Raw genomic sequence first — 115343 nt, 5'->3', positions numbered from 1 at the left:
CGAGCAGAAGCCTGCCCATGAAAAAGTAGGCATGGGCATCGGGATGAATTACGTCAAACGCATGATCGAATCGTATTACGAAGGACGGGCGGAACTTCGCCTGGAAAGCGTACCGGGCCGCGGGACGGCCGTGAGCCTGCTGCTGCCGGACGAAACGGACGAGCCCCAGAAGGAGGGATCAGCGGATGCTGAACGTACTGGTCGTGGATGATGACAAGCTCGTGCGCCAAGGCTTGATTTCGACGATGCCGTGGGCGGATTTCGGACTGCGCGTCGTCGGCGAAGCCCGAAACGGCGAGAAAGCGCTGGAGCTGCTGGAGACGCAGGAAGTGGATCTGCTGCTGACCGATTTGGCAATGCCGGTCATGTCGGGACTCGAATTGATGCGGCATGTCCGAAAACGTTATCCCCAAATATTTATCGTCGTGCTGACGCTGCATCAGGATTTCTCTTACATCCAGGAAGCGCTCAGGCTCGGAGCAATCGATTACATCGCCAAAGTACAGCTTGAAGAGGAGCGCTTCGAGGAAGTACTTCGGCGAATCCGCTCGCGGATCGACAGTGAACAAAACAAAAACAGCCGCTCCTTCGAACATGCTTCTCCGAGCGACGGCGGCTATGCGCTGATCGGCGGCGAAGAAGCGCAGCTCAAGGACGCGATCGACCGTATGACCACGGATTTTCGCGCGCCCGATTTCAAGTCCGTTCCCCGCCTTGCCGCGTGGCTGGCTCTCGACGCTGCGGAAGACGAACGGCTGGCGGATACCCTGAACCTGACACTAAGCGATCCCCGTCCGGGCTGCAGCCTGCTGCGTCTAAACGGTCTGCACGGATTCGGCACTTCCGAAATAGCGGCAGGCCTGTCCGCCTACCTGGACGGAGAATGGTTCTACGCGCAGCAGCCGGGCAAAAAGGCTTACGTGCTCGATTTTGCCGATTGGCGACAAGCGGCGGACCCGGAGTCCGGCATACCGCACGGGACGCAGCCGCAGATTTTGCGGGAGCTGCTGCATCGCGGTACCCGGCTGGGCTGGGTGCATGACGCCGAAGCTTTTGAAGGACTGCTGGCGGATCTGGCTTCGCTTCGCCTTCCCGCCGCGAGATTGCACGGCGAGCTGCTCGGCTGGGGATACGCCTGGAACGCGGTTTACGAAGCGGCGTCCGGGCGGCGTCTGGAACTGCCGGGGCGGATCGGGACTTGGTACGAAGCGGAAAGTTTCCTGCGCCGGGTTCGCGAACAGCTGGGCATCGCGCTCGGTTCGCGGCTCTACTCCGTCGAGGTACGGGCAAGCGTGACGCGAGCCGCCGCGCTGGTGCACGAGCGACTGTCCGAGCCGCTTCAGGCGGGGCAGCTGGCGCAGGAAGTCAACATGAGCCGAAGCTACTTCAGTCAATGCTTTCGCGACATCCTGGGCGTCACGTTCAACGAATATGTGCGGCAGAAACGGATCGACCGGGCCTGCACGCTGCTGGCCGAGACGCGTAATACGGTGCAGTGGGTCGCCGAGCGTATCGGATACGCCGACGAGAAATATTTCAGCCGCATTTTCCGGGAACAAACCGGTCTGCTGCCCAGCGAATTTCGTCAGCGCCATCTGCCGGAAGGGACTAATGTCCGCTGAACAGGTAGAGATTTGTCCGGCGATTCCGCATTTCCGACTGATTTCAAGCATTTGCCTTACCGGATCAACGACCGCTCTCTATCCTTGAAAGCGGTTTCTTTGTGCTAAATTATAGCTATCTCATCCATCTTGCACAGAAAGAAGGGGAACGTCATGAAGCGAACAGTCAAAGCCTCATGGATCGTGCTGCTCTCGGCAGTCCTGATGCTCGGAGCGTGCAGCGGCGCGGAGACGCCGGCCGACGCCACACCGGAGGAAGCCAAAGCGCAAAATACCGAACCGGCCGATCCTTACGGACGCTACGAAGAACCGACGACGATCAGTATCGGCATGCAGGTCGATCCGACCGACAAAGATCTTCCGGCCGAAGATACGCCGCTCGACAACCAGTACACGCGTCAAGTCGAAGAAGCGCTGAACGTCCGGGTCGAGCATGCTTTTACCGCTTCCGCCGCCAACATGCGCCAGAAAATCAGCCTGGCTATCGCCAGCAACGATCTGCCGGACGCGCTCGTCGTCAATGCCGTGGAACTGCGGCAGATGGTCGCCGCCGGACAGCTTGCCGATCTGACGGAAGTGTACGAACGCTATGCGTCCCCCGAAATCAAAGACATCGTGGACAAAACGAACGGAGCCGCGCTGAAGTCGGTTACGTTCGACGGCAAAATGTATGCCATTCCGGGCGTGCAGGCCGACGCGGACGGCATCCACATTTTATGGGTTCGTCAGGACTGGCTCGACAAGCTCGGTCTTGAGCCGCCCAAGTCGATGGAAGAGCTCGAAACCGTTGCCCGCGCTTTCGTCGAGCAGGACCCCGACGGCAACGGCACAGCCGATACGATCGGCATTTCCGGCCCGCAAAGCGGCGACGGCAAAATGTACGCCAATTTCCTGGAATCCAAAAACAATCTGTACGGCTTCGACGCGATCTTCTCCGCGTATGGCGCTTTCCCGGGCTTCTGGCTGGAAGACGGGAGCGGCAATCCGGTCTACGGCTCGACCCTGCCTGAAACCAAGGAAGCGCTCGCCGGACTGCAGGATCTGTACAAAAAAGGCTTGATCGATCCGGAAATGGCGGTGCGCGAAGCGTCCGACGAACCGATCATCAACGGCAAGTCGGGGATGTTCTTCGCTCCCTGGTGGATGGGTTACGGCCCGCTCACCAATGCCGTCAAAAACGACGCCGAAGCGGACTGGCAGGCGTATGCGCTGCCGCTTAACGCCGACGGGGCTTTCCGGCCGCATGCCGCGACCCCTTCTACCGAATTCGTCGTAGTGCGCAAAGATTACGAGCATCCCGAAATCCCGATGAAGATGCTGAACAATCTGTTCAAGAACGAAATGGAGAATACGTTCGACCCGAGCAAAGGCGGTCCCGGCTTCTATCCGCTGCGCGTCGTGTTCGCGCCTTCGGACGAAATCGAATTCACGAACAAAGCCATCAAGGAAGTGCTCGCCGGCACCAAGACCAAAGAAGATTTTGCCGACGCCAAATCGTACAAGCTGCTGCCTTCCGATCTGGACGCGATCAAGACCATCAAGCAGGAACCGTACGACCAATGGAATATCGGCACCTGGACGCCGGATGCCGATTGGGGTGCATGGACCCGCGCCTATTCGATCATGGTCGGCGGCAATCCGCTCGTCGAGACGGAGATGGAAAAAGTCAAAAGCCTGATCTATGAGCAGACGCCGCTGATGGAAAGCCGGTGGGTCAACCTCAAAAAGATGGAAGACGAGATGTTCCTCAAAATCGTCATGGGCGTAGCTTCGGTCGACAGCTTCGACCAGTTCGTCGAAGACTGGAAGCGCCAGGGCGGCGAACAGATCACCAAAGAAGTAGCCGAAGCGCTTCAACAGTAAGGCCGCGGTGCGGAAAGGAGTTTTGACGGATGCGGATCAAAGGCTTCGACAAACACTATTATCTGATGCTGCTGCCCGGCTATCTATGGCTGATCGTGTTCAGCATCGTTCCGATGTTCGGAATCGCGATTTCTTTTCAATATTTCAATCCCGGCAAAGGCATATTCGGCTCGGATTGGGCCGGGCTGGAACATTTCCGCTACATGTTCGTGCTGAAGGACACCCGCGAAGTCTTCGTGAACACGCTCATTATCGCGGTACTCAAAATCGTCACCAATCTCGTCGTGCCGCTGGTGTTCGCGCTCATGCTCAACGAGCTGCGCCAAATGATTCTCAAACGCTGGATTCAGACGGTCGTGTACCTTCCCCACTTCCTCTCCTGGGTCATCCTCGGTGGCATCGTACTGGACATTTTCTCGTACAACGGTCCGATCAATCAGCTCGGAGCACTGCTCGGTTTTGAGCCCGTGCTGTTTTTCGCCCAAGCGGAGCTGTTTCCGTGGCTGGTCGTCGGCAGCGACGTCTGGAAAGAGTTCGGATTCAATACCATCATTTATCTGGCGGCGCTTACGGGCATCAATCCCGCCTTATACGAAGCGGCCGGCATGGACGGCGCAAGCCGCTGGCGCAGCTTATGGCATATCACTTTGCCCGGCATTCGCACCACCGTCGTTCTGTTGGCCGTCCTCAGCCTCGGCAACGTGCTGAACGCCGGCTTCGACCAGATTTTCAATCTGTACAATCCGCTCGTCTACTCGACCGGCGACATTATCGACACCTGGGTCTACCGGACCGGCCTGCTCAATCTGCAGTACGAACTGGCGACCGCCGTCGGGCTGCTCAAGTCCGTCATCGGCTTCATTCTGATCAGCGTCTCGTATTATCTGGCTTATCGGCTGATCCATTATCGGATTTTCTAAATCCATGCGGGAGGTGCGTTTATGATTCGGGACAGAACCTGGGGGTCGCGCCTCACGGATATCGGGCTGTTGGTCATCCTGATCGCAATCACCCTAAGCTGCGTGCTGCCGATCTGGTACACGCTGGCGCTGTCGCTCAGCTCGAATTCGGCGGCCGCTTCCGGACAAGTATGGCTGTGGCCGGTCGGCTTCAACCTGAATGCTTACGCGCAAATTTTGAAAGACGGGCAATTTTTCGGCTCCTTCTGGATCTCGGTCCAGCGCGTCGTGCTCGGAGCCGCACTCAATTTCGTCGTCGTGCTGCTCATGGCTTATCCGCTCTCGCGCAGTTCGCGGCAGTTCCGGGCCCGAGGCCCGCTGATGTGGATTCTCGTCTTCTGCATGCTGTTCAACGGCGGCCTGATCCCTCTCTACCTGACCGTCAAAGAGCTGGGCATGCTGAACAGCATCTGGGCGCTCGTGCTCGTAGGAGGCGCGCAGACGCTCGTGTTCAACGTCATTTTGACCGTCAACTTCTTCCGGAATCTGCCCAAGGAACTGGACGAAGCGGCGTTGGTCGACGGAGCGGGTCCCTGGTATTCGCTGATCAAAATCTATTTGCCGCTGGCGGTGCCCGTGCTGGCCACCATCACCTTGTTCAGTATCGTATACCATTGGAACGAGTTTCTGTACGGACTGATCTTCATGACGCGCGAGCAGTATTATCCGCTTCAGACTTATATTCAGCAGATGGTTGTCTCCGTCGACCCGGCTACCATGAGCGAAGACCAGTACCGCAGGCTGTCGGAATTGTCCAACCGGACGCTCGATGCCGCCAAGATCTTCGTGGCCATGCTCCCGGTCATGATCGTGTATCCTTTTTTGCAGCGTTACTTCATTCACGGCATCACGCTCGGTTCGGTCAAGGAATAAAAAGCGTCGGACGGATCAGGCCGCAAGGCGGTCGGGCTTCGGGGAGTTTCCCGGAGCCTTTTCGTTATGGAGCGGCAGTTATACCGAAAAAAACGCAAAAAAAGGACCCGGATAGTTATCCGGGTCTAGTCACTTCTATTTCAAAAGGGGGTCATGTCTTATTTATACCCCATACATGTTAGAGAACAGTTGCGCTTATATTTCATTTGTGTGACAAAGCCGTTTTCGCGCCAAAAATTCGTTTTTCCGACGTTTGGCTTTTACATTCAGGCTTCCGCTTCCAGCTTTTCGCGCGTCAACGTGAACACGACGATGCCCAGTTCGTCGTCGCGGCGCTTCACGCCGAAACCGAATTCCGGCCGGTGCTGGCGTTCCATGCCGATCTTCTCCAGCACGCGCAGCGACGCGCCGTTCTTGACGAAGCAGCGCGCCTGAATCCGCTCCAGTTCCAGATGCTCGAACCCGAAAGCCGCCATCGCGTCCGCCGCTTCGGTCGCATACCCTTTGCCCCAGTATTCGTGCGACAGCGCGAAACCGAGCTCCGCTTTGCCGCCCCGGGCGTCCCAGCGCTGGAACGAGCACAGCCCGATAATGTCCGTGCCGCCGTGCAGGAAGACGCCCAAATGCAGCGCGCTCAGGCTGCGATACGATTCTTCGATCTGCCGGTATACGCGATCCGGATTGCCGACGCCGAACGTTCGTCCCGCCGAAGCGAGATACCGGTTCACTTCGGTATCGTCCGCGCTGCGGCTCCAGCTGCGAATATCTTCTTTGGTCAAAATGCGCAGCTCAAGCCGATCCGTCCGGATCGGCAGCCAGTCCGGCAGGCTGCCGGCGATTCTTTCTTTGTCCGCCATCTCTATGTTCCCCCTCGTTCTTCGCTCAGCGATACAATTCCAGCCAGCGCGCGGCGTAATCGACCAGGCTCCGCTGGCGAACCAGCCGGCACTCGGCGCGTCCGATTCGTCCGCGCCGAATTTCCGCGCCTTTCTCCGCTTCGAAGTCCACGCCGATTCGTTCAAAATCGGACGAATCGAAGTTGATATCGGAAAACTTCACCCATTCCGGGCCGTCGGCTCCCTGTACTTTGGCTGTCGGCCGCAGTTCTTTTTTGCCCCGGTAATCGGCCCGGTATTCGCCCAGATGAAACGACGTATTCTTGTCGTATCCGGTGCCCAGCATAAGCACGAACGCGTCCAGCTCGTACAGGCGGCCGAGCGGCGATTCCTCGCCCAGCCCGTACGCCAGCGGATGCCGGTCGGTAATGGCGGCCGCCTGCGGCCCGCGGGCCGCAAAAGATACGTGCGGATGGCCGCTGCGCCGCGTGCCGCGCTGTTTGCGGAACGTTTCCGGCACGGCCCCCATGCCGCTCGTAAGCGTCAGGTCGGGGTCGTACAGCGGCATCTCTGCCCGCACCAGATCCCACCACCGGGAATCGAGCGGCGGATTCATCCAGATCGCCGGATCGGTCAGATTCGACGACTGCGTCGGCATGACGAGCGTTCCGTCTTCGCCGAGCGCGTCTTCCAGCCCGAGCACGACGGCTTCCGCTCCGCCGGCGATCCAGCCTCCGATCGCTTTGAGCGACGAATGCACCAGCAGCACGGTGCCCGGCTGAATGCCGAGCGCACGCGCTTCTTCCGCAATCGATGTGCGGGTATAAGGTTTCTCCACAATCATGGGAATCAGGCTCCATCCTTGATTTCGTTCGGTGCAAAGCCGCTCCGGCGCGCATGGGCCGGGCAGCCGCAGTCTCTGTTCCAGTGTACCATGAAACGCAATAACGCGGGCTTGCCGCGGCTTCGTTCTTCGCCGGACGCCAAAAATCCGAGAAACCCGGCAGCGGGTTTCTCGGATTCGTTATCGCCTCCGGCTTGAAGCCGCTGCCGGACGCTTACTGCGCAAACCAGCGTTTGAACATGCGCTTCGTCGTCTGCTTGTTCAGCTCGGCGATCGAAGTCGTCAGCGGAATGCCTTTCGGGCAGGCGCGTACGCAGTTCTGCGAGTTGCCGCAGCCTTCGATGCCGTCCGTGCCTTCCATCAGCGTGTCGAGACGGTCGTCGGCGTTCATCTCGCCCGTCGGGTGGGCGTTGAACAGGCGAACCTGCGACAAGGCCGCCGGACCGATGAAGTCCGTCTTGTCGTTGACGTTCGGACAGGCTTCCAGGCACACGCCGCAAGTCATGCACTTGGACAGTTCATACGCCCATTGGCGCTTCTTCTCCGGCATGCGGGGTCCCGCGCCGAGATCGTAAGTGCCGTCGATCGGAATCCACGCTTTGACTTTTTTCAGCGCGTTGAACATCCGGCTGCGGTCGATAACGAGGTCGCGCACGACCGGGAAGGTCGCCATCGGAGCGACGCGGATCGGCTGTTCCAGCTGATCGACGAGCGCCGAGCACGCCTGGCGCGGCTTGCCGTTGATAACCATCGAGCAGGCTCCGCACACTTCTTCCAGACAGTTCGATTCCCAGCACACGGGTGCCGTGGAGCCGCCGTTCGAGTTGACCGGATTGCGCTGGATCTCCATCAGGGCACTGATAACGTTCATGCCCGGACGGTAAGGCAGGTCAAATTCTTCGGCGTAAGGCTTGCCTTCCGGCGTATCCTGACGGGTGATCACAAATTTGACTTTTCTGGCTGTATTCTGAGTTGGTTGTGGCACGGTTGGTGTATCCGCCATGGTCGTTCTCCCCCATTCGCTTGGATATGGACAACTGAGTGTTTCTGTGAAACGCGATTACTGGCAAGTTTCTTCGAAACTTCGCTGAGTCGCGCGTTTCTGTGAAACACGATTGCCCACGAGCTTTCTTCGAAATCTCGGTTAAGGCCGCGCGTTTCTTCGAAACGCGATTAATCTTTCGAGTAATCGCGGACGCGGGGCGGGATCAGGGACACGTCGACTTCCTCGTAGGAAATACTCGGGCCGTCCGGCGTCCAGGCCGCTTTGGTCGTCTTCAGGAACTCTTCGTCGTTACGTACCGGGAAGTCCGGTTTGTAGTGCGCGCCGCGGCTTTCGTTGCGCAGAAGCGCGCCTTTGGTCATCGCTTCGGACAGCTCCAGCATGTTCCAGAGCTGACGGGTGAAGGCTACGCTGGAATTGTTCCATTTGGCCGTATCCATCATGTTGATCTTGCCGTAGCGCTGCTTCAGTTCCTTGATCTTGTTGATCGTCTGCTCCAACTTGTCGTTGTAGCGTACGACCGTCATGTTGTCGGTCATCCATTCGCCCAGTTCGCGGTGCAGCACGTACGAGTTCTCCGTACCGCCGTCCATGCCGAGCAGTCGGTTGTAATTGCCCTGGTGCTTGGCTGTGCTGGCGTCGAACAGCGAGCTCGACAGATCGGCCGCCGATTTCTTGAGGCCTTTGATATACTCGACCGCTTTCGGGCCGGCAATCATGCCGCCGTAGATCGCCGAGACGAGCGAGTTGGCGCCGAGACGGTTCGCACCGTGGTACTGGTATTCGCATTCGCCGGCCGCGAACAGGCCCGGAATATTCGTCATCTGGTTATAGTCGACCCACATGCCGCCCATCGAATAATGTACGGCCGGGAAGATTTTCATCGGGATTTTGCGCGGATCGTCGCCCATGAACTTCTCGTAGATCTCGATAATGCCGCCGAGTTTGACGTCGAGTTCTTTCGGGTCTTTGTGCGACAGATCCAGATAGACCATGTTCTCGCCGTTGATGCCGAGCTTCTGATCTACGCAGACATTGAAGATTTCGCGCGTCGCGATGTCGCGCGGAACGAGGTTGCCGTAAGACGGATATTTCTCTTCGAGGAAATACCACGGCTTGCCGTCTTTGTACGTCCAGATCCGGCCGCCTTCGCCGCGCGCCGATTCGGACATGAGGCGCAGCTTGTCGTCGCCGGGAATGGCTGTCGGGTGAATCTGGATGAATTCGCCGTTCGCGTAATGAACGCCCTGCTGGTATACGGCGCTGGCCGCGGTACCGGTGTTGATGACCGAGTTGGTCGTTTTGCCGAAAATGATGCCGGGTCCGCCGGTCGCCAGGATGACGGCGTCCGCGACGAACGTCTGAATCTCCATCGTGCGCAGGTTCTGCGAGCTGACGCCGCGGCATACGCCTTCGTCGTCCAGTACCGCGCCAAGGAATTCCCAGTTCTCGTACTTGGTCACGAGGCCGGCGGCCTCGTAACGGCGTACCTGCTCGTCGAGGGCATACAGCAGCTGCTGGCCCGTCGTCGCGCCGGCGAACGCCGTGCGGTGGAACTTCGTGCCGCCGAAGCGGCGGAAATCGAGCAGGCCTTCCGGCGTGCGGTTGAACATGACGCCCATCCGGTCCATCAGGTGGATGATGCCGGGAGCGGCGTCGCACATCGCTTTGACCGGAGGCTGGTTGGCGAGAAAGTCTCCGCCGTAGACGGTATCGTCAAAATGGAGCCACGGCGAGTCGCCCTCGCCTTTTGTATTGACCGCGCCGTTGATGCCGCCCTGCGCGCACACGGAGTGCGAACGCTTGACGGGAACGACGGAGAATAACTGTACGGGAACGCCGGCTTCGGCCGCTTTGACGGTTGCCATGAGACCCGCAAGCCCTCCGCCGACGATAATAAGTCCGGATTTTGCCATGTCTGATTGAGTCCCCCTTAACCGATCATTGTTTTCAAAGTCGTCAATACTTGTGCCGTGTTCGCGAACTGATCATCGCGGAAAGCGAACAGCGACAGCATGAACAGGGCCGTCACGACTACGAACAGACCCATGCAGATGTAAGAAGAGATGCGCTGTGCGCGCGGACCGACCGTAATGCCCCAGCTGACCAGGAACGCCCATACGCCGTTGGCGAAGTGGAAAGTCGTTGCAATGACTCCGATCGTGAAGAAAACGAAGAAACCGGGCTGCGTAACCAGTTCATGCATTATGCCGCCGAGATCGTCATGAGTCGCATTGCCGAAAAGGATCTGTAAACGGGTCGTGTACACATGCCAAATGATGAATACGAAAGCGACTACGCCGCTGACCCGCTGCAGCACGAAGCGCCAGTTGCGCTCGGTCTTGAAATGTCCGAGATTGGGCTGCGCTTGATAAGCAATGTAAAGTCCGTACACGCCGTGAAAGAGCAGCGGAAGCCAAATTACAAATATTTCAAGGAAAATAACAAGCGGTAGATCGTTGATTCTGCTTACCGAGTCCCGGAACCCTTGATCTCCGCCTTCATACGCCCCGAAATTGGTAATCGCGTGAGTGAGGATAAAAAAGCTTAGCGGAACAACCCCCAATAATGAGTGTACCTTTCTGGCGTAGTAACCTTTCATCTGCCGAACCGTCCCCTTTCATCGTTCGACATTCCGCCGCTTTTCGGAAACGGGTTCCTCCATGCCGCAAAATGCCCTTTAATTAGAACGTTTTCATAAATTCCATAAAGGAATTTGCCGCCCTGCCGTTTTCCCCACCCGAAAGCCCGAAAAACAGAAAATTTTCACGCCATACCCTTTCTTCGTGAACAAAGCGACTACCCTTTTATGTTACCCCAAAAATTCGGAGAATGGAACCAATATGACGTCTTTTTGAAAACAAAAAATTCCTGCATAGTATATGTAAGCGTGCGTAAACGTTAACGACTCAACAACCGATCAAAAGCGCGCGCTTGCCGGGTTGGTGGCGCCGGGACGCGCCGCTGCGGCGTTCTCACTGCGTTCTCATATCTCTCTAGACCTCTATATAAGGAAGCGTTTACAGATAAAAAAGCAAAAAAGGGCGGAATCCGATAAGCTTTCGCTCCGGATTCCGCTTTTGGCCGCCGCGATTGACCTGCGTCGCAGCCTCTTATTCTTCGATATTGACCACTTCGCGCTCGAACTGCTCGATCCGGTCGTTCGGGCCCGCGATGACCATCACGTCTCCTTCGTGCATCCGGTCGAGCGCCGTCGGCGCGATCGTCACGCCGGCTTCGGTGCGCAGCGCCACGATCGTGCAGCCGAAGCGGCTGCGCGAATTCAGGTCCGCCACCGTGCGCGAATTCAGGCAGGTCGGCACCCGCATCTCCACGATCGAATAATCGTCCGACAGCTTGATGTAATCGAGCAGGTTCGGCGTCACGAGCTGGTGCGCCACGCGGATGCCCATATCGCGCTCCGGGAAAATGACCTGGTCGACGCCGATCTTCTCCAGCGCCCGCCCGTGCAGGACGGTGATCGCTTTGGCGACCACCTTTTTGACGCCGAGTTCCTTGAGCAGAATCGCGGCCAGGATGCTCGTCTGCATATTCTCCCCGATCGCGACGATGCCGCAGTCGAAATTGCGAATGCCGAGCGAACGCAGCATTTCTTCGTCCGTCGCGTCCGCAACCGCCGCATACGTGAAGCGGCCGCCGACTTCTTCGACCACTTCCTCGCTGCGGTCGACGCCCATGACTTCATACCCGAGCTCGATCAGTTCCATGCCGAGGCTCATGCCGAAGCGCCCCAGTCCGATCACTACGAATTGTTGTGTGCCCAATGCGGATGCATCTCCTTAACCAATAATAATTTTGCCTTCGGGATACCGGAATTTCTCGGACGTTTTTCTCGGCTTGAGCGCGTACACGAGCGTCAGCAGGCCGACCCGGCCGGCGAACATCGTCAGCGCGATCATGATTTTGCCGAACGTGGACAGCTCGGGCGTCAGCCCGAGCGACAAGCCGACCGTCCCGAACGCCGAAGTCGTCTCGAACAGCACGACCATGAAATCATGCCCTTCGGTCGCGGACAGCAGCATGGCGACGCCGATCACGAGCGCAAGCGCGAGCAGAATGATCGACAGCGCTTTGAGGATACGTTCGCGGGCCAGACGCTGCCGGAAAAAGACGACGTCTTCGTGTCCGCGCATCATCGCGATCATGGCGCCGATCGTCACCGCGAACGTGGTCGTCTTGATCCCGCCGCCCGTCGAGCCGGGCGAAGCGCCGATAAACATCAGGATCAGCAGCAGGAAATGCGTCGCCTGATGCAGCTGGGTGAGATCCACGGAATTGATGCCCGCCGTACGCGGCGTGACGGATTGCAGCAGCGCGCCCCATAGCCGACCTCCCCAGTCCATGCCGCCAAGCGTGCCCGGATTGCCCCATTCGAACAGCAGGATGATGACGGCTCCGAACACAATGAGCAGCCCCGTCGTGGACAGGACGACTTTGGAGTGCATCGACAGCTTCTTTTTGTGCCGGTAATCGGCCAGATCGGACAGGACGATGAACCCAAGTCCCCCGCTTACGATCAACCCGACCGAGACGAGGTTCATGACCGGGTCGTCCGCGTAATCGGTCAGGCTGCGGAAATCGCCGAAGATATCGAAGCCCGCATTGTTGAAAAAAGAAACCGAATGAAAAATGCCGAAATAGAGCGCCCGGCCGAGCGGCATGTCGAAAGCGAGCCGAATGGCGAACAAGAGTGCTCCGACCGCTTCGATCGCGAGCGAATAATACAGTACCCGACGGATCAGCCGCACGATGCCTTCGACCGAGCCCTGGTTCATCGCTTCCTGCAGCAGCAGGCGGTCGCGCAGCGAGAGGCGGCGCTGGAACACCAGCGCGAACAGCGTGGCCATCGTCATGAAGCCGAGGCCGCCGATCTGAATCAAGACGATAATGACCGTCTGGCCGAACGCATTGAAAAACGTGCCGGTATCGACCACGACGAGCCCCGTCACGCAGACGGCGGACGTCGCGGTGAAAAAGGCGTCGATCAGCGGCAGCGGCTGCCCGGTGTGGTTGGCCACCGGAAGCCTCAGCAGCAGCGTGCCGAGCAGCACCAGCACCGCATAGCCGATCGCCAAAATTTGCGGCGGAGCGAATCTTAACTTGGGAACCGCCATTGCCATTTCTTCGCGCCTCCCCTTTCTGTTGCGAACTTCGTCCATTTAATGAAAGCAGTCGTCCTATTATATGCGCACGCGCTCTCTTCCCACAACTACGATTTGGGCAGGAAAGCGATCGGCGAAGCCCCGTTGTGGTATCGGACTTTCGGAATATGGTATTTTAGAGAAAGGTATCCGGCTTTCCGGTACGAAATCAAGCAAGGGGGAGAACCATGACAGACCCGCAGCAGCGCATTTTGCGCGTGAATTACAAAAGACTCGGCCTGGCCGCGGCCATCGCGCTGGTCGTTTATTTCCTCTTCAACTTCACGACCTTGTTCCAGAGCGACATGACCCAGCAGGAAGCCTACTCGCTGGTCAGCGAGCAGCAGGCGGCGACGGCCGCAACGGCGTTCGCTGCCGACGAGCTCGGCATCTCCGCGCCGCTCGGCAGTCCTGTGGTCAGCTATCGCAGCGACTCGGACCTGTACGGCTACCTGTCCCGCGAAGGGCTGACCGGCGAATACGACGCAAGCTATGCCGAGCGTTTCCCGTACGAGATGTTCCGCGTCGCTTACGAGTACGACGAAGGCGGCATCGAGCGCAAGCTCTCGATCGACGTGGGCGCGCAGTCCGGCCGGGTCGTCGCTTTCAACGATCTGCCGGCCGATTACGCCGAGCAGCTGACGGAAGGGAATGTGCCGCCGGCACCGCTCGAAGACCAGACGCTGCTGGCCGAAGACAAAGAGAAGATCGCCCTGCCGCTCCTGCAGAAGCTCGGCCTGGACCCGGCGGAGCTTGAGCGCACTTCCGCCGACGACGATTTCGGCCTCGCTTATACGTCTTCTTCCGCCAAAGTCGGCGAAAGCGTGCTGAACGTCAACGCGACGTTCGAAGACGAACAAGTCGCTTCGATCCGGGCGAACTTCAGCGTGCCGGCTTCGTACACGTCGTACGTCAACGGACAGAAAAGCTGGGCGGAGATCATGACCTACGGCGGCTACATGCTGCTCACGTTCGTGCTGGGCGTGCTCGCCATCATCTACGCCTTCGTGCTGAAAAGACACGCTTCGTTCACCCGCGGCCTGTTCCTGTCGCTGTTCTACTACGCGGTCTCGGTCTTCTCCGTATGGAACTCGCGTCCGTACTTCGAAGGCGCGAACTATTCCGACTTCATGTTCATCGTGACGCTCCTGCTTCAGGTCGTTCTGGGCTTCTTCATGGCAGCGTCGCTGTATTTCTCGTTCGTCGCCGGAGACGCCATGTGGCGCAGCCAGGGACGCAACATGTGGGCGCGCCGCGGGGAACCCGCTTACGGACGCCATGTCTGGGAATCGGTCAAGACCGGCTATCTGTGGGCGCTGATTCTGCTCGCGGTGCAGGCCGTGCTCTTCTTCGTGCTCGAACGCACGCTCGGCGTGTTCTCGACGACCGACGATTCCCAGTCCACCTACAATATGATGTATCCGTGGCTGTTCCCGATTCTGGCCTGGATGGCCGGCATCTCCGAAGAAGCGATCTACCGGCTGTTCGGTATTCCGATGGTCAAAAAGATCGTGCGCAGCACCGTGCTGGCCAGCATCATCACTTCGCTGATCTGGGCGCTGGGCCATACGCTGTACCCGATCTATCCCGTCATCACGCGGCCGATCGAGCTGCTGTTCCTCGGCCTGCTGTTCAGCTTCATCTTCCTGCGCTACGGCTATATTACGGCCATGTTCGCGCACGTCGTGTTCGACAGCATCCTGATGGGACTCAGCCTGATCTTCATGGGCACGGCGACTTACGTCGTCGTGGGCATCGTCTCGATCGTGATGCCGGCGATCGTCGCTCTGGTCATCTACCTGATCTACCGCAAAGACAAGCCGCGTCCCGCGGACGGCACTCCGCCGGGCGGAAGCGGCCTGCCGGAGCGGGAAGCGGAACGTCCGCAGCCTCAGCCGGCCCTGCCGGCCGACGAAGATGTGGCGCGCCGCACGCCGGGCTGGTCGCTGTCCAAAGACGACCGTCCGCCTTCCGTGTAATTTCCGTATCCGTCTGCGCGATTCGAACGACAAAAGGCTTCGCCCTGTACAGGGCGAAGCCTTTTTGTGTTTTGGACCGCATGGGTCGGATCAGATCGGGTCGGGCCCGGCTTAAGGCCGTTTCGGCCCTTCTTTTTCCAACGTGGTGTCCGGCGCGGGAGCGCCCGCCTGCTCCAGCACGTCCTTGAAATCGTCCCGCACGCTGCCGGTCCACATCTTGACGCCGGAACGATAGGCCGCGCGCCCGTTCAGATGACCGGCCACCGGGGACGTGAGGAACACGAACACGATCGCGAGCAGCAGCTTCACGTCGATCTCGCCGTCCGCCGCCCAGAAGTACACAAAAGCGCCTCCCAATATGAACAGCACGCCGAGCGCCGCGCTTTTGGTCGCCGCATGCGAGCGAAGATACACGTCGGGCAGGCGGATCAGGCCGAACGCGCTGATCGCGCAGAACACGGCTCCGGCCAGCGCCAGCAGAGCAGCTATCCATTCAACGATCGTCGCCATCTTCGATCACGCTCCCTCTTTCGATATACCGGGCCAACACCGTCGTGCCGATAAAAGTCAAAATGCCGATGACGAGAATGATTTCGATCAGCGCGCGCGTGTCGAGCAGCATGCAGAACACGGCGATCATGGCCAGCAGATTGATGCCGATCGTGTCGAGCGCGGCGATGCGGTCCGAACGGCTCGGCCCGGCGATCAGCCGGTACATGCAGCCGAGCACGGCAAGCGTCAGAATGACCAGAGCGGCCGTCAATACAAACGTTATCACGATCGGGTCACCTCCATAATCGCTTTTTCGAACGTCGACCGAATTCCGTCCGCCATCTCGTCCGCATCCGTAATGTTCATGGCGTGGATGTACAGCACCTCGTTGTCGCCCGACACTTCAAGCGTCAGCGTGCCCGGGGTCAGACAGATCAGGCAGGACAGAATCGTCACTTCCCAATCGGAGCGTAGCTCGGTCCGGTATTCGAAAATGCCGGGATGCAGATCGAGCTTGGGACGCAGAATCCGGCCCATCACGTCGAAACTGGAAATGAACAGCTCGCGGCCGAAAATAAGCAGCAGCTTGAGAACCGCCCAGAACTTGGTGAGGTAAAAAGGTTCCGGCCGGAATTTGCGCACGACGAGCAGAATCAGGATACCGAGGACGTAGCCGACGATAAACCCGGAGAAAGTCCAGTTTCCGTTCAGCATCATCCAGACGAAAGCGATCATCAGATTCAGTAAAATTTGAAAAGGCATGTCGATCTACTCCTTCAGTACGGCTTCGATATAGAGCGACGGGTTCGCCAGCGTCTCCCCGGCCTGCGAGATGGAGCCGGATAACAGATTCGCGCCTACGCCGAGCGCGATGACGCACAGCAGCAGCAGGATGGCCGCTGCGTTGGGCAGCAGGCCCGGACGGGCTGTCGGGGTTGATTTTGACTTTAATTTCGATGTCGATGTCGAAGCTTCCGCGTCCGGCTCCGCTTCGGGCTCGACGCCCCAGAACGCTTCGCGGAAAATCTTGATAAGCGAGTACAGCGTCAGCAGGCTGGACGCCAGCGCGACCAACGACAGCGTCAACATGCCGTCTTCAAGGCCGCCGCGGACGATCAGCACTTTGCCCGCAAAGCCGCTGAGCGGCGGAATGCCTGTCAGCGCAAGCGCCAGCAGGAAAAACATCCACCCGAGTCCCGGACGTTTGCGGATCAGTCCGCCCATGCCGTCCAGGTGATCGGTTCCGGCCGCCGCGATCAGCATGCCGCCGAGGACGAACATCAATCCTTTGGACAAAATGTCGTGCAGCATGTAGAAGACGACGCCGTCCATGCCGTCGCGCGTCCCCGTCGCCAGACCGAACGCGACGAAGCCGACGCCGATCAGCACGTTAAAATTCAGGATGCGCGGAATGTCGCGGTAAGCGGCCGCGCCGATCCCGCCCAGCATCATCGTGGCCGCGGCCATGCCGGCGATCCACGTATGCGTCAGCGAAGCGTCGTAAGGGAAGATCAGCGTGAACGTCCGAACGATCGCGTACAGCCCCACTTTGGTCAGCAGCGCCCCGAACAGCGCACGCACGGCGAACGGCGGCGCCGCATACGAACCCGGCAGCCAGAAGAACAGGAACAGTCCCGCTTTGAGCGAGAACACGATCAGGAACAGCACGGCGACGACATTCAGCACCCCGCTCTGGCCGACTTGGGCGATCCGCTCCGACAGATGCGCCATATTCAGCGTACCGACCGATGCGTACAGATAAGCGACGGCGGCGACGAACAGCGTCGAAGACAGAATGTTGACCAGCAGATATTTGGGCGCTTCGCGCATCTGCTTCCGGGAACCGCCGAGCGTAATAAGCGCATACGACGAGATCAGCATCACTTCGAAGAAGACGAACAGATTGAAGATGTCGCCGGTCAGGAACGAACCGTAGACGCCGACGAGCAGGAAGTGAAAGAACGTATAGTAGTAATGTTCTTCGCGTTCCCGGCCGATCGTCGAGAACGAATAGATCAAGACGGCAAGTCCGGTAATCGAAGCGGCCAGCACCAGCAGCGCGGCGAACAGGTCGGCCACGAACACGATGCCGTAAGGCGGCGCCCAGCCGCCGAATTGCAGCGTCTGGATACCGGACTCCCGTACCCGGAGCACGATGAATGCGGCGACGGCGACGTTCGCGATCCCGCCGACCAGGGCGATTGCTCGCTGCAGCCGTACTTTTTTGCGGAAAAACATCAAAAACACGGCGAGGGCCATCGGCAGCAGGACGGGCAGCACAAGCAGATTGTTCAAGATTCCCCCTCCCCGCCGCGGACTTCGTCCGCCGCATCGATCTCATCCGTGCCGCGCGTCTGGTACGCCCGGTAAGCGAGGACGAAATAGAGCGCGGTCACGCCGAAGCTGATTACGATCGAAGTCAGGATCAGCGCCTGCGGCAGGGGATCGGCATAAGTCTCGCTGCCGCTGCCGAGGACGGGAGCCGCGCCGCGTTTCAGGCCGGCCATCGTCAGCAGCAGCAGATGGACGCCGTGCGTCAGCAGCGACGTGCCGAGAATGATCCGCAGCAGGCTTTTGGACAAAATCAGATAGACGCCGATCATAAACAGCAGGCCGACGGCGATTGCCATTATCCATTCCATGTCAATCTTCCCCCTTTATGCTGAAAATGATAGTCATGACGACGCCGACGACGGCCAGATACACGCCCAGATCGAACAGGACGGCGGTCGCAAGTTCGGTATCGCCCAGAATCGGCAGGTCGAAATGGCCGAACGCATGGCTCAGGAACGGAGCGCCGAACAGGAACGAACCGGAAGCGGTCAGAATCGCGACGGACAGTCCGATCGCGGTCATGAGCCGGTAATTGACCGGAAGGACGCGGCGCACCGTATCCATGCCGAACGATACCGCAAGCAGGATCAGCGCGGAAGCGGTCATCAAGGCGGCGATAAATCCGCCGCCGGGGTTGTTGTGCCCCGCGAAGAACAGATAGAGCGAGAACGTGATGATGATCAGGATGATCACCCGCGACATCGTGCGCAGGATCACGTCGTTGCTGACGAGCGGGAAGCCTTTTGGGTTTGCGGCCGCCTGCTGTGCGTTCCCGGCTTCGGGCTTCGTCCGGGCGCCCAGCTTGATCATGCCGTAAATGCCGAGCGAAGCGATGCCGAGCACCATGATCTCGAACAGCGTATCGAAGCCCCGGAAGTCGACGAGGATAACGTTGACGACGTTTTTGCCGCCGGCAAGCTCGTAACTCCCGTTCAGGAAATACTCCGAGATCGGTACGAACGGGCTGCTGCCCATCGCCGCCAGGGCGATCAGGGTCATCGTCGCGCCGACCGCGGCCGCCACGATCAGGTTCAGCCATTTGAACGTAAGCTTTTCCGTTTTGACCGATTTGAGCTTGGGCAAATATTTGAAGCAGAGCAGGAACAAGATGACGGATACCGTCTCCACGATCATCTGCGTCAGCGCCAGATCGGGCGCGCGGAAGATCAGGAACAGCGCCGTGACCATGTACCCGGCCGAGCCGGTGAACAGGATCGCGTTCACCCGCGAGCGGGCAAACGGCACCGCCGCCGCCGAACCGACCATCACGAGGACCAGTCCGACCTCGTAGAACGTGATCGGCGCATACCGATCCATGCCGAAGCGGATATTCGGCGAGAACAGCAGCGTGCCGCCGACCGCGGCGACGAGGAACAGCAAAATATAGATCAGGTAATGCCGGACCGAGCCGGTCATGTACAGATCGGTCACCCGGCGCCCGCCGCTCTCCAGCAGGTTCAGGCCGCCGTTATACAGCCGGTTCAATCCTTCGCGGCCGCTCCGTTCGCGGTCCATGATCCGCAGGCGGGTATAGGTCCGGTACAGAATGAGGCCAAGTCCCACGACGCCGAGCGTCATGAACAGTTCCGGCGTCCAGCCGTGCCAGAAGTGGATCGGGACATGGGCCTGCTGCGCCGTCAGCGCGCCGCCGTTCACGGCTGCGACGGCCGGATCGATCAGCGACGCCGCAAGGCCGTTCGGCACGATCGCGAAGACAAGCGCAAGCGAGACCAGCAGCACCGGCGCGGCCAGCAGACCGGCCGAAGCTTCGTGCGGCTTGTTGTCCAGCTTGTCGAGCTGCAATTTGCCTCCGAACGTCTTGAAGACGAGGATCAGGCTGTAGACGAACGTGAATACGCTGGCGATCCACGCCAGCACCGCGAACCCAATCATCCAGCTGCCCGCTCCCGCCGCCTCGAAATCGCGAAGGTTCACCATCGCCGTGAAGAACATTTCCTTGCTCAGGAAGCCGCTGAACGGCGGCAGGCCGGCCATCGAGAACGCGCCGATCAGGGCGATCGTGAACGTGATCGGCATCAGCCGCATCAATCCGCCCAGATTGCGCAGATCGCGCGTATTCGCTTCATGGTCGACGATGCCGACGACCATGAACAGCGAACCTTTGAACACCGCGTGGTTGATCAGATGGAACACCGCGGCCGTAGTAGCGAGGCTGAAGAAGACGGCCTGCTCGGTTCCGGGGAAAAAGGCGGACGCCGAACCGACGCCGAGCAGGCACATGATCAGCCCGAGCTGGCTGATCGTCGAATAGGCGAGCAGCGCTTTGAGATCGGTCTGCCGGATCGCCTTGAACGAACCGTAGCCCAAAGTAATCAGGCCGGTCAGCGACACGATCCAGAACCATTCGGATCCGCCGGCGAAGACCGGACTCATACGGGCAACCAGGTACAGGCCCGCTTTCACCATCGTAGCCGAGTGCAGATAGGCGCTGACCGGCGTCGGCGCTTCCATCGCGTCCGGCAGCCAGATATGGAACGGGAACTGGGCCGACTTCGTGAAGGCGCCCAGCAGCACCAGAATCATTGCCGGCAGAAACAGCGAATGCCCGGTCAATCCCGCGGCCTGCGCCGCGATCTCCCGAATGCTGTACGAACCGGTCATGACGTACAGCAGGTTGAACCCGGCGAACATCGCCAGCCCGCCGAACACCGTAATGAGCATCGACTTCAGCGCGCCGTACCGGGAACGCTCGCGCCGGTACCAGAAGGCGATCAGCAGGAAGGAAGCGACGCTGGTCAGTTCCCAGAAGGCATACAGCACCATCAGGTTGTCCGACAGCACGACGCCGAGCATGGAACCCATGAACATGAGCAGATACAGATAGAAGTTTCGCAGCGACTCCATGCCTCTGCTCATGTAGAAGATCGAATACCAGACGACGAGCGCGCCGATGCCCGTAATGAGCAGCACGAACAGCAGGCTCCAGCCGTCGAGCACAAGCGACAGGTCGATGCCGAGACCCGGCATCCACGGAAGGGTCGCGGCGAGGACTTCTCCGCTGCGAACCCGCGGCAGCAGAACAATGAACAAAGCGAACACAGCGACGGGAACGGGCAGTACGGCCCAACCCGGATGAACGCGGGGCAGCCTTTTCATCAGCGGAATAAGAGCGGCCCATAGAAAAGGCAGTAAAACGGCGGCATGCAGCACGTGTAAGCGTTCCTCCTTTCGAAATGGCAGTGGTTCAGGATCGGGATTTGATCCATTCTCCCTGCACGATTTTTACGTATTCGGCTTGTCCGTCCTTCACGATCTTGAACAAGCCGCTGTCGAAGTCGGTATCCAGCTCGCGGAAAAAGACGCCCTTGATCGCATCTTCTCCGGAAGCTTCCCTGCTGAGCGTATAGCGCCCTCTCTGGGGAACGAGGTAAGCGGCAAAGCCCTGTTCGTGCGTGTCTTCAAGCTGTTCGGGATAGCGCTGCACGGCGACGATATGCAGATCGACCGCGCCGATCCGCTCCAGCAGTTCGTCGACGAAATCGCCATGCGTGATCTCGTGCCAGAACGATTGGCTCGCATGCCCGATCACGATCTGGGTCACGCCGAGTTCTTTGGCCGCGGCCGCGATCACGTCCGGCGTTTTGAGCCCTGCGCCGCAGGCGCGCACGAGAAATTCGCCGCCGTTTTCTTCCGTCTGCCTACGCCAGCCCGCGACGTAACGTTCTTTCTCGGGATTGTATTCTTCGCGCTTCGCCGGAGCGACGGTCAGTACCCGAAGCGGCGCGTTCAGCAGCTTCGCCAGCCGGCTCCCCCGCTGAATGAGGCGCTGCCCGTGCGGCCCGTAATGCACACATACCAATATACTTTCCTGCTGCCTGTCCATTTCCACGTGGTAACCCCTCCGTTTTGTCATTTTTGTCTCTTTTCCTTAAAAAATTGCTAAAAAAACGCAAAAAGAGCCCGCTGTTGGCAGGCTCCTCCGGGTAAATCCTATACAATTACTGATCATTATATCGAGCCCGCGCGCAAAAGTAAAGGCAGCGGGATCAAAGCCTGATCCGGCGCCGTATTCAGTCGTTCGGGTTCGGGGTCGGCCCGTCCTTGAGCGCGTCGAGAATCTGGCGCGCCAGCTTGTCGCCGATCGACAGCGGGCGGAAATCTTCGACCGACGCTTCGCGGATCTTCTTGAGCGAACCGAAATGCTTCAGCAGCAGCTGCCGGCGCTTGTCGCCGATGCCGGGAATCGAATCGAGCTTCGACGTCACCATCGATTTGGCCCGCTGTTCGCGGTGGAACGAGATCGCGAAGCGGTGAACTTCGTCCTGAATGCGCTGGAGCAGGTAAAACTCTTCGCTGTCGCGCGCAAGCGGCACGACCTGCGGCGGATCGCCGCTCATAAGCTGCGCGGTCCGGTGCTTGGCGTCCTTGACCAGACCCGCCACCGGAATGCTCAGTCCCAGTTCGTTCTCCAGCACGTCGATCGCGACAGAGATTTGGCCTTTGCCGCCGTCGACGAGAACGAGATCGGGCATCGGCAAATTTTCTTTGAGCACGCGTTCGTAGCGGCGGCGGATCACTTCGCGCATCGTCGCGTAATCGTCCGCCCCTTTGACGGTGCGGACTTTGTATTTGCGGTATTCCTGCTTCGCCGGCTTGCCGTCGAGGAACACGACCATCGCCGACACCGGATTGGTGCCCTGGATATTCGAGTTATCGAACGCCTCGACGCGGTACAGCGTGTCGAAGCCGAGCGCATGGCCCAGCCGGTCGGCCGCACCGCTCGTACGCTCCTCGTGCCGCTCGATCAGGCGGAACTTCTCTTCCAGCGAGACACGCGCGTTCTCGCAAGCCATCTCGACCATCTTGCGCTTGGACCCGCGCTTGGGCACAAGCGTCTTCACGCCCAGCCACTGCTGAAGCGCCGCCGACCCGTTGACGTCGCCGAGCCCCGCCGGACTCTGCGCGTCGTCCGGCAGTGCGTGCGCCGAAGCTTCGGCGCCCGGGGCGGAAGCGGCGGCGGTATACTCCGCCTTCGCTTCCGCGACCTGCGGCAGCGCTTCGCCGGCGGCCGCTTCCGCCTGCGCCGCCGCAGCAGCTTCGTCCGCATCGCCTGCGGCCGAGTCGTCCGACGAGACGCCGTCTTCGTCGTCTCCGTCCGCATCGGCGGCATCGTTCGCCGCCATGATGTCGGCACGCGAGGCCGCCGCGGCCGGACGGGCTTCGCCGGCGGCGGCTTCCGCGCCGCCTTCATCCTCGTTCGCCGGCAGAAGAATCTCCTGCGGCAGCGCCGGGTTGTCGCTGTAATACTGCGTCACGTAAGACAGGAAATCGGCGTACGCTTCGCCGTAGAACGGAAAGCTGGACGCGTGCCGCTCGATCATCTTGCCCTGGCGGATGTACAAAATCTGCACGCACATCCAGCCTTTGTCGACGGAATAGCCGAATACGTCGCGGTCTTTTTTGTCCGTGGCGTTGATCTTCTGCTTTTCCATGACCGCTTCGATGTTCTGGATCTGGTCGCGCAGTTCTGTGGCCCGCTCGAAATACAGGTCTTCGGCGGCTTCTTCCATTTTGCGGCGCAGCTCTTTTTTGATCTCTTCGTGGCTGCCGCCGAGGAAACGGGCGATCTCGTCGCGGATACCGTCGTAATCTTCTTTTTGAATATCTTTGACGCACGGCGCCAGACATTGGCCCATATGGTAGTACAGGCACACTTCCTTCGGCATAACGCCGCATTTGCGCAGCGGATACATCCGGTCGAGCAGCTTCTTCGTCTGCTGGGCGGCGTAGGCGTTCGGATACGGGCCGAAATAGCGTGCCTTGTCCTTCAGCACGCGGCGCGTCACTTCCAGCTTCGGATGGCGCTCGTTCGTAATTTTGATGTACGGAAACGTCTTGTCGTCCTTGAGCAGCACGTTATAGCGCGGCTGATGCAGCTTGATCAGATTGCACTCCAGAATGAGCGCTTCCATATTGCTCGACGTGACGATGTATTCAAAATCCCGGATATCGACGACCAGCCGCTGCGTTTTGCCTTCATGGCTGCCCGTAAAATACGACCGTACCCGGTTGCGCAAAATTTTGGCTTTGCCGACGTAGATGATCGTGCCTTCTCTATTTTTCATCAGGTAGCAGCCCGGCAGTTCCGGAAGCAGCGCAAGCTTGTCCCGGATATGCGCGAGGGCTTTCTCCTGTTCCTGAATCGTCTCAAGGTGTGGCTCCACTCTACATTCGACCTCCCTGCATGCTTGCCATGCGATAAGTTTCTCTCGATGCATTACCCTTTTTATTATACGCCAAAAAAGGGCCGGTATACACCAAAAGACGAACATCCGCTCTCACCGATCCTGCTTTTGAAAAAGAACAAACGAAAAACCCCCGGCATGCGCCGGAGGTCGTCGTGTCTGCGCCCGTATTCGTTTCGGTAAAACGTCCGCGGGGCGAAAACAAAATTATTCGTGTTTGGACAATACGCCTTTGAGGGCTTCTTTGGAGTTTACGCCGATCAGTTTGTCGACCGGTTGTCCGTCCTTGAAGAAGATCATCGTCGGGATACTCATCACGCCGAAACGGGAAGCCGTTTCCGGGTTTTCGTCCACGTTCACTTTGGCGATTTTGACGTTTGCGCCAACTTCGCCGTCGAGCTCGTCCAGGATCGGAGCGAGCATTTTACAAGGGCCGCACCAAGGTGCCCAAAAATCGACAAGAACGGTACCTTCGCCCGCTTCAACTTCCGTTCCGAATGTTTGGTCGGATACATTTACAATAGCCACGGAAAATTCCTCCTTATATGCTGCTAAATTTATCTGGGATACGCGCGAATGCCCGCACCGTAATCGCATAGTTAAAGATAACTTGCGGTTGTCTACATGTCAATTATAACACGGAATCGGCCATACTGAAACAAATATTTGTAATAAATTATAAATATCTTACCTTTAGTAAGTGAAGATTGGATGAAGAGGCTTAGGCCCGAGCCGTTCGGGTTCAACCGCGCTGGTTCTCGCCGAGAACGCGCACGACTTCCACGAACGGTGACACCCGGTTCATCAACCGCTCGCCTTTGTACGCTTCTTCTCCGTCCTTGTTCGTGAAACTGAGATGTTTCTCAAGCGCGGACAGCGAATAATTGGACGTGTAAAAAGTCGGTTTGCGGTTCATGCGGTGGTTGAGGATCGAACCGAGCACGTGATCGCGTACCCACGGCCCCATATTTTCCGCTCCGATGTCGTCGAAGATCAGCAGATCGGTTTCTTTCATCATCTCCACCGTATCGCGCAGTCTGTCTCCGTCCTGAATCATCGATTTGACGTCTTCGACGAAGTCGGGCATGTACACGATGACGCCGGAATGGCCTTCCTTCGCCAGCTCGTGCAGCAGATAACACATCAGGAACGTCTTGCCCGTACCGAACGGCCCTTCCAGATACAGCCCTTTGGTCGGAAGGCCGGCGGCTTTCGTCTCGTTGATGTAGCGGAAGATGCGATTGACGGCCGGCGAACGCGCGGGGTCTTTGAGCATGATCTCCACTTCGTCGTAGCCTTCGATCAGAGCCCGTTCATCCACGTAAAAGCTGCGGATCCGGCTGCTGATCAGCTTGTCCCGCTCATGGGCGAGCTGCAGATTGCACGGCGTCTTGTGGTCACGAATGCGCAGCTGGCCGCCCACCTCGTCGACGCTGAGCTTCGTGTAATGGCCCTGAAAATCGTTCGGACACTTGTCGAGACCCGGGCATTCGGCGCAGTGCCGCTTCTCCTTCATGTACTCGTACAGGCGGCTCATGTTGCGGATCAATTCCTGCTCGGTCAGTTCGGGATGCCGCAGCCGAAGCTGGCGCACGTCGGGCTCGTTCAATATTTTGGCTTTGAGGTCTTCGGTTCGCTGGTGAATGCGGGAACCTCCGAGCTGCTTGAGCACGTTGCCGATCGAGTCCATGTTTGTCCTCCTCTCATGGTGGCGCTCCGCGATGTCGGGGATGGCTCCGGTTGTTTTCCCTCCTTCGAATCGAAGATTCTCGGGCCGGGGAAAGCCAAAAGTCGCCATCCCTCGACATCGCTCCGCTGGGTATGGGTGTAAAAGATTAAAAACGTAAAAGATTAAGGGCTCGAATGCGCCGGGCGGTGCCGGCTGTTCTCGCGGGTCGGGAAGGCGCCGGGCATTTGCCGGCTGTTCCCGACGGGCGGAGAAGGCGCCGGGCATTCGCCGGCTGTTCCCGACGGGCGGAGAAGGCGCCGGGATTTACCGGCTGTTCTCCGCGGGCAGGGGCAGCGCCGATTTAAGGTCGGGGCTTGATTTTATTGGCTTTCATCTCTTCGGCCATGCGCACGTATTCGGCGAATTCTTCGTCGCTGACGGCGGTCTGGACCGGGGAGTTCTGGACGATCGGAAGTTCCGGTTTGCCGCGGGCGGCTTTGCCCTGGACGCGGGCGCGGCTGCCGCTTTGGGCAGGGGCCTGGCGTTTGGGATTGGCCTGGTCGCGGATATAGCGGACGGCTTTTTCGTACGTGTCGATCTGCCGCAGCAGCATGTTCGAAGCGATCGAATCGACGAAGTTGCGGCTGATGCGCTGGTCGCCGTCTTTGCCGAGCAGCGTCACGAGGTAATGGATCAGCACGTTGATCACTTCGCCCGGCAGCTTGTAGCTGAGGTCGATCTTGCTGAACATGTCGAGCCACGGTCCCGGGACGGTCCCGGGGAAAAAATTGCGCAGCAGGCCGGTATACGGCTCGTTGCGCAGCAGCATGTTGTACTGGTGAATATCGCATTTGGACTGGAACTGCGAAGGCACTTCCAGATAATATTCCATCTCCACGGCATGTTCGACCGGCATCTCTTCGGCGGCCGGCTCTTCGGGACGCACGGCGCGGGCGGCCCGGACCTGCCGTTCTTCGGTGCGCTTGGCGGTCTGGCGGAACGTGAGATTGGCCCGATTCTGGAGATTGTCGAGCATCAGCTCCCCGTCGCTTGAGAAAATGCCTTCCTCGTCCAGCAGCCGCACCACGTCTTCGACGTTCAGGTCGAACTTGCGGGCGACGTGATTGATCATGCCCATCTGTTCGCGGTTATGCCGCAGCGCTTCGACGAACTTGCGGTTGCGGGCGCCGCGCGGAAAATGCAGGATCACGTCGGAGTAATCGAACAGCGGCTCTTCGGCCGGCATGTTCTTGCTCTGGCGGCGGGCCGGCGACGCTTCGGACAGCGCCTGTTCCAGCTCGTAGTCGATCACGTGCGTGTTCAGTTCGAAGATTTCGTAAAACGGCTGCGAAATGTTTTCTTTCGCCGCCTGCCCGACTTCGCCGAACTCTTCCGGCTCCCCCTGCCAGAAACGTTCCTGCAGCGCCAATACGGCGAACTTGCCGATCTTGTCGCGCAGCAGCAGCGTCAGATGCTGGGTCGCAAAAAAATCGGACGGCGGCAGCGGCTGCTGCAGCTCGTATTCGTACATGTATTGGTCCTGTTCCGGCAAATACAGCCGATGGGTCTGCAGCAGACCGACCGCTTCGAGCTTCGAAGCGTTCTCGACCATCAGCGTGCGCCCCCGGTCGTTCGGTTCGACGCCGAGCGTCAGAAACAGGTTGCGCTGCTGTTCGGGCTTGGAATATCCGGTCTGCTCGGCCGGCAGGTGCTGGGCGATCAGCCGGTACAGCGCGATAGCCGACGTGCCGACCATCGGCTGATAGACCAGGTTCAGCATGCGTTCGTCCCGGCTGCTGAGACTGAAATCGCGATACGTATAATAACGGTGATGTTCCGTATAGTGCAGCAGGCTCTTCATGCGCATCGGCGGATGTCCCCCTCTTGTCCTTGCAAATGGCGCGTAAAAATAGAGTTGCTCCGCGGAACGCGCCCTTGGTTGTGGACAGGTTCGTTGGAGCCCCTCTATTTTAACACAATTCCTGCGGCATGAAAGAGCGGAAAGGCACCAAAATTCCGGCAGGAGCAACCGTCCGCACGACCGTAAGCGTCCGCGCTTCGGAATGCTTGTTTTTTTGCGCACGACAGCTTCCCCGCAAAAACCCGGGCTTTTTCGCGCCGCGAATTGCTCTTGCGTTCGTCGGTGCGCTACAATGGAAATTGGGAGCCGCCGGAAAAAGCGCCCGGGCAGGCCGCACGAAGCTTTACCGTTTTTTTGTAACCCGACGACCTTATGTTTATCCTACGGATTTTGACGGAAACTCTTGTGAAAATCCCCACCATACAATCTGATTTGGGAGTGATCGATTCATGAATGAAGCTACGCTGACGCTTGAGGGTTGGTACTGTCTGCACGATTTCCGTTCTATCGACTGGACGCTGTGGAAAGCGGCGGACCACGAAGAACGCGCCGGGGCGATCGAAGACCTCGAAGAATTCATGAAGGAATTCCAGGTGACCGCCCAGGACGGGGCAGGCAGCACGGCCGTCTACTCGATCGTCGGACAAAAAGCCGATTTCGTGTTCATGTACCTGCGCGAAACGCTGGAAGACCTGAACAAGCTGGAAACGGCGTTCAACAAGACCGATTTTGCCAAATTCACGGTCAAGGAATATTCGTACGTCAGCGTCGTCGAGCTCAGCAACTACCTGGGCAAAGAAGGCGAAGATCCGATGCAAAATCCGCAAATCATCGCGCGCCTGAAGCCGGAACTGCCGAAATCGGCACATATCTGCTTCTACCCGATGAACAAAAAGCGCGAGTTGGCCGATAACTGGTACATGCTGTCGATGGACGACCGCAAAGCGATGATGCGCAGCCACGGCCTGATCGGACGCAGCTACGCCGGCAAAGTGAAGCAGATCATCAGCGGCTCCGTCGGCTTCGACGATTGGGAATGGGGCGTCACGCTGTTCTCGGACGACGCGCTGCAGTTCAAGAAGCTGATCTACGAAATGCGTTTCGACGAAGTGAGCGCGCGCTACGGGGAATTCGGCGCGTTCTACGTCGGCAATTTGCTCGATTGGGAAAAAGCGGTCGAGATGTTGAAAGTGTAACTTTCGGCGGACAAAGCAGGGCCAGGGAAGCGTTTTGGAGTGGGCGGCGGCAACGCCGGCGACTCCGGGGCGCTTTTTTGGTGGGCGCGGCCACAAGGCCCGGTCCGGTAACGAAAACCCGCCGTCCACGCAAAAAAAGACCGTCCCCGCACCCGTTTGCACGGGCGGAGACGGCCTTTTCGAAGGCCGGGAGATACGTCGTCGGAAACGTTGACGTTTCTCCTACGCTTTTTTTCGTTCAGGGCCGGCTTACAGGAAGCGTCCTTTTTTGAGGACGAGACCCATGCCGCCGATCACGAACAGGTAGCGGGCATCGACCACTTTTTTCAGTTGGGCTGCCGGCCAGCCTTTGATTTTCTTGCCGGCTACGACGGCAACGGCTTCGCCTTTGCCGAGCGACGCGACGGTACCTTTGTTGCTGAATACGAATTTCTCGGTCTGCTGGCCGCGGATCGTCGCGATCAGGTTCTTCGCGAGACGCTCGCCCTGCTGCATCGCGATTTGGGCGGTCGGCGGGTAAGGACGGCCTTCCGGTCCGATCATGAGGGAACCGTCGCCGATGACGTACACGTTGTCGTGGCCCGGAGCTCTGAGGTACTCGTCGACTTTGACGCGTCCGCGCATTGCTTCAAGACCTGCGTCTTCGATCAGGTGGTTGCCGCGGATACCGCCGGTCCACACGACCGTTTTGGCTTCGATGCGTTCGCCTTCACCGACGGTTACGCCGTTTTCGTCGCAGCCTTTGACCGGCACGCCGATACGGAACGTTACGCCTTTTTTGGTCAGCGTGTCCATCGCGTACGTGACCAGCTCCGGATCGAAGCCCGGCAGAGCCGAAGGAGCGGCTTCCACGTTGTACAGGCCGACTTTGGAAGGGTCAACGCCGTGCTGCTTGGCAAGTTCCGGCAGACGGTTGGCCAGTTCGCCGACGAATTCGATACCCGTGAAGCCGGCGCCGCCGACTACGAAGTTCAGGCGAGTCTCGTCGCCGTCTTTTTTGAATTCCTTGAACTGCGTCTCGATATGGTCGCGGATCGCGCGCACGGAGTTGATGCTGCGGATCGAGAACGCGTGCTCTTTCATGCCCGGGATGCCGAATGTTTCCGGATCGCCGCCAAGAGCGATGATCAGGTGATCGTAGGACAGAACGCCGTCTTCCAATACGACTTGACGCTCGTCCAGCTTGATCGCCGTAACGTTCGATTTGACCAGGTCGATTTTGAATTCGTCCACAAGGTTCGAGATCTTCTCGTACGTCTTCTCGTCCGGCTGCGTACCGGCTGCCGGCATGTGCAGTTCCGTCGTGAAGTAGTGGTAGTCGTGACGGTTAACCAGAGTAACGTCGGCTTCGTTGTTTTTGAGCTTTTTTTGCAGGTTTTGAGCGGCGAGAATGCCGGCGTACCCTGCGCCCAGGATTACGATTTTGGGAATGCTGTTCATTGTTTTCCTTACCCCTTTTCGATTCATAGTCATTTATGGGATAACCTTGTTATAAAGGTTGGAGCCTCATGTGAAAAGTTACACAAAAACGGAGAGAACTCGCCCTATTTTCGATTTATCCCGTCCGCATCGATACTGCGACTTTTATCACATACATTGTACGCTTTTCAAGGCAATATTACAAAACAAAATTTGAAAATCGGACGCAAAACGGACAAAAAGTGTTCATAATGGTCAGGGAACAGGATCGACAACGGGAGACGGACGCGCTGCTCCGGCCCGGACTTCGGCCAAACATGCCACGGATCGATGCGGCGTCGGCCGCGCGAATGCCCAAACAGCGAAAAAAGCCGGGAATTCGCTTTGCAATCCGGTGAAAAACGAGTTTATAATGAGTGAGATTGCAAAAAACCATTTCATTTCGATAGATTCATAACGATTCATACCTTCGGAGGTGCTTATCCAGTGACAGAGATCCATAACGGCGACAATATAGCCGATATTTTAATTATCGGCGGCGGTCCCGCCGGTTTGTTCGCCGCTTTTTACGGGGGAATGCGTCAGGCGTCCGTGAAGCTGATCGAGAGCATGCCTCAGCTTGGCGGGCAGTTGGCCGCGCTCTATCCCGAAAAATACATTTACGACGTAGCCGGTTTCCCGAAAGTGACCGCACAGGAATTGGTTAACCAGCTTGTCACGCAGATGAATCATTTCGATCAGGAAATTTGCCTGGAAGAAAAAGTGGTGTCCGTCGACAAGGAAGACGAGCAGCGCTTCAAGGTCACGACCGACAAAGGCGTCCACTACGCCAAGTCCGTCATCATCACCGCGGGCGTCGGCGCTTTCGAACCGCGCCGCCTGGCGCTGGAAGGCGCGGAGCGTTATGAAGGCCGCAACCTGCACTATTTCGTCAGCGACCTGAGCCGGTTTGCGGGCCGCAAAGTGCTGCTGAGCGGCGGCGGCGATTCCGCGGTCGATTGGGCGCTCATGCTGGAGCCGATCGCCGAGCAGGTGACGCTGATCCACCGCCGCGACAAGTTCCGCGCGCACGAACACAGCGTCGAGAACCTGATGGCGTCCAAAGTCAACATCGTGACGCCGACCGAGATCACGGAGCTGATCGGCGAAGAGCGCATCGAGCGCGTCGTCCTCTCGAACGTCAAGACGCAGGAGACGCAGGAAATCGAAGTCGACGACGTGATCGTGAACTTCGGCTTCGTCTCCTCGCTCGGTCCGATCTCCGAATGGGGCATCGAGATCCAGAGCCATTCGATCGTGGTCGATACGCGCATGGAGACGAGCATCCCGGGCATCTTCGCCGCGGGCGACGTGACGACGTATCCGGGCAAGCTGAAGCTGATCGCGGTCGGATTCGGCGAAGCGCCGACCGCCGTGAACAACGCCAAAGTGTACTTCGATCCGGACGCCAAGCTCTCCCCGGGCCACAGCAGCAACATGAAGCGGTAATTATCCACAAAATCGACATATTCCTGCCCGTTATGCCTCAAAGCGCCGCGGCGCCTGGCATGACGGGCTTTTTGTCGGCTTTTCGCCGCTTTTTCGGTCCTCTTTTCCCGTGTGCGTCTTGTGTATAATAAGGGTAAAAGACGCTTAACCGACGCCTTGGACGGCTGCGGATGTGAAGATCCCGCTGCGCGCAGTGGCGCGATTGCTTCCGGATGCGCTTCGCATGGTATGATGGGAACGAACGTGACAAATCTCATTTCCCGGCTTCCAAGGTTGAAGTAAGGCTTACCCGTTTTTATCATTTACGAGGAGGAACCTCCGTGGAGAATTTCGCGAGCGGTCTATACTGGGTCATCTCGATTGCCGAAGTGATCATTCTGTTGATGATTGCCGTATTTATGGTCATGCTCGGCATCAAGTTTTGGAAAGAAAAACGCTTCGGTCCCGTTATCGCTTTTGCCGTGTTTCTGATCGTCTGCCTGACGCTGACTTGGTGGAGCGTGCAGGACAAATTCCTGTAGCGGACGAAAGGAGCCTTAAGCGATGCAGTTGATTGCCATGATCACGATGCTGATCGACCATCTGGGAGCGGTCTTTTTCCCGGACGAGCGCTGGATGCGTATCGTCGGACGAATCGCTTTTCCGATCTATTGTTATCTGCTGGTCGTCGGCTACCGGCGCACGCGCAGCCCGAACCGGTACGTACTGCGGCTGCTCGGGCTCGCGCTGCTGTCGCAGCTCCCTTACATGCTGACGTTTCTCACGAGCGGCGTGAACGTGATCGGCACGCTGCTGATCGCGCTGCTGATCGTGATGGCGATCGATCGTTTCAAAGGCCAGGCCGGTCTGCAGTGGGCCGTCGGGCTGCTGCTCGTCGCGCTCACGTTCTGGCCGATGGAGGCGCTGCAGTTCGATTACGGAACGTACGGCGTGCTGCTGGTGCTGATCTACCGGTATATGCCGAATCCGTGGGGGATGCTGGGCGGCCATCTGGCGCTGAACGTGCTGTACGTGTTTTTGTTCCAGGGCGTCATCCAGTTCTTCAGCGTCGCGACGACGCTGTTTCTGGCGGGCCTCCACTCGGCGGCGCCGGAAGCGAAGACCGAGATCCGGCTGCCGCGCTGGCTGTGGCGGGCTTTCTATCCGGGCCATCTGGCGGTCATCGCCATCGTGCAGTGGCAGCTGTCCGGGGCCGCGCCGGGCGATTACTTGAATTGGATCATGATGGGAGTGCGGTGAACCGGATCACGCGTGTTTCGAAAGTGCGCCGAATGGGTATTATACGGTGTTCTTACTTTTAAACACATAAGGAATCTGGGGGAGTATCATATGGTGCTCGCACGCACATTCAAAGGAATCAGCGGTTTGTTCGAGCTTGTCCTCGGCCTCCCGCTTCTCGGCGGCATGGTCGTCATGGGAAGCGGTTGGGGAATCTCCGCGGTCATGTTCGCCCTGCACGCCGTTACCCTTGCGATGTCGCTGCAGCACCGGCAGTCGTTCTACGGATCGGCTGCGGGAATCGTGACCTGCCTGCTCTTTTCGGTGCCGGTCGTGGGCATGTTCGGCCATTGGGTCGCGGCGGTCCTGCTGCTCGTCAGCATGGTCGACCGGCACGGAGCCGGCATGGCCGGCGGATATCGCCGTCCGTAACCGGTCGCGTTCCCAAAAAACGATTCGTTTTCGAAATCATCGCCGATTTCGGGAACGGGTCGTTTTTTTATTTTAACAAAGAAACGATTTCGGATTGACTGACGGCAAATGCGCAACGTAAGATAGGAGAAAACATTCGCCGACCGTTTTCGCGCACCCGTCCGCTTTGACACGTTCTCGCACGAAAGCAACAATGCGGGCTCGCGGTCTTTCATTAAAAGAAGGCGTCCGGTTCCGACAACAGTTCCAGAGAGGGGTTCACGCTTTATGTTGAAAAAGAAATGGCTTCCGCTTGCTTTGACCCTGTCCCTCGTCGCCCTTGCCGGCTGCAGCCAAACCGCCGACCCGGCGGCCGGTTCCGCGGGAGACGGCACGGCCGCCGCGCCCGACGCCAAAACGTACAAAATCGCGATTTCGCAAATCGTGGAACACCCTTCGCTCGACGCGACGCGGGAAGGCTTCATCGCCGCCCTCAAGGAAGAAGGCATCGTCGAAGGAGAGAACCTGACGCTCGATTACAACAACGCGCAGGGCGATTCGACCAACAATCTGTCGATCGCGCAGAAGCTGGCCGGCGTCAAAAACGACCTGGTGCTGGCGATCGCCACGCCTTCGGCCCAGGCCGTCGCCGCGCAGGTCAAAGAAACGCCGGTGCTGTTCGCGGCCGTGACCGATCCGGTCAGCGCCAAAATCGTCGCCAGCATGGACAAGCCGGGCGCCAACGTCACGGGAGCTTCGGATACGAATCCGGAAGCGATCAAGCAGCTGGCGGACTTTATCGCCGCCGAGATGCCGGACGTCAAAAGCGTGGGCCTCGTGCTCAACGAAGGCGAACCGAACGCCGTCGTCATGGCGGAACGCGCGGAGCAGGAATTCGGCGCGCACGGCATCAAGCTGGTCAAAGCGGCCGTCACGAACACGTCCGAAGTGCAGCAGGCGGCGCAATCGCTCGTCGGCCAGGTGGATGCGCTGTACATCACGCTCGACAACACCGTCGTCAGCGCCGTCGACACGATCATCAAGATCGCGAACGACAACAAGCTGCCGTTCTTCTCCAGCGACCGCGACACGGTAGAGAAAGGCGCGTTCGCGACCGTCGGCTTCAAGTATTACGACCACGGCTACCAGGTAGGCGAAATGGCCGCCGACATTCTCAAGAACGGCAAGAAGCCGGCCGACCTTCCGGTCGCCATGCAGGAGAAGCTTGATCTGATTCTCAACTTGAAAGCCGCCGAAGCGCAGGGCATCACGGTGACGGACGGCATGAAGGGCAAAGTTCAGGACCCGGATAACAACATCATTCAATAACCGGACGGCGCCTGGAAAAGAGCCGGAGATCCGGCCGAATCGAAACGGGATGAGCTTTCGCTTCATCCCGTTTTGCTTGGCGCGGCGCCGCGTTCGCTCCAACCGCTTGTCCCTACCCTTTTGCCTAGGAGGCGTCATCCATGTTCGAAAACTTCGTCGGCTCGATGCCCGGCGCCATCTATCTGGGACTGCTCTACGCCCTGATGGCGCTCGGCGTATACATCACGTTCCGCATTCTCGACTTCCCCGATCTGACGGTGGACGGCAGCTTCACGACGGGAGCCGCCACCGCCGCCGTCATGATCTCGCACGGCATCTCGCCGTGGATCGCTTCGCTGACGGCGATTCTGGCCGGTATGGCCGCAGGTGCCTGCACCGGCCTGCTGCATACCAAAGGCAAGATCAACGGATTGCTGTCCGGCATCCTGATGATGATCGCCCTGTATTCGATCAACCTGCGCATTCTCGGCAGCCCGAACGTGTCGATCATGGGCGAGGAGACGGTGCTCGGCACCTTTTCCCCGTTTCCGTTCATGATCGCGCTCGTGCTGATCTTCAAGCTCGCGCTCGACGCGTTCCTCAAGACGGACATCGGCCTGTCGCTGCGCGCGACCGGCGACAACAAGCGCATGATCCGCAGCTTCGGCGCCAATACCGATAACACGACCATTCTCGGCATCAGCCTCTCGAACGGTCTGGTCGCATTGTCCGGCGCGCTGATCGCGCAGCAGTCTTCGTTCGCGGACGCCACGTCGGGCATCGGCATGATCGTTATCGGCCTCGCTTCGGTCATTATCGGCGAAGCGCTGTTCGGCGCCAAGACCGTCTTCCGCGCGACGCTTGCCGTCGTGCTCGGCTCGGTCGTGTACCGGATCGTCATCTCGCTGGCGCTGCAAATCAAAGGCTTCGAGACGTCCGACCTCAAGCTCATTACGGCGATTATCGTCATTATCGCGCTCGTCTTCCCGACGGTGCGCAGCTCGATCAAGCAGCGCGGCGCCGCCAAGCGGCGCTCCGCCGAACTGCTCAAATCGTTCGAGACCGCGGGAGGTGACCGCTGATGCTGCACGTATCGAACGTCTCCAAACTGTTCAATTCCGGTACCATCGACGAGAAAATCGCGCTGATCGGCATCGAGCTGAACCTGAAGCCGGGCGACTTCGTCACCGTCATCGGCAGCAACGGCGCGGGCAAATCGACGCTGATGAACATGATCTCCGGCGTCATGAAGCCCGATACCGGCGAGATCCGGATCGGCGACCGCTCCGTGACCGCCCTGCCCGAACACCGGCGCAGCCGCTGGATCGGCCGCGTCTTCCAGGACCCGATGGCCGGCACGGCCCCGCGCATGACCATCGAAGAGAATCTGGCGATGGCTTACCTGCGCGGCAAGCGCCGCGGCTTCTCGCTTGGCGTCAGCAGCGCCCGGCGCAAAATCTTCAAGGCCGAACTGAGCCGCCTCGGCATCGGGCTGGAGAACCGGCTGAGCGCCAAGGTCGGCCTGCTGTCCGGCGGCGAGCGCCAGGCGCTGAGCCTGCTCATGGCGACGTTCACGCGTCCGCAGATTCTGCTGCTCGACGAACATACCGCCGCGCTCGATCCTTCGCGCGCGGAACTGATCACTTCGCTGACCGACGAGATCGTCCGCGACATGAACCTGACCACCCTGATGGTCACGCACAATATGGAGCAGGCGATCCGGCTCGGCAACCGCCTCGTGATGATGGACAAAGGCCGCATCATCCTCGATATCGGCGAAGCCGACAAGCAGCATCTGACCGTCGAGCGCCTGATGAGCGAATTCGAACGGATCAGCGGCAAGAAAATGGCCGACGACCGGACTTTGCTCGGTTAATCCTGACTGGCAGTGCCTGTTGACCGGCTGCTTCCCGCGGCCTTTTCTTCCTTCCAAGCCCTAAACCCAAAAAGCTGCCCAATTCGCAATGCGAAGGGCAGCCTTTTTGTATACTCTCTTGATCTTATCTCTTGATCTTATCTCTTGATCTTATCTTTTATCTTTTATCTTTTATCACTGGAGCGACTTTTGCAGCAGGCGAGCCGATTTCCGATTTGAGCGACTTTCGGCTTTCCTCCCCTTCCGCTGAATCTTTTATCCAATCAGAGGGGAGGAAAACGAGTCCGAGCGAAAAGCGGAAATCGGCGAGCCCGTGCAAACAGTCACTCCGCGCCTTCTTCCAGCCGGCCCATAAACTCTTCCGCCGCGCTGTACCCGAGCTGCTTCAAGTACCAGTTGTTCGCCGCCGCTTCGATCAGCCCCGACGTATCGCGGCCGGGCTGCAGCTGAATCTCGATATGCGGAATTTGGACACCGAGATATTCGGTGAACTGATCCGCCACTTCCAGATCGTTGTTCAGCGCTTTGTCTTCCCACGGCGTCAGTTCGATATCGAGCACGATACGCGTCTCGTCCTGGAACGCGGTGCGTCCGTACTGGCGTACGACGTTGATCAGCCCGATGCTGCGCAGCGCCAGAAACTCCCGCGTAATCGTATTGTGCGTGCCGAGCAGCGTGGACGGGCCGAGCTTTTTGAGCACGACTACGTCGTCCGCCACGAAGCGGTGGCCGCGGCCGATCAGCGTGTGCGCCGTCTCGCTCTTGCCGATGCCCGAACGCCCGCGCAGCAGGACGCCGATCCCCGAGACGTTGATGCATACGCCGTGGATCGACATCTCCGGCGCCAGCGCCTTCAGCAGGTAGCCGTCGAGCTTGGTGAGGAACTCGGTCGTCTTCTCGGGCGTCCGCAGCAGCGGGATGCCTTCCTGATCGCAGAACATTTCCAGAAACGGGATCTCCTGCTGGCCCGTCGTCACGATAAAGCACGGCGGATGGTATTTGACGATATTGCCGATATGCAGTTTGCGTTCTTCGACGCTCTGCTGGAGCAGGTACGTGATTTCTTTGCGGCCCAGTACCTGCACCCGATTCATCGGAAAATACTCGAAATAGCCCACGAATTCCAGGCCGGGGCGGTGGGCTTTGGGACGGGTAATCTCGCGGTCGAGCCGGTCGGCTCCGGACAGCACTTCGAGCTTGAGCGCTTGGACGACATTTTCTACGGTAACGGATTTCATGGCTTATTCCTCCTGTACAGAATCGATCGCGGAAGACGCCCGCCTGCCCGGCACTCTCCGCGATCCGATAAAAGGTCCGGCGCTGCCGCCGTACCAAAAAAAGCTCCCAACCCGGAAATGGCATCCAAGCTGAAAGCTTCGTGCAAACATTCATGCCGTAGGTCCGCCGCTTAGTCGCAGGGCTGGGCCAGCGTCTCGTCTTCTTCCCGCGTACGGAACGAAGAACCGCAGCCGCAGGTCGCGACCGCATTCGGGTTGAAGATGGTGAAGCCCCCGCTCATGCCGGACTCTTCAAAATCCACCTGCAGGCCGTTGAGGTATTTCAGGTCCTCTTTGGATACGACCAATTTGATATCCTGTATATTCATGTAGACGTCGTCCGCATCGGACTCCTCGTTGTCAAAGCCCATTGCGTACGAAAAACCGCTGCAGCCTCCGCTGGCTACGCCCAAACGAAGAAACATGCCCGGCGTCTCCTGCTGCTCCAACATCCCTTTGATGCGCGAAGCGGCCGATTCCGTGATTTCGATCATGGTTTTTCCTCCTTTACGCTGATCTCCCTACATTATACGCCTCCGGGCCGCGCGACTCAAGCATTTCGGGCGGGCCTTGCGCGGCTTGATCAAGAGGCCCGTGCCGCCTGCCCAGGACCGATAGGCGTAAAACGTCCCGTATTGCCCCGTTTCCCGAGTAGGTTTATAATGGGTACAGAATGACTCTTTAAATTTTCGGAATTTCGACACGAAGATGTAAAGAATGCTTGTCGGCCTACCGATGTAACTTTTTTCACACTTTCAGAAACGGCTTGTCCGTTTCAGCAAGATAGCGGCCGCCGCGTGCGGCTATGTTTTTGTTGTCTGTCCAGTATTCCGGTCCTATTCGGTCCGGCCCGTTCCGGTGCGGTAGCGCCGCCTCGGGATCAACGAGGAGGTTCTTACAAAATGTCTACGATCATCAATCCCACCATGGATAAGCGCATGGCCGAAATCGCCGAGAAGGTTCACAACGGGCAGCGTTTGAGCTTGGAAGACGGCGTTTATTTATATCAGAGCGAAGATATTTTGACGATCGGCCAGTTGGCCAACGAAGTCAACCTGCGCAAGAACGGCAAAAAGGTCTATTTTATCGAAAATATGAGCCTGTACTTCACCAACGTCTGCGAAGCGCACTGCGCGTTCTGCAACTTCCGCAAAGACGAGGGCGAAGAAGGTTCGTACACGCTGAGCGGCAACGAAATGGTCCGCTACGTCGAAGAGAACATTACGCCGGGCGTGCGCGAGTTCCATATCGTCGGCGGCCATAACAACAACGTGCCGTTCCAATACTACGTCGATTCCCTGGCCGCGCTGAACGAGCGTTTCCCGGAAGTGACGATCAAAGCTTATACGGCGGCGGAGATCGACTTCTTCACCCGCATCAGCGGTCTGTCGATCGAAGAAGTGCTGCGCGCGCTCCAGGGCGCGGGCCTCAAATCGCTGACCGGCGGCGGCGCGGAGATTCTCTCCGACGAATACCGCCAGAAAATGCGCGTCGACAAAGCGAACGTGGACCGGTATCTCGAAGTGCACCGCACCGCCCACAAAATCGGCATGCGCACGCACACGACGATGCTGTACGGTTCGATCGAGAGCCACGAAGACCGCATCAACCACATGATCCAGATCCGCGAGCTTCAGGACGAGACGAACGGATTCATGGTGTTCATTCCGCTGTCCATGCAGCCCAAGAGCCGCAATGCCAGCATTATGCGCCGCAACTCGGCCTACGAAGATCTCAAGACGATCGCGATCAGCCGTTTGATGCTCGACAACATCGATCATATCAAAGCGTACTTTATCAATATCGGCACGCAGCTGACGCAGATGGCGCTGACGTTCGGAGCTTCGGACGCGCACGGCACCATCGTCAAGGAACGGATCAGCCACGCCGCGGGTGCACTGACTCCGGAAGGCTTGACGCGCAAGGAACTGATCTGGTTGATCAAGGGAGCGGGCCGCATCCCGGTAGAACGCGATACGTTCTACAACGAAGTCGAAGTGTACGAGTAGAGGCTTCGCGCCGGCAGCTCGACCAATCCACACACTAAGGAGATCTGATATGAAAAATCTCGTTATTCTCGGCGGGGGCTACGGCGGCCTGACCATTCTCGATACCCTTTCGGAAAATCTTCCTTCGGACGTGAACGTGACGCTGATCGATCGGCTTCCTTTTATGGGACTCAAAACGGAATATTACGCGCTGGCGGCGGGAACCGTGTCCGACCACAAGCTGCGGATCGCGTTCCCGAACCATCCCCGGATCACGAAGCATTTCGGTACGGTGGAGCAGATCGATCTGGAAAATAAAAAAGTGCTGCTGCAAAACGACGAGCCGGTTCCTTACGACCAGCTGGTCGTCGCGCTCGGCTGCACCGACAATTACCACGGCGTCCCTGGCGCGGACGAATTCACGTACAGCATCCAGTCGCTGCACGCTTCGCGCCGCACGAACGACAAGCTCAGCAGCCTGAAGCCTTCCGCCCACGTGCATATCGTCGGCGGCGGCCTCAGCGGCATCGAACTGGCGGCCGAACTGCGCGAGAGCCGGCACGATCTGCGGATCACGCTGCTCGACCGCGGCGAGCGCCTGCTCTCGTCGTATCAGCCGCGCATCTCGCGCTACGTGCAGGACTGGTTCAAGAAACACGACGTCGAAGTGTGCCACAAAGTCTCGATCAGCCGCGTGGAGCAGGACGCGCTCTACAACGGCGACGAACTGATGCACACCGATGCCGTCGTCTGGACGGCCGGCATCCAGCCGGTCGACGTCGTGCAGAACATGAACGTCACCAAAGACCGTTCGGGCCGCGTCGTGATCAACGAATATTCGCAGATCGAGACGTACCCGGAAGTGTTCGTCTGCGGCGACTGCGCCAGCCTGGAGTTCGCTCCGAGCGCCCAGGCGGCCGAAGCGCAGGGCGAGCAGATCGCCCATGTGCTGCTCGCCTTCTGGAAAAACGAGAAGCCGAAGCTCAAGCCGATGAAGCTCAAAGGCATGCTCGGTTCCCTCGGCCAGAAAGCCGGCTTCGGCCTGAACGTGATCGGCGATACGTCGATTACCGGCCGCGTACCGCGCATGCTCAAGAGCGGCGTCCTGTGGATGTCGAAGCATAATCTGGGGTAGAAGATCCGGCTTTGGGGAGCCGACGGGAAGATTCAGTTCGCGCGGAACGTCCTATGCGGACGCGGGAAACCCAATTCGCGCCGCCCGGCCCATAAGGCTCCGGGGAACCTTCATTCCGATCGCTCGTTGCTGTCAGGAAATTGGATTGGGTTTTATAATGGAGATTTCCCGACAGCAAAGGCGAACACTTGGTTTCTACATGAAGTTCCCCTGCGCCAAGCATCCTTTCCCAACCTCAAAACAACTTCCCCAGCCCAAAAAAGCCGTACTCGATAACCGAGTACGGCTTCTTTTTTGTTGCCCGGCTAACAGCCTTGGGCTTATACAAAGGCGAAACGAAATCCCGCAAATCGGACGCCAAGTGCCGCCTTGATCCGTTAAAATTCTCCGCTTCCGATCCGTTTGAGAGCCGGCCCCGCCCTGCACGAACCGCACTTTTTTCCGGCGGCTACTCCAGCTCGTTGTACGACATCAGGCGATGGATATGCACCGCCAGATAGGTCAGTTCGTCGTTCGTAATGACTTTTCCGTGTACCTGCTCCACGTAGGCTTTGATCTTGAACGCCCCGTCCATCGCCTGCGGGTAGAGCGTGGCGATCTGCTCGAACAGCAGATCGTCTTTGGCTTGCAGCATCCGGTCCGAATAGAAGCGTTCGACGAAAAATTTCACGTGCGTAATGAACCGCGTGTAATGGATATTTTCCGTATCCAGATCGATATGCAGCGAATACCGGACGAGATTGACGATGCTGCCGATCAGCTTGGCGTATTTCATCCCGTCTTTTGACTCGGACTTGCCGCCCTGCGCATTGATGAGGTGGAACGCGATATTCGCGGCTTCTTCTTTGGGCAGTTCAAGCTCCAGCCGTTCGTTCATGAGATGCAGCGCGAACAGGCCGATCTCGAACTCTTCCGGGTAGTAATTTTTGATCTCCCAAAACACTTTGTTCGTCAGGTTGATGTCCTTCTTGTACCGTTCGACGGCGAAGCTCAAATGGTCCATCAGCATAAAATACGTGCCGGGATTCAGCTTCGTCTGCAGCTTGCGTTCGGCATAGGCCATAATCTCCCGCGTCAATTCGACGTAGACGGGTTCGATCGCGTCCAGCATGCCGAGATATTCTTTGACTTTGACGTCTTCGACCGGAACGAACGTCTGGTCGACCTGGTTCTCGTCGATTAGACTGCCCGTTTTTTGCCCGTAGCCGATGCCTTTGCCGAAAACGATATATTCTTTGCCTTGATCGTCTTCGACGAGCACGACGCTGGAGTTCAGCACTTTTTTGATTTTGATCATCTCATCTGGGTCCCCTTCCTGCCGGAAAGACCGGAGCAGCCGACCGGCTGCAGTTACAGTTCTTCCCCGTTGGTCTCGATCACTTTTTTGTACCAGTGGAACGAGTCTTTGCGGCTGCGCGCAAGCGTGCCGTTGCCGAGATCGTCCTGATCGACGTAGATGAAGCCGTAGCGCTTGGACATCTGCGACGTGGAAGCGCTGATCAGGTCGATCGGCGCCCAGCTCGTATAGCCGAACAGGTCGACGCCGGCTTCCACCGCTTCTTTCATCTGCCGGAAATGGTCGCGGAAATACTGGATACGGTACTCGTCGTGGATCGAACCGTCTTCCGCCACTTCGTCGACCGCGCCCATACCGTTTTCCACGATGATCAGCGGCTTTTTGTAGCGGTCGTACAGTTCGATCAGCGAGATTTTCAGACCGACCGGATCGATCTGCCAGCCCCAGTCGGTCGACGGCAGATACGGATTTTTGACGCCCATGATCGTATTGCCCGCTGTGCGTTCCTTGCCGGCTTCCGCCGATTCGGTCAGCGACATGTAATAGCTGAACGACACGAAGTCGACGGTATGCGCTTTGAGCACTTCGCGGTCGCCCGGTTCCATCCGGATGTGCACGCCTTTGCTTGCCAGAATGCGCTCGGTCAGAATCGGATATTCGCCGAACACCTGCACGTCGGAATAGAAATAATTGTTCAGGTTGCGCTGAAGCGTGATCTCCACGTCGTTCGGGTTGCATGTGTTCGGATACGTTGTCAGCTTGGTCAGCATACAGCCCATCAGGCTGCCGGGAATGATCTCGTGGCAGTCTTTGGTCACCATTGCCGAAGCAACGAGCTGATGGTGCAGCGCCTGATACACGACCTGGTCTTCCTGCCCTTCCGGGCAGCGGTCGGGGATAATGCCCGCCGTCGTGAACGGATGGCGGTTGATACTGTCCACTTCGTTGAAGGTGAGCCAATATTTGACGAGGTTTTTGTACCGCGTGAAGCAGACCCGGCTGAATTCCACGAAATAGTCGACGACTTTGCGTTCGTACCAACCGTTATATTTGAGGCTGAGCGCAAGCGGCATTTCGTAATGGGACAAAGTCACGATCGGTTCGATATGCAGACGCTTCATTTCGGTAAACAGATTCTCGTAAAATTGCAGCCCTTTTTCGTTCGGTGCGCTTTCTTCGCCGGTCGGGAAAATGCGGCTCCACGCAATCGAGACGCGCAGCGTTTTAAAGCCCATTTCGGCGAACAACGCCAGATCTTCCTTGTACCGGTGATAAAAATCGATGCCGCGGCGTTTCGGGTAATCCCGGTCGCTTGGATCGGCCATCGCTTCTTCGATCATCTTCGTGGAGATGCCGACGTGTCCGGCATAGTCTTCCACGCTCAAATGCGGCTTGTAGCTGGCCACGTCGGCGACCGAAGGTCCTTTGCCGTCCACGTTCCATGCGCCTTCCGCCTGATTGGCGGCGATAGCGCCGCCCCACATAAAGTTTTTCGGAAATCCTTTGTGCGTTGTCATGATTGGTTGCCTCCCAAAAGTAAGTTTAGTCGGTCAACGCGGTCACGGTCATCAGCGTATCGTGACGACCGACTTTTTTCAAGTTGGCCACGTCGACCCGGTAACGGTCTTTGCTTGTGACGATGGCGAGTACGACCGGGTCGTAGCCTTCCGCCGCAATTTGTGCGTAATCGAATTTCATGAGCAGGTCGCCGGCTTTGACCGTATCTCCGGCCTGCACCTGCGGATCGAAATGTTTGCCTTTGAGCCGGACCGTATCGATGCCGACATGGAACAGCAGCTCCGCGCCGTTATTGGTGCTCATGGCAATAGCGTGCTTTTTGCCGAACACCATTTCGATTCTGCCGTCGACCGGGGCGTACAATTCCCCGACGGAAGGAACGATCGCCAGACCTTCCCCCATCGCTTTGGTCGAAAAGACTTCGTCGTTCACGTCGGACAGCGGAATTTGCTCGCCGATCGCCGGACTTTTGAACCTCTCGGCGGCCTGCAGGCTGCCCGCGAATTGACGCTGCTCCTCGGCCGCGCGGCTTGGAGCCGGTTCGGCCGGTACGGCTTCGGCGGCTTCGGCGGCTTCGGCGGCTTCGGCCGGGCTGTCCTTGAACAGCAGCAGCGCGGCGGCGAACGACGCGGCGAGCGCGATCAGCAGACCGATAATGGCGTTCACGATATTGCCCGGCAGGTCTTCGACGATAAACATCGACAAGCTGGCGAGTCCCGGTCCGACGAGCACCAGCGCCTGCAGCGCGACGATGCCGACGTAAGCGCCGCCCACGAGCGAGCCGGCCATGACGCTCCACAGCACTTTTTTGTGCTGCAGGGTGACGCCGTACAGCGCCGGTTCCGTAATGCCGAACAGTGCGGAGACGCCGGCCGAGATCGCCGTTGCGCGCAGGCGTCTGTCTTTGGTGCGGATCGCGACCGCGAAGCAGGCGCCGCTCTCCGCCGAGTTATGCGCCAGCGAAGCCGGCAGATACAGGAGTTCCTTGCCGGCCGATCCCATCGTGGCAATCGCGTACGGCAGCAGTGCTTTGTGCATGCCGACCGAGACGACGAACGGCAGCACGGCGGCCAGCAGCGCGACGGCGACCCAGCCTACCGTATCGAACAGCGTCAGGATGATCGAAGTGAAGCCTTCGCCCAGCGTATAGCCGAGCGGCCCGAGCAGCAGAAGCGAGATCGGCACGGTAATGACGAGCGCCATCATCGGAACGAAGAAGACGCGGATGACCTTCGGCGAGATGCGGGTAAACAGCTTCTCCATCTGCGCGTACAGCAGCACGGTCAGAATGGCCGGGAACACCTGGTACGGGTACGCGATATTGCGCACCGTCAGGCCGAACAGCTGCGAGCCTTCCGCCAGCATCGCGCCCATACTCGGCAGCAGCAGCGCGCCGACCGCGGACAGCGCGACAAGCGGACTGACCTTCAGCTTGTTCGCCGTCGTCACCGCGACGAGCAGCGGCAGGAAGTACAGCGGCGCATCGCCGATCTGGAACAGGATTTTGTACGTCTGCCCGTCCGAATCGATCCAGCCCGCGACGCTCAGCAGCAGCAGCAGCGACTTGAGCACGCCGCCGCCGGCAATCGCCGGCACGAGCGGGCCGAACACGCCGGTCAGGAAATCGAGAAATACGGCGCCCCATTTTCTTTTCTCCGCCGGCTTGTCGCCGCCGCCTGCCGCGGAACCGCCGTCTTCGGACGAAGCACCGGCATGGCCCGGACCGAGCAGGTCCACGACTTTTTCGTACACTTCCAGCACTTCGTTGCCGATGACGACCTGGCATTGGCTCGCCATTTTGACCGCGATCACGCCTGCGACGCTTTCGAGCTGCGGGACATCGGCTTTGTTGTCGTCGATCAGCGTAAAGCGCAGGCGCGTCGAGCAGTGCTCGAAATGAGACACGTTTTCTTTGCCGCCCACATGCTTCAGCACGTCGGCGGCGGTGCGTTTGTAGTCCATATCTATGCTCCTTTTTCAGGCGGTATGAAAGGTTTCAGCCATTTTTCAACTAAAAAAGGACCTAAAACGCACGAATCCGGAGATTCATTCGTTTTAGGTCCTGCCTGCATAACCAGTCACATGCCTAATGGTTTATTGAATTGCTGTCAGTGTATCGCATATCGGTGAAAGCGTCAACATCACGGACGGTTTTTTGTCGAAAAATTTCGAATGTTCGAATTCAAGCGGAATTCGACCCCTATCTCTCCCGTTGAACCCTAGTCCTAGTCCAGATCCAGAGCCGCCCAAGGATCTTCTTCGTTCATCTTCGCTTCGATCGCTTTCTCCAGCGCCTCCACGTTCTCCGCTTCGACGACATCGCTGTTCACCATCGCATACGGGCCGAAATCGCATTGCCCGCAGTTGCCGAGACAGCCGTATTCGATCACATCGTATTCGGGATTGGCTTCAAGCTTGTCGAACAGCTCCTGCGTGCCGTGGTGCATATTGCTGGCACAGAACTCGATAATCGGTCTGATCATCATTTTCTCACCTATTCTCATTTATTCTCAGCCGCATGACGGCAAACTTGGAATGCTTCTTTAATTTTCGATCCATTTATATTATAATACAAGAGAGACTTTTGCAAAGTTTGATTTATTGTTTCATTCTTTTGCAAAATGATTCTCCGAAGTGACTACGCGGTTACAACTGTACGCTTCAAACATTTGAGAGGAGCTGACCATAATGAGTGAAAGTACACAACTCGACATGTATGATGAAGTTCTGGACGTGCTGGACAAACTGCGTCCTTTCCTGCAGCGCGATGGCGGAGACGTTGAATTGGTTGACGTTGAAGACGGCATCGTGAAGCTGAAGCTCGTCGGCGCTTGCGGCAGCTGCCCAAGTTCCACGATTACGCTGAAAGCCGGTATCGAACGCGCCCTGTTCGAAGAAGTCGAAGGCGTAAACGAAGTTATCCAGGTCTTCTAAGACGGACCCCGGTTCGTATCCAGGATTTCGCTCAGGCGAACATGGAACGAGAGCGTCGAATCTTCGGATTCGGCGCTTTTTGTTTGCCTTTTTGACGGGTTTGCCCTGTTGAAGAAAATGCCGAATCTCACCAAAAAAAGTCCCGTTCTCCATCAGGAGTCCGGGACTTTTGGCGTGAATCGGCAGATCGGGATCGGCGGTTCGGATGTTCGCGCTTAGAAAGCGGGAATGATCTCGCCTTTGTATTCTTCTTGAATGAACGCTTTGGTATCTTCCGAGTTCAGAGCCGCAATCAATTTCTTGATAGCGTCGGAATCTTTGTTGTCTTGACGGGTAACGAGCAGGTTCGCGTAAGGCACGTCGCTGTCTTCTTTGAACAGGGCGTCTTCGCCCGGGGACAGGTCGGCTTCAAGCGCGTAGTTGGCGTTGATCATGCCCAGGTCGACTTCGTCGAGCTGACGCGGAATCGCCGCGGCTTCGATCGGCAGGAACTTCAGGTTCTTGGTGTTCTCTGTCACGTCGCGCTCGGTCGCCGTGATGTCCGCGCCGTCTTTGAGCTTGATCAATCCTTGTTTTTGCAGCAGCAGCAGCGCGCGTGCCGTATTGGTCGGATCGTTCGGGATGGCTACGGTCGCGCCGTCGGCCAACTCGTCGATCGATTTGATCTTTTTGGAATAGCCGGCGAACGGTTCGATGTGTACGGAAGCGACGCTGACCAGGTCCGTGCCGTTTTTCTCGTTCTGCACGTCGAGGTAAGATTGCGTCTGGAAGAAGTTCGCGTCGAGCGATTTTTCGGCCAGCTGCGTGTTCGGCAGGATGTAATCCGAGAATTGAACGATTTCCAGGTTCACGCCTTCTTTTTCCAGCGCGGGCTTGATGTGTTCCAGAATGACGGCGTGAGGGACCGGAGAAGCGCCGACTTTGAGCGTGACCGCTTCGGTCGAAGCCGCGTCGCCGGAACCGGCAGCGTCATTGCCTGTCGAAGCCGTGGTACCGCTGTTGCTGTTGCCGCATGCGGCCAGCAGAGCGACGAGCGCAAGCGTGAGTACTGCGAGAATCCATTTTTTCATTGTGTTTCTCCCCTTTTGTTCGCTTTTTTATGTTTTATTTCCGGGTAAAATGAAGGACCAGACGATCGCCGATCATCTGAATGATCTGCACCATCAGCACGATGAGCACGAGCGATACGAGCATGACGGCCGTCTCGTAGCGGTAATAGCCGTAGTTGACCGCAAGCGTGCCGAGGCCGCCGCCTCCGACCAGGCCCGACATGGCGGTGTACGAGATCAGGGCGATAACCGTGACGGTGAAGCCCGCGATCAGGCCCGGCAGCGATTCGCGCAAGATGACTTTGTACACGACCTGCCACGTGGAAGCGCCCATCGACTGGGCCGCTTCGATTACGCCGCGGTCCACTTCGCGCAGCGCGGTCTCGACGAGCCGCGCGAAGAACGGAGCGGCTCCGATGACGAGCGGCGGAATCATGCCCCGCACGCCGATCGAAGTGTTGACGATTTCCTTCGTGATCGGAATCAACGCGATGATCAAGATGATGAACGGAACCGAGCGCAGGATGTTGACGATTACCGACAGGATGCTGTACAGCACCCGCAGCACGTACGACGACGACCGCGCCCACAGGAACAGCACGATGCCGAGCGGAAGGCCGAGAAGCAGCGTGAACAGGCTGGAGTAGCCGAGCATCTGGAGCGTTTCGACTGTGGCTTTGCCGAACTCTTCCCAGTTGACTTGCGAAAAATCGAGTTTGCCGTTCATTGCAGTTCCTCCACTTCAAGCCTTTGTTCGGTCAGGCGCCGCAGCGTGTTGTCGATCGACGCGGCGTCGCCTTCGAAACGGACGACCAGCTGCCCGTACGGCGTTTCCTTGATCCGCGAAATCGTGCCCTGCAGGATCGCGAAGTCGACGCCCGTCTCCTTCACCGTCTGCGACAGCGTCGATTGATACGTCAACTCGCCGATAAACGTCACTTTGACCGTCCGCGAAGACGGCACGTGCACGGCCCGAATCGCTTCTTCGAACATCTCTCCGCCTTCGGATTCGCGCTTGATGAACTCCTGCGTGATCGTCTCTCTCGGCTTGAGGAACACGTCGATGACCGGCCCCTGCTCCACGATGATGCCGCCGTTGATGACGGCGACCTTGTCGCAGATGCTCTGGATGACGTGCATTTCGTGCGTGATGAGCACGATGGTCAAGCCCAGCTTGCGGTTGATGTCGAGCAGCAGACGCAGGATGGAATCCGTCGTCTGGGGATCGAGCGCCGACGTCGCTTCGTCGCACAGCAGCACCCGCGGGTTGGGCGCCAGCGCCCGGGCGATGCCGACCCGCTGCTTCTGTCCGCCGGACAGCTGCGCCGGATATTTGCTCGCGTGTTCGGTCAGCCCGACCAGTTCGAGCATCTCGTTCACCCGGCGGTTGATCTCCGTACGCGATTTGCCTTCAAGCTTGAGCGGAAAAGCGACGTTCTCGTAGACGGTCGCCGAAGACAGCAGGTTGAAATGCTGGAAAATCATGCCGAGCTTGCGGCGTTCGCGCTGGAGCTGCCTCTTGCCAAGCCGGGTAATGTCCGTGTCGCCGATCCAGACCGAACCGCTCGTCGGCTGCTCCAGACGGTTGATACATCGGATCAGCGTGCTCTTGCCGGCTCCGGAATGGCCGATGATGCCGAAGATTTCGCCCTGGGCGATCTCCAGATTGATGCCGTTCAATGCCGTCATCGTCTTGCCTCTCGTGGTGTAGGTCTTAACCAAATTTTTGATGGTGATCACTCGGCTGGTCCTCCTAGCTGTCTAAAATCGCTTGTCTGTCGATTTGCCCACTTTAGGTTACGCGCTGTCGCCTTAAAGCCGGCGGGTATTCGCGTCGGATACCCGTTCTCTACGCCGGCCGCGCTTGCGGATCTAACCCGTGTATACCCCGGCTCGATAAATCAAAAAGCCCTTTTTGATAGACAAAAAGGGCTCGCATCGTATGCGGAAAGTCACCTTCTCATCTCCCAGAACCGTGGCTTGCGTTCTGTAGGAATTAGCACCATGACACCCTGCGCCGCGCGTCTCGTTCGGACGTTCGCCTGCAGGATCGGTTGCCGGGCTTCATCGGGCCTGTCCCTCCGCCTCTCTCGATAAGAAAAATCTGAGATATCTAATTGGAAAGCTGGGGATTACGGAAGTTCAAAAGAACCGAACCGAAATCCTTCACTCAGTATATTCAGTTTGGCACGTTTTGTAAAGGTCTCGCATGAAAATTTTCATCGCTTTCGGTCCGCCGGTTTGTCTTGCCGCCGCGGACAGATCCGGCATACAAAAAAGAAGCCTCCGCGGAGACTTCTTGGCCGTTCGCGCCTTCGCGCAAATTAGCATGCATCTTGCGCCGGCTGCCCCGCCGGGCGGTTCATCCGCTGCGCGGGGACTGCCGGGCACTCAGGCTTGCGCCGTTTTCTTGACGCGCACCGACGCTTCTTCGCCGGCCGGAATCCGGCTCAATTCCCAGGTCCGGATGCTCATGAAGCACAGGAACGCGAACAGGAAGTCCGTAATAAGCGTATGCAGCATCGGAGCGAACATGTAATATTCGCTGCCGAGGGCAACGAGGTTGAGAATGCCGCTGAGCGGCAGCGCGATCATCAGCACGATGACGATGACGCCGAGCTTGCGGATGTCCGGAATATGCGAGTAATTGCGAACCGCCATATGCCCGACGATCAGTACGAAAATGAGCAGCAGCGCGGACGCGATATGCAGCACGATCGACATTTTCGCCAGTTGGGTATGGCTGACGAGCGCACCCGTATAGACGACCGCATACGTGAACGCTGCCGAGAACACGGTCAAATTGCGAGTGCGCTTGCTGACCCGCTGCGCGGCGGGCGGCTCCTGGTAGCGCTCAAGGCTGCCTGCCCGGCGCACCGACAGCGCAAGCACGAGCGCGCTCGCGAACGCGATCAGCGCGAATCCGAAATGCAGCGCCATGATCGGCGGCGACTGCGAGAAGACGACGGCCAGCGCGCCCATGACGGCCTGCACGATGACGAAAAACGCCATGATCGCGGCATAGATTTGAAAATCGCGCCGTTTGCGCGCCCAGATCAGAAACGCCACAAGCGTGGCCAGCGCCAGCAGACCCGCGATACCGGCCGTCAACCGGTGCGTGTACTCGATCAGCGAACCGATCGTGGTGCCCGGCACGAACTTGCCGTGGCAGAGCGGGAATTGGCGTCCGCATTCCAGGCCGGACCCCGTTCTCGTCACGACCACGCCGTTGAACGAGACGAGCAGCATGATCATGCACGATGCGTAGCTCAGCCATTTCAACACTTTATATTGCAAAAGTCTCACCGCCGATTCGAAAAGTAGTGGAGGGCATTCCCGCGCCGCGAACCCCGCAGCCGCCGAAATGCCTTTTCCTTTTATTATACCGGAAATGTATCCGGGTTAAGAATTGTCTTTGTGACAAAAAATGTTCAAATGGACGGCAAGTTTCCGGCTTATTGCCGGATTCCGTATGACGTTTATCATTGATGCCGGGATCGAAGCCCGCACGCAGCAAAACGCCCGCCAGGGCAGCAGGCCGAAGCGGGCGTTTGCGGGATCAGTTCCGGCCGGCCAGTTGGCCGTGCACGGCGGCGGCGCGATCGAGGAAACTCTCGATCTCGGCGCGCGATTTGCGGGCTTTGTTCACGAAACGAATCAATTCCTTGCCGTTCGAAAAAGCGACGAAGCTCGGAATGCCGAGAATGTTCAGCTCGCGGCTGACCGCCTCGACTTCTTCGACGTCGACCTGGATCAGCTTGAGCCGGTCTTTGCGCTGCTCTTCGACTTCGGGCATGAACGGATCGATAAAGTGGCAGTCTCCGCACCAATCGGCGCGGAATACGGCTACGGTCAGTCCCGGACTTGCGATCTGCCGATCGAAATCGGCTTGGGTACGAATTTGTTCCATGCGAAATCTCTCCTTTGATCTTTCGTTATTCGGGCATCAATGCCGGTCTGTTTATTTTACCTCAATTTTGCCCGGGAATCATCCGCGCTGAAGGCGCATCAGCGGACGCAGCGCTTTTTGCAGCGGACGCGGGTACGAGCCCAGTTCGTCGCGGCGGATGACCCGCAGCACGACGAGCAGCACCAGGTAGATCGACGGCACGATCAAGCCGACCGCGCAGCAGGCGATGAAGAACGCCAGGCGGGCGTGCATGAACGCGCTCATCCAGCTGCCCAGCTCGCTGAGCCCGAAGCTTGCCGCGGCGACGACCATGCAGGTCGCGATGAATGCCGGCCAGCGGCTGCCCAGCACCGAGAACGACACGATGCCGCGCAGCGTGTGCAGGTTGAGCAGCGTGATCACGAGGAAGCAGACGCCGGTCATGCCGATGATGCCATAGATGCCGTAGCTGCCGAGCAGCGGCGCAAGCGCCACGCTGCCGGCGATTTTGACGACGAGGCCGATCGCGACGTGCACCATCGAGCGGCGGGCCAGGTTTATCCCGAGCAGCATCGAGTTGCTGACCATCATCGTGATCTGGAAAATGGTGCCGAGCGTCAGGATGGCGATAATGCCGGCGCCGTCCAGCGTACTGAACAGCAGGCCGTTGACCGAATAGGCGGCGCAGCCGAGCGCCAGCACGAGCGGCATGCCCGTCAGCGTGGCGATGCGCATCGCAAGCGTCACCTGCTGCTGCAGATGCTGCGTGTCTTTGCGGGCGAAAGCGGCCGAGATGATCGGAATCAGCGACGTGCTGAGCGCGATCGCGAGAATCGGCGGGATACCGGCGACGCTCTGGGCGCGGCTGCCGAGGATGCCGAGCTGCATCGTCGCCATCGCGTCGCCGATCTGTCCGATGAGCAGCGGCTTGACGATCGTCGTGTCGATGAAGTTGATCGCCGGAACGGCGAGCGCCGTCAGCACGATCGGAATCGACAGTTTGAAAATGTCGCCGTAAATGCGGCCAAGCGGAATAGTTTGATCGTGACGATTGATCAGCGTCCGTCCTTTTTTGCGTTCTTTCTTCGACAGCTTCAGCGAAGCGAACAGCATGATCGCGAACGCGCCCAGACTGCCCAGTACGCCGCCGAATGTGGCGCCGGCCGCGATCGTCTCGCCGTTCTTGCCCATCTGCAGCAAAATGTAGGCCAGCAAAATCGCGGTGAAGACGCGGGCGACCTGCTCGATGATCTGCGAGACGCCGCCGACCGCCATCATGTTGCGGCCCTGGAAATAGCCGCGCATCATGGCGATCGTCGGGAACAGGATCAGCGCCGGCGCAAGCGCCCGGATAGCCGGGGTCGCTTCCGGCAGCTTGATCAGCGCCGTGTACCACGGCGCGAAGATATACAGCAGCAGCGTGATCACGACGCCCATCATGCCGGAGAACAGCAGCGCCGCGTAATAGATGCGTCCCGCTTCCTGCGGCCGGTCGAGCGCGTAGCGCTCCGAGATCATCTTGCTCAGCGTGCTCGGGATGCCCGCCGTCGCGACAGTCAGCAGCATGAGATACACGTTGTTGGCGGCGCTGAACGAAGCGTTGCCGACGGGTCCGAGCATATGTTCCAGCGGAATCCGCTGCACGAGACCCAGCACCCGGGCGACGAGCGCGGCCGCCGCCAGAATGAGCGTCCCTCTGATAAACGATTCCTTTTTCGACAAAACCTATTCCCTTCTTTCTCCCGCAAAAAAAGCCGCAAGCGGCTTCCTTACACGATCCATATGATCCATATAATGAAAACGACAATCATGACGACCTGCAAAATGCCTTTGACGAGCGTGCTGCTGAGCAGCCCGACGAGGGCGCCCCAACCTGCGCGCAGCGCCTGCTTGAAGTTCGATCCGTGAATCAGCTCGCCGATCACCGCCCCGATAAACGGGCCGAGGATAAGGCCGAACGCCGGAATGACGAACGGGCCGAGAATCAAGCCGACCGTGCTGAGCTGGATCGACAGCTTGGAACCGCCGAACTTCTTGGTCCCCCAGGCGCCGACGACGTAATCGGCCACGATCAGCGCCACGAAGATCACCGTCTGGATAATCCAGAACCAGACCGTCAGCTCGTTGAACGAGAAAAACCAGCCGTAGACGAAAAAGGCGAAATAAATCGCGACCGCTCCCGGCAAAATCGGGAAAATCAAGCTCGCCATGCCGACGATAAACAGCGCGACCACAAGTACCCAACCCAGTATATCCAATGCGACCATGCCAGGTCCTCCTATGCTTTTCGGTTAGTGTCGCCTGTCCTCAAGCGGACGGGTCGTCTTCGCGCCGGATTTTGGATGCGGGCGTCTGCGACGCCGCGGCCGCCGGCTCGGCATCGTCGAATGCCTTGCCGCCGAGCATGTATTCGCGAATGACCTGCACGATGCCGTCTTCGTTGTTGCCCGCCACGACCACGTCGGCTGTCTCCTTGACGGCGTCCTGGGCGTTGCCCATCGCGACGCCGAGTCCCGCCGCTTCGATCACCGCGATATCGTTCAGGCTGTCGCCGACGGCGATGACCTGCTCCATCGTAATGTCCAGCAGCTCGCATACCTGCGCGATCCCGCTCGCTTTGGAGATGCCTTCCGGGTTGATCTCCAGATTTTCCATCGACGAGTTCGTAATTTGCAGGCCGCCCATGTCCTGAAGCCGCATGAGGATCTGGTGCAGCACTTCGCGGTCCGGCGTATTGTAGCCGAACTTCAGCCATTCCTTGTCTTCCAGCGTGTCCGTCCATTGATCGCGGTTGTACAGACGTTCCGTCGTGTACGCCCAGAACCAGACGCCGTATTCTTCCGCCAGCGCGTGCATGCCGCGGACCGATTCCACGTCCATCAGCGCCCGGTAATGCAGCTGGTGCGGCGCTTTCCACACTTCGCTTCCGTTGACCGTCACCATCGGCGTCTCCAGGCCCAGCTCTACCGCGTACGGCAGGGCGTGCATCGCCGCGCGTCCCGTGGACAGGCAGACATGGAACCCTTCCTTGATCGCGCGGCGGATCCATTTGGCCGTCTCTTCCGACACTTGATGGTCGTCGTTCAGCAGCGTGCCGTCCATATCGAGCGCAAGCAGCTTGTAATCGTAGCTCGTCATTCTTTTTGCCCCTTTCAAAACGTGTTCGCTCTCGCCATTCTATCACAATTCCATCCATGCTCCAAAGACGTTCCGCCGACCCGAAAACGCCGAAAAGCCCGTCCGCCGGCAGAACCGGAAACGGGCCTTGCGTCTCTCCCCCTGGAGCTACAGCTTCATGCTGCGCCCGGACAGGGCGGATTGCAGCGCGGCGAACGTCACTTCCTGCGTTTTGCACGCGTCCGCATAGTCGGACCGGATCCGCGACGAATCGCCGGTACGCAGCGCATGCAGGAACGCTTCCGTCTGCCGCACGTACGGATCGCTCTCTTCGGCATGGCGCTTCTCCCCGTCGGCCCGCGTCTCCTTCAGCTCGCCCGGGGACCACTCCCACAGCCCTTCCCGCGCGTAAAAAGACAACCCGGCCCGGCCGACTCCCGCAGGCAGCACGCATGTGTTGGAAATGTTCGCGACGGCGCCGGATTTCATCTTGAGCGTGACCGTGCCGATATCGTGTACATTCGTCCGCTCCCACTCTTCTTCCGGGAACCGGCTGGCGTATACCGCCCGCACTTCGTCCACCTCGCCGGCGCAGTAACGCAGCAGATCGACGATATGCGTCGTCTGCTCGATAAACTGCCCACCGGACTTCTCCTGTCTGCGCCACCATTCGGCCTGCGGCATATCGCCCATCCACATGCCCGTCGCGATGCCGATCCGGCCGGGATGCAGCGCTTCGCGCAGCCGGTCCACGTTATCCTGATAGCGGAAATGGTAACCGACGGACGTGATCAGCTCCGGCGACTTGAGGCGCATGAATCCGAGAATGTCCTGCGGTACTTCGGCGTCGGTGCCGAGCGGCTTCTCGACGAGAAACGGAATGCCGCGCTCGATCAGCTCGCGTTCGATCTCGCCGTGCGCCATCGGCGGCACGCAGATGTAGACGGCATCGAGCGCCTGATGGTCCGCCAGCTCGGATACGCTTTCATAACCGGGCGCGTCGTACCGGATGCCGAACACGTCTCCCTTGTTTTTGCTGCTGCCGACGATGCCCGCGATCTCCACGCCTTCCGCCGCCGCGAGAATATCCGCGTGCTTGCCCGCAAACCACCCCGTACCCACGATTCCGATCTTTAGCGTCATGCGCTCCAGCCCCTTTTTTGTCCGCCGGCCGATCCGGCTTTTCTTCTTTCTAGGTTACCATGATTTTTCCGTAAAAATCCACTCTCCCCGCTTCCTGTTCTTCCTGCCAAAAAAGAAAGGCATCCTCCCCGGTAGGGAGGATGCCTGGCGTATCGCTTACAGTGCTTGAACCGCTCTGCGTCCGCGCGCGAACTTCGCGATCATGCCGTGCGAAGGCGAGAAGATCAGCGTCAGGATGAACAGGATGCCGGCGATCGAGACGATGCAGCCCGCGATCGAAGCGTCCAGCAGATACGAGACGAGGTAGCCGCCGACCGCCGAGACGATACCGACCGCCACGCTGAGACCGATCATGACGCCCAGACGGTTCGTCAGCAGGTAAGCGGTCGCCGCCGGGATGATCAGCATGCCGACGACGAGAATCGCGCCGACGCTTTCGAACGAAGACACCGCCGTCATCGACACCATGCCCATGAGCAGGTAGTGGAACAGCAGCACCGGAATGCCGCAGGCCGCAGCCATCGCCGGGTCGAATGCGCAGATCTTGAACTGTTTGTAAAAGAGTCCGAGCAGCAGCAGGATGACCGTCAGCGTAATCCCCAGCATCCAGACCGCCCTCGGCCCCATGTCGGCGCCTCCGAACGTCCACGTATCCCACGGCACGTAGGCGATCTCGCCGAACAGCACGCAGTCCAGATCAAGGTCGATATGCTGGGCGTTCAGGCTGATCAGCAGCACGCCGACCGCGAACAGCGCGGTGAACACGATGCCGATCGAAGCGTCCGACTGCAGGCCGGACGTCTGGAGCGACTGGATCAGGAATACCGTCAGCAGGCCGAACGCGGTCGCGCCGAGCAGCATCCACATCGAATCGCGGGTGCCGCTCATGAGAAACGCGATCGCGATGCCTGGCAGCACGGCGTGGCTGATCGCGTCGCCGACCAGCGCCATCCGCCGCAGGATCAGGAAGCATCCCAGAATGGAGCAGGCGCTCGCGACCAGAACGGCGGTCAGAATAATCCAAAAGTCCATCATTTGCGTGTTCCTCCTTCTGCGGCGTTCAGGCTTTCGGCGGCGTTAAGCGCGCCCTGATCCGCCGAACGGGCGTAATCGGCTTTGAGGCTGCGATGGCGCAGCGACCGGGACAGCAGGCCGCGGCCCGGGGCCAGCAGCAGCGACAGGGCGAACAGCAGCGTGGCCGCGAGCACCGTGACCGGTCCGGTCGGGATGCCTTCGCCGAGCGTGCTGATCGCCGCGCCGGAAGCGCCGCTCAGGGCGCCGAACAAGCCGGCGTACATGAGCATGACCGGCAGGCGGTCGGTCCAGTAGCGGGCCGCGGCCGCCGGCGTGATCAGCAGGGCGGCGACGAGCACGACGCCGACCGCCTGAATGCCGGCCGCGACCGCGACCGTCGTCAGAATGAGCAGGCCGTGCTCCAGCAGCCCGACCGGCAGGCCGATGCCGCGGGCGAAGCCCGGATCGAAGCTGATGAGCTTGAATTCCTTGAACAGCAGCATCGCCGCGACGATCAGCAGCACGGAGACGCCCATCAGGATGTAGACGTCGCCCGTGACCATCGCGGCCGCCTGGCCGAACAAATATTTGTCCAGGCCGCTCTGGCTGCCGCTGCCGCTATGCTGGATATGCGTCAGCATGACGGTGCCGACGCCGAAGAAGAACGTCAGCACGATGCCCATCGCGGCGTCGGACTTGATGCGCGTCCAGCGCGAGATCGCGCTGACGCACAGCACGGCGGCGATGCCCGCAATCAGGGCGCCGACGAGAAACAGCGAAGCCGATTTCACTTCATTGAGCATGAAGGCGACGCAGACGCCCGGCAGCGCCGCATGCGCCAGCGTATCGCCGAGCAGGCTCTCCCGGCGCAGAAACGTGAAGCTGCCGATAACGCCGCTGCCCAGACCGAGCAGCGTGCAGCCCATCAGAATCCAGCGCGTATTCGGATCGCTCCAGAGCGAGATCAGCCAATCCAGCATGTGTGTGTCCTCCTTGTCCGCCGCGGCTGCGGCCGCTTGCGCATGTCCTTGCGCATGTCTCTGGCCGCCTTCATTCGCCGACCAGCGCTTCCCGGCCGCTCGAACTGACGATCGCGAGCTTGCCGCCGTACGTCTCGTGCAGCAGCTCCGGCGTAAACGTCGTCTGCACCGGGCCTTCGGCAATCAGCTTTTTGTTGAGCAGCAGCACGTGGTCGAAATATTCTTCGACCGTGGACAGATCGTGATGCACGACCAGCACGGTCTTGCCGGCCTGCCTCAATTCGCCGAGCAGCGCGATGATCGCTTTCTCTGTCGCGGCATCGACGCCGGCGAACGGCTCGTCCATGAAGTAGAGATCCGCTTCCTGCGCCAGCGCCCGGGCGAGAAACACCCGCTGCTGCTGGCCGCCGGACAGCTGGCTGATCTGCCGCCGCGCGAAGTCGGCCATGCCGACTTTGTCGAGCGTGTTCATCGCCAGTTCCTTCTCTTTGCGTCCCGGGCGTTTGATCCAGCCCAGATGGCCGTAGCGGCCCATCATGACCACGTCGAGCGCGTCCGTCGGGAAGTCCCAGTCGACCGACTCGCGCTGCGGCACGTAGCCGACGCGGCTGCGCATCTTTTTGTACGTGTCGCCGTAGATGCCGACCGTGCCGGAGATCGAAGGCACGAGGCCTAGGATCGCTTTGAGCAGCGTCGATTTGCCCGCTCCGTTGGGCCCGATCAGGGCGACCAGCTTGCCTTCGGGCAGGGTGAAGCTGACGTTCTCGACCACCGCTTTTTTCTGGTAGGCGACGGTCATGCCCGTTACGTTCAGCGGCGCGGCCGAAGCCGGCTGCCGGGATGAAGTGTTCATCTGTTCATGCCTCCTCTTGGAATTTCAGGATCGGAATTTTGTCGGTCACGGCTTGCGATTTATTTCAGCGCTTCCGCGATGGTGTCCGCATTATGCCGGATCATGCCAATATAGGTGCCTTCCGGCGTTCCCGGTTCGCCCATCGCGTCGGAGAACAGTTCCCCGCCGATCCGGACTTCGTGTCCCTGCCTCGCCGCTCCCGCGACGATCGCTTCCATCGATCTTGCCGGCAGGCTCGATTCGACGAACACCGCTTTGATATTGCGCTCGACCAGATAGTCGCGCAGCGTGCTGACGTCGCGTGCGCCGAATTCGGCCGCCGTGCTGATACCCTGCAGGCCGACGACTTCCACGCCGTACGCCTGGCCGAAGTAGCCGAACGCGTCATGCGCCGTCACCAGCACCCGGCCTTCTTCCGGGATCTCCAGCATGCGCTGCTTCACGTAGGCGTCCAGCTGCTCAAGCTCCCGGACGTAGCGCTCGCCCTGCTCGCGGTAAGCGGCTTCGTTCGCCGGGTCCGCGGCAATCAGCGTATCGCGCATATGCTCCGCCGCGGCCGTCCAGAGATCGACGTCGAACCAGACGTGCGGATCGAACTCTTCGCTGTTCTCCGTTCCGATCAATCGCTCCCTCGGCATGTGATCCGTGACCGCGACGACCGTTTTGCGCAGCGCCATTTTCTCCAGAATGCGCTCCATATTGCCTTCCAGATGCAGCCCTCCGTAGAAAACGACTTTTGCCCGGTCCAGCTTGCGGATATCGCCCTGCGAAGCTTTGAATAGATGCGGATCGACGCCCGGTCCCATCAGCGTCGTTACTTCGACGAATTCGCCGCCGATTTCCGCCGCCGCGTCGGCGATCATGCCCGTCGTCGCCGTCACGAGCAATTTGCCGTCCTCGCTGACGCCCTGCGCGCTGCCGCTGCCGGAGCAGCCGGCCAGCAAAGCCGCGAGCAGCAGCAGCGGCATAAGCGCGGCCCAACCGCCCGTTCTTTTTTTGCCTGCGTGCATTCCGTTCCTCCTTCTGGAATCGGCTTTACGCCGCATTCTCCGATTGTTCTCTGTAAACTTTTCCATACGCTAAATTGTTTTCTTGGTGACTCTTTATTTCTCTGCGTTAAAATTGTTTCCCTAGGGCAAATTTTAAGATAAAAAAAGGCAGAATGCAAGCGCCAAGCACGTATCCAAGCCAAAAACGCCAAAAAAAGCCCGCTTTCCGTAGAAAGCGGGCTTTTGAATCGCAGCCTGTACCGAATGGCGGCGCGAGAAACGAAGCGAGAAACGGCTTATTCGGCGTCGGCCGATTCGGCGTTTTCCGCGTCCGCGCTTTTTTTCGGTCCGTTTCCGTCGAGACCGTACGTCTCGTCATAAGCGTCGAAGATCGCGCGTGCGATCGGCGCGGCGCTCTCCGAACCGAAGCCGCCTTCCGGCACCATGACGGCGACGGCAAGCTTCGGATTGACGCGCGGAGCATAGGCGATAAACACGCCGTTGTCGACCTGCTTGCCGTTCAGGTCCTGGGTGGACGTACCCGTTTTGCGGGCAAAATCGTAGGCGAAGTCGCCGAACGAATCGTCGACTTTGGTCTTCATGCCGCGCTGGATCGCTTCCCAGTAAGCATCCGGGAATTCGGCTTTGTTCAATACGGTAGGCACGTCTTTCTTGGTGACTACGCCGTCGGGACCGACGATTTTGCTCACCAGATGCGGCTGCATGCGCGAGCCCCGATTGGCCAGCATCGCGGTGTACTGCGCGAGCTGAAGGGTCGTGTATTTGCCTTTTTGGCCAAAAGAAGCAAAAGCCATCCGCGACAGCACGCTGCTGCCGTCTTTGGTATTGAAGTAATCGGCCGCTCCGGCCCATTCGCCCGGCAGGTCGACGCCGGTCTTGACGCCGAGGCCGAACTCCTTCATGTATTTGTCCCAAATTTTGAGCGAATTGACGCCGTCGCGATTGTACAGCGCTTCGCCGATCTTTTTGACCATGAATGTATTTGAAGAACGTTCGATGGCGGTGACCGGGTTCAATATTCCGTACGGATGGCTGCCGGCGTTGCGGATCTTGTCCGTTCCTTTGCCGTATTCCGCGATGCCGGTATCGTTATACGTCGTGCCCAGCGTGATCAGCCCTTCTTCGAGGCCAATCAATACCGACAGCGGCTTGATCGTGGAACCGAGGTAGACGACGGACTCCGCCTTTTTGCCGGTATCGTTCGTCGGCTTCGAGCGGATCGCGCCGTTCAGGTACGAATACTCCACGGCGTGATAATTATCGTCGCTGATCGAGCCCGTCCGGTAGACGTTGGCGTCGAAGTCGGGCATGTTCGCCATCGCCACGATATTGCCGCTGTCGATCTCCATCGCGACCGCCGAAGCGGAGATGGCTTTGGGCAGTTTCGACAGCTGGGCGCGCATCGCCTCTTCCGTCTTCATCTGCACGTTTTTGTTGATCGTGCTCCACACGTCGCTGCCTTTGACCGGCGGTACGACTTCTTCCACGCCCTGCGCCGTGTTCTGCGCGCTGACGCCGATTTTGCGGTAGCCGTTTTTGCCGCGCAGCTCCTTCTGGTACTGCTGTTCGAGACCGAAATAGCCGACGTTTTCCGTCCGGCTGTACATCAATCCTTCGTCTTTTTGCGTTCGCAGTCCGGCAGCGATTTTTTTGTAGACGTCGATGCCGCTTTCGGCGCTGCTCACGGAATCGAATTTTTTGACATAGCCGATCGTCTGGACCGCAACCGTATCCGAATCGTAGCGCCGCAGCGTCTCTTCGGACACTTCGAACGACAGAAGGCCGGCATACTTATGCTTGTTTTCTTTGAAATAAGCCACTTCTTCGTCGCTGAGTCCGGTTTTGGCCGGTCTTGCGGAGTAGCCGTAGCTGTTGACGTTGTCGAGATCGAGCAGGTCTTTGCCGATCAGCTGCTCCATCGTCGGATTGACGATGTCTTTGCGCCCTTTTTGCTGAAACACGGCCAGAATCTCCTGCAGCGCGGCATCAAGTTTGGGGCGGTTCTTCAGACCTTCGCCTTTGCTGAAATCCTGCTCGAACGTCAGGTACAGCGTCTGCGTCGGTTCCGAATACGCCAGCTTGGCTCCGTCCGCCGAGTAGATCGTGCCCCGCACCGGCTTCATCGGGATATCCTGCGTCGCGCGTTCTTTCGCTTCTTCCTGAAGCTTGGGCGCTTCCACGAATTGGAGCGCGGCGGTACGTATAATAATGACGGCAAACACGACGAATACGGTGAAAAAGAACAGGCTCATGCGTATGCCGAAATTCCGGCGCTTGCGATGGTCTTCCTGTTCTTCCCTTGACCAGATTCTCATCCCATCCTCCTTGTTCGGCAGGAAAAGGCGCCCTTCGACAGAGCGCCCCTTGCCGTTCCGAATTTTGCTTGCACCTTGCACGACCGCGTTTTGCGGCAGGTTACGGGTTAAACGCCGGCATGCTGCAGTTCGTTACGGATTCTGCCCTTCGGCCGCCGCATCGATCGGCGTTCCGTCTTCATTGAACTGCTGCTGCGTTTTTTTGGCTACGCCGTCCAGGCCGTACTCGTAATCGTAAGCGTCGAAAATTTTGCGCGCGATCGGCGCCGCGCTCTGGGAGCCGAAGCCGCCTTCCGGCACGACGACCGCCACGGCGAGTTTTGGGTTATCGCGCGGCGCGTAGGCGATAAATACGCCGTTATCGATATTTTGATTTCGAATCCATTGGGTGGACGTACCCGTTTTACGTGCGTAATCGTAAGGGAAATCGTCGAATGTTTTTTCGAGTTTGGTATTCATGCCTTTTTGAACCAAATCCCAGTAGTCCGAATTGAATTCCACTTTATCGAGCACTTTACGCGGGAACTCCTTAACTGTTTTGCCGTTTTGATTCGTGATCTTCTTGACCAGATGCGGCTCGAGTCTTTCGCCGCGGTTCGCAAGCATAACGGTGAACTGCGCCAGCTGCATCGTCGTGTATTTGCCCTGCTGGCCGAAAGAAGCGTAAGCCATACGGGTCAGGGTGCTTTCGTCATCGTTTGTGTAATCCGTCAGGCCGACTTGTTCGCCGGGAATATCGACTCCGGTCTCTACGCCCAGGCCGAATTCCTTCATGTGTTTATCCCAGACGTCAATGACTTTGGCGGACCCGTATTTGTTCAACAGCTTTTTGCCGACCATATCGATCATGAACGTATTGGAAGACTTTTCAATCGCTTGGCGAGGACCGATCCAGCCGAGATAATGTCTGCCGGCATTGGAAATCCCTTTTTTGTCGAACTCTCCGAGCTTCGTATTGCCGACGTCCATGTATCCGTCCGAAGGCGTAAACAACCCTTCCTGCAGACCGATCAGTACGGACAAAGGCTTGATCGTCGAACCCATGTACACAACGGACTCGGCTTTATTCCGTTCATCGTCCGGCGCTTTGGCCCGAATCGTGCCGTTGATGTACAGATTCTCGATCTCGTTGAAATCTTCGCCGGAGATGCTGCCCGTTTTGTATTTGTTGGCATCGAAGTCCGGCATGCTCGCCATCGCGACCACATTGCCCGTATCGACTTCCATCGCTACCGCAAAGCCTGTCGAGACATAAGGGTGATCGCGTCTCAACACTTGAATCTGCTCGGCAATCGCTTTTTCCGTCTCGGTCTGAATCGATTTGTTGATATTCATCCAGACGTCATTGCCTTTTTTGGGCGCGACGATTTCTTCGGTTCCGCCTTCTTTGGCCATACTTTGCGGCGTAATCTCGATCCGTTTGTAGCCGTTTTTGCCGCGCAGGTATTCCTGGTACTGCTGTTCGAGCCCGTAATAGCCGACGATCTCGTCTTCCTGGTACTGAACGGTCGGATCGGCTCCGGAAGCCTGCTCTTTATAAATTTTTTGATAGAACGGGAAATTTTTGTTTTCCCGCACGCTTTTGAACTTCGACAGATAACCGACCGTCTGCACGGCGACCGAATCGGTATCGTATTCCCGGGTCGCTTCTTCGACGACGTCGAGCGTCAGGATGCCTTTGAACTCGTTTTTGTGTTCTTTGAAATAGGCAATCTCCGGTTCGGTCAGATCCGTTCTGATCTTGCGCGGCGTGTAGCCGTAATGCTTGATGTTTTCGAGATCGAGGCGATCGCGGCTCAGCATCTCTTCAAGCGTCGGCTGCTCGCCGGACGGATCGAGTTCCTTGAACTTGGCCAGAATCTCGTTGACGGCTTTTTTGAGCTCGGGCCGGTTCTGAAGCCCTTTCTCGTTGTTATTCGCGTAGTTCTTCAGCGGCGTCGCGTACAGCGTCTGCGTCGGCTTGGAGTACGCGATCGGCACGCCTTCCGCCGACAGGATGCTGCCGCGGATCGGCTGCATCGGAATGTCGCGCGTAACCCGGCTGACCGCTTCCTGCTTCAGTTCGGGCCCTTCCACGAATTGAAGCATGGCCGTCCGGACGATGATAACGGAGAAGATGACGAATACGCTGAAAAAAAACAAATTGAGCCGAAGTCCGAAACTTCTCTGCCGGCGCACTTCGTTTTCCCGGTCTTTATCCTGCACTTTCATGGGCGCCTCCTCTTGGTGTTCCTTGACCGCAGGGTGATGAATCTACAGCACGCTCTGCTTGATATGGGTATCGGCAAAATTTTCCCGGTCGAACCAGTCTCCCCCGGATGCCCAGGTCGGATCGAGTTCGATCCAGCGTTGTTCTCCCGGAATGTACACTTCGTTCCAGGCATGCGAGCCGTAACCGCCCCGCCCGTCCGATCCGAGCCCGGTCACGACGCGAACCTGCAGCCCGACCGAACGGGCCATCATCGCGTACAGGCGGGCGTAATCGATACAGACGCCCCGGCGCGTGTCATACGTGCTGCGCGGCGTCTGCTCGCGCCAGATGCCTTTGTTTTCGTAATCGCCGACTTTGTCGTAATCGTACTGAATCCGGCTGCCGACCCAATCGTACAACCGCTCGGCTTTTTGTAGGTCTGCGCCGGTTCCCGCGATATCGATCGCGGCTTGGCCGATGTCCGAAGGGATGTTCCGGTCGATCACGTCGTACCGCTGCCGCAGGATGCCGTCGAGTTCTTCCGCCGCCGACGCCGTCAGCACCGGCAGCTTGCCGCTGATCCATTCGCCGGCCGCCGGTTCGAACACTTTCTGCGCCGCGTAGCGGTAAGCCGGCGACGCTTCGGCGTAGCGGGTCACCGGACTTGCGGGCAGCAGCGACGCGAACACGAACAGCAGCGCCAGCAGCAGCGCGCCCCGCCAGGCGCCGGCCACGAGGCCGAGAGCCGCTCCGCCGATCCGGTCCAGAAACGGACCGCTCTGGCGCCGCTTGCCTTTTTTGCGGGGCGGCTCTTCCACGGTCGTACGCCATCTGCCGAGCAGCGACAACGCGGTCACGCAGACCGGGTAGATCAGCACGAACAGCAGCGCCACCCGCAGCAGGGAAAAATCGGATACGAAGCCGAGCAGCGCATACCCGGCTTCTCTCCAGGCGGGCATTTCGCCCGCCGGCATGTCCAGCACGGTCCGGTCGGCCCAGTCCCGCGCATAAGGCGAAGCCCAGCCGGCCAGCAGCAGCGCGGCCAGAATGCCCAATACGCGCATCAGCAGGCGGCCGACCATGCTGCCAAGACCCGCTGCCGTTCTTTTCGTGCCCAGGTACGCGCCGCGAAAGACCGACAACACCAGCACCGCGAGCAGCAGCAGGGTCACGATATCCGTGCTTAGCCAAGGCAAAGCGTCCACCTCCCGAATATTGGACGCCTGGGCGGTCAAGTTCCCCTGCGCCGTCATTTCCGGCTCTGCGCGGCGCGGATCAGGGCATTCACCTGTTCGCCGCGTTCCCATTCCCCGAGCGCGATGCCGCGATACGTGACCTTGACGGTCGACGCGTTCGGGCGGCCTTCAAGCTTGAGACTCGTCGTTTTGACCGTAAAAGAACCGTCTGCGCCGCTGTCGAACACGGCTTCCGCCGCTTCGTCCTTGAGCATGTTCAACGCCTCGCCCTGAAGCTTGGCCACCGCTTCGTTCTTGACGTCCGTTACCGTATGCTGAATTTGATCGAGCGACACGCCGCTGTACACGATCAGCGCCACGACGATCACGATCGCGATCGCCCATTTGATCATCGTTTTTATAAGGTTTATGACCAACCATACCGCTACGAGCGCAATCAGAAGAATCAGCCAGTTCTGCCTGGCGAATTCGATCCAGACTTCCGTATTCATCAGGCTTTGCCTCCGTTCTTCCTTCGTATTTCCGCGCGCTCCGCCCCCCTCGTTCGCAGCGGTTCGCGCGCCTTTTGATTATACAGGAAAAAAAGGCCCTCTGTCAGCTTTAGCCGCATTCTTCCGCCGCCTTTTGCATTCCGGTTTCCGGCCCGGTACACTGTATAAAAACATCCTATTCGATTGAAGCAGGAGGTACATCCCTTATGCCGATCACCGTCATCGTAGAAGGCAAGAACGACCGCAGCAAGATTCGGCGTCTGCTCGACGAGAACATCCGGATCTTGTGCACGTTCGGAACGCCCAACGCCGCCCGGTTGGAATCGCTGTACCAGGAAGCGAAGCACGACGAAGTGTATCTGTTTCTCGATAACGACTCGTCCGGACGGAAAATCCGGGCGCTGCTGTCCGATCTGTTTCCGGACGCGGACCATCTGTATACGCGCCGCGGATACGCGGGCGTCGAAGGCACCCCGGACGAATACGCAGTCCAGCAGCTTGAGAAGGCCGGACTGGACGAGTTTATCCGCTACCCGGACACGATGCTGCCCCGCACCGGGCATGAATAAAGCCGTCTTCCGCTCCATTGGGGGCGTAAGACGGCTTGGCAGGACGCGGTGCGCATCGAGTCGATCACGATCGGATCAATGCGCCGTGTCGATAATCATCAGCAGGAACGTGACCATCATGTAATAGATGGAATACATGAACACTTTTTTGCCCCAGGCGTCCGGGTCCTGGCCTTTGGCCAGTCCTTTGACGGCGAAGTACAGCCACAGCGCCGTGATGGCGACCGAAGCGACGGTGAAGATCATGCCGACGTATCCGTACGCGTACATGAGGATCGGCACCGGCAGCAGCAGCACGATATAAGGCAGCATCTGCCATTGGGTGCGGCGAATGCCTTTGACGACCGGCAGGATCGGGAAGCCCGCGGCGCGGTATTCTTCGACGCGGCGAATGCCGAGCGCCCAGAAGTGCGGCGGCTGCCAGAGGAACATCCACAGGAACAGCAGTACGGCGCCCATGTCGATTCGGTTCGTGACGGCGACATAACCGATAACCGGAGGCATCGCGCCGGAGATTCCGCCGAGCGATGTGCTCCACGTGGACGTGCGCTTGAGCCACATCGTGTAGAGCACGACGTAGGCGAACATGCCGATCGCTCCGCACACGCCGGTCAATACGCCGCAAAATCCGAATAAAATGGCCAGTCCGAGCACGCCCAGCACGATGCCGTAGGTCAGCACGATGCGCGGCGCGATTCTGCCGGTCGGCAGCACGCGGTTCTTGGTCCGTTCCATTTTGGTATCCATCTCGCGGTCGAGATAGTTGTTGAACACGCCGGATGCCCCGACGATCAGCATCGTGCCGGCCAGCGTCGCGATCAGATTCGCCCAGTTGATGTTCCACTGCGAAGCCAGCCAGAATCCGGCCAGCGTCACGAACAGGTTCGAGCGCAAAATGCCCGGCTTGGCCAAGGTGACGAAATCTCGCCACGTTACCCGCGCGTCTTCGTGTTCCGAGACAGGGGCGGCTTCCGAAGCTGCATAATTTAACGATTTGCCCACGCTTGTCATTCCTCCTCTTAGGTTCCGATCCGCAAAAACGTACATGCGAAATGTATACGATAATGGTTAAAACCGGCTTTTGGCAAGCCGGGATAAAGTATCGCTATGAATTTTATCATATCAAAGCCCCTTTCGATTGCCAACGATTCCCGAAACAAGTTCGATAATTTGACAATTTCATGAGATTTTCACGGCATTCTCAAAAAAAGATGTGGAATTTTGTTGGAAGACGGGTACGAAAAACCGACGAAAATTTGGCTCTATCCCGAAAAAATAAGGTATAATGGAACAAAGTCAAATTCAAAACGGAGGTTTTCCGATGAATAAAGGTCTTGCCCTATGGTTCGCCGTTTCTTCGATGGCTCTTGTCACGCTGTGCGCCATCCTTATTAATGAAAGCGCTTGGCTCGCGCTCGGCGTCGGCGTCGTCGCCGTGCTCAATATCGGCTGGGGCTTCATTACCAAAGCGCGTATCCAGCGCAAACTGGGCGTCTCCGCGGCGCCGCAGGAAAAGCCGCTTCATTAATTACAGACGAACGAAAATTACGGATGAACGGCCCTTGCACATGCACGAACGACGGCCCGCCTTTTCAGGAGGCCAGGCTCGTTTCCCAATCATCCGGCACGCCAAAAAGCCGCTGACCCGTCAAAACGGATCAGCGGCTTTTCCATGTTCGGACTGTGCGTAAGGGATCGCTGTATGGAAAGGGCGCGAGCGATCAGAACTTCGGCATGAAGCCCATACGGTCGCGCACGCCTTTCATCGTCTCTTCGGCTACCGCTTCCGCGCGCTCCGCGCCTTTGGCCAAAATGCGCTTGATCTCGCCCGATTCGCGGATCTCGCTGTAGCGCTGCTGGAGCGGCTCAAGCACCGATACGACGGCTTCGCCCAGCTCTTTTTTGAACGCGCCGTACATTTTGCCTTCGAACTGCTCCTGCACCTGCTGAAGAGAGCTGCCCGTGCATTCCGCGTAGATGCCCATAAGGTTGCTCACTTCCGGCTTGGTCGCCGGGTCGTAGCGCACTTCGCCGCCCGAATCGGTCGTCGCCCGGTTGAACTTTTTGCGGATCACGTCCGGCGGATCGAGCAGCGCGATGTAACTGCCCGCATTCGCGCTGCTTTTGCTCATTTTTTTGGAAGCGTCGTCGAGTCCCATGATCCGCGCGCCGACTTTCGGGATGTACGGTTCCGGCACGGTGAAGAAATCCCCGAACCGGCTGTTGAAGCGGCCGGCCAGGTCGCGCGTCAATTCCAGATGCTGCTTCTGGTCTTCGCCGACCGGAACCAGATCGGCCTGGTACAGCAAAATGTCGGCCGCCATCAGCGCCGGGTAGACGAACAAGCCCGCGCCGACGGAGCCTTTGCCTTCCGACTTGTCTTTGAACTGGGTCATCCGCTCCAGCTCGCCCATGCCGGTCAGCGTCGTCATCAACCAGCCCAATTCGGCATGCTGCGGCACATGCGACTGCATGAAGATGTTCGACTTCTCCGGATCGATGCCGGCTGCCGCATACAGCGTCGCGACCGATTCCGACTGCTCGCGCAGCGCGGCCGGGTCCTGCGGCACGGTGATCGCGTGCAGGTCGACGACCGAGAAGAAGCACTCGTGGTCGTGCTGAAGCGTCACGAAATTTTTGATCGCCCCGATGTAGTTGCCGATGGTCAGCTGACCGCTCGGTTGAATGCCCGACAATACTTTTTTCATCATTAGGATTCCTCCGATTCTGATAGGCCCGCCGTTTGCCGGCAGGCGTTTGAACGCAAAAAGGCCCACGTCCGCAAGGGACGTGAGACCGTGGTACCACCCTTATTCGTCTCTCCGGCTTAACTCCGGGACAGACCTTAACCGTTCCGTTAACGGGGAACGAAGCCGGCCGGCCTACTGCGGAATATTCCGGTTCGGCGCGGCACTCCGGGGGCCATTCGGACAGGGCGTCTGCACCGGCTCGCATCAACCGCCGGCTTTCTGAAGCAGCACGCACCCGCTTACTTGTCCCCATCATCGCGTTGTGACAGTAACTTGTCCCTATCTTAAAGTGGCGGCCCTTCTTTGTCAATCCATCCGCCGCACGCTCAGGAAAGTTCGGAACGCGATTCCTTGGACGCGTGCTTCGGATAGCGGATCAGGCTGCTGGCCATATTGTAGTTCGATTCGAACTGGGCATCCACCACCACTTCCGCTTTGCGGATCGCAAAATCGTAATGGATCTCGCCGTGCGTCCAGCTTTTCTTGTAATTGAGCGACTCGATCGCCATGTTGCGGAAAGCCCGGACCTGCTGCTCGTTCAGTCCCCGGCCGGGCGCTTCCACGTGGCCGTCGCGGCCGGCGAGCGGCGTGTGGCGGATGCCGAACTTGCCCACGACATTGTTGCGAATCTGGACAAAAACCGTTCCGGATTCAAGCTGCGACAGTTCCTCGCCCAATTCTTTGAATACGATGTCGAGCTGTCTGGGAAGCGAATACTCGTTTAGGACAAACATGTTAATCCTCCCTTATTATATGCATCTTTAAGCACAGGTGAGATCCCACTTTTATGCAATTATGTAGCGCTTGAGGCTCATTATAGAGGCGCTTCCTGCCTACTTCAATACTATTCGTAATAATTGGGTAAATATAACTATTAAATTTTAAATGTTTTGCTATTTTTCAGTAAATAAAAGCAAAAGGCGACCAGATTTAAGTTCTGATCGCCTTTTTTGGAGTTTTGAATCTTCGTTTTTTTTTACAAAACTTTCGCTTCGGTCATGTCCAGGAACGTCCGAACGTCAGCCGCGCTGACATCGATCGCCGCCTGCCAGAAGTCCGGCTGCGTCAGGTCGACGCCCAGATGCTTCGACGCCAGTTGTTCGACGGTCATGCGGCCGGTATCGAGCAGCAGCGCGTCGTACTTGTCGGCAAAGCCGCTCCCTTCCCGCTGCGCCTGCGCATAGATGCCGGTGCTGAACAGGTAGCCAAACGTGTACGGGAAATTGTAGAACGGAACGCCGGTATTGTAAAAATGCAGCTTGGATGCCCAGAAATGCGGATGGTAATCGCCGAGCACGCCGCAGAACGCTTCTTCCTGCGCCTGCGTCATCAGCTCGCTGAGATCCTGGGGCGTCAGCAGGCCGGCGCGGCGCTGCTCGTAAAAGCGGGTCTCGAACAGGAAACGCGCGTGAATGTTCATGAAGAACGCGATGCTGCGCTGGATTTTGTCTTCGAGCAGCACGATGCGTTCTTCTTCGTCCGCCGCTTTGCGTACCAGCGAATCGGCCACAATCATCTCCGCGAACGTCGACGCCGTCTCCGCCACGTTCATCGCGTACCGCTGGCTGAACGTCGGCAGTTCGTCCATGACGTGCTGGTGGTAGCCGTGGCCCAGTTCGTGCGCCAGCGTCGACACATTGGACGCCGTGCCGCTGTACGTCATGAAGATACGCGTTTCCTTCGTCAGCGGCAGCGCCGTGCAGAACCCGCCCGGCCGTTTGCCTGCCCGGTCTTCCGCCTCGATCCAGTTGTGGTCGAACGCCCGCTGCGCGAAGTCCGCCATGCGCGGACTGAAGCTGCGGAACTGCTCCACGATCAGGTCGGCTGCGTCGTCGTAGTCGATTTTGGATTCGGATGCGCCGATCGGCGCGTCGACGTCGTGCCAGCCGAGCCGCTCCACGTTCAGCAGCTGCGCTTTGCGCTTCAGATACTCCACGAAGATCGGCTTGTTGTCCGTAATGACCTGCCACATCGTGTCGAGCGTGCCGGCGGACANNTCCCAGCTGCGGCCCATTTCTTCGCGCTGCTTCGGGTCCGTGGAACCGAGCTTGTTGGCAGCCTGCGCCGCGGATAGGTGCTTGATCTCGCCGTTCTCTTCCGACTTCACTTTCACGTGGCGCACGATCGTATTGTAAAAGCTGCTCCAGCCCTGATACCCGTCGACCGACAGCGAGAGCGCGAGGCTTTCCAGCTCCGGCGTCATCTTCTCGCGGGCCTGCGAGCGGCTCTCGCTCAGGTTGAACGCGACAGGCGCCACGGTCTCCCGCTTCATCCACTCTGTCCAGACGGCATCCTGCGTATTTTGCAGCACGCTGTCGAACGTTGCGACGACGCTCTGCCAGCGGGCGCGGATCGAGCCGACGCGCGCCGAGAGCTGCCCGGCTTTTTGGTCGTTCTGATCCTGCGCGCTCAGGCACGAGACGAACGCGCCCGCCTGGCGGAACCGCGCGGATACGTCCTGCACGTCGACGAACAGCGGATCGAACGCCGCGGTCTGTTCGGCGGAAGCCGGAGGTTGAAGGCCGCCTACGCGCTGCTGCAATCCTTCCACGTCGGCCGCCAATTTTTTTAGAAAAGTATCGAATTCGGCCGAAGCCGAACCTCCGGGAAAAATCGTCTCCAAATCCCAGGTCTGTCTCAAGCGGTTGCTCATTGCATTCCTCACCTTTCGCTTCGAAAAATAGGTGCAGCGGACATGGCGGCATGATCGGTTCACGAGGTCCATATGGTGTTTGCCCAGGCCTCATGGTACAGTATTACTATATCGAAAACGTCTTATGAAGCCAAATCTGACACGGGAGGGAATACACCATGAGACCTCTGCAAATTTCGGCGGACACGGCAATCAAGCTGTCCAAACAACTGAATGTTCCGATCGAACATCTCATGCATATGCCGCAGCATATCCTGATGCAAAAGCTGGCCGAACTGGCCAAGCAGGAAGCGGAAGCCAAGCCTTCGGAAGAGCAGTCCGGGGAGAATAACTGACCCATGATTCCTTTTGAAAAAGCGCTGCCGTACGATCATGTGATGGGCGACTTGACGGTTCCGCAGTGCCCGTTCTGCGGAGCGGAAAACGTGCTGCTGCCGATCAAGCCGTCGGAACTGGAAGATATCCATACCGGCCGCAAGCGCCTGACGGTCTTTCCGTGCTGCCACGGAAGACTGACGGTGCTGGACTGCGACGACGATTATCTGATGACCGATACGGTCGTCAAGTGAGCCGCGTTCGGCTTCGCGGGTGAACGTCCGGCGCCTTGCATCCGAGGTCCGGCGTCCGGCTTGGCCGGAGTCGGGAACAGGCGGGCCGCTCGGACATGAGCGGGCGCACGCGACTTTGGCACGACATGACCTTGGCGGGATTAGCCGGCGGGCAAGCGAAAGCCCTTCGAAGGGGATTCCTTCGAAGGGCTTTTTTGGCGCCGATTTGGCGAATTAGCGAGAGCCGCTTACGCTGCTTAAAAGGCAGCGTAAGGCTGTCGAGAAAGTCCTATACGTATGAGAAGCTTGTCGACTGCGGGAGAAATTCGTTCCGGTCGCGTGTTGAAATCAGGAAAAAGGATCAAATTTGAATGGGATTTTCCTGATTTCAAAGGCGAACGCTGGCGCTCCTACACTGAATTTCTCCCTCCGCCTCCTCACTTTGTTCAGAATCAGACTTTCTCGACACGTTGACGCTGCTTAAAAAGCAGCGTAGAGAAGCCAAATCGCGCGAATCGGCGGTTACGCTGCTTAAAAAGCAGCGTAGAAGCGTCTTTGGGCAGAAAAGAAGCGTATTACAGGGTCCACGCTGCTTTTTCGGCAATGTAAGACTGTAATCTTCTCTCCAAGGCGCGCTACGTTGACGGAAAAGCAATCAAGAGGCCGCACGGTCAGCGCACGCTTCAGCCGACAACCTCAGCTTACGGTGTCCGCGCACGACCTTCAGCGCACAGCCGCTTCGTTCGGGAAAAACCGGCCCAGATACACTTTGTTCCGCTCCAGCATCTCATCGAGCATCGCTGCGGCGTCGTTCACCGAAGGGACGAGCGGATGATGCGCCAGCGCGGTCAGCGCCAGATCGCGGCTGCCGGAGACGGCGGCCTCGATCGCCAGCCGTTCGTACGTTTTGACGGCATGGATCAGCCCTGTGGCCGCTTCGGGCACCACTTCGACGGCGATCGGGACGGGACCGGTCTTGAACACCCGGCAGTTGACTTCGATGCACGCATCGTCCGGCAGGAAATCGAGGCTGCCGTTGTTCGCGACGTTCAGCGTCTGGATATCGCCTTGGTCGTTATAGAGCGAGTTCATCAGCTTGACCGCGGCTTCGGAATAGTACGCGCCGCCGCGCTGTTCGAGCTGCTTGGGCTTTTCGGCCAGATTCACGTCTTCGTACAGCTCGAACAGTTCGTCTTCCAATCGCTGTACCGTCTCCGCCCGGGTCTCGCCTCTGGCTGCGGCTTCCTGCTGTTCGGCGAGCAGTTCGCGGTGCAGGTAGAAGTATTTCAGGTAATACGAAGGAATGGCGTGCAGCGTGCGCAGCAGCGCCCCGTTCCATTCGTACTGCGGCACGTTGCGGGCGGAATAACCGTCGCGGTTATCCAGCAGTTCGTCGAGCTTGGACTGTCCGTCGATCTCGATCCGGCTGATATAATGCAGATGGTTGAGGCCGACGAATTCGCACGCGATCCGCTCGATCGGCACTTCGTACAGCCGCGACAGCCATTTGTACGCCGCGATCGGCGAATTGCACAGGCCGATCGTGCGAATCCGCGAATGCCGGGTGATCGCTTCGGTCACCATGCCCGCCGGATTGGTAAAATTGAGCAGCCATGCGTCGGGACACAGCTCCTCCATGTCGCGGGCGACGTCCAGCAGCACCGGAATCGTCCGGAGCGCTTTCATCATGCCGCCGGGGCCGGTCGTCTCCTGCCCGATCATGCCGTACTTGAGCGGGATCGTCTCGTCCCAGCCGCGGGCTTCCAGCATGCCGACGCGCATCTGCGTGGAGACGAAGTCCGCGCCCTCCAGCGCCGAACGCCGATCCAGCGTCAGGCTGACTTCGATCGGCAGCCCGGACTTGGCGACCATGCGCTGGGCCAGCTTGCCGACGATCGACAGCTTGCGCAGGCCGGGCTCGATATCGACCAGCACGATTTCGGTGACCGGAAACGTATCGTAATTCAGAATGAAGCCTTCGATCAGCTCGGGCGTGTACGAAGATCCGCCTCCGATGACCGCCACTTTCAATTTGTGCATGCTCATGCGCTCGCCGCCTTTACGCTTAGTTGTTGATGAATGCGGCGGTAGAGCTCTTCGTCGGTACCGCCCTGCTCGTTCATGGCCATAAACAGCGCACCCGCCACCGGCTCAAGTGTCAGCACGCTCAGCCGGCAGCCCGGCGCCGCCGCCCGGACTTCCCCGTCCAGAAAAGGCAGAATGTAACGGCTGTCTCCCCGGGTCAGAATGCTGCCGGCCATCACCAGGTCGAAACGGTCGTGTTCCATGTCCAGCTTGCGAATGACCGCTCCGGCCGCCCGGCCGAGCTCCCGCCCCTGCCGGGCCAGAATGCTTCTCGCCAGCTCGTCGGCTTCCGCCACGTCGAACAGCACTTTCGCAAGGTCCGGCGGAATATGCCGGCCGGTATCCAGATAATGATGGAACATTTCTTCTTCCGAACCCATCGCCAGGCGGCTCAGCGTCGCTTCCGCCAGCAGCGTCGGCTGTTCCCGGCCTTCCCAGGCCCGGATCACCGAGCGGAACACCTCGACCGCCAGGTCCGATCCGCCGCCGAAATCGCCGAACGTATACCCGAACCCGCCGACCTGCAGTTCTTCGCCGCTCCGGTTGATCCCGTAGCAGTTCGTGCCCGTGCCGCAGATCACGACCACGCCGTGCGCCTGCCGCGTTCCGGCACGCAGGCCGATCACCGTATCGCACACGATCTCGTGCCGGTCGAGCCCGAGCCGCGCGATCATCGGCCGCAGAATGCGGAAGTCCGCTTCGCGGTCGGCTCCCGCCAACCCGAACACCGAACGCCGCACCTGCTCCCGGCGTATGCCGGCCCGCTCCAGCGCTTCGTCCACCGCAAGGCGGATCTGCTGCTCGGCCGGAGCCGCGCCCAGCTGATGATTGCCGCAGCCGCTCTGCCCGCGGCCGACGATCCGGCCGCTTTCGTCGCAGACTACGGCGAGAGTCTTGCTGCCTCCCCCGTCAACGCCCAGATAATAGTTCAAATCGGTTGCCCTCCATCCAAACGTCGTGTCTTCTGTTTTATTTGCCGAGCTTCGCCAGATTTTCCTGCCATTTCTGCGTTTTGTACTCCAGCAGTTGGGCGTAACCGACCTGCTGCGCGTCCTGCTCCGCCTGATCCAGAATGGCCAGCACTTCTTCTTCGCTGCCCGCGTTCAGAATCGCCTGCGCTTTGGCTTTTTCATAGATTTCGCCGACGCTCTGCTCGATGATGCCTTCGTTCGAATCGCCGGCCGGATTCAGGTTGACGAAGGCCGTCGTGTCGTACTGCGTTTTCCACGTAATCTCCGACTGCCATTTCGTTTCCCAGCTCTTCTTGTCTTCCGGCAGCGTCGATTCGAACTTCATCTTGGAATTGTCCACGTAGACCGTGTTGCCGACCCACTGGAGATTGACCGTGGAGTTCATCAGTTCGTCGCGGCCTTTAGTGTCCGAAGTGAACGCGTCGGTGAAGATCGGCGCTTCTTCTTCGTCGACGCCGTCCCAATACAGCCCTTCCGGTCCCCACATGCTGATGCGCTGCCCTTCGGGGCCGGTGAGCCAGTCGAGGAAAGCGAAGATCGCTTCCGGGTCTTTGGCCGTCTTCGAGATAACGCTGACGTTCCAGCCGAGCTGGTTGTACGTACCGGGGAAAATTTTGTTTTTGTCCAGGCCTTCCTTATGCACCGGCCAGATCATGATATACCCGGCTTCCGGATCTTCTTCGCTGAGCAGGGAGTCGCCGATCGCCCCGAACTCGGTCGGACTGGACGCGACGTAGACGGCGGCTTTGCCGGTAATGATCTTCTGCTCCACCTGCTCCAGCGGCTGGGTGAACGCGTCCTGGCTGATCAGCTTGTCGCGGTATAGCCGGTTGGCGTAAACGAGCGTCTCGCGGAACACGTCGTCGGTGAACACCGACGTCAGCGTATCGCCCGACGGGACGGCTTTCATGCTGAGCGAGCTGTACAGATAGGGACGGTTCTCCGCAAAAGCCGAACTCATAATGTCGACGCCGCTTGCGGACTGCCCGACTTCGAGCGGCACGACGTCCGGATACTTGTCTTTGACCTGCTTGAGATAGGCGTACAGGTCTTCGGTCGTCTCAAGCTTCGGCGCGCCGAGCTCGTTGTAGATTTTTTTGTTCACCAGATAGCCGGCGTTGCCGTTCGGCTGCGTCGTGTACCAGTTCGGGAACTGGTACAGCTTGCCGTCTTCCGAGCGCAGCATGTCGAGCGTCTCTTCGCCGGCCCACTTTTTGAGATTCGGGTATTTGTCCAGATAATCGTCGAACGGCACGATCGCGCCCGCTTTGCGCAGCGATTCCACGTCGGCGCCGCGTTCGGTCCAGATCACGTCCGGCAGCTCGCCCGACACGATCATCGTGCTCAGCTTCTGCTTGGCGTTGCCGCCGGAGCTGATCGGAACGACGTTGACTTTTTTGTTGGCCTTGATCCATTCCGAAGCTTTGTCTTCGCCCCAGTTCGGCATCGTGTACCAGTCGTAATGCCCGTAGAAAGAAAATTCGAGCGGACTCTCGCCGAGCACGTACGCTTCCTGCCCGGACGCTTCGGCCGAGCCGTTTCCGCCTTCGGTTTTGCCCGCCCCGGAAGAACTTCCTCCGCTGCATCCTGCCAAGACCAACGTCAATGCGAGCAGCGTCGAGCCGACCCGCCGTCCTTTTTTACCGATTCTCATGGCTTTGCCCCCTTCGTCCTCTTGTCTATTCCTTGAGCGAACCGACCAGCACGCCTTTGACGAAATACTTTTGCAGGAAAGGATACACGCACAAAATGGGAATCGTCGCGACCATCATCGTGGCCATGGACAGCGACTTCGACGTCACGGCTTTCATCCGGCTCATCCGTCCCTGGGCTGCCGAGTCCATCTGCGCCATCTGTTCGCTCATGATGTTCGAATTCAGAATCTGCTGCAGCTTCGTCTGAATCGGGAGCAGATCGGCGTTGCTGATATAGATGCTCGGCGTAAACCAGTCGTTCCAGTGATACACCGCCGTGAACAGCGACAGCGTGGCGATGACGGGGCCGGACAGCGGAAGCACGATGCGAAACAGCACGCCCCAGTTGGAACAGCCGTCGATCCGCGCCGATTCTTCGAGCCCCGCCGGAATGCTTTTGAAAAAAGTACGGAAAATGATCATGTTCCACACGCTGATGAGTCCCGGAATGACCATGACCCAGAACGTGTTGAACAGGTCGAGCGAGCGGATCAGCAGGAAGGTCGGAATGAGCCCGCCGCTGAAATACATCGTGACGATGCAGAAGATCATGTAGCCTTTGCGGCCGATCAGTTCCGATTTGCTCATGCCGTAGGCGAAGATCGCCGTAGCCCCGACCCAGAGCAGCGTCCCGAGCAGCGTGCGCAGAATCGAGATCACGAATCCGTTGATCAGCCGGCTGTCTTCGAATACGACCCGGTAATTTTCGAACGTGAACGCTCTCGGCCAAAACGTGATGCCGCCGCGCATCGTATCCGTACCGTTGTTGAAAGAGATCACCGCCGCGTTCCAGAACGGATAGAAAGCGACGAAAGCCATGACGGCGAGCAGCGCGTAGACGACGCCCGTCAGCATGCGGTCTCCGGTTGAAGGTTTCATGCGCAAGCACCCCGCTTTCGATTTACCATAGGCTGTTGCCCGATTTGCGCGCCGCGTAGTTCGCCCCGACCAGCAGGAGCACGCCGAGCAGCGATTTGAACAGGCCCGCCGCCGTCGCGTAGGAATACCGGTTGTTCTGGATGCCGGTCCGGTACACGTATGTATCGAGCACGTCGCCCACGTCCCTCAGGACGGGATTCGAGCCGAGCAGCAGGATGTCTTCGAATCCCGCGCTTAACAGATTGCCGATCGCCAGAATCAGGAACACGATGATGACGGGCATGATCGCGGGCAGCGTGATAGAGAAGATCTGCCTCAGCTTGCCCGCCCCGTCCATCGCCGCCGCTTCGTGCATATGCGGATCGACGCCGGCGATCGCCGCCAGATAGACGATCGAAGCGAATCCGATTTCTTTCCAGACGCCCGTCGTGACCAGAATCGTCCAGAAATACTCCGGCAGGGAAAGGAAGTTGATCGGCTCCTTGATCAGATTCGCGGTCTGCAGCAGCATGTTGACGCTCCCGTTCTCCGTCGACAGCAGCGACATGACGAAGCCGGAGACGATGACCCAGGACAGGAAGTGCGGCAGGTAGCTGATCGTCTGCACGATCTTTTTGAAAGCGCGGTTCCGCACTTCGTTCAGCATCAACGCCAGCAGGATCGGAGCCGGGAACCCGACCAGCAGCTTCAGCAGGCTGATCGCCACCGTATTGCGGATGACCGTCCAGAACTCGGGAGCGTTAAAGAACATTTCGAAATGCTTGAACCCGACCCACTCACTTCCGGAAAATCCGTCGAACAGACTGTAATCCTGAAAAGCCATCAGGACCCCGTACATCGGAATGTAGCTGAACACGAAGATGAACAGCAGCGCCGGGAGCACCATCATTTGAAGATCCCACTGTCTGCCAAGCCGTTTGATCAGCGACGCCTTCACTTTTCGTTCCCCGATGGCGGTCCGGTGCGTCGTATTCTGCATATGGACCTCCTTTCCCTCGCATGGTGTAAGTAGGCATCACCGTTGAAGTGACTTTTCCTGACTCAATCTTACTTGGACCCAACCTCTTCGACTCCGCCAAAATGATCGGAAACCGGTACTATCTTACTGCAACACGCATTTATTTTGCTGCGGATGAGTCTCGGCTCGGTGCCGATATGCCGCTTGAACAGCCGGTTGAAATTCGACAGCGTGCGAAATCCGCATTCCATCGCGATATCGACGATCTTCAGATCGGACGTTTCCAGCAGGTGATACGCATTCTCCAGCCGGATTTGAATCAGATACGTGAGCGGCGAGACCCCGACCGCGCGGCGAAACACGTCGCTGAAGCGGGACGGACTGAGGTACGCGAGCGCGGACAGTTCTTCCAGCGTCCAGGCGTGGGCGGGGCGTTCTTCCATCGCGCCGATCACGAGACGCACCTTTTCCAGCTGCGCGACAGAGACGCTGCCTGCCGCCGGTTCGACGTTCTCGCGGCGGAAATGGCGATTCACCTGCACGAAAAATTGCAGCATGTAGGCGTACACGACAGACACGTACGAAGGCCGGGCCGCGTCGTGCTCTTCCTGCAGCGACAGCAGCAGTCCGCGCAGTTCGGGCAAGCGCGGATGGTCGCGGTCGAGCACATGGGTAAAATAAACGCCCATCTCCTTGAACGGGCTCAAAATGTCGGGATCGGAACGCTGGCTGCCCATGAACCAGGCGGCGTCGAACGTAATGACCTGCATGACCAGCCCTTCTTTCTCGTAGGCGCAGTGCAGCGCTCCCGAATGGATCAGCACGATGTCTCCCGCTTCGAAATCGTACGTCACGCCGTTGATGATGTAATAGCCCGTTCCCGATTTGATCATGTTGATCTCCAGCGCGTCGTGCGCGTGCAGCCTCTGATACTGCGTCGTGACCCCGACCGTGTCCGACAGATGGATCGGATACTCGCGGTGGAATACGACTTTCTCCTTCATTCTTTCCCCTGCTTTTTCTCCGCTTCGTCCCCTATTCTCACCAACTCGTCCCATACGCTTCTCATTCCTTTCTCTTTGCGCAAATTCGATGATTGTTACTGTATTTTCATTACAAATTACTGTATCTTACTGATTCTCTCTGAAAAAATCCCTCTTTCCGCTTTACCCCCTCATCGTAGAACCCAACTCCCTCGGCGTCAACATAGATTACATCCCGCTCCCTTTCTCTATGCCTTCACATCAATCTCCCTTTCTCTTCCCCTTAAAAACACAACAAAAAGACCGCCCGATTCCCAGGCAGCCTTTATCTCTTATCTCTTATCTCTCTTATCTCTTATCTCTCTTATCTCTTTACGCTCTTATCCCTTCCCCTACCCCCACCACAAAGGGAGCCTTGGGCGCTCGCTTCCCCGCCCCCGTGCGCAGGCGAGCCGCAGTCAGCGGAGGGGCGGTGAGAGACGGAGACCGTGGAGCGGAAGCGGAACATCGCCTTTGTCCCCCGGCTTCCACCCTTCCTGTTCCAATCCAGGGAAGCCGGGGGGCAACAGCGATCGCAGGCCTCACCGCTCCGCAGCGCCTCCCAACCTCAACCTTTCCTCGCCCCGGAAGCCCCAAGCTCCGACGCACAGCCCCAGGCTCCCATCACACCTTCAAGACTCCAACATCTCCGAAGGCAGCTCCATTTTCCGCGCCAACATATCTTCGCGCAAAGTCGCCCACTGCTCCCGCGACGCCCGGATCATGCCCGCATCCATGATGCGCTGATCGTGGATGACGCGCGAGAACCAGCGCACCGCTTCGTTGAACTCGCCCATGCGGCGGCACAGCTCGCCGATCAGGTACATCAGCCGCGCGTCGCTCGGCCCGGCCGCTTCCGTCTCGTAGACGCGGATGTACGAATCGCGCGCGAAGCCGATAAACCGGGCTTCCTGCTCCGCGTTGTCTGCGTAGCGGTACAGCCACGCGATATGGTGCAGCAGGCTTGCGACGATACGCTCTTTGTCCTGAATGACCTGGGCGCAGATCAGCGCAAGCTTGTACGTGTCCAAAGCGGCTTCGAGCGTGCGTTTGCCGCCGTAATCTTTCTTTTTCGGCGCCGCGCCGACTTTTTCCTCGAATCGGCCGCGCTGGATCGCGCTCAGTTTGTTCGCCGAATTTTCGGTAAACGCGAAGCCGCAGTGCGGACAGATCCGCACGACGTAGAAGTCGGGATTTTCATTTTTGTAATGGGCGCAGAAGTCGCTATCCCGCCGAATCGTTTGTTTGAAACTAGGCCGTACGCGGCTCGTTTCGAATTTTTTTTCGCAGCACACGCAGACCGTCGTAATTTGAAACAGCGGATCGATTTCCATAATGATAAGCCCTTCTTTCCTTTGTCTATCGAATTCGGCAGAGAGTCGCGCGACGGACAACTTTCCCCGTTACGGGGTATTGACGAAATGGTAAGCCGGGCCTTTGAGCCGGGCCACGACGAATTCGCGCAGCTCGTCTTCGACGCCGTTCTCCGCGAGCGCCGCGTCCATGCAGGCCAGCCATGCGTCCGCCCGCTCGTTGGTGACGGGAAAACGCATATGCCGCGCCCGCATCATCGGATGACCGTGCTGCTCGGAATAGAGCGGCGGGCCGCCGAAGAACTGCGTCAGAAATTGATGCTGCCGTTCGATGACCGGCTCGATATCTTCGGGAAACAGCGGAGCCAGCAGAGGCTCGCGTACCACGTTCCCATAAAAAGTCTCAATGATGCGCCGCAGTCCGGCCGATTCGCCGAGCTGCTCGTAGAGGTTTGATTCGGAGTTCATGTCCATTACCTGCTTTCGCTTCCGATTTCGTTGGAGATGCAACTTGGCCTTGCCCTCATGCGTCTCCTCAGGAGACTCTCTTGTATTATAACAAAATGCGAGCCTTTTCAGCCCGTCTTTGGACCCGTTTGCGGAAAAAACAAAAAAAGCGCCGGGTCTTTGCCCCGCGCCGAATATATGACCGCGTACCCGTCCCCCGGGATGCGCGGCCGCCCGTCAAACCGAAATCTTAGTATCCGCTCCATTCTTCTTCCCCGGCATGTTCCAGGGAAGTGCGAATCACATAGACAAAGGCGCATACCATAACAGCCGTCAAGATACTCATTTGACCACTCCGTTCGTCTTGAATTCAAAGACAACGTGCCTACATTCGATACATCGAATCTGCCAAAAGGCCGAAATTAGAGTTTGGTTTTTTTATTCTATCATAATTTTTCTAAAAATAAACCCATTATGCAACCGCTTTCCAAAAGATCGGGCGGAGAATGAACAAAAAAACTTTTTATGCGACGCGGCTGGTTTGGCATGGTAAAATGTACGGGAACAGGCACCGGCTTGTCTCGGCGGCCGCAAGGCAAAAACCCGAGCAAAGGAGCGTTTAACCGTTGAAATATTATGTACTGGATCGCGGCGACCAACTGTCGATCGATTTAAGCCAACAATTCCATAGACTCGCGGCCGAAAAAGGATTCGAAATGGATTCCGAATCGCCGGAAATCGTCGTGTCGATCGGCGGCGACGGCACGATGCTGCACGCGTTCCATTCGTTTATCGACCGTATTCCGGAGATCGCTTTCGTCGGGGTCCACACCGGCCATCTGGGCTTCTACGCCGACTGGAAAGCGCAGGATCTGCCCGAACTGATCGAATTCATGTCCGGCGCCGGTGAAGGCGGGCTCGGCCCGAAGATCGTCAAGTACCCGCTGCTCGAACTGGAGATCGAACGCAAGTCCGGCACGTCGATCCATACCGTGCTGAACGAGTTCGCGATCAAAGGCGCCGAAGCGACGATGGTCGTGCAGATCGACATCAACGACGAAGTGTTCGAGATGTTCCGCGGCGACGGCATCTGCGTCTCCACGCCGTCGGGCAGCACCGCGTACAACCGGGGCCTCGGCGGCGCGATCATGCACCCGACGCTCGAAGCGCTGCAAATCGCGGAGATCGCCTCGATCAACAACCGCGTCTTCCGCACGCTCGGTTCGCCGCTCGTGCTCCCGAAGCACCATCACTGCGACATCTACTCGCGCAAAGAGCAGCGGCTGCTGCTGACGATGGATCACCGTTATCTGACGATCGACGATCTCGTCTCGGTCCGCTGCCGCGTATCGAGCCAGAAGATCAGCTTTGCCCGTTATCGTCCGTTCCCGTTCTGGAACCGGGTACGCGAAGCGTTTCTGGGCTGAAGGCAAGGCACAAGCCCGCTTCGCTTCCTGCCCCGGCAGACACAACGACCCACACCGAACAATCACCACACCGAACAACGACAAAAAGAAGGACCGGCAGCGATGCCGGTCCTTCTTGGCGTTGTAACGAAAATGCAAAGTCCTTGTGGCGGGCACAGCCCAATGGGCCGAACTCAAGCTTACTTCGCCGATTCCTGATCCGGACGCGGATTCGGAGCCGATTCGGCCGGCTGCGGCTGCGTTTGTGGCTGCGGCGCCGGTTGGGCCGGCTCTCGCCGTTCGCTGCTCGGGCGTTCGCCGCTCTGGCGCTCGCCCGCGTCGCGAACCTGCGGCTTGGGCCGCGATTCGCCGCCGCGATCTTCGCGCTTGCGGTTGCGGTTGTTCGACGACGGGCTTCCTTCGCCGCCGGCCGCTTTGCCCTTGTCGGCGCCTTGTCCCTGCGGCTGGCGGTTCGGGCGTTCGCCGCGCTGGCCGTTCTTTTTGCCCGGATGGCCCTGCGTTTTGTCCTTCGTCTCGCGCTCCGTCGATTCCGAAGTGCGCGATTCTCCGCGCTCGCCGCGCGAATTTTTGGAATCCCGCCCGCCCCGATGGTCTTTGCGCTCTTTGGGAGACGTATGCTCGCGGGTTTCCTTCGCGGCTTCCTGCACTTTGTGCGATTCGCGCGTCTCCCGCACCGGCTCCTTCATCTCGCCGAGGTCTTCGTACAGCGCCGCTTCTTCCGGGTCCTTCACGTCGCGCATGTCTTTGACCTTGCGCAGAACGAAGTAGGCGCACCCGAAGTTGCAGTGCTCGGTAATGTAATCGGTCGTAAAAGAAACCTGGGACTCTTTCGCCACTTTGGGATGCCCGTCGCGGTACATGCCTTTTAGCCGAAGCTGGTTATATCCCCAATCGCCGACGATGTAATCGTAGCGTTCCAGAATTTCGCTGTAGCGGCCGCGGAACGCTTCCGCATTCCAGCCGTTTTTGTGATTGATCATGACTTCGTACACTTTGCCGCCGATCTGAAACAAAAAATTCCCCTCCCCTGCCGAAACGATAGCTGTCGTCAATCTCTATATGATTCTGGCCGTATTCAATAAAAGAACTGCGCAAGTCGATACGTGGATTTATGAAGCTACACCCATTATAACGGCGGCGGTGCAAAAAACCAATACGGGATTGCGCGCGGAGACGCCCCGGAGCCGGGGCTGCGGCGGCATTCACGGTCCGACGCGGCTGCGGTACTCCCGGGGCGACACGCCGGTGACGCGTTTGAACACGCGGGAAAAGTAGAACAGGTCCCGGTAGCCGAGCCGCTCCCCGATTTCCTTGACGCTCAGGTCGGTGTTCAGCAAAATATGGCCCGCTTCCGCCACGCGCAGCCGATGCACGAATTCGTTGAACGGATAGCCGGTGTAGGCGTTCACGATCCGGCGCAGCGTCGAGACCGAGACGTGATGCCGGGCCGCCGTATCGGAGACGGTCGGCGGCAGATGCAGCCGCGACTGGATATCCTCGATCACCGTCTGCGCCAAGTGCCCGCGCCTGTCTGCTCCCTGCCCTGCGCCGCCCGCCGCGATCTCGTACGCCAACTGTTCCAGCAGCATGGCCGCGCGGTCGAGATTGTCCGGCGTCCCGCTGCCGACGAGGCGCAGCAGGCTCTCCATCCGCTGCAGCAGCACTTCGTCCACCGCCAGGCGGTGCACCTGCCCGCGCGGAGGCAGCCAGTCGCGCTGCCATTCCTCGATCCGTTTCCCTTCGGCCGTCACGTAATATTCGTCCCAGTATCCGCCCGGGTCGGGACCGTAATCGAACGACGCGCCCGGATACAGGCAGAACCACGAGCCCGCCCGGACCCGCTGCGTCTCCCCGCCGTCGATCCGGTAATACCCTTCGCCGCCCGTGATCAGCACGATCGCCCAATAATGGAACGTCGCCTGTTCCCGCTGAAGCGTTCGCCCCGGCAGATGTCCCGCGTTGACCAGCGTGATCGATTTGATCCGGCGGCGGGCGGGATCGATCGGCGGAGAGAAGACCCGGATCGGGCTCTGGCTGATCGTATAGTCCATATACTGAGTCATCCTGAACATTTTCTCCTTTGCTCCGCTATGTTAAATTAGACCTGTGCAATCCCCTATACATGAACAAATATAACATAGGAATCCGGAAAGGGTGACTTCGACCATGGAAATTGTACGCATCGGATTGATCGGCTGCGGGTCCATCTCCGACTCGCATCTTCAGGCTTACGCTGCCAACCCGCAGGTCAAGCTGACCGCGGTGTGCGACTTGAACGAGGAACGCGCCCGGCGGACGGCGAAGCAGTACGGCATTGACGACGTCCATACCGATTATCGTCAACTGCTCGCCGACCCGAATATCGACGCCGTCAGCATCTGCACGTGGAACAACTCGCACGCGGAGATCAGTATCGAAGCGCTGCGAGCCGGCAAAAACGTCCTGTGTGAAAAACCGCTCTGCAAAACGGTGGACGAAGCGCTGGCGATCCGGCAGGCGGTCGAGGAGACCGGACGCGTGCTTCAGGTCGGCTACGTGCGGCGGCATGCGGCCAACATCGAAGTGCTCAAGCGCTTTATCGACGCGGGCGATCTGGGCGACCTGTATTACGCCAAAGCGAGCCTGATCCGCCGCCTCGGCAATCCGGGCGGCTGGTTCGCGGACGAAGAACGTTCCGGCGGCGGTCCGCTGATCGATATCGGCGTGCACGTCATCGATCTGTGCTGGTATCTCATGGGCAAGCCGGCACCGGTCTCGGTCAGCGGCAACACGTATCGCAAACTCGGCAACCGCTCGAATATCGAGAACTTCTCGTATTACCAGGCCGCCGATTTCGATCCTTCGCTCAATACGGTCGAAGACATGGCCAATGCGCTGATCCGGTTCGAGAACGGAGCTTCGCTCATGGTCGACGTCAGCTTCTCGCTGCATGCCCGCAAAGATTCCGCGCAGATTGCCGTATTCGGCGAGCGGGGCGGCGCGGAGATCGAACCGGCGCTGTCGATCGTGACCGAGCAGCATAATACGATCCTGAACATCGACCCGCAGCTCACGACGCCGGGCTTCGACTTCGTGGACAGCTTCAAGCGGGAAATCAACCATTTCGTCGATCTGTGCCAGGGCAAAGGCGAGAACCTGTGCCCGGTCGACGACGGCGTAGCCATGATCCGGCTGCTGAACGCGATCTACCGCTCGGCCGAAGAAGGCCGGGAAATTCGTCTGGACGGGGAGGATGCCCAATGAACGGACAACCGACGAACGGAACCCCGGGCCTTTCCAACAAAATCGGCGTAATCGTCGACAGCTTCGGAATCGGCGTGACGGAAGGATTGAGAAAAGCAAAAGAAGTCGGCGCCGACGGCGTGCAGATCTATGCGGTGTCCGGCGAGATGGACCCGGCTGTCCTGACCGGTTCCAAACGGCGCGAACTGCGCGACTTCATCGGCAGCCTCGGCCTGGAAATATCGGCGCTGTGCGGCGATCTGGCCGGCCACGGCTTCCAGGATGCTTCCGTCAACCCGGAGAAGATCGAGAAATCGAAACGCATCCTGGACCTTGCGCTTGAGCTCGGCACGAACGTGGTCACGACCCATATTGGCATCGTGCCCGAAGACCGCGGCGGAGCCATTTACGACGCGATGCACCGGGCGTGCGAAGAACTGAGCCAATACGCAAGCAGCCGGAACGCCTATTTTGCGATCGAGACCGGTCCCGAGCCGGCCGCCCATCTCAAAAGCTTCCTCGATACGCTCGGCACCAACGGCGTCTCCGTCAATTTCGATCCGGCCAACATGGTGATGGTCACCGGCGACGATCCGGTGCAGGGCGTGCGCCTGCTTCGGGATTACATCGTGCACACGCACGTCAAAGACGGCCGCCGCCTGCGCGAAGTCGATCCGAAAAAGGTATACGGGTATCTCGGCTTCGGCGAGATGGACCACGCGGACATCGCCGATATGGCTTCGGGCGGCGCGGACTTCGTCGAACTGCCGCCGGGCGAAGGCGACGTGGACTTCGACGCCTACTTCCGGGCGCTGCAGGAGATCGGCTATACGGGCTACCTGACGATCGAGCGCGAAGTCGGCCGCGATCCGGCGGCGGATATTGCCGGAGCGGTGCGCTTCATCGAGCGCTATCGTTAAGCTCCCGGCTGCGCTATACTCAAACAGAAACCTTTCGTTTATCGAATATTCCATTTGACGGGGAGTGGCTGCACGATGAAACTCGGCATCAGTTCATACAGTCTGTATCAAGCCATGCAGCAGGGCCGCATGACGATCGGCGAAGGCATGGGTTGGGCGGCCGGAATCGGAGCCCGGCATATCGAGATCGTCCCGGGGCTCGGCTTCGGGTTCGACGAAGCCGGCGTGCTGGAGAGGCAGCTTGCGCGGCGCGCCAAGGAATTGAACCTGGAGCTTTCGAACTACGCGATCGGAGCGAACTTCATCACGGAGAGCGAAGAAGACTATGAAGCGGAAATCGTCCGCGTTCTCGCCGAAGTCGATCGCGCCCATCGGCTGGGCATCCAGCTGATGCGCCACGACGTCGCTTCGCGCGAAGACACTTCGATTCTTCGCTTCAACGAAGACTTGGAGAAGCTCGCGTCCGCCTGCCGGCGAATTGCCGACCACGCCGCCGGTTACGGCATTACGACAAGCGTCGAGAACCACGGCTATTACGTGCAATCGAGCGACCGGATTCAGACGCTCGTGCAGGCCGTCGACCGCCCGAATTTCAAAACGACGCTCGACGTCGGCAACTTCGTCTGCGTCGACGAAAACCCGCTGACCGCCGTCCGCAACAATCTGCCGATCGCTTCGATGGTCCATATCAAAGACTTCTATATCCGTCCGGCCCGCCTCAATCCCGGCGAAGGCTGGTTCCGCAGTTCGGGCGGCAGCTACCTGCGCGGCGCGATCGCCGGTCAGGGCGATCTCGACCTGTACGAGATCCTCGCCCACGTCAAAGCTTCCGGCTACGACGGCTTCCTGTCTATCGAATACGAAGGCATGGAAGACTGCCTGAACGGCACGCGGATCGCTTTCGACAACGTGCTGCGCATCTGGGACGAAGTGTGACGGGACGGAGTGCCCGGCGGGAAGCCTGCGCCCGGACAGACGTCCCGGGCTTACCCGGCACGATAAAAAGGACTTGAGCCGCGGCTCAAGTCCTTTTTATTTCTCGCGCTGCGGCCTAGAGCAGCAGCCGCTGCCGCACCGCTTCGAACAGCAGCACCGAAGCGGCCATCGCCACGTTCAGCGATTCCGCCCGGCCGGGCATCGGGATGATGACCTTCTCGTCCACGAACGCCTCGACTTCCGGCGAGACGCCGCCGCCTTCGCTGCCGAACACGAACCAGGTCGCGCCGCGGTAATCGGCTTCGTAGCAGCCGCGGTCGGCCTGCAGGCTCGTGCTGACGATCTTGGCCGACGCTTCGCGCGCCAGAGGCAGCAGTTCGGTCAGATCGCCTTCCACGATCGGCAGATGGAACAGCGATCCCATCGTCGAGCGTACCGTCTTGGGATTGTACATGTCCGCGCAGCCCCGGCCGACGATGACGCCCGCCGCGCCCGCCGCGTCGGCGGCGCGGATGATCGTGCCCACGTTGCCCGGGTCCTGCACGCCGTCGAGCACGGCGACGAGGCCATGCGGCACGCGCAGCAGGTCGGCCGGCTTCGCGGCGGACTTGCGCACGACCGCGAACACCGGCTGCGGCGTGCGCGCTTCGGTGCATTTGGACACGATCGCCGCCGAGACGGCGATCCATTCCGCCGCGCTGCCCTGCGCGCTGCCGGCCAGCCCGGCCGGCACGCCGAGCGCCGCGTCGTAAGCGACGCATTCCACGTCGGCTTCGGCACGCAGCGCTTCCTGCACCAGATGCACGCCTTCCACGATGTATTTTCCCTGACGGTCGCGGTGCTTTTTCTCCAGCAGGCCGGCCCATTCCTTCACGCGGGCATTCGCCGTCGATTCGATCTGCGCATGTCGCATACGTTTCGCCCTCCGCTTATTCAAATTGAAAGGTACCGCCGCGGGGCGATACCTTTTTTGGGTTTATCCGTGTTTGTCGAACGCAAGCTCCAGCCGCACCAGATCGTCCCGTTCGCCGACGATAACGAGCACGTCGCCTTCCCAGAGACGGCCGTGCGGGTCCGGGGAGATGTTCATCTTGCTGCCGCGGCGCACGGCGATGACGTTGCAGCCGTACTTTTGCCGCAGATTCAGCTCGATCAGGTTGCGGCCGACCATCCGCGCCGGGACGAGCATCTCGAAGATGCTGTAATCGCCCGACAGCTCGATATAATCGAGGATGTTCGGCGACGTCAGATTGTGTGCAACCCTTGTACCCATATCGCGTTCCGGGAAAATGACTTTGTCCGCGCCGATCTTGCTCAGCACTTTGCCGTGGAGTTCGTTCTGCGCTTTGGCAATGATCATCGGCATATTCATTTCCTTGAGAATAAGCGTCGTCAGGATACTCGCCTGAATATCCTGGCCGATCGCCACGACGACCACGTTAAAGTTGCGGATGCCGAGCGCTTTGAGCGCTTCTTCGTCCGTCGAATCCGCCGACACGGCATGCGTCACGATATTCGAGATTTCCTGGGTCCGCTGCTGGCTGGCGTCGATCGCCAGCACGTCGAATCCCATTTGGCTGAGCGACTTGGCGATGCTTGATCCGAATCGGCCCATACCGATGACCGCGTACTGTTTTTTGCCTTTCCCCATCCTGCTTCAGGCCTCCTTGAGATCAGGGCGCCATTTCCAGGAATCGGGCGTCCGGATTTTTATCGATGGCGGTACGCATGGCGTACTCGTTCTCGAACAGCGCGACGTAGTTGCCTTTTTTGTCTTTGACGAGCGTGGAGTTGATCCGGAACTTCGAAGGATCGATTTCCGGGGCGACGATCCAGCGCGCGAATTGGAACGACTGGCGCTGAAGCTGCACGTCGACGCCGTACTCGTTTTTCATCCGGTACTCGAACACTTCGAATTGGAGCTGTCCGACGACGCCGAGGATCGTGTCGTCGAAGCTTACGGTGCGGAACACCTGGATGGTGCCTTCTTCCGTCAGCTGGTCGATGCCTTTTTGGTACTGCTTGTGCTTGAGCGCGTTTTTGGCCGTGACTTTGGCGAAAATCTCCGGCGAGAACGTCGGCAGCTCTTCGAATTCGAAGCTCTGTCCTTCCACCAGCGAATCACCGATCCGGAAAATGCCCGGGTCGAACAAGCCGATAATGTCGCCGGCGTAAGCCGTCTCGACGATATCGCGGTCCTGCGCCAGAAACTGCTGCGGCTGGGCCAGCTTGATGTCTTTGCCGACGCGCACGTGCTTGACGCTCATGCCGCGCTCGAACTTGCCGGACACGATGCGCAGAAACGCGATCCGGTCGCGGTGCGCCGGGTTCATGTTGGCCTGGATCTTGAACACGTAACCGCTGAACTTCTCGCGGACCGGTTCGATCTCGCCTTCCGTGCTGCGGCGCGGCGCCGGCTTGGGTGCCAGCTCCAGGAAGTTTTGCAGGAACGTCTGCAGGCCGAAGTTGTTGATCGCGCTGCCGAAAAAGACCGGAGTCAGCTCGCCGCGTTTTACTTTTTCGTAATCGAACGGATCGCCCGCCACGTCCAGCAGTTCAAGTTCTTCCACCAGCTGGTTCGCATGGTATTCGCCGGCCATCTCTTTGATGATCGGATCGCGGTAATCTTCGACTTTTTGGACTTTGATCTGCGAATGGTCGTCGCCCTGGAACAGCTCGACCTGATTTTTCATCCGGTCGTAGATGCCGTTCAGCTCGCGCCCCATGCCGATCGGCCAATTCATCGGAACCGAGCGGATGCCCAGCACCTGCTCCAGCTCCTCCATCAGGTCGAACGGGCTTTGGCCTTCGCGGTCGAGTTTGTTAATAAAAGTAAAGATCGGAATGCCGCGCTTCGCGCACACCTGAAACAGCTTGATCGTCTGCGCTTCCACGCCTTTCGCGACGTCGATCAGCATGACCGCGCTGTCGGCCGCCGTAAGCGTCCGGTACGTGTCTTCGCTGAAGTCCTGGTGACCCGGCGTATCCAAAATGTTGATGCGGTGACCGTCGTAATCGAACTGCATGACCGAGGACGTAACGGAGATGCCCCGCTGCTTCTCGATTTCCATCCAGTCGCTCGTTGCGTGCTTGCTTGCTTTGCGGGCTTTGACCGTTCCGGCCAGACGAATAGCGCCGCCAAAGAGCAGTAGCTTCTCCGTCAGCGTCGTTTTCCCGGCATCCGGGTGAGATATAATGGCAAAAGTTCTGCGTTTGTCGACTTCATCGCGCAAAACCTTTTCATCGGCTTGGTTCATGTTCACGTTCCCTTCTGTATCGTACGTATTCATCCCTATATTGTACCATAATTAGCGCACAGGCAAGGGGATAATCTGCGCCGACCGGGAGTGCGCGCACAATTTTCGTTACCGGTCCCCGCCGCGGCGGAACGAACGCGCATATTCGCGCACTTCGTCGTCGTCATATTCGTCCAGCAGCCGGTTCAGATGTGTTTTCACTTCCGCCAGATGCCGCTCCTGCCGTTCGACGTCCGCGATCTGCTGCCGCACCAATTCGCGCAGTCCCTCGATGCCGATGCCCGGGCTCCCGCCGAGCTCGCGCAGCGTTTCGCCGATGCGCGCAAGCGGATACCCCAGCGCTTTGGCGTCCCGGATAAAACGGATCATCGTCACGTATTCTTCGCCGTACATCCGGTAGCCGTTGTCGCCGCGTTCCGGTTCCGGCAGCACGCCGCGATCTTCATAGAACCGGATCGTGGCCGGAGTCAAGCCTGTTTTGTTCGCAAGCTGTCCTCGGGTCATCTTTTTCATGCGCGGGTCTCCTTCCCTTCGTCGGCGGTCCGGGTAAGCTTGCGGTCGTACCGAACTTCCGGGAACGCCTCCGAATCCTGCCCCAGCAGCTCCGAACGGATACTTTTCATATAACGGTCGAAAAAAGCGACGGCGTAAGCGCGCGTGATCTCGCTTTTCCGTTCCGGCGTCGCTTTGCGGGCGAACAGGCGCGGAGACACATAAGCGACGTCGGTAAAGCTTTGATGGTAAAACGGTTCGACTACCGCGAACAGCGTATCGCTCCGGCTCGAACTCATCGCCTGCTCCGCTTCTTCCGTCCATTCCGGGTAGACGACTTTTTCCCGCTTCGGATCGTTCGGGTCCAGCGCCCGCTCCGTCTCTCCGGTCAGCAGGTACATGAACGGCCGCTCAAGCGGCCCGCCCGAGGCTTCGCCCCAGAACCCGCCTTCCAGGCTGAGCGCCGCGGCGAAGCGTTCGTCGGTCGCAAGCGCCTGGACCGCCGTCGCTCCCCCGTAGGAATGGCCGAGCAGCCCGGCGCGCGCAAGGTCCAATCGGCCGGACAGCGCATGGCCGGAGCCGTCCGCATTCCAGCGCTCCAGCGTATCGAGCACGAAGCGGGCGTCGGCCGCACGAACAGCGATTTCGCCCACGTTGTACGCATGCAGCTCGCGAGAATGCGCGAAGGAAGGTTCATGGACGTACGCGGCGACGCGGCCGCCCTGCAGCTTCACCTCGGCCGACGTGTACGGATGGTCCATGCCGATCACGATATAGCCCCGGCTGACGAGTTCCTCGACGAGCGTCAGGCTTTGGAACCGGGTCGAGCGAATGCCCGGCGAGAACAGCAGCACCGGATAGGCGGACTCTCCGCCGGAGAGCGGCAGGTGCCGGAACGCATGCGTGCTCACCCGCGACAAATGCCCGAACCATCGGCGCGGCAGCCCGAATACGAGCGACAGGCATTCGCCGAGCGCAGCCGGGTACCGTTCCGGCGGCGCGGCGGCCGCGGCCGAAGGGTCGGCCGGATACCAGACGGTGAGCGGCACTTCCCGCGGACCGTCTCCTTCGGGAAGCGTGCCCCGCCGGTTCTCCTGCCGGCTTCCGTCGACGAGATGTTCTTCGAACGTGCCGATCGCGTACGGCCCCGTCGGCTCCGGCAGGGCGAATACCGGAAACAGCCGACGCAGCGGATTCGGGCTTTTGCCCTGCCGTCTCGACCGATAGACGTATCCGGCGGCCGCAACCATCGCCGCAGCGGCGGCTCCCCCGAGCCAAACGGTTTTCGTGTTCTTGTTCATGCGGCCACTCTCCCTTGAATATCGAATTTCAAGCCGCTTACGGCTGTATGCGTTCAGCATAAGGGTTGAAGTTGGGTTCAAGGTCAAGCTTCGGTTCGATATTCGGTCGGAAAAAAGCAAAAACCGCCGCGCAGCCGGAATGTCCGGCCGCGCGGCGGCTGATCTGCGGAATACACCGCTATGATCGCGCAATCCGTTTAGCTGCTCGAAGCGGCTACCCAGATCACGTTGTCTTCTTCTTCGCCGTTCACCGGCCACCAGTGGAATCCGTCGCGGGCAAGCAGTTCGTCCGCTTCTTTCGGTCCCCAGCTTCCTGCCGGATACGAGCTGACGTCGGACGGGTTTTCTTTCCAGGCGGCGTCGATTTTGTCGACGAATGCCCAGGCCGAAGCCACTTCGTCCCAACGCGTGAAATAGGTGGAATCGCCTTTGGCGGCATCGTGGATCAGGCGCTCGTAAGCTTCCGGCGAGTTGATACCCACCAGGCAGCTCTGACAGAACTCCATCGCCACCTGCGCGATTTCGGATTCCGAACCCGGCTTCTTGGCGTTGATCTTGAAGTAGATGCCTTCCATCGGATTGACGCGGATGACGAGCAGGTTCGGCTGCAGGTCGTGCTTTTGTCCGAGGTAGATGTTGCCCGGCATCTTCTTGAATTCGATGACGACTTCCGTCGTTTTGACCGGGAGGCGCTTGCCTGTCCGGATATAGAACGGAACGCCGGCCCAGCGGAAATTGTCCACGGATACGCGAGCCGCGAAGAACGTCTCGGTATTCGAATCCGGATCGACTTTGTCTTCTTCGCGGTAGCCCGGCAGGTCTTTGCCTTTGCTTTGTCCGGCCGTATACTGGCCGCGCACGACATTGGCTTTGACTTCGGCGGCGTCGGCGAAATGATGCAGCGAACGCAGCACTTTCACCTTCTCGTCGCGCAGGTCTTCCGCAAGCGGACGGCTTGGCGGTTCCATCGCGATCATGGTGAGCAGCTGGAGAATATGGTTCTGGCCCATATCGCGCAGCGCGCCCGCATGATCGTAATAGCCGCCGCGTTCTTCGACGCCGACCGTCTCGCCGAGCGTGATTTGCACGTTGGCGATATATTTGTTGTTCCAGAGCGATTCGAAGAACAGGTTCGAGAACCGAATGGTCTCGATGTTCTGCACCATCTCTTTGCCGAGATAGTGGTCGATCCGGTAGATCTCGTCTTCCTTGAACACATGGCCCAATTCTTCGTTCAGCTTCTCGGCCGACTTGAGGTCGTAGCCGAACGGCTTCTCGATGACCAGACGATGCCAGCCTTCGTTATCGAGCATGCCACCTTCGCGCAGGTTCAGCGAGACGCTGCCGAACAGTTCGGGCGCCAGGGCCAGATAGAAGAGTCGGTTGCCCGGGATCGAAAACTTCTGCTCGATCGCTTCGGTCTGTTCTTTGAGTTCCTGGAATCCCGCTACGTTGTTAATGTCGAGGGATTTATATTCGAAGTGTTCCGCAAACTTGTTCCACTTCTCCTGGTCGGAAGATTTGTACCGGCCGAATTCCTGGATCGAGCGGAAAACGTCGTCACGAAACTCTTCGTTCGTACGAGGACGCCGAGCCACTCCGACCACGGCAAAGTCCTCCGCCAATTTTCCTTCCCGGTACAAACTGAAAATGGCCGGGAACAACTTGCGACGGGCCAGGTCTCCGGTAGCCCCGAAGATGAAAAAGACCGCGCCCGGTGCTTTCAATGCTTCAAGATTTTGATTGTCCGCCATAGCTCCCCATTCTTCCTGTAGTTGGTATAGTATCTCTTGTCTTTATGTCTGACTCTTAATTCTCCGCGTTGACGCGCAGAAAGAAAGATGTGATGTCATTTTAACATATCCCTCAAACTGATGCTATCGCAATGATATCATTTATGCTGATCCAACATGAAGGTTTCATTAATATTACCACCACCAAAAAGGCCGGCAGAATCACGCCGGCCCCGCAAAAATCAAAGGGAACGCTTTCAGTTTGCAAGCGTTACTTCGCCGTACACGCGCGTATCCGCCCAGTACGGCAAATTTTTGTCGATCCAGCTCAGATACGTGTCGCGCCGTCCGTCGCCGTTCGAATCGTCGTTGGCGCTCGCGTTGAAGCCGATCTTGTCGCCGGCCTGCGGCGTAAGCGCCGTGTACGGCACGGCGAACTCCGCCGTATATCCGCCGGCCCGCTCCGCGACCGCGCTTGAGACGGCCGACAGATCGAATCCGCGCACGGCGGAAGAGCGTGCGTTGTCGAGCCCGACGCGCAGTTGGTAATCGCCGACGGTCCGCGTCCCGTTCTTCGCGTTGCGCTCGTCGACCCATACTTCGACCGAATCGTTGTGCTCGTCCGCGGCGAGCGCGTTCGGCGTGGCGTCCGTCATCTCGAATAAATAGTAGAGCGCGGCATCGTCCCAGACGATCCGGACGGTACCGGTCGTGCCGTTGGCGTCCGTGTTCAGCCGAAGCGGCGTCGCGTTGCTCCATACGTCGTCGGCCGCGCCGTCGATTCTCGGCGTGCCGCGCGCCGCGACGGCCCCTTCTTCTTCGCCTCCGCCCGGAGGCGCCGAGTTCGGCAGATCGCTGACGACGTCCGCCGCGGACTGGTTATACAGCGCATGGCCGCCTGCGCCCCGGACCGTATTCCCGACAAATTCCAGCGTCCCGACGACCGTTCGCAGCAGATGGATGCCGTGGTTGGCCGGATCCCGGATATCGTTGCGGGCAAACGACGCCTCAATGCTTGCCGAGCCGAGTATCAGGATGCCGCTGTCCGCCGAATCGGTAATCGTATTGCGCTCGATGATCGCGTTGACGATGCTCGGCTCCTTGTACGTCGCCTGCAGGCGAATGCCGCCTTTTTCCGGGATCGACGCATTGCGGCTGTCGCGCAGGATCTCGTTGCGGCTCACTTTGAGATTGCGCACTTCGTACGTCCGGTAGCTGCCTTCCGACGCGATAAACACGCCTGCGCCGCCCGTGTCGGCTATTCGATTGCGTTCGATCGAAATATCCGTACCGCCGGAGACGGTAATGCCGCGCGCGTGGCCGCCCGAGACGTCGTTGCGCGAGATCTTTACGTTTTTGACCCAGGTTCCGTTTTTTTCGTACGACACGACGGCGATCATGTCGTCGCCCGTATCGCGAACGATATTCCGCTCGACCCGGATATTCCCGGACCCTCCCGTGATATGGATCCCGTCGGCCCGCGTATCCCGGACCGTATTCCCCGAGATGCTGCCGTTCGTGCCGTAGACGATAATCCCGGCCGAAGATCCGCCCTCGATCACCGTGTCCTTCACGGTAAAGTCCGACGCCTCCGGCGTCACATGCACCCGCGCCGAGACGGAGCTCGACAGCCGCTCCGGCACGGGCACGCTCGTGAGCTTCACGTCGCTCAATCCGCTGCCGCTGCCGGCCAGCTGGATCGCCTGGCGCTGCGGGTTCGTGCTGCGGAGCACGGAGCGTTCGCCTTCGCCGACCAGCACGACGCCGTCCAGCGTAACGACGTCGCCGTACGCGAAGGTACCCGCGGGTACCCACACCTTTTTGCCCGCGGCCTTGGCGGCGGCGACCGCCTGGCGGATCGCGGCCAGGTCGTCTCCGTCATCGTTCGGGACGGCTCCGTAATCGGCAATCGAGACGGCGTTTGAAGCCGCCGAGACTTCCCGGGCCGCGAACGGGCCCGAAGCGGCAGCGGGAAGAGCAAGAACGGAAGCGGTCAGCAGGTACGCCATTTTCTTGAACATAGACATGATGCAGCCCCCCATTTCGAATAATAACAACCGTTGACTTTCCGGCGGATTGTGCCAAGCCTTGCCTGATTAGGCTGCGTTCAAAGATCGTAACCGGCCGCAGCTGCGCATCCCTCCCGTCTGCGTTTTGTTAAGCGCTTACAAAGCATACTCGATCCGGCTTGCCTGCCTGCGCAAATCGCAGAATGTGTTAACCGTCAAATTGTGAAAGGCCGCCGGAACGGCAAAAAAACGGATCGGCTGCACAGCCGACCCGCCGATCCAATCTGTTGTCTTCGATACGTCGGACCGCTTATTCGGCCAATCCGTTTTTGTAAGCGTAAATCGCCGCCTGCGTCCGGTCTTCCACGCCGAGCTTGGACAGCAGGTTCGTGACGTGGAACTTGACGGTCTTGATCCCGATGATCAGCTCGTCCGCCACTTCCTGATTCGATTTGCCCTGCGCGACCAGACGCAGCACTTCCATCTCCCGGTCGGTCAGATCTTCGTGCAGCGCCCGCACGGGCGCGGGCGCGCGGAACCGATCCATCATTTTGGCCGCGACCTGCGATTCCAGCACCGACTGACCGCGGACCGCGGCACGGATCGCGTCGGCCACTTCGTTCGCCCGCGACGTTTTGAGCAGATAGCTGAACGCCCCGGCTTCGATGACCGGATACATTTTCTCGTCGTCCAGATAGCTCGTCAGCACGATCACTTTGCAGCCGGGACAGATCTTCAGCACTTCGCGCGTCGCTTCGATGCCGTCCATGCCGTCCATGACGAGATCCATCAGCACGACGTCGGGCTGGTACTGCTGCGCCAGACGCACGCCTTCCTCGCCTCCGCTCGCTTCGCCGATAACCTCGATCCCGTCTTCGGTGTCCAGCACCGCGGCCAGACCGATCCGCACCATCTCGTGATCGTCGACGAGCAGCACGCTAATGAGTTGTTCCGTCTCCATCGTCATTCCTCGCTCCCTCTTTGTCCCCCGTTTACCAGCGGCACGGTCAATTCGATCCGCGTTCCTTTGCCCGGAGCGGTAATGTACCGAATCGAGCCGCCGATCTCGCTCACCCGCTCCTGCATGAGCGACAGCCCGTACGAAGACTGCTTCTTGTCGTCGAGCTCGAAGCCGACCCCGTTATCTTTGAGCGACATGCGCAGCGAGTCGTTGCGCCGCACGATCATAATCTCCATTTTGTCCGCTTTCGCGTGGCGAAGCGTATTGGACAGCGCTTCCTGCACGATGCGGAACAGATGGTTCTCGATCCCTTTGACTAGTTCGAGCCCGGCGTCCATATTGAGCGTGATCTCCATCTGCCCTTTGGCCTGAATCTCGCGCACCAGTTCGCTCAGTCCCTGATACAGCGGTTTGCCTTCGAGATACACCGGACGCAGATGCAGCAGCAGCGCCCGCATCTCGGACTGGGCGACGGATGCCATCTCTTCGATCAGTTCCACCTGGCGCCTCGCGCGGGACAGGTCTTTCTCGAACGTCCGGCCGACCGCCGTCGCCGTCATCGAGATCGCGAACAGCTGCTGCGACACGGCGTCGTGCAGCTCGCGCGCGAGCCGCTGCCGTTCTTCCACGATCGCGGACACCCGCGCCTGTTCGGCGAGTTGGGCGTTATGCGTGGAGAGCCGCTGCAGGGAGCTTACCTGCTCTTCCCACTTTTTGCCGATCCGTTCGAGCTGCCCGGCCAGCACTTCCATCTCGCCGCCGAGCGGTCCGACCGGGCGCGCCGGATTGCCTTTTTCCCACAGCAGCAGCGTATCTTGCAGCCGGTCGTATTGAATCTTGATCTGCAGCGACCGGTACAGCCCGTACAGCGCGCCGACGGCGACGCTCACCGTCAGCACGGTGAGGCCGGCCCGGATTCGCAGCGGCCACGTGTCGGGAACGTCCAGCAGTTTGTACGAATACAGCACGTACAGCGCGGACAGCAGCACGATAAAAGACAGCAGGATCCCCGAGCCGATGCCCCGCACGATCGTATTCGATTTTTTCGCTTTTCCCGCTTCGTTCACCGTGCCTGTTCACCGCCTTCGAATTTCTGAATCGCTTGCGCCTAGCGGTGCACGCCCGCTTCGCCCCGTTCTAGTTCATTCGGATATTCACGTCGCCCGCGGCATACGCCAGCACGACCCGGACTTTTTGTTCGCTGTGATCGTAGCCCGGCGAGCGCCAGACGAACTTGTTCAGCAGACCGCTGCGGCCTTTGCCGTCAAAAGCCACTTTGCCGCAGCCGAGAAATACGTCGAGTTCGATGCCGTATTCTTCCGGGAACGTCAGGTCGGCGTCGCAGATCAGCCCCTGCAGGTGAATGACCGTGTCCGGCTCGGTCGGCAGCGCAAGCGCGAAATCGCAATCGATGTCGCCGAACACATGCCACAAGCTGATATTTTCCGGTACCCACGCTTCGTGTTCGCGATTCAGCTGCGCCGCCAATTCCTGGCGGCGTCCGTATTCGCGCCCGGCATGCAGTTCGCGCGCCCGGGCGTAGAATACGCCGATCGAGAGCAGGATGCCGCCGAGCAGGATGACGATATGGTCGAGCAGCAGCAGTCCCGCTCCGACGGCGAGGCATTTGTACCCGACCGACGTCCGTTCGGCACGCATCGTGTAGATCCCGTAACACAGCACGAGGAGAGCGATCAGCGAGAGCGGGCTGATCCATCTGCCGAGCAGCATCAGCATGCCGGCGGCGATCAGGACGATCGCCCATGTGCGTTTTTGAGTTTTCATGCCGCTTCTCCTCCTGCCGTGTTCCGAATTTGGCCTTTGCGCATCTTCTTCCAAGCGTAGCAAAAGCCATAACGGTATACACCGTATGGCTTCGCCTGTGCCTATTTGAGCCGGAAGCCGTATCGCACGGTCCGTAATTCTTGTCGTTTTGCGTTCTTTCAAGCTTGCGCTTGCGGTAACTTCGCTAGTATAGCATAAGTTCGGCCCGCCGCGTGCGGCTTCTTACTGCTCGTCGCCTTTGGTCAGCGAAGGCGAGCTGTGTCCGCCGTTCAGTTTGTTCTTCATCGCGTTCAGCTGCTCGTCGACTTGAAGCTGCTTCTGCGCGTCGACCGGGCTGAGGTAGGCGGACGGACGGCTGGAGCTGCCGTAAGGCGTGCGCAGCACGTCGGCTTCGGCTTCCATCTGCATGATCTTTTCTTCCATCCGGCGGAAGCCCGACGAAGAAGTGCCTTTGTCGATCGCGTAGACCGGGTTGACCTGGGCCATTTGCTTTTTGGCTTTCGCCATTTGGGCGCGGGACACCAGTTCGTTGCGCTTGTTGCGCATTTGGTAGAATTCGTCTTTCATCTCGTGCAGCTGACGCATCAGATCGGACACTTGAACTTCGGCCTGCGCGTGCAGATCCTGGGATTCCGCGATTCTTTGATCGAAGTAGATCTTTTCTTCGAGCAGTTTGCGCGCCGCTTCTTCCTGGCCGTTCTTGAGTGCCGCTTCGGCCTGCGCTTCGCGCTGGGTGGACATTCTATACGATTCTTCGAGACGCTGCTTCATACGGCGCTCGTTCGCCATTTGCTTGGCTACCGTCACTTCGGCTTGATGGATCTCTTCTTCCATGTCACGCAGGTATTGGTTCAGCATGACGATCGGATCTTCCACCTTGTCCAACATTTCGTTTACCGACGCTTTCGTCATATCGCGCAATCTTTTGAATACTCCCATTTTATAAATCCCCTTTCGGATTGTCGTTCTCGTATTTGGACAGCTTGTGTTTGAGTTCTTCGACTTCTTTTTTGAGTGCCTTTTTCTCGATATCTTCCATCATCGCGTCGATTCCGGAATCCGGAATGTCGCGCTTTTTGAGATCCGCGCGCTGCATCTGCGGGCGATGCGGAGGAAACGGGCGTTCGAATTCGCGTTCTTCGCGCAGCGGTCTCGGCGCATGCGGCTCACGGTCGCTCTCCGCGCGGTAAGGGCCTTGGCCGTACGCGTCTCTGCCGTACGGATCGCGGCCGTATTCGTCGGGGCCGTACGGATAGTACGGCGGAGCCGGCGCTTTCGGAATGACGAGCGAAGCGATGAAGTAGATCGGAAGCATCGCCCCGCTGGTCAGCGGGATGGCGACAAGGAACAGGATTCGGAGCAGCGTGGGGTTGACGCCGAATTCGCGCGCCAGTCCGCCGCAAAGTCCGGTAAGCATTCGGTCCTGGGTCGAGCGGTAGAATCTATGCATCCTCGCTTACTCCTTCCCTTCGTTGCGTTTCAATTTTTCTTTTAGCCGGGCCATCTCCTCTTCGAGGATGCTGCCGACTTCCCCGATCTGCCGGGAAGCTTCCTGCCCCAGCTTGCGGATATCGCGCAGGCTGTACGTTTCGTATTCGATCGACGACATCTGGTCTTCCAACCGGTCGAACATTTTCGGCACGTCGGATTCGTAGCCGCCGCTGCGGCGATTCAACCGCTGCTGCAGGCGAAGCGTCTCCATCCGGGCGTAATAATATTGGCGCTTGTTGTATACGGTCTGGTATTCGTTGCGCAGCACGTTCAGCTGCTCGCCGAGCTCTTTGAGCGTCTCCTGGCTCTGGTTCCACAGATCCAGATACTGCCGTTCTTTTTCCTCGTACAGCATCTTCTCCTGCAGGGCCAGCTTGGCGATCGTTTCTTCGTCCGCCTTGAGAGCCAGCATCGCCTGCTCTTCGCGCTTCTCGCGCATCGATACCGCATGGTCGACCTGCTGCCGGAGCTGCTTGCTGTGGTGGGCGCATTGATCGTGCAGGCGCTGCACTTCGCCGATCTCCTGCCGGGTCTCGACGAGGAACTGGTCGATGATCCGCACCGGGTCCTGACTTTCTTCAAGCTTATCGTTAAGGGTAGCCAGCGTAATGTCTCTCATTCGTTTGAACATGCTCATTCGGCGTTTTTCCCTCCTCTGCGTAATGTCCGTTCCATCTTTCGTTTACCGGGACTCCGGAGCGACCGGGCTTGGCCGACTGCAATCAGCCGCCGAATCCGCTCCGTCTGTTCGAACGTTTACCGGCGATCCAGACGATGCCTGCCGCGATCAGCGCGATGCCGAGCAGCGGTCCGATCAGCCACGACAACTTCGCCATCAGCATGCAGCCGCCGATGATCAACAGCGTCCAGCCCAGTACTTTCTTGCCTGTCTTGACCGCGTAATAACCGAGTGCGAAGATAGCGACCGCGAACAGCAATCCGACGAAACTTCCGAGTTTTCCGAACAGAATCAGCGCTCCCAGTACCACAAGTACGATAGCCGGGATATTAAGTTTCATGCTTCTCATTAACTTTTCACCGCCTTCCCTGAATCAATTTCCTTATGCCTTTATTCTAGACGGAAGAGGCTTCGCGCAAAACGGACCCGAGGCGGTTTTTGAACCTAGACCTGAGGCGGGGAACCTCCCGGACCTTCGAGCGTATATATAAATCGGATCGGGTAAAAGGCAGTGAACGATCGTCGCCCGAACGTCGATGTATATAAGGAAGAAGGCTGAAGCGTCGGGCGGAAAAACGCGCTGCGTCGGCGCATCCGCGAAAAGTTACAAAGATGTTCGGTTCGAAGTCGGGGGTTTTATGTTAAGATTTATAGAACGCATGCCGATGGAAATAATTGTATACTTTTAATACCTTCTATTTCACTCTTACTAATGTAGGTGACTTCATGAATCGTACGAAAATCGTTTTGGAACGTCTGCACATTTTGCGAGTGTTCGCTTTTCTCTACCGTATGAAAATCGTCCGGCTGCTTATCCCGGTCGCCGTCATCGCTTTCGTCTATTTTCAGAGCGAGGGCGAACTGCGCAAGCTCAATTTCTCGCGCATCCTGTTCGACATCCGGACGATGCCGACAAGCGCCATCTTTCAGATTCTTGCCCTGTCGCTCGTCGCCGTCTCGGTCATGAGCGCGTACGACTTCCTGATCTGCCGGCATTTCCGCCTGAACGTAAGCAAATGGGCGGCTTTCCGGTACGGCTGGATCTCGAATACGTTCAATAACTTTCTCGGCTTCGCCGGCTTTACGGGCGCCGGCGTGCGGGCTCTGCTGTACCGCAACAGCGGCGTCACGCTGGCCCAGATCACTCCGGCCATCGTCTTCCTGTCGCCGACCCTCGTGACCGGCTTGTCCGTGCTGGCCTGGGCGGGCATCGTCGGCCTGCTGCCGATCAAGCTCATGCTGAGCGAACACGGCTGGCTGGTCTACGCGGTATGGGGCATGGCGCTTTACCTGCCGATCTTCCTGCTCATGCAAAGATCCAAGCTGTTCGCCAAATGGTTCCACAAACAGGGCGACGGCAGCCGGCTGCCGTGGAGCATTATCGTCAGCTCCGTGCTGGCTTCCGTGCTGGAATGGTTTTTCGCGGGCCTTACGTTCTGGCTGATCTGCTCCAATTTCCTGCATGACGTTCCGCTCAGCCAGGCCATGGCGATCTACAGCGTTGCGGCAATCGCCGGCATCGTCAGCTTCGCGCCGGGCGGCATCGGGGCGTTCGACATCACCGCGCTGCTCGGCCTGCAGTTGGCCGGCGTGCGGCCGGAGACGGCCCTTGCGACCATCGTGCTGTTCCGCGTCTTCTACTTCATTATTCCGTGGCTGATCGCGCTGGCGATGACGGCGTTCGAACTGCTGCCGAGCCGCCGCAAGGCGATCCGCAAAGAAACGGCGGCCGGAGAACCCGCCGCCGGCGGCCTGCCGGGCACAGGGTCCAAAAGCGACGGTCAAGACGAGCTGCCCGGCCAAGGCGAACACGACGGCCTTGCCGCCCAATGGCAGCGCTTCTGGAACTGGCCCGGCCAATTCGGCTTCCTGAGCGATATGGGCATCTGGGCGCTCGGCAAGCTGGTGCTGGCCTGCGGCTTGATCTTGCTGCTGTCCGCGGCGACGCCCGGATTGTTCGATCGCCTGCACTTCATGTCGCGCTTTCTGTCCACGCCGCTCATGAAGCTGTCGCAGCAAATTTCGGTCGTGATCGGCTTCATGCTGATCATCCTGTCCAGCGGCATCTCCCTGCGGCTGCGCAGGGCGCACCGGCTGACTTCGCTGCTGCTGGTCGCCGGCGCGCTGTTCACTTTCTTCAAAGCGTTCGACTATGAGGAAGCGATCTTCCTGCTCGTCGTGGCGCTGCTGCTCTGGGTATCCCGGGCCCGCTTCTACCGTTCGGGCGCGACGCTGTCGAGCAAACGGATCGGATTGTGGTTCGTGTTCACCCTCGTGCTGGCGGGTCTCTATTACCTGATCGGAACGTCGTCGCGGCCGCGCTTCCTGCATCGCCTGCCGGCCGGATTCCAGCCGGAATGGATCATGCAGCCGAGCGAATACGGGGCGATTGCCGCGAGCGGCATCGTCGGCGCGTGGATTCTGTTCTCGATCCTCGTTCTGCTGCGTCCCAAACGGCAGGACGCGCAGCTGCCGTGCGGCGACGAGCTGAACCGGCTGGATGCCTTTTTGCAAACGGAAGAAGGCAATCTGCTGTCGCATATGCTGTATCTGGGCGACAAGCAGTTCTATTGGGCGCAGGACGGCAAAGTGCTTATCCCGTACGCGCGCTCGCGCGATAAGCTGGTCGTGCTCGGCGATCCGCTCGGCCCGCAAAAGCTCGTTGGCGACGCGATCGAGGAATTCCAGGCGTTCGGCGACCGCTACGCGCTGTCCGTCGTGTTCTATCAGGCTTCGCCGGATTATCTGTCGATCTACCACGAGAAAGGCTACCGGTTCTTCAAGCTCGGCGAGGAAGCGCTGATCAATCTGGAGACGTTCACGTTCTCGGGCAAAAAGATGACTGCGTTCCGTACGGCCAAAAACCGCTTCGAGCGGGACGGGTATACGTTCTCCGTAGAAGCGGCTCCTTACGGAGCTGAACTGCTCGAAGAACTTCGCGCCATTTCGGACGTCTGGCTGGGCGACCGCAAAGAAAAAGGCTTCTCGCTCGGCTTCTTCAACGAAGCTTACCTGCAGCGCTCGCCGCTTGCGCTGCTCAAAGACCCGGAAGGCCGGGTCGTCGCCTTCGCGACGCTCGCTCCGGCATACGACGGCGGACGGACGATCTCCGTCGACTTGATGCGCCATCTGCCCGATACGCCGAACGGCACGATGGATCTGCTGTTCGCAAGGCTGATCGAATGGTCGCAGGCGCAAGGATACAAGACGTTCAATCTCGGCATGGCTCCGCTGTCGAGCGTCGGCAAGAGCCGCAGCTCGCTGCGCGAAGAGAAGCTGGCGAATCTGGTGTTCCGCTACGGCGGACACTTCTACGGCTTCGAAGGGCTGCGCCGGTACAAGGAGAAATTTTTCCCGGAATGGCAGCCGCGTTATCTGGCGTATCCGGCTTCGGTCTCGCTGCCGGTCCTGCTCGTCGACCTCGTGATCCTCGTCTCCCGCCGACCGAAAAACAACGATCGGGGCGACGGCACGGTCGAGATCGGCGAATCGATGCCAAGCGGCAGAACGCCGGCGGGCTCCCCGAACCGGGAAGCCGAATCGCCCGGCGGTTCGGACTAGGCTTGCTCGGACTAAGCTCGTTCGGCCGCAGCGCCTGTGAACGGCGCCTTTCCAAATTATGATCGCACTTCACGACCAAAAGCAGGCATCGACGCGAGCGTACTCGCGCAGATGCCTGCTTTTTGGTCTGTTTTCTGTTGGCGGAAGCTTGGCCCAAGGCCGCTCAGTCCGTGCACGTAGCGCGGGTGGATAGCGGCATTCCGTTCGGCCGTACCGCCTGCCCCTGCGCCCGCGAAGCCGCGTAAATGCCGTGCACGAGATCGAGGGCACGCCCGCCTTCTTCCGCGTCGAGCCAAAATTTGCGCCCGGCGCGGACATGCCGGTAAAAGTCCTCGATCAGCAGGCCGTGGCTGAGGCCCCAATACGACTTCGCGCCCGCGGCGCTCCGGGCAGGGCGGCACAGCTCCGTCTCTTCGCCTTCCTGCAGCAGATAGAGGCGGTCCCGGCGCTGCAGCAGCAGGCCCTGCTCGAAGATCAGCTCCAGCTCGACGGGGCTGTTCGCCAGATACGCGTTCGTGCCGTAGAACAACGCCCGGACGCCGTTCGAAAAATCGAGGCAGGCATGGGCCGTATCTTCGACCTCGATATAATCGCCCAGGGCGTCCGTCGTGACGCTGCCCGCGATCCGCTCGATTTCGCCGCCGGCGAACCATTGCAGCAGATCGAGCGTATGGATCGTCTGGTTGATCAGCAGCCCTCCGCCTTCTGTCGCGATCCGCCCGCGCCACGGGTTGTCCGTATAATAGTCCGGGCTGCGCGACCAGGTCACCGCGCCTTTGAGGCAGAGCAGCCGGCCCAACCGACCGGAATCGATAATCTCCCGAATCTGCCGCGAACTTTCGTTATAGCGATTCTGGAACACGACGCCGAGCTGCGCAGGTCCGGCCGCGGCCGCCGCGATTCGCAGCGACCTCGCCGCTTCCGGCGTATGGGCGATCGGTTTCTCCGTCAGTACGTGCTTGCCGGCCGCCAGCAGTTCTGCCGCCATCTCCGCATGCAGATGATGCGGCGTGCACAGATGCACGACTTCAATGTCCGGACGTTCCAGCACCGTCCGGTAATCGCGCGCCGCTTCGCAGCCGTAAGCGGCCGCTTCCCGCTCCGCCCGGGGCAGATCGAGGTCCACCGCAAGGCGCAGCTGCGCCTCTTCCATATTTACCAAAGCCCGCGCATGCTGGGCGAAGATCGTGCCGCAGCCGATAATCGCCGCTCCCGTTTTTGTCATCAGTCGCACCTTCCGTCTTCGACTTTTTACGTCTTATTCGTGAGCCCTGCCGATTCCGGCTTGCGCAGCGTGTCCGGCGTCAGGTTCAGCGCGGCCGCCTGCGCTTCCAGGCACAGCCGCGCGGCCAGAAACGCATGCGCCTGCGTCATCGCCTGCTCCGTGCGGTTCAGGCTGTCCAGAATCAGCTGCCCGAAGAACGGGCAGCCCACTTTGCCGGACACCTGCTCGTAATGCTCGCCTTCCCCGTCCACCCAATACACATGGTCCCCGGAGTCCGAACGCGCGATGTCCGTATATTTGCGCAGCTCGATGTATCCCTCGGTGCCCAAAATGACCGTCCGCCCGTCGCCCCATGTACCGAGCCCTTTGGGCGTCAGCCAGTCGACGCGAAAATACTGCGTCGCCCCGTTGTCGCCGACAAGCGTCGCGTCGCCGTAATCTTCCAATTCGGGGTATTCGGGGCTGTTGTAATTGCCCACCTTGCTGTGCAGCACCTGGGCGCTCTTGCAGCCTGCATAATGCAGGAACTGCTCGATCTGGTGGCTGCCGATATCGCACAGGATGCCGCCGTAGTCTTCGCGGCGGAAAAACCAGTCCGGGCGGCCGGCGGCATTCAGCCGGTGCGGGCCCGCGCCCGTCACCTGTACGACGCGGCCGATCGCGCCCTGGCGGATCAGCTGATCCGCGTACACCGCGCTCTCGACATGCAGGCGCTCGCTGTAGTAGACCATATACTTGCGGCCCGTCCGGGCGGCGCAGGCTTCCGCCTCGTCAAGCTGCGCGAGCGTCGTGAACGGCGCTTTGTCCGTGAAATAATCTTTGCCGCTCTCCATCACCCGCACGCCCAGCGGTCCGCGTCTGGCCGGGATGGCCGCCGAACAGACCATCCGCACTTCCGGATCATCCAGAATGTCTTCCAGCGAATCCGCTGCCTTCACGCCCGGAAACGACGCGATAAAAGCTTCCATTTTGACCCGATCGGGATCATAGACCCATTTCAACGTGCCGCCGGCTTCGATCAGCCCGTTGCACATGCCGTTAATATGCCCGTGATCCAGAGCCGCCGCCGCAAAAACAAATTCGCCCGGTGCCACTACCGGCTTCGCTTCGTGTCTCGGCGCGTAATTCATGCCGTCGCTTCGTCCCATCGTCGATTCATCCTTCCGCTGCCTTTTTTTCGCACAGTCCGCACGGCTGTTTCCCGTTCCGTCCTGCTTGTGAGATCCTTCCACTCCCAAACTCCTTACATCGTCTTCTCCCGCCGCAGCAGTCCGTGCAAATAATCCAGGCTCATCCTCGCACTCTCGAACGGGTCGCGCCGGCAGACGTCCTGCTCGACGACGTACCATTCCACGCCTGTCGCCCGGCACGCTTCGATAATGGCCGGATAATTCATATTGCCGTGTCCCACTTCCGCAAAAACCGCCTGTCCGTCCACGATCTCCATGTCTTTGAGATGGACGACCTCCATTCGGCCTGCGACCTTGTGCGCCCACTGGGCCGGATCGCCTCCGCCTGCCTGCACCCAGTACATGTCCAGTTCGAAGCCGAACGCTTCCGAATCGCTTTCGTCCAGCAAAATATCCATCGCCGTGCGGCCGTCGTACCGTTCGAATTCGATCTGATGGTTGTGGTACACGAACTGCAGGCCGTACTCCTGTTTGAGCCGCCGGGCGATACCGGACGCTTCCTTCGCAAAAGCTCGGTAGCCGTCCGCGCTGCCGCGGTACCGGTCCGGCACCATGCCGAGTCCGACGTAGGCGCAGTCCCACAGCTTATGCTGCTCCGCCACAGCTTGCAGGTCATCCGTCAGCCGATCGTACGCAATATGCGTGGCGCAGATCTTCAGTTCGTTTTGCACCGCGAGTTCTTTGACTCTATGGGGATCGATAGGGCCGATGCCCGACACCTGCACCGCGTCGTAGCCGATTTGCTTGAGCCTGGAGAGCGTGTCCGCCAAGCCTTCCTTCGTCTGTGCCTGTTCCCGAAACGTATACAACTGAGCGGCAATCGTCGATCTTTTCATCGTATGTTCCGCCTTTCCCACGTTTTTGTGCGCGTGCATCTCTGATTGCCGGTTGATCCGTGATGCGCGGCGGAATCAGTGCGTGCCCGATACGTTGAGCGTCGCGTCCGTGCCCGTTTTTTTGACAAAAGTGGACTGCTCGATCCGTTCGTTCAACTGCGCCAGATAAGCGTCTTCGTCGATCGGAAGTTCAACCCAGCCGTCGGTCCAGCTCGACAAATGCATCGCGTTCGACAGCGTAAGCCCGTGGATGCCTTCTTCGCCCGGGGCGATCAACGGCTCTCCATGCAGCACGGCCCGCGTAAAATTGCTCAGGATGCCTTCGTGCTGCTCCCCGCTTCCGCGCTCGACCGGCACGTCGCATTTCCAGCATTCCGGCTCTCCGAATCCGCCCGTATACGACGCATTGAACTCCGGTTCCGGCGTGCGCAAGCGCCAAAAGGTCAGCTTGTCGTCCTCGATCACGATTTTGCCGTTATCGCCCGCCAGCTCGAACCGGTTCGTACCCGGCGCCTCGCCGACCGTCGTCACGAACAGTCCGGTCGCTCCGTTCTCATACTCCACGTAGGCGGTCACGTCGTCTTCCACCTCGATATTCCGTTTTTTTCCGAAGCTGCAAAACGCTCTTACGCGCTTGGGCATCATGCCCGTCGTCCACTGCCACAAATCGAGCTGATGCGGGTCCTGGTTCAACAGCACGCCGCCGCCTTCTCCCTGCCACGTCGCCCGCCAACCGCCGGAATCGTAGTAGCTCTGCGAGCGATACCAGTTGGTGATGATCCAGTTGGTCCGCCGGATCTCGCCCAGTTCGCCCGATTGAACGAGGTCGCGCAGCTTGCGGTAGAGCGGATTGGTGCGTTGGTTGTACATGATGCCGAACACAAGACCCGATTTTGCCGCTGCGGCCGCCGCTTCGTTCATCTGCCGCACCGCTTTGGTGTAGACGCCGGCCGGCTTTTCGATCAGCACGTGCAGACCGTATTGAAAAGCTTCGATCGCCAAAGTCGGATGATCGTAATGAGGCGTCGCGATCAGCACCGCGTCGATCTCGCCCGAGCGCATCAGCTCTTTGGGATCGGCGTAACGTCTCACGTCAGCCGGAAGATGCTGCTCCGCCCAATCCAGCCGTTCCTGCCGCACATCGCATACCGCGGTCAGCACGGCCCCTTCGATCCGCTGCCCGTTCAGACTCTGCGCGTGGGCGCTGCCCATATTGCCGATACCGATTACGCCGAACCTTATCTGTGTGCCTGTAGTCGTCTTCATGATGTCCCTCCGCCGCTTGCAGATTATGTTTCCGCTTCCATTTCTGTTCCTGTCGTTCGTTCCTTTTGAGAATAACCCGGACGCGCACGCAAGAACATGAACACGATTAAGAACTTCTTGTCTAAAACTAAGGTGTTTTGGCTAAAAGAAGGTATACTGCGAATAAGGACACATCTATGGAAAGCGAGGGTTTTTATGCAGTCTTTTTCCCGCAACGAACTGGAAAATCTGACCGTCCATGTCTCCCATGCTTTTTACCGCGCCGGTTATTTCGGTTGGAACGCTTCCGAAGAGAAGCCGTCGTTCAACCGCCTGTATTACGTGACCGAAGGGGAAGGCGCGGTGACGCTCGACGGCATTCGGTACGAACCCCGGCCCGGGCAGCTGTTCATTATGCCGGCCGGAGCCGTGCAGACCCGCTTTACCCCGCCCGGGAATCCGTATTCCCGCTACTTCTGCCATTTCGACGCGAAGATCGGCGGCTGGCCGCTGTTCCGGGCGGGGTCGCCTTTTCATCTGGCCGATGCCGCCGATCCCGGGACCGTCGAAGCGCTGTTCCGCGACATGATCGGGCAGTCCGAGCATCCCGGCCCTTTTGCCGCGCTGCGCGTCAAAGCGTGCCTGCTCCAGCTGCTCGCCTGCTGCCTCGAACGAAGCGGGCACGACGAGCAGTCGGAGCTTGCGGCGCAGGCCGGGGAACGAGGCAAGCTGAGCGCTGTGCTGGAGTATATCGAGGCTCGGCTGGAAGAACCGCTCGAAGTCGAACGGCTGGCCGAAATCGTGCATCTGCATCCCAATTATTTTATTCCCTATTTCAAAAAACAGATGGGCACCACCCCGATGAGCTACGTGCAGCATAAACGGATCGAGTTCGCCCGGCGCCTGCTGACCTCCACCGACATGGGCATCTCGCTGATTGCGGACCGCGTCGGCATGGACCCGGCCCACTTTTCCCGCACTTTCAAAAAAACGACCGGTGTCTCGCCCAGCACGTACCGCAACAGTACCCGTTAAATCGGTCGCGTCAAAAAGCCCGGTCGCCGTCGTCGGCGCCGGGCTTGATTCGGTTGGCTGTGTCTTGCAACGGTTGAGCTTTTTGCGTTTTCCCGTTAGCGTTACTTTTACTTTTACTTTTACTTTGACTTTTCTGGCGCCTGCTTCGCTTTGGTCGTCGCTTCCGCCAAGCCGTTGATGTATACGGCGCCCAGCGCCCGGTCGTACAAGCCGTAGCCGGCCCGTCCGGTCTCGCCCCAGATCATCCGGCCGTGATCCGAGCGGAACGGTCCGTCGAAGCCGTAATCGGTATACGCTTTGACGATTTCATAAAAGTCGAGCGAACCCCATTCCGATAAATGACCGGATTCCCGGAACGATTTGTCGCCTGTAATCTTCACGTTGCGCAGATGCGCGAAATGGACCCGATTCCGCACCCCGCCAAAATATCGCACCATCTCCACGAAATCATTTTTCGGATCGCAGCCAAGCGAACCGGAGCACAGCGTCAACCCGTGGTAAGGCGAGTCGTGCAGGTTCAGGAAACGCTCCAGATTGTCCCGGTTCGTCATGATCCGCGGCAGACCGAAGATCGGCCACGGCGGATCGTCCGGATGGATCGCCATTTTGACTCCGCTCTCCTCGGCCGCCGGAATGATCCGCTCGATAAAGTAGGCCAAGTTCTCCCACAGCTTCTCTTCGTCCACTTCTTCATACTTTTCCAAAAGAGGACCCAATCCGCCTTCGCCATAGGAAGTATCCCAGCCCGGCAGCGCCAGTTCGCCGAGCTTGGGGTCCATCCGGCGAATAGTCTCTTCTTCATAGATCAACGTGGTCGATCCGTCCGGCAGCTCGAAATTCAGGTCGGACCGCGTCCAATCGAATACGGGCATAAAATTGTAACAGACGACCGGGACGCCTGCATTGCCCAGATTGCGCAGCGTATTGGCGTAATTCTCGATGTAGCGGTCGCGTGTCGGCAGACCCAGCTTGATGTCTTCATGCACCGGAACGCTTTCGATGACCGACAGCCGCAGTCCGACTGCTTCTACCCGCCGCTTGAGCGCGCGAATATGCTCCACCGGCCATTCCTCGCCGACCGGAATATCGTAAATGGCGCTTACGATCCCTGTCATCCCGGGAATCTGCGCAATATGCTCCAGCTTGACGGGGTCGTCTTCGCCGTACCAACGAAACGTCATCTCCACTTCGATCCACTCCTTCTGCTTTAAAGTCTACATACTGGAATACTAGCATGCCAGTATAGGCATAGCAAGCTTATTCGGGTGCCGCCGCTTTGCCCCCGTTCTGCAAAAACAAAAGCAGCCGACGGGTCGGCTGCTTTTGCGAATTTGTTAAAGGGCATTGCGCGGCGCCAAACCGTCCGAAGCCGCCACCTCGAACACGTCCGAAGTTTTGAAAAAGCCGCTGTACCGATCGTCGCTGCCGAGCAGCGTTTTCCAATGCAGAATCGGCTGCCGGATATGCTCGTGTACGGCACCTTCCACCTCGTCTACGCGCCCTTCGGCAATCAGTTCGATCCACTGGCGGTGCTGCTCGATCGCCTCGTCGAAAGGATGCTCCGTCTCGAACAGCAGCCGCATCCGATTGTAGTGCGTACTCAGCCTTGTGATCGAGTCCCACACATGTTCTTTGCCGCAGCCGCGAAACATCAACCGGTGAAACGCGTTGTCCAGCTCGTGAAAAGCCGCTGCACCGGCTGCGTGATCCCGCACGTCTTCCTGCTGCTGCAAATTGTGCCGCAGTTCCAGCAAAATGTCGGACGACAGATTCCCGCAGACCAGGCGGAGCACTTCTTGTTCCAAATTCAGTCGCATAAAAGCCGCTTCTTCGATCAGCTGTGCGTCGATCTTCGAGACATACGTACCGACCTGGGGAATCACGTCGACCAGATACTCTTCTTTGAGTCGGGACATGACTTCCCGCACCGGCGTGCGGGACAGCTGCAGGGCGGCCGCCAACTCGATCTCGCTGATTGCCCGTCCGGGAACGAGCGTCAGATCCATAATATTGCTGCGGATCACCCGGTACGCATAGTCTTTCCCGTTCTCGCCCGCCTTCCGGTCGGTCTCTCTCAGCATCGCGGTCCGCCCCTTTCGAAATGACTTTGCCGTCATTGTAACAAAAAAAAGAACCTGCAGGCTGCAGGTTCTTCATTACTCGTAATACCGGTGAAAGGACTCGAACCTTCACGGGTCTCCCCACTCGATTTTGAGTCGAGCGCGTCTGCCATTCCGCCACACCGGCACAAACAAAAAAAACTAGATAAATGGCGCGCCCTAAGAGATTCGAACTCCTGGCCTTTTGATTCGTAGTCAAACGCTCTATCCAGCTGAGCTAAGGGCGCAAGCTGTATAAAATTTTGAAAAACTGGAGGCGCCACCCAGATTCGAACTGGGGGTAGAGCTTTTGCAGAGCTGTGCCTTACCACTTGGCTATGGCGCCGTAAATAAAAAAAATGGAGCGGACGACGGGAATCGAACCCGCGACCCTCGCCTTGGCAAGGCGATGCTCTACCGCTGAGCCACGTCCGCTTACTTTTTTTGAAGAAATAAAATGGCTGGGGGTATAGGATTTGAACCTATGCGTGACGGAGTCAAAGTCCGTTGCCTTACCGCTTGGCTAACCCCCAACAAAGAAAAGGGCGATCGACGGGAATTGAACCCGCGAATGTCGGAGTCACAGTCCGATGCGTTAACCCCTTCGCCACGACCGCCAAAATGCAAAATAAATCTTTGGGTTAAATATGAAATTACTATGGCAGGGGCAGCAGGAATTGAACCCACACTAACGGTTTTGGAGACCGTTGTTCTACCTTTAAACTATGCCCCTATAACTGGTGGAGGCTGATGGATTCGAACCACCGAACTCAGAGAGAACAGATTTACAGTCTGCTGCGTTTGGCCACTTCGCTAAGCCTCCACAATTCAATAAATGGTGCCGGCGAGAGGACTTGAACCCCCAACCTACTGATTACAAGTCAGTTGCTCTACCAATTGAGCTACACCGGCCAATTTTTGAATGTGATTCTATTTGGTTATCAATGGTGGCTCGGGACGGAATCGAACCGCCGACACAAGGATTTTCAGTCCTTTGCTCTACCGACTGAGCTACCGAGCCAAGCAGTTTTTCCTGTAAGCCCGACTTCGAGCAGATGGAAAGCAATAAAAATGGCGGAACCGACGGGATTTGAACCCGCGATCTCCTGCGTGACAGGCAGGCATGTTAACCCCTACACCACGGTTCCAGGCCATAAGGTGAAGCAATTGCGGGGGCAGGATTTGAACCTGCGACCTTCGGGTTATGAGCCCGACGAGCTACCGAGCTGCTCCACCCCGCGTCAGAGTGTATAATTATATGGTGGAGGCTGAGGGGCTCGAACCCCCGACCCTCTGCTTGTAAGGCAGATGCTCTCCCAGCTGAGCTAAGCCTCCATTTCACATACGCTTACTAGTATATCATGTTAGCAGCCTCATGTCAAATGTTTTTTCGTGCTTCTTCTCTTTCGAAAAGAAGAATGACCCGTAGGGGATTCGAACCCCTGTTACCTCCGTGAAAGGGAGGTGTCTTAACCCCTTGACCAACGGGCCTTGCTGTAAAAAATATGGCGGAGAGAGAGGGATTCGAACCCTCGAGACGCTTTAGACGCCTACACGATTTCCAATCGTGCTCCTTCGGCCACTCGGACACCTCTCCATATGGCTCCCCGAACAGGACTCGAACCTGTGACAACTCGATTAACAGTCGAGTGCTCTACCAACTGAGCTATCAGGGAACATTCAGCTTAAAAATAAGCTATACTACAAGGTTTGCACCTTGAAAACCGGATCCGAAACGATCCACTTCGCGTCATGAAGTGTTTGCTCGCGCAGAAGTCTCAACCGAAGCGGATGCTTCCGAAGAACCTTGCTGCGCAAGTCTATAGGATAAGCCCTCGACCGATTAGTACAGGTCAGCTACACGTATTGCTACGCTTCGACCTCCTGCCTATCTACCTCGTCGTCTTCAAGGGGTCTTACCACTTGCGTGTGGGAAATCTCATCTTGAGGGGGGCTTCACGCTTAGATGCTTTCAGCGTTTATCCCTTCCGCACGTAGCTACCCAGCGATGCTCCTGGCGGAACAACTGGTACA

Annotated in this window: 103 protein-coding genes, 16 tRNA genes, 1 rRNA gene and 1 riboswitch (1 of these 121 running past the window's edge); of the genes, 27 read left to right on the top strand and 93 right to left on the bottom strand. The window is 58.8% G+C overall.

The genetic code is table 11. The annotated features are described in order from the left end of the window. The 5 genes from FTE24_RS15325 to FTE24_RS15305 all read left to right on the top strand — a co-directional run. Positions 1 to 211, top strand: partial view of a sensor histidine kinase gene (locus FTE24_RS15325; protein WP_150232794.1) — the end only. 1607 nt of this gene lie to the left of the window's left edge; 211 of the gene's 1818 nt are visible here — the last part of the coding sequence; the start codon falls outside the window, past its left edge; the stop codon is at positions 209 to 211. Then, on the top strand, positions 186 to 1622 hold the full coding sequence (locus tag FTE24_RS15320; protein WP_150232792.1) for a response regulator: 1437 nt from the start codon (positions 186 to 188) through the stop codon (positions 1620 to 1622). Before FTE24_RS15325 ends, FTE24_RS15320 begins: the two co-directional genes overlap by 26 nt. Positions 1623 to 1775: 153 nt before the next feature. Then, positions 1776 to 3485: an extracellular solute-binding protein gene (locus tag FTE24_RS15315; protein WP_150232790.1), complete on the top strand. Its 1710-nt coding sequence runs from the start codon at positions 1776 to 1778 to the stop codon at positions 3483 to 3485. 29 nt (positions 3486 to 3514) lie between these two features. Next, positions 3515 to 4405, top strand: a complete 891-nt coding sequence (locus tag FTE24_RS15310; protein ID WP_141447035.1) for an ABC transporter permease — start codon at positions 3515 to 3517, stop codon at positions 4403 to 4405. Positions 4406 to 4426: 21 nt separating this feature from the next. Further along, a complete protein-coding gene (locus FTE24_RS15305) occupies positions 4427 to 5317 on the top strand; it encodes a carbohydrate ABC transporter permease (protein WP_141447037.1) in 891 nt (296 codons plus the stop codon). A gap of 266 nt (positions 5318 to 5583) precedes the next feature. Here FTE24_RS15305 and FTE24_RS15300 read toward each other — a convergent pair whose 3' ends face one another. The 7 genes from FTE24_RS15300 to FTE24_RS15270 form a co-directional block, all read right to left on the bottom strand. Then, a complete protein-coding gene (locus FTE24_RS15300) occupies positions 5584 to 6174 on the bottom strand; it encodes a GNAT family N-acetyltransferase (protein ID WP_141447039.1) in 591 nt (196 codons plus the stop codon). Positions 6175 to 6199: 25 nt separating this feature from the next. Next, a complete protein-coding gene (locus FTE24_RS15295) occupies positions 6200 to 6997 on the bottom strand; it encodes an aminoglycoside N(3)-acetyltransferase (RefSeq protein WP_150232788.1) in 798 nt (265 codons plus the stop codon). Positions 6998 to 7211: 214 nt separating this feature from the next. Next, positions 7212 to 8000 (bottom strand): succinate dehydrogenase iron-sulfur subunit, encoded by a 789-nt coding sequence (gene sdhB, locus FTE24_RS15290; RefSeq protein ID WP_150232786.1) that lies wholly within the window; start codon positions 7998 to 8000, stop codon positions 7212 to 7214. A gap of 170 nt (positions 8001 to 8170) precedes the next feature. Continuing rightward, a complete protein-coding gene (gene sdhA / locus FTE24_RS15285) occupies positions 8171 to 9916 on the bottom strand; it encodes a succinate dehydrogenase flavoprotein subunit (RefSeq protein ID WP_141447044.1) in 1746 nt (581 codons plus the stop codon). A gap of 17 nt (positions 9917 to 9933) precedes the next feature. Next, positions 9934 to 10602: a succinate dehydrogenase cytochrome b558 subunit gene (locus FTE24_RS15280; protein WP_150232784.1), complete on the bottom strand. Its 669-nt coding sequence runs from the start codon at positions 10600 to 10602 to the stop codon at positions 9934 to 9936. A gap of 511 nt (positions 10603 to 11113) precedes the next feature. Further along, positions 11114 to 11785 carry a potassium channel family protein gene (locus FTE24_RS15275; protein WP_141447048.1) on the bottom strand — a complete coding sequence of 224 codons (672 nt, stop codon included), beginning with the start codon at positions 11783 to 11785 and terminating at the stop codon, positions 11114 to 11116. A gap of 15 nt (positions 11786 to 11800) precedes the next feature. Further along, positions 11801 to 13141 (bottom strand): TrkH family potassium uptake protein, encoded by a 1341-nt coding sequence (locus FTE24_RS15270; RefSeq protein ID WP_150232782.1) that lies wholly within the window; start codon positions 13139 to 13141, stop codon positions 11801 to 11803. Positions 13142 to 13350: 209 nt separating this feature from the next. Between FTE24_RS15270 and FTE24_RS15265 the strand changes: the two genes are divergently transcribed. Continuing rightward, entirely contained in the window at positions 13351 to 15141 is a 1791-nt protein-coding gene (locus FTE24_RS15265; protein WP_150232780.1) for a CPBP family intramembrane glutamic endopeptidase, read from the top strand. 111 nt (positions 15142 to 15252) lie between these two features. Here FTE24_RS15265 and mnhG read toward each other — a convergent pair whose 3' ends face one another. The 11 genes from mnhG to FTE24_RS15210 form a co-directional block, all read right to left on the bottom strand. Further along, positions 15253 to 15651, bottom strand: a complete 399-nt coding sequence (gene mnhG / locus FTE24_RS15260) for a monovalent cation/H(+) antiporter subunit G (protein ID WP_150232778.1) — start codon at positions 15649 to 15651, stop codon at positions 15253 to 15255. Further along, a complete protein-coding gene (locus FTE24_RS15255; RefSeq protein ID WP_141447055.1) occupies positions 15635 to 15919 on the bottom strand; it encodes a Na(+)/H(+) antiporter subunit F1 in 285 nt (94 codons plus the stop codon). Before FTE24_RS15255 ends, mnhG begins: the two co-directional genes overlap by 17 nt. Next, positions 15916 to 16395 carry a Na+/H+ antiporter subunit E gene (locus FTE24_RS15250; protein WP_150232776.1) on the bottom strand — a complete coding sequence of 160 codons (480 nt, stop codon included), beginning with the start codon at positions 16393 to 16395 and terminating at the stop codon, positions 15916 to 15918. Before FTE24_RS15250 ends, FTE24_RS15255 begins: the two co-directional genes overlap by 4 nt. Positions 16396 to 16401: 6 nt before the next feature. Continuing rightward, the gene (locus FTE24_RS15245) at positions 16402 to 17928 is read right to left on the bottom strand and encodes a Na+/H+ antiporter subunit D (RefSeq protein ID WP_150232774.1); all 1527 of its coding nucleotides are present in this window, start codon (positions 17926 to 17928) and stop codon (positions 16402 to 16404) included. Beyond that, positions 17925 to 18275 carry a Na(+)/H(+) antiporter subunit C gene (locus FTE24_RS15240; protein ID WP_150232772.1) on the bottom strand — a complete coding sequence of 117 codons (351 nt, stop codon included), beginning with the start codon at positions 18273 to 18275 and terminating at the stop codon, positions 17925 to 17927. Before FTE24_RS15240 ends, FTE24_RS15245 begins: the two co-directional genes overlap by 4 nt. A 1-nt stretch (position 18276) precedes the next feature. After that, the gene (locus tag FTE24_RS15235; RefSeq protein ID WP_150232770.1) at positions 18277 to 21138 is read right to left on the bottom strand and encodes a Na+/H+ antiporter subunit A; all 2862 of its coding nucleotides are present in this window, start codon (positions 21136 to 21138) and stop codon (positions 18277 to 18279) included. A gap of 34 nt (positions 21139 to 21172) precedes the next feature. Further along, positions 21173 to 21841, bottom strand: coding sequence for a universal stress protein (locus FTE24_RS15230; protein ID WP_202111876.1), 669 nt, complete (start codon positions 21839 to 21841; stop codon positions 21173 to 21175). 157 nt (positions 21842 to 21998) lie between these two features. After that, positions 21999 to 24152, bottom strand: coding sequence for an excinuclease ABC subunit UvrC (gene uvrC, locus FTE24_RS15225; protein ID WP_150232768.1), 2154 nt, complete (start codon positions 24150 to 24152; stop codon positions 21999 to 22001). Positions 24153 to 24380: 228 nt separating this feature from the next. Beyond that, positions 24381 to 24701 carry a thioredoxin gene (trxA, locus tag FTE24_RS15220; RefSeq protein ID WP_037291158.1) on the bottom strand — a complete coding sequence of 107 codons (321 nt, stop codon included), beginning with the start codon at positions 24699 to 24701 and terminating at the stop codon, positions 24381 to 24383. A gap of 214 nt (positions 24702 to 24915) precedes the next feature. Beyond that, positions 24916 to 25863, bottom strand: coding sequence for a primosomal protein DnaI (dnaI, locus tag FTE24_RS15215; RefSeq protein ID WP_150232766.1), 948 nt, complete (start codon positions 25861 to 25863; stop codon positions 24916 to 24918). A 340-nt stretch (positions 25864 to 26203) separates the two neighbouring features. After that, complete coding sequence (locus tag FTE24_RS15210) at positions 26204 to 27709, bottom strand: DnaD domain protein (RefSeq protein WP_150232764.1); 1506 nt, start codon at positions 27707 to 27709, stop codon at positions 26204 to 26206. A gap of 443 nt (positions 27710 to 28152) precedes the next feature. Here FTE24_RS15210 and hemQ point away from each other — a divergent pair, with 443 nt between their 5' ends. Beyond that, positions 28153 to 28899, top strand: a complete 747-nt coding sequence (gene hemQ, locus FTE24_RS15205) for a hydrogen peroxide-dependent heme synthase (RefSeq protein ID WP_141447071.1) — start codon at positions 28153 to 28155, stop codon at positions 28897 to 28899. A gap of 249 nt (positions 28900 to 29148) precedes the next feature. On the opposite strand, the gene FTE24_RS15200 is transcribed toward hemQ, so the two are convergent. Next, entirely contained in the window at positions 29149 to 30339 is a 1191-nt protein-coding gene (locus tag FTE24_RS15200) for an NAD(P)/FAD-dependent oxidoreductase (protein WP_141447073.1), read from the bottom strand. Positions 30340 to 30804: 465 nt separating this feature from the next. On the opposite strand from FTE24_RS15200, the gene FTE24_RS15195 reads away from it, so the two are divergent. From FTE24_RS15195 to FTE24_RS15165, 7 genes are all read left to right on the top strand, one after another. Continuing rightward, complete coding sequence (locus FTE24_RS15195) at positions 30805 to 31806, top strand: NAD(P)/FAD-dependent oxidoreductase (RefSeq protein WP_141447075.1); 1002 nt, start codon at positions 30805 to 30807, stop codon at positions 31804 to 31806. A 320-nt stretch (positions 31807 to 32126) separates the two neighbouring features. Beyond that, positions 32127 to 32327, top strand: coding sequence for a hypothetical protein (locus FTE24_RS15190; protein ID WP_141447076.1), 201 nt, complete (start codon positions 32127 to 32129; stop codon positions 32325 to 32327). 22 nt (positions 32328 to 32349) lie between these two features. Next, positions 32350 to 33045: a TraX family protein gene (locus FTE24_RS15185; RefSeq protein WP_150232762.1), complete on the top strand. Its 696-nt coding sequence runs from the start codon at positions 32350 to 32352 to the stop codon at positions 33043 to 33045. Between the two features lie 90 nt (positions 33046 to 33135). Further along, a complete protein-coding gene (locus FTE24_RS15180) occupies positions 33136 to 33456 on the top strand; it encodes a hypothetical protein (RefSeq protein ID WP_150232760.1) in 321 nt (106 codons plus the stop codon). Between the two features lie 267 nt (positions 33457 to 33723). Further along, positions 33724 to 34764 (top strand): ABC transporter substrate-binding protein, encoded by a 1041-nt coding sequence (locus FTE24_RS15175; protein ID WP_150232758.1) that lies wholly within the window; start codon positions 33724 to 33726, stop codon positions 34762 to 34764. Between the two features lie 140 nt (positions 34765 to 34904). After that, entirely contained in the window at positions 34905 to 35825 is a 921-nt protein-coding gene (locus tag FTE24_RS15170) for an ABC transporter permease (protein WP_141447083.1), read from the top strand. Further along, positions 35825 to 36619, top strand: coding sequence for an ABC transporter ATP-binding protein (locus tag FTE24_RS15165; protein WP_141447084.1), 795 nt, complete (start codon positions 35825 to 35827; stop codon positions 36617 to 36619). Before FTE24_RS15170 ends, FTE24_RS15165 begins: the two co-directional genes overlap by 1 nt. A gap of 323 nt (positions 36620 to 36942) precedes the next feature. Here FTE24_RS15165 and hprK read toward each other — a convergent pair whose 3' ends face one another. Next, positions 36943 to 37857: an HPr(Ser) kinase/phosphatase gene (gene hprK / locus FTE24_RS15160; protein WP_150232756.1), complete on the bottom strand. Its 915-nt coding sequence runs from the start codon at positions 37855 to 37857 to the stop codon at positions 36943 to 36945. Between the two features lie 170 nt (positions 37858 to 38027). Beyond that, positions 38028 to 38390: a HesB/IscA family protein gene (locus FTE24_RS15155; protein ID WP_141447089.1), complete on the bottom strand. Its 363-nt coding sequence runs from the start codon at positions 38388 to 38390 to the stop codon at positions 38028 to 38030. Between the two features lie 408 nt (positions 38391 to 38798). Between FTE24_RS15155 and mqnE the strand changes: the two genes are divergently transcribed. Together mqnE and FTE24_RS15145 are read left to right on the top strand one after the other, a co-directional pair. Continuing rightward, positions 38799 to 39905, top strand: a complete 1107-nt coding sequence (gene mqnE / locus FTE24_RS15150; RefSeq protein WP_150232754.1) for an aminofutalosine synthase MqnE — start codon at positions 38799 to 38801, stop codon at positions 39903 to 39905. 49 nt (positions 39906 to 39954) lie between these two features. Further along, a complete protein-coding gene (locus FTE24_RS15145; RefSeq protein WP_141447093.1) occupies positions 39955 to 41019 on the top strand; it encodes an NAD(P)/FAD-dependent oxidoreductase in 1065 nt (354 codons plus the stop codon). A 448-nt stretch (positions 41020 to 41467) separates the two neighbouring features. Here FTE24_RS15145 and FTE24_RS15140 read toward each other — a convergent pair whose 3' ends face one another. The 4 genes from FTE24_RS15140 to FTE24_RS15125 all read right to left on the bottom strand — a co-directional run bounded on the left by FTE24_RS15140 (position 41468) and on the right by FTE24_RS15125 (position 46317). Beyond that, entirely contained in the window at positions 41468 to 42316 is an 849-nt protein-coding gene (locus FTE24_RS15140) for a PRD domain-containing protein (protein WP_141447094.1), read from the bottom strand. A gap of 53 nt (positions 42317 to 42369) precedes the next feature. Continuing rightward, positions 42370 to 43833, bottom strand: coding sequence for a glycoside hydrolase family 1 protein (locus tag FTE24_RS15135; protein WP_150232752.1), 1464 nt, complete (start codon positions 43831 to 43833; stop codon positions 42370 to 42372). A gap of 25 nt (positions 43834 to 43858) precedes the next feature. After that, a complete protein-coding gene (locus FTE24_RS15130) occupies positions 43859 to 45796 on the bottom strand; it encodes a beta-glucoside-specific PTS transporter subunit IIABC (protein WP_150232750.1) in 1938 nt (645 codons plus the stop codon). A gap of 263 nt (positions 45797 to 46059) precedes the next feature. Further along, a complete protein-coding gene (locus FTE24_RS15125) occupies positions 46060 to 46317 on the bottom strand; it encodes a YuzB family protein (RefSeq protein ID WP_150232748.1) in 258 nt (85 codons plus the stop codon). 205 nt (positions 46318 to 46522) lie between these two features. On the opposite strand from FTE24_RS15125, the gene FTE24_RS15120 reads away from it, so the two are divergent. Then, positions 46523 to 46768 carry a NifU family protein gene (locus tag FTE24_RS15120; RefSeq protein ID WP_141447102.1) on the top strand — a complete coding sequence of 82 codons (246 nt, stop codon included), beginning with the start codon at positions 46523 to 46525 and terminating at the stop codon, positions 46766 to 46768. Positions 46769 to 46983: 215 nt separating this feature from the next. On the opposite strand, the gene FTE24_RS15115 is transcribed toward FTE24_RS15120, so the two are convergent. From FTE24_RS15115 to FTE24_RS15035, 17 genes are all read right to left on the bottom strand, one after another. Next, positions 46984 to 47838, bottom strand: coding sequence for a MetQ/NlpA family ABC transporter substrate-binding protein (locus FTE24_RS15115; RefSeq protein WP_150232746.1), 855 nt, complete (start codon positions 47836 to 47838; stop codon positions 46984 to 46986). Between the two features lie 34 nt (positions 47839 to 47872). Further along, a complete protein-coding gene (locus FTE24_RS15110) occupies positions 47873 to 48544 on the bottom strand; it encodes a methionine ABC transporter permease (RefSeq protein WP_141447107.1) in 672 nt (223 codons plus the stop codon). Then, positions 48541 to 49557 carry a methionine ABC transporter ATP-binding protein gene (locus tag FTE24_RS15105; RefSeq protein ID WP_415663206.1) on the bottom strand — a complete coding sequence of 339 codons (1017 nt, stop codon included), beginning with the start codon at positions 49555 to 49557 and terminating at the stop codon, positions 48541 to 48543. Before FTE24_RS15105 ends, FTE24_RS15110 begins: the two co-directional genes overlap by 4 nt. 217 nt (positions 49558 to 49774) lie before the next feature. Beyond that, positions 49775 to 49917: riboswitch (SAM riboswitch) on the bottom strand. A 291-nt stretch (positions 49918 to 50208) separates the two neighbouring features. Then, positions 50209 to 51114, bottom strand: a complete 906-nt coding sequence (locus FTE24_RS15100; protein WP_150232744.1) for a COX15/CtaA family protein — start codon at positions 51112 to 51114, stop codon at positions 50209 to 50211. Between the two features lie 262 nt (positions 51115 to 51376). Then, complete coding sequence (locus tag FTE24_RS15095) at positions 51377 to 51727, bottom strand: thioredoxin family protein (protein WP_150232742.1); 351 nt, start codon at positions 51725 to 51727, stop codon at positions 51377 to 51379. A gap of 78 nt (positions 51728 to 51805) precedes the next feature. After that, positions 51806 to 53428 (bottom strand): putative polysaccharide biosynthesis protein, encoded by a 1623-nt coding sequence (locus FTE24_RS15090; RefSeq protein WP_150232741.1) that lies wholly within the window; start codon positions 53426 to 53428, stop codon positions 51806 to 51808. Positions 53429 to 53475: 47 nt separating this feature from the next. Further along, positions 53476 to 53964: a DUF456 domain-containing protein gene (locus FTE24_RS15085; RefSeq protein WP_150233514.1), complete on the bottom strand. Its 489-nt coding sequence runs from the start codon at positions 53962 to 53964 to the stop codon at positions 53476 to 53478. 49 nt (positions 53965 to 54013) lie between these two features. Beyond that, positions 54014 to 54844, bottom strand: coding sequence for a Cof-type HAD-IIB family hydrolase (locus FTE24_RS15080; RefSeq protein WP_150232739.1), 831 nt, complete (start codon positions 54842 to 54844; stop codon positions 54014 to 54016). Positions 54845 to 54991: 147 nt separating this feature from the next. Continuing rightward, positions 54992 to 55966 (bottom strand): Gfo/Idh/MocA family protein, encoded by a 975-nt coding sequence (locus FTE24_RS15075; protein ID WP_141447117.1) that lies wholly within the window; start codon positions 55964 to 55966, stop codon positions 54992 to 54994. Positions 55967 to 56122: 156 nt separating this feature from the next. After that, the gene (locus FTE24_RS15070) at positions 56123 to 57001 is read right to left on the bottom strand and encodes a metal ABC transporter permease (RefSeq protein WP_150232737.1); all 879 of its coding nucleotides are present in this window, start codon (positions 56999 to 57001) and stop codon (positions 56123 to 56125) included. Then, positions 56998 to 57960 carry a metal ABC transporter permease gene (locus FTE24_RS15065; RefSeq protein ID WP_150232734.1) on the bottom strand — a complete coding sequence of 321 codons (963 nt, stop codon included), beginning with the start codon at positions 57958 to 57960 and terminating at the stop codon, positions 56998 to 57000. Before FTE24_RS15065 ends, FTE24_RS15070 begins: the two co-directional genes overlap by 4 nt. A 70-nt stretch (positions 57961 to 58030) precedes the next feature. Further along, positions 58031 to 58813: a metal ABC transporter ATP-binding protein gene (locus FTE24_RS15060; protein ID WP_141447121.1), complete on the bottom strand. Its 783-nt coding sequence runs from the start codon at positions 58811 to 58813 to the stop codon at positions 58031 to 58033. 59 nt (positions 58814 to 58872) lie between these two features. Beyond that, positions 58873 to 59823 carry a metal ABC transporter solute-binding protein, Zn/Mn family gene (locus tag FTE24_RS15055; RefSeq protein WP_150232732.1) on the bottom strand — a complete coding sequence of 317 codons (951 nt, stop codon included), beginning with the start codon at positions 59821 to 59823 and terminating at the stop codon, positions 58873 to 58875. A 275-nt stretch (positions 59824 to 60098) separates the two neighbouring features. Then, entirely contained in the window at positions 60099 to 62138 is a 2040-nt protein-coding gene (locus FTE24_RS15050; RefSeq protein ID WP_150232730.1) for a peptidoglycan D,D-transpeptidase FtsI family protein, read from the bottom strand. A 132-nt stretch (positions 62139 to 62270) separates the two neighbouring features. Continuing rightward, positions 62271 to 64349, bottom strand: coding sequence for a peptidoglycan D,D-transpeptidase FtsI family protein (locus FTE24_RS15045; protein ID WP_150232728.1), 2079 nt, complete (start codon positions 64347 to 64349; stop codon positions 62271 to 62273). Positions 64350 to 64391: 42 nt separating this feature from the next. After that, on the bottom strand, positions 64392 to 65525 hold the full coding sequence (locus tag FTE24_RS15040) for a transglutaminase domain-containing protein (protein ID WP_237401773.1): 1134 nt from the start codon (positions 65523 to 65525) through the stop codon (positions 64392 to 64394). A gap of 53 nt (positions 65526 to 65578) precedes the next feature. Continuing rightward, complete coding sequence (locus FTE24_RS15035) at positions 65579 to 66016, bottom strand: ATPase (RefSeq protein WP_150232725.1); 438 nt, start codon at positions 66014 to 66016, stop codon at positions 65579 to 65581. A 206-nt stretch (positions 66017 to 66222) separates the two neighbouring features. Here FTE24_RS15035 and FTE24_RS15030 point away from each other — a divergent pair, with 206 nt between their 5' ends. Next, positions 66223 to 66585, top strand: coding sequence for a toprim domain-containing protein (locus tag FTE24_RS15030; protein ID WP_141447127.1), 363 nt, complete (start codon positions 66223 to 66225; stop codon positions 66583 to 66585). Positions 66586 to 66660: 75 nt separating this feature from the next. Here the strand turns inward: FTE24_RS15030 and cyoE are convergent, their stop codons facing one another. Next, the gene (gene cyoE, locus FTE24_RS15025) at positions 66661 to 67587 is read right to left on the bottom strand and encodes a heme o synthase (RefSeq protein WP_141447128.1); all 927 of its coding nucleotides are present in this window, start codon (positions 67585 to 67587) and stop codon (positions 66661 to 66663) included. A gap of 319 nt (positions 67588 to 67906) precedes the next feature. Between cyoE and FTE24_RS15020 the strand changes: the two genes are divergently transcribed. Beyond that, positions 67907 to 68113, top strand: a complete 207-nt coding sequence (locus tag FTE24_RS15020; protein WP_141447129.1) for a hypothetical protein — start codon at positions 67907 to 67909, stop codon at positions 68111 to 68113. Between the two features lie 193 nt (positions 68114 to 68306). Here the strand turns inward: FTE24_RS15020 and trpS are convergent, their stop codons facing one another. From trpS to FTE24_RS15005, 3 genes are all read right to left on the bottom strand, one after another. Beyond that, the gene (gene trpS / locus FTE24_RS15015) at positions 68307 to 69293 is read right to left on the bottom strand and encodes a tryptophan--tRNA ligase (protein WP_141450373.1); all 987 of its coding nucleotides are present in this window, start codon (positions 69291 to 69293) and stop codon (positions 68307 to 68309) included. A 368-nt stretch (positions 69294 to 69661) separates the two neighbouring features. Then, a complete protein-coding gene (locus FTE24_RS15010) occupies positions 69662 to 70069 on the bottom strand; it encodes an O-methyltransferase (RefSeq protein ID WP_150232723.1) in 408 nt (135 codons plus the stop codon). 242 nt (positions 70070 to 70311) lie between these two features. Then, complete coding sequence (locus FTE24_RS15005) at positions 70312 to 71988, bottom strand: M3 family oligoendopeptidase (protein ID WP_160441784.1); 1677 nt, start codon at positions 71986 to 71988, stop codon at positions 70312 to 70314. Between the two features lie 158 nt (positions 71989 to 72146). On the opposite strand from FTE24_RS15005, the gene FTE24_RS15000 reads away from it, so the two are divergent. Together FTE24_RS15000 and FTE24_RS14995 are read left to right on the top strand one after the other, a co-directional pair. Beyond that, complete coding sequence (locus FTE24_RS15000; protein ID WP_150232719.1) at positions 72147 to 72323, top strand: YycC family protein; 177 nt, start codon at positions 72147 to 72149, stop codon at positions 72321 to 72323. A 3-nt stretch (positions 72324 to 72326) separates the two neighbouring features. Then, positions 72327 to 72557: a hypothetical protein gene (locus tag FTE24_RS14995; protein ID WP_150232717.1), complete on the top strand. Its 231-nt coding sequence runs from the start codon at positions 72327 to 72329 to the stop codon at positions 72555 to 72557. A 702-nt stretch (positions 72558 to 73259) separates the two neighbouring features. Here the strand turns inward: FTE24_RS14995 and FTE24_RS14990 are convergent. From FTE24_RS14990 to FTE24_RS14955, 8 genes are all read right to left on the bottom strand, one after another. Beyond that, entirely contained in the window at positions 73260 to 74576 is a 1317-nt protein-coding gene (locus FTE24_RS14990; RefSeq protein ID WP_150233512.1) for a 6-phospho-beta-glucosidase, read from the bottom strand. A gap of 2 nt (positions 74577 to 74578) precedes the next feature. Beyond that, complete coding sequence (locus FTE24_RS14985; protein ID WP_150232715.1) at positions 74579 to 75553, bottom strand: N-acetylglucosamine kinase; 975 nt, start codon at positions 75551 to 75553, stop codon at positions 74579 to 74581. Positions 75554 to 75590: 37 nt separating this feature from the next. Next, entirely contained in the window at positions 75591 to 77246 is a 1656-nt protein-coding gene (locus FTE24_RS14980) for an extracellular solute-binding protein (protein ID WP_150232713.1), read from the bottom strand. A gap of 25 nt (positions 77247 to 77271) precedes the next feature. Next, on the bottom strand, positions 77272 to 78165 hold the full coding sequence (locus FTE24_RS14975) for a carbohydrate ABC transporter permease (RefSeq protein ID WP_150232711.1): 894 nt from the start codon (positions 78163 to 78165) through the stop codon (positions 77272 to 77274). Between the two features lie 22 nt (positions 78166 to 78187). After that, the gene (locus FTE24_RS14970; RefSeq protein WP_415663207.1) at positions 78188 to 79054 is read right to left on the bottom strand and encodes an ABC transporter permease; all 867 of its coding nucleotides are present in this window, start codon (positions 79052 to 79054) and stop codon (positions 78188 to 78190) included. A gap of 158 nt (positions 79055 to 79212) precedes the next feature. Continuing rightward, positions 79213 to 80127 carry an AraC family transcriptional regulator gene (locus tag FTE24_RS14965; RefSeq protein WP_150232706.1) on the bottom strand — a complete coding sequence of 305 codons (915 nt, stop codon included), beginning with the start codon at positions 80125 to 80127 and terminating at the stop codon, positions 79213 to 79215. A gap of 650 nt (positions 80128 to 80777) precedes the next feature. Next, positions 80778 to 81479, bottom strand: a complete 702-nt coding sequence (locus tag FTE24_RS14960) for a DUF2225 domain-containing protein (RefSeq protein WP_141447139.1) — start codon at positions 81477 to 81479, stop codon at positions 80778 to 80780. 69 nt (positions 81480 to 81548) lie between these two features. Then, the gene (locus tag FTE24_RS14955) at positions 81549 to 81926 is read right to left on the bottom strand and encodes a globin domain-containing protein (protein ID WP_150232705.1); all 378 of its coding nucleotides are present in this window, start codon (positions 81924 to 81926) and stop codon (positions 81549 to 81551) included. A gap of 605 nt (positions 81927 to 82531) precedes the next feature. Here FTE24_RS14955 and FTE24_RS14950 point away from each other — a divergent pair. Continuing rightward, positions 82532 to 83332 (top strand): NAD kinase, encoded by an 801-nt coding sequence (locus FTE24_RS14950; RefSeq protein ID WP_141447141.1) that lies wholly within the window; start codon positions 82532 to 82534, stop codon positions 83330 to 83332. 179 nt (positions 83333 to 83511) lie between these two features. Here the strand turns inward: FTE24_RS14950 and FTE24_RS14945 are convergent, their stop codons facing one another. Then, a complete protein-coding gene (locus tag FTE24_RS14945) occupies positions 83512 to 84345 on the bottom strand; it encodes a YutD family protein (RefSeq protein ID WP_150232703.1) in 834 nt (277 codons plus the stop codon). 189 nt (positions 84346 to 84534) lie between these two features. Then, complete coding sequence (locus FTE24_RS14940; protein ID WP_150232701.1) at positions 84535 to 85395, bottom strand: AraC family transcriptional regulator; 861 nt, start codon at positions 85393 to 85395, stop codon at positions 84535 to 84537. A 103-nt stretch (positions 85396 to 85498) separates the two neighbouring features. Here FTE24_RS14940 and FTE24_RS14935 point away from each other — a divergent pair, with 103 nt between their 5' ends. The 3 genes from FTE24_RS14935 to FTE24_RS14925 all read left to right on the top strand — a co-directional run bounded on the left by FTE24_RS14935 (position 85499) and on the right by FTE24_RS14925 (position 88410). Next, positions 85499 to 86575, top strand: a complete 1077-nt coding sequence (locus FTE24_RS14935; RefSeq protein WP_150232699.1) for a Gfo/Idh/MocA family protein — start codon at positions 85499 to 85501, stop codon at positions 86573 to 86575. Then, the gene (locus tag FTE24_RS14930) at positions 86572 to 87474 is read left to right on the top strand and encodes a sugar phosphate isomerase/epimerase family protein (protein ID WP_150232697.1); all 903 of its coding nucleotides are present in this window, start codon (positions 86572 to 86574) and stop codon (positions 87472 to 87474) included. The genes FTE24_RS14935 and FTE24_RS14930 overlap by 4 nt, the downstream gene beginning before the upstream one ends. A gap of 75 nt (positions 87475 to 87549) precedes the next feature. After that, on the top strand, positions 87550 to 88410 hold the full coding sequence (locus FTE24_RS14925) for a sugar phosphate isomerase/epimerase family protein (RefSeq protein WP_141447145.1): 861 nt from the start codon (positions 87550 to 87552) through the stop codon (positions 88408 to 88410). 115 nt (positions 88411 to 88525) lie between these two features. Here the strand turns inward: FTE24_RS14925 and FTE24_RS14920 are convergent, their stop codons facing one another. The 14 genes from FTE24_RS14920 to FTE24_RS14855 form a co-directional block, all read right to left on the bottom strand. Continuing rightward, complete coding sequence (locus FTE24_RS14920; RefSeq protein WP_150232696.1) at positions 88526 to 89323, bottom strand: TrmH family RNA methyltransferase; 798 nt, start codon at positions 89321 to 89323, stop codon at positions 88526 to 88528. Positions 89324 to 89386: 63 nt separating this feature from the next. After that, positions 89387 to 90061, bottom strand: coding sequence for a potassium channel family protein (locus tag FTE24_RS14915; RefSeq protein WP_141447147.1), 675 nt, complete (start codon positions 90059 to 90061; stop codon positions 89387 to 89389). A 22-nt stretch (positions 90062 to 90083) separates the two neighbouring features. Continuing rightward, entirely contained in the window at positions 90084 to 91667 is a 1584-nt protein-coding gene (locus tag FTE24_RS14910) for a peptide chain release factor 3 (RefSeq protein WP_141447148.1), read from the bottom strand. 108 nt (positions 91668 to 91775) lie between these two features. Beyond that, the gene (locus tag FTE24_RS14905; RefSeq protein WP_150232694.1) at positions 91776 to 92180 is read right to left on the bottom strand and encodes a MerR family transcriptional regulator; all 405 of its coding nucleotides are present in this window, start codon (positions 92178 to 92180) and stop codon (positions 91776 to 91778) included. Continuing rightward, the gene (locus FTE24_RS14900) at positions 92177 to 93460 is read right to left on the bottom strand and encodes an alpha/beta hydrolase family protein (RefSeq protein ID WP_160441783.1); all 1284 of its coding nucleotides are present in this window, start codon (positions 93458 to 93460) and stop codon (positions 92177 to 92179) included. The genes FTE24_RS14905 and FTE24_RS14900 overlap by 4 nt, the downstream gene beginning before the upstream one ends. 197 nt (positions 93461 to 93657) lie before the next feature. After that, complete coding sequence (gene zwf, locus FTE24_RS14895) at positions 93658 to 95214, bottom strand: glucose-6-phosphate dehydrogenase (protein WP_141447151.1); 1557 nt, start codon at positions 95212 to 95214, stop codon at positions 93658 to 93660. A 236-nt stretch (positions 95215 to 95450) separates the two neighbouring features. Then, entirely contained in the window at positions 95451 to 97220 is a 1770-nt protein-coding gene (locus FTE24_RS14890) for a sugar-binding protein (protein ID WP_160441782.1), read from the bottom strand. 292 nt (positions 97221 to 97512) lie between these two features. After that, a complete protein-coding gene (locus FTE24_RS14885) occupies positions 97513 to 98163 on the bottom strand; it encodes a response regulator transcription factor (protein WP_141450376.1) in 651 nt (216 codons plus the stop codon). Positions 98164 to 98165: 2 nt separating this feature from the next. Beyond that, positions 98166 to 99230, bottom strand: coding sequence for a histidine kinase (locus FTE24_RS14880; RefSeq protein WP_150232688.1), 1065 nt, complete (start codon positions 99228 to 99230; stop codon positions 98166 to 98168). A gap of 70 nt (positions 99231 to 99300) precedes the next feature. After that, positions 99301 to 99948 (bottom strand): cell wall-active antibiotics response protein LiaF, encoded by a 648-nt coding sequence (liaF, locus tag FTE24_RS14875; protein ID WP_150232687.1) that lies wholly within the window; start codon positions 99946 to 99948, stop codon positions 99301 to 99303. 222 nt (positions 99949 to 100170) lie between these two features. Continuing rightward, positions 100171 to 100887: a PspA/IM30 family protein gene (locus tag FTE24_RS14870; protein ID WP_141447155.1), complete on the bottom strand. Its 717-nt coding sequence runs from the start codon at positions 100885 to 100887 to the stop codon at positions 100171 to 100173. A gap of 1 nt (position 100888) precedes the next feature. Beyond that, positions 100889 to 101398 (bottom strand): PspC domain-containing protein, encoded by a 510-nt coding sequence (locus tag FTE24_RS14865; protein ID WP_141447156.1) that lies wholly within the window; start codon positions 101396 to 101398, stop codon positions 100889 to 100891. Positions 101399 to 101404: 6 nt separating this feature from the next. Further along, positions 101405 to 102076 carry a PspA/IM30 family protein gene (locus FTE24_RS14860; protein ID WP_141447157.1) on the bottom strand — a complete coding sequence of 224 codons (672 nt, stop codon included), beginning with the start codon at positions 102074 to 102076 and terminating at the stop codon, positions 101405 to 101407. Positions 102077 to 102161: 85 nt separating this feature from the next. Continuing rightward, the gene (locus tag FTE24_RS14855) at positions 102162 to 102467 is read right to left on the bottom strand and encodes a hypothetical protein (RefSeq protein WP_141447158.1); all 306 of its coding nucleotides are present in this window, start codon (positions 102465 to 102467) and stop codon (positions 102162 to 102164) included. 377 nt (positions 102468 to 102844) lie between these two features. Between FTE24_RS14855 and mprF the strand changes: the two genes are divergently transcribed. Next, complete coding sequence (gene mprF / locus FTE24_RS14850; RefSeq protein WP_150232685.1) at positions 102845 to 105679, top strand: bifunctional lysylphosphatidylglycerol flippase/synthetase MprF; 2835 nt, start codon at positions 102845 to 102847, stop codon at positions 105677 to 105679. Between the two features lie 163 nt (positions 105680 to 105842). Here the strand turns inward: mprF and FTE24_RS14845 are convergent, their stop codons facing one another. From FTE24_RS14845 to FTE24_RS14830, 4 genes are all read right to left on the bottom strand, one after another. After that, positions 105843 to 106904, bottom strand: coding sequence for a Gfo/Idh/MocA family protein (locus tag FTE24_RS14845; RefSeq protein WP_150232683.1), 1062 nt, complete (start codon positions 106902 to 106904; stop codon positions 105843 to 105845). Between the two features lie 26 nt (positions 106905 to 106930). After that, positions 106931 to 108052, bottom strand: a complete 1122-nt coding sequence (locus FTE24_RS14840) for a Gfo/Idh/MocA family protein (RefSeq protein ID WP_150232681.1) — start codon at positions 108050 to 108052, stop codon at positions 106931 to 106933. A 95-nt stretch (positions 108053 to 108147) separates the two neighbouring features. Beyond that, a complete protein-coding gene (locus FTE24_RS14835; protein WP_150232679.1) occupies positions 108148 to 108930 on the bottom strand; it encodes a sugar phosphate isomerase/epimerase family protein in 783 nt (260 codons plus the stop codon). 75 nt (positions 108931 to 109005) lie between these two features. Next, positions 109006 to 110196, bottom strand: a complete 1191-nt coding sequence (locus FTE24_RS14830; RefSeq protein WP_150232677.1) for a Gfo/Idh/MocA family protein — start codon at positions 110194 to 110196, stop codon at positions 109006 to 109008. A 195-nt stretch (positions 110197 to 110391) separates the two neighbouring features. Between FTE24_RS14830 and FTE24_RS14825 the strand changes: the two genes are divergently transcribed. Next, positions 110392 to 111210, top strand: coding sequence for an AraC family transcriptional regulator (locus FTE24_RS14825; protein ID WP_150232674.1), 819 nt, complete (start codon positions 110392 to 110394; stop codon positions 111208 to 111210). 119 nt (positions 111211 to 111329) lie between these two features. Here FTE24_RS14825 and FTE24_RS14820 read toward each other — a convergent pair whose 3' ends face one another. The 19 genes from FTE24_RS14820 to FTE24_RS14730 form a co-directional block, all read right to left on the bottom strand. After that, positions 111330 to 112397 (bottom strand): mannonate dehydratase, encoded by a 1068-nt coding sequence (locus FTE24_RS14820; protein ID WP_150232672.1) that lies wholly within the window; start codon positions 112395 to 112397, stop codon positions 111330 to 111332. 147 nt (positions 112398 to 112544) lie between these two features. Further along, complete coding sequence (locus FTE24_RS14815; protein ID WP_160441781.1) at positions 112545 to 113291, bottom strand: GntR family transcriptional regulator; 747 nt, start codon at positions 113289 to 113291, stop codon at positions 112545 to 112547. 85 nt (positions 113292 to 113376) lie between these two features. Then, positions 113377 to 113457: transfer RNA gene (locus tag FTE24_RS14810), tRNA-Leu, on the bottom strand. Between the two features lie 23 nt (positions 113458 to 113480). Next, positions 113481 to 113557: transfer RNA gene (locus FTE24_RS14805), tRNA-Arg, on the bottom strand. Positions 113558 to 113581: 24 nt separating this feature from the next. Then, a tRNA-Cys gene (locus FTE24_RS14800) sits at positions 113582 to 113655 on the bottom strand. A 14-nt stretch (positions 113656 to 113669) separates the two neighbouring features. Next, a tRNA-Gly gene (locus FTE24_RS14795) sits at positions 113670 to 113744 on the bottom strand. 23 nt (positions 113745 to 113767) lie between these two features. Further along, positions 113768 to 113842, bottom strand: a tRNA-Gln gene (locus FTE24_RS14790). An 11-nt stretch (positions 113843 to 113853) separates the two neighbouring features. Continuing rightward, positions 113854 to 113926 (bottom strand) — tRNA-His (locus tag FTE24_RS14785). 42 nt (positions 113927 to 113968) lie between these two features. Continuing rightward, positions 113969 to 114042, bottom strand: a tRNA-Trp gene (locus tag FTE24_RS14780). Between the two features lie 5 nt (positions 114043 to 114047). Then, positions 114048 to 114132: transfer RNA gene (locus FTE24_RS14775), tRNA-Tyr, on the bottom strand. Between the two features lie 13 nt (positions 114133 to 114145). Next, positions 114146 to 114221, bottom strand: a tRNA-Thr gene (locus FTE24_RS14770). Positions 114222 to 114254: 33 nt separating this feature from the next. Then, positions 114255 to 114330, bottom strand: a tRNA-Phe gene (locus tag FTE24_RS14765). 51 nt (positions 114331 to 114381) lie between these two features. Then, positions 114382 to 114457, bottom strand: a tRNA-Asp gene (locus tag FTE24_RS14760). A 19-nt stretch (positions 114458 to 114476) separates the two neighbouring features. Then, a tRNA-Met gene (locus tag FTE24_RS14755) sits at positions 114477 to 114550 on the bottom strand. An 18-nt stretch (positions 114551 to 114568) separates the two neighbouring features. Then, positions 114569 to 114644, bottom strand: a tRNA-Val gene (locus FTE24_RS14750). A gap of 84 nt (positions 114645 to 114728) precedes the next feature. Continuing rightward, a tRNA-Glu gene (locus FTE24_RS14745) sits at positions 114729 to 114800 on the bottom strand. Between the two features lie 15 nt (positions 114801 to 114815). After that, positions 114816 to 114906, bottom strand: a tRNA-Ser gene (locus FTE24_RS14740). A 3-nt stretch (positions 114907 to 114909) separates the two neighbouring features. Continuing rightward, positions 114910 to 114985, bottom strand: a tRNA-Asn gene (locus tag FTE24_RS14735). Positions 114986 to 115132: 147 nt separating this feature from the next. After that, a 23S ribosomal RNA gene (locus FTE24_RS14730) occupies positions 115133 to 115343 on the bottom strand; the annotation flags it as partial.

Source organism: Saccharibacillus sp. WB 17 (genome assembly GCF_008634075.2).
Classification (GTDB): domain Bacteria; phylum Bacillota; class Bacilli; order Paenibacillales; family Paenibacillaceae; genus Saccharibacillus; species Saccharibacillus brassicae.
This window is presented reverse-complemented; position numbering and strand designations above follow the sequence as displayed.

What these genes read in the sequence shown, in the direction of transcription:
- FTE24_RS15320 (WP_150232792.1), top strand. Translation starts at nt 186, where the DNA reads ATGCTGAACGTACTGGTCGTGGATGATGACAAGCTCGTGCGCCAAGGC.
- FTE24_RS15315 (WP_150232790.1), top strand. Translation starts at nt 1,776, where the DNA reads ATGAAGCGAACAGTCAAAGCCTCATGGATCGTGCTGCTCTCGGCAGTC.
- FTE24_RS15310 (WP_141447035.1), top strand. Translation starts at nt 3,515, where the DNA reads ATGCGGATCAAAGGCTTCGACAAACACTATTATCTGATGCTGCTGCCC.
- FTE24_RS15305 (WP_141447037.1), top strand. Translation starts at nt 4,427, where the DNA reads ATGATTCGGGACAGAACCTGGGGGTCGCGCCTCACGGATATCGGGCTG.
- FTE24_RS15300 (WP_141447039.1), bottom strand. Translation starts at nt 6,174, where the DNA reads ATGGCGGACAAAGAAAGAATCGCCGGCAGCCTGCCGGACTGGCTGCCG.
- FTE24_RS15295 (WP_150232788.1), bottom strand. Translation starts at nt 6,997, where the DNA reads ATGATTGTGGAGAAACCTTATACCCGCACATCGATTGCGGAAGAAGCG.
- sdhB (WP_150232786.1), bottom strand. Translation starts at nt 8,000, where the DNA reads ATGGCGGATACACCAACCGTGCCACAACCAACTCAGAATACAGCCAGA.
- sdhA (WP_141447044.1), bottom strand. Translation starts at nt 9,916, where the DNA reads ATGGCAAAATCCGGACTTATTATCGTCGGCGGAGGGCTTGCGGGTCTC.
- FTE24_RS15280 (WP_150232784.1), bottom strand. Translation starts at nt 10,602, where the DNA reads ATGAAAGGTTACTACGCCAGAAAGGTACACTCATTATTGGGGGTTGTT.
- FTE24_RS15270 (WP_150232782.1), bottom strand. Translation starts at nt 13,141, where the DNA reads ATGGCAATGGCGGTTCCCAAGTTAAGATTCGCTCCGCCGCAAATTTTG.
- FTE24_RS15265 (WP_150232780.1), top strand. Translation starts at nt 13,351, where the DNA reads ATGACAGACCCGCAGCAGCGCATTTTGCGCGTGAATTACAAAAGACTC.
- mnhG (WP_150232778.1), bottom strand. Translation starts at nt 15,651, where the DNA reads ATGGCGACGATCGTTGAATGGATAGCTGCTCTGCTGGCGCTGGCCGGA.
- FTE24_RS15250 (WP_150232776.1), bottom strand. Translation starts at nt 16,395, where the DNA reads ATGCCTTTTCAAATTTTACTGAATCTGATGATCGCTTTCGTCTGGATG.
- FTE24_RS15240 (WP_150232772.1), bottom strand. Translation starts at nt 18,275, where the DNA reads ATGGAATGGATAATGGCAATCGCCGTCGGCCTGCTGTTTATGATCGGC.
- FTE24_RS15230 (WP_202111876.1), bottom strand. Translation starts at nt 21,841, where the DNA reads ATGACAAAACGGAGGGGTTACCACGTGGAAATGGACAGGCAGCAGGAA.
- dnaI (WP_150232766.1), bottom strand. Translation starts at nt 25,863, where the DNA reads ATGGACTCGATCGGCAACGTGCTCAAGCAGCTCGGAGGTTCCCGCATT.
- FTE24_RS15210 (WP_150232764.1), bottom strand. Translation starts at nt 27,709, where the DNA reads ATGCGCATGAAGAGCCTGCTGCACTATACGGAACATCACCGTTATTAT.
- hemQ (WP_141447071.1), top strand. Translation starts at nt 28,153, where the DNA reads ATGAATGAAGCTACGCTGACGCTTGAGGGTTGGTACTGTCTGCACGAT.
- FTE24_RS15200 (WP_141447073.1), bottom strand. Translation starts at nt 30,339, where the DNA reads ATGAACAGCATTCCCAAAATCGTAATCCTGGGCGCAGGGTACGCCGGC.
- FTE24_RS15185 (WP_150232762.1), top strand. Translation starts at nt 32,350, where the DNA reads ATGCAGTTGATTGCCATGATCACGATGCTGATCGACCATCTGGGAGCG.
- FTE24_RS15180 (WP_150232760.1), top strand. Translation starts at nt 33,136, where the DNA reads ATGGTGCTCGCACGCACATTCAAAGGAATCAGCGGTTTGTTCGAGCTT.
- FTE24_RS15175 (WP_150232758.1), top strand. Translation starts at nt 33,724, where the DNA reads ATGTTGAAAAAGAAATGGCTTCCGCTTGCTTTGACCCTGTCCCTCGTC.
- FTE24_RS15170 (WP_141447083.1), top strand. Translation starts at nt 34,905, where the DNA reads ATGTTCGAAAACTTCGTCGGCTCGATGCCCGGCGCCATCTATCTGGGA.
- FTE24_RS15165 (WP_141447084.1), top strand. Translation starts at nt 35,825, where the DNA reads ATGCTGCACGTATCGAACGTCTCCAAACTGTTCAATTCCGGTACCATC.
- hprK (WP_150232756.1), bottom strand. Translation starts at nt 37,857, where the DNA reads ATGAAATCCGTTACCGTAGAAAATGTCGTCCAAGCGCTCAAGCTCGAA.
- FTE24_RS15155 (WP_141447089.1), bottom strand. Translation starts at nt 38,390, where the DNA reads ATGATCGAAATCACGGAATCGGCCGCTTCGCGCATCAAAGGGATGTTG.
- mqnE (WP_150232754.1), top strand. Translation starts at nt 38,799, where the DNA reads ATGTCTACGATCATCAATCCCACCATGGATAAGCGCATGGCCGAAATC.
- FTE24_RS15145 (WP_141447093.1), top strand. Translation starts at nt 39,955, where the DNA reads ATGAAAAATCTCGTTATTCTCGGCGGGGGCTACGGCGGCCTGACCATT.
- FTE24_RS15140 (WP_141447094.1), bottom strand. Translation starts at nt 42,316, where the DNA reads ATGATCAAAATCAAAAAAGTGCTGAACTCCAGCGTCGTGCTCGTCGAA.
- FTE24_RS15135 (WP_150232752.1), bottom strand. Translation starts at nt 43,833, where the DNA reads ATGACAACGCACAAAGGATTTCCGAAAAACTTTATGTGGGGCGGCGCT.
- FTE24_RS15130 (WP_150232750.1), bottom strand. Translation starts at nt 45,796, where the DNA reads ATGGACTACAAACGCACCGCCGCCGACGTGCTGAAGCATGTGGGCGGC.
- FTE24_RS15125 (WP_150232748.1), bottom strand. Translation starts at nt 46,317, where the DNA reads ATGATCAGACCGATTATCGAGTTCTGTGCCAGCAATATGCACCACGGC.
- FTE24_RS15120 (WP_141447102.1), top strand. Translation starts at nt 46,523, where the DNA reads ATGAGTGAAAGTACACAACTCGACATGTATGATGAAGTTCTGGACGTG.
- FTE24_RS15115 (WP_150232746.1), bottom strand. Translation starts at nt 47,838, where the DNA reads ATGAAAAAATGGATTCTCGCAGTACTCACGCTTGCGCTCGTCGCTCTG.
- FTE24_RS15110 (WP_141447107.1), bottom strand. Translation starts at nt 48,544, where the DNA reads ATGAACGGCAAACTCGATTTTTCGCAAGTCAACTGGGAAGAGTTCGGC.
- FTE24_RS15095 (WP_150232742.1), bottom strand. Translation starts at nt 51,727, where the DNA reads ATGGAACAAATTCGTACCCAAGCCGATTTCGATCGGCAGATCGCAAGT.
- FTE24_RS15080 (WP_150232739.1), bottom strand. Translation starts at nt 54,844, where the DNA reads ATGACGAGCTACGATTACAAGCTGCTTGCGCTCGATATGGACGGCACG.
- FTE24_RS15075 (WP_141447117.1), bottom strand. Translation starts at nt 55,966, where the DNA reads ATGACGCTAAAGATCGGAATCGTGGGTACGGGGTGGTTTGCGGGCAAG.
- FTE24_RS15070 (WP_150232737.1), bottom strand. Translation starts at nt 57,001, where the DNA reads ATGATGGACTTTTGGATTATTCTGACCGCCGTTCTGGTCGCGAGCGCC.
- FTE24_RS15065 (WP_150232734.1), bottom strand. Translation starts at nt 57,960, where the DNA reads ATGCTGGATTGGCTGATCTCGCTCTGGAGCGATCCGAATACGCGCTGG.
- FTE24_RS15060 (WP_141447121.1), bottom strand. Translation starts at nt 58,813, where the DNA reads ATGAACACTTCATCCCGGCAGCCGGCTTCGGCCGCGCCGCTGAACGTA.
- FTE24_RS15055 (WP_150232732.1), bottom strand. Translation starts at nt 59,823, where the DNA reads ATGCACGCAGGCAAAAAAAGAACGGGCGGTTGGGCCGCGCTTATGCCG.
- FTE24_RS15050 (WP_150232730.1), bottom strand. Translation starts at nt 62,138, where the DNA reads ATGAGAATCTGGTCAAGGGAAGAACAGGAAGACCATCGCAAGCGCCGG.
- FTE24_RS15045 (WP_150232728.1), bottom strand. Translation starts at nt 64,349, where the DNA reads ATGAAAGTGCAGGATAAAGACCGGGAAAACGAAGTGCGCCGGCAGAGA.
- FTE24_RS15035 (WP_150232725.1), bottom strand. Translation starts at nt 66,016, where the DNA reads ATGAATACGGAAGTCTGGATCGAATTCGCCAGGCAGAACTGGCTGATT.
- FTE24_RS15030 (WP_141447127.1), top strand. Translation starts at nt 66,223, where the DNA reads ATGCCGATCACCGTCATCGTAGAAGGCAAGAACGACCGCAGCAAGATT.
- FTE24_RS15020 (WP_141447129.1), top strand. Translation starts at nt 67,907, where the DNA reads ATGAATAAAGGTCTTGCCCTATGGTTCGCCGTTTCTTCGATGGCTCTT.
- trpS (WP_141450373.1), bottom strand. Translation starts at nt 69,293, where the DNA reads ATGAAAAAAGTATTGTCGGGCATTCAACCGAGCGGTCAGCTGACCATC.
- FTE24_RS15010 (WP_150232723.1), bottom strand. Translation starts at nt 70,069, where the DNA reads ATGTTTGTCCTAAACGAGTATTCGCTTCCCAGACAGCTCGACATCGTA.
- FTE24_RS15000 (WP_150232719.1), top strand. Translation starts at nt 72,147, where the DNA reads ATGAGACCTCTGCAAATTTCGGCGGACACGGCAATCAAGCTGTCCAAA.
- FTE24_RS14995 (WP_150232717.1), top strand. Translation starts at nt 72,327, where the DNA reads ATGATTCCTTTTGAAAAAGCGCTGCCGTACGATCATGTGATGGGCGAC.
- FTE24_RS14990 (WP_150233512.1), bottom strand. Translation starts at nt 74,576, where the DNA reads ATGCACAAATTGAAAGTGGCGGTCATCGGAGGCGGATCTTCGTACACG.
- FTE24_RS14980 (WP_150232713.1), bottom strand. Translation starts at nt 77,246, where the DNA reads ATGAGAATCGGTAAAAAAGGACGGCGGGTCGGCTCGACGCTGCTCGCA.
- FTE24_RS14975 (WP_150232711.1), bottom strand. Translation starts at nt 78,165, where the DNA reads ATGAAACCTTCAACCGGAGACCGCATGCTGACGGGCGTCGTCTACGCG.
- FTE24_RS14970 (WP_415663207.1), bottom strand. Translation starts at nt 79,054, where the DNA reads ATGATGGTGCTCCCGGCGCTGCTGTTCATCTTCGTGTTCAGCTACATT.
- FTE24_RS14965 (WP_150232706.1), bottom strand. Translation starts at nt 80,127, where the DNA reads ATGAAGGAGAAAGTCGTATTCCACCGCGAGTATCCGATCCATCTGTCG.
- FTE24_RS14960 (WP_141447139.1), bottom strand. Translation starts at nt 81,479, where the DNA reads ATGGAAATCGATCCGCTGTTTCAAATTACGACGGTCTGCGTGTGCTGC.
- FTE24_RS14955 (WP_150232705.1), bottom strand. Translation starts at nt 81,926, where the DNA reads ATGAACTCCGAATCAAACCTCTACGAGCAGCTCGGCGAATCGGCCGGA.
- FTE24_RS14940 (WP_150232701.1), bottom strand. Translation starts at nt 85,395, where the DNA reads ATGACTCAGTATATGGACTATACGATCAGCCAGAGCCCGATCCGGGTC.
- FTE24_RS14935 (WP_150232699.1), top strand. Translation starts at nt 85,499, where the DNA reads ATGGAAATTGTACGCATCGGATTGATCGGCTGCGGGTCCATCTCCGAC.
- FTE24_RS14930 (WP_150232697.1), top strand. Translation starts at nt 86,572, where the DNA reads ATGAACGGACAACCGACGAACGGAACCCCGGGCCTTTCCAACAAAATC.
- FTE24_RS14925 (WP_141447145.1), top strand. Translation starts at nt 87,550, where the DNA reads ATGAAACTCGGCATCAGTTCATACAGTCTGTATCAAGCCATGCAGCAG.
- FTE24_RS14920 (WP_150232696.1), bottom strand. Translation starts at nt 89,323, where the DNA reads ATGCGACATGCGCAGATCGAATCGACGGCGAATGCCCGCGTGAAGGAA.
- FTE24_RS14915 (WP_141447147.1), bottom strand. Translation starts at nt 90,061, where the DNA reads ATGGGGAAAGGCAAAAAACAGTACGCGGTCATCGGTATGGGCCGATTC.
- FTE24_RS14910 (WP_141447148.1), bottom strand. Translation starts at nt 91,667, where the DNA reads ATGAACCAAGCCGATGAAAAGGTTTTGCGCGATGAAGTCGACAAACGC.
- FTE24_RS14905 (WP_150232694.1), bottom strand. Translation starts at nt 92,180, where the DNA reads ATGAAAAAGATGACCCGAGGACAGCTTGCGAACAAAACAGGCTTGACT.
- FTE24_RS14900 (WP_160441783.1), bottom strand. Translation starts at nt 93,460, where the DNA reads ATGAACAAGAACACGAAAACCGTTTGGCTCGGGGGAGCCGCCGCTGCG.
- zwf (WP_141447151.1), bottom strand. Translation starts at nt 95,214, where the DNA reads ATGGCGGACAATCAAAATCTTGAAGCATTGAAAGCACCGGGCGCGGTC.
- FTE24_RS14890 (WP_160441782.1), bottom strand. Translation starts at nt 97,220, where the DNA reads ATGTCTATGTTCAAGAAAATGGCGTACCTGCTGACCGCTTCCGTTCTT.
- FTE24_RS14885 (WP_141450376.1), bottom strand. Translation starts at nt 98,163, where the DNA reads ATGGAGACGGAACAACTCATTAGCGTGCTGCTCGTCGACGATCACGAG.
- liaF (WP_150232687.1), bottom strand. Translation starts at nt 99,948, where the DNA reads ATGAAAACTCAAAAACGCACATGGGCGATCGTCCTGATCGCCGCCGGC.
- FTE24_RS14870 (WP_141447155.1), bottom strand. Translation starts at nt 100,887, where the DNA reads ATGGGAGTATTCAAAAGATTGCGCGATATGACGAAAGCGTCGGTAAAC.
- FTE24_RS14865 (WP_141447156.1), bottom strand. Translation starts at nt 101,398, where the DNA reads ATGCATAGATTCTACCGCTCGACCCAGGACCGAATGCTTACCGGACTT.
- FTE24_RS14860 (WP_141447157.1), bottom strand. Translation starts at nt 102,076, where the DNA reads ATGAGCATGTTCAAACGAATGAGAGACATTACGCTGGCTACCCTTAAC.
- FTE24_RS14855 (WP_141447158.1), bottom strand. Translation starts at nt 102,467, where the DNA reads ATGAGAAGCATGAAACTTAATATCCCGGCTATCGTACTTGTGGTACTG.
- mprF (WP_150232685.1), top strand. Translation starts at nt 102,845, where the DNA reads ATGAATCGTACGAAAATCGTTTTGGAACGTCTGCACATTTTGCGAGTG.
- FTE24_RS14845 (WP_150232683.1), bottom strand. Translation starts at nt 106,904, where the DNA reads ATGACAAAAACGGGAGCGGCGATTATCGGCTGCGGCACGATCTTCGCC.
- FTE24_RS14840 (WP_150232681.1), bottom strand. Translation starts at nt 108,052, where the DNA reads ATGGGACGAAGCGACGGCATGAATTACGCGCCGAGACACGAAGCGAAG.
- FTE24_RS14835 (WP_150232679.1), bottom strand. Translation starts at nt 108,930, where the DNA reads ATGAAAAGATCGACGATTGCCGCTCAGTTGTATACGTTTCGGGAACAG.
- FTE24_RS14830 (WP_150232677.1), bottom strand. Translation starts at nt 110,196, where the DNA reads ATGAAGACGACTACAGGCACACAGATAAGGTTCGGCGTAATCGGTATC.
- FTE24_RS14825 (WP_150232674.1), top strand. Translation starts at nt 110,392, where the DNA reads ATGCAGTCTTTTTCCCGCAACGAACTGGAAAATCTGACCGTCCATGTC.
- FTE24_RS14815 (WP_160441781.1), bottom strand. Translation starts at nt 113,291, where the DNA reads ATGCTGAGAGAGACCGACCGGAAGGCGGGCGAGAACGGGAAAGACTAT.